The sequence below is a fragment of the Pseudomonas sp. PH1b genome (assembly GCF_000633395.1).
Classification (GTDB): Bacteria; Pseudomonadota; Gammaproteobacteria; order Pseudomonadales; family Pseudomonadaceae; genus Aquipseudomonas.
Window position 1 is genome coordinate 169394 of the sequence record NZ_AYMU01000002.1, and the last position, 111639, is coordinate 281032.

General features: G+C 61.8%; 108 protein-coding genes, 4 tRNA genes and 1 riboswitch (1 of these 113 running past the window's edge). Of the genes, 66 read left to right on the plus strand and 46 right to left on the minus strand.

Going from position 1 to position 111639, the window contains the following annotated elements; all coding sequences use genetic code 11:
• Positions 1-66: 66 nt before the first annotated feature.
• A complete protein-coding gene (locus tag U873_RS0103400; RefSeq protein WP_025126897.1) occupies positions 67-891 on the plus strand; it encodes a LysR family transcriptional regulator in 825 nt (274 codons plus the stop codon).
• A gap of 88 nt (positions 892-979) precedes the next feature.
• On the opposite strand, the gene U873_RS0103405 is transcribed toward U873_RS0103400, so the two are convergent.
• Complete coding sequence (locus U873_RS0103405) at positions 980-1834, minus strand: LysR family transcriptional regulator (protein WP_025126898.1); 855 nt, start codon at positions 1832-1834, stop codon at positions 980-982.
• 88 nt (positions 1835-1922) lie between these two features.
• Between U873_RS0103405 and U873_RS0103410 the strand changes: the two genes are divergently transcribed.
• Entirely contained in the window at positions 1923-2357 is a 435-nt protein-coding gene (locus U873_RS0103410; protein WP_025126899.1) for a multidrug/biocide efflux PACE transporter, read from the plus strand.
• 9 nt (positions 2358-2366) lie between these two features.
• Here U873_RS0103410 and U873_RS0103415 read toward each other — a convergent pair whose 3' ends face one another.
• On the minus strand, positions 2367-3014 hold the full coding sequence (locus tag U873_RS0103415) for a TetR/AcrR family transcriptional regulator (RefSeq protein ID WP_025126900.1): 648 nt from the start codon (positions 3012-3014) through the stop codon (positions 2367-2369).
• A 153-nt stretch (positions 3015-3167) separates the two neighbouring features.
• On the opposite strand from U873_RS0103415, the gene U873_RS0103420 reads away from it, so the two are divergent.
• From U873_RS0103420 to U873_RS0103435, 4 genes are read left to right on the plus strand one after another with little or no spacing between them, the layout of a single operon-like run.
• Positions 3168-3776: a paraquat-inducible protein A gene (locus tag U873_RS0103420; protein ID WP_025126901.1), complete on the plus strand. Its 609-nt coding sequence runs from the start codon at positions 3168-3170 to the stop codon at positions 3774-3776.
• Complete coding sequence (locus U873_RS0103425) at positions 3776-4390, plus strand: paraquat-inducible protein A (protein ID WP_025126902.1); 615 nt, start codon at positions 3776-3778, stop codon at positions 4388-4390. Before U873_RS0103420 ends, U873_RS0103425 begins: the two co-directional genes overlap by 1 nt.
• A complete protein-coding gene (locus tag U873_RS0103430) occupies positions 4383-6071 on the plus strand; it encodes an intermembrane transport protein PqiB (RefSeq protein WP_025126903.1) in 1689 nt (562 codons plus the stop codon). The genes U873_RS0103425 and U873_RS0103430 overlap by 8 nt, the downstream gene beginning before the upstream one ends.
• Positions 6068-6652 (plus strand): membrane integrity-associated transporter subunit PqiC, encoded by a 585-nt coding sequence (locus tag U873_RS0103435; protein WP_025126904.1) that lies wholly within the window; start codon positions 6068-6070, stop codon positions 6650-6652. Before U873_RS0103430 ends, U873_RS0103435 begins: the two co-directional genes overlap by 4 nt.
• 148 nt (positions 6653-6800) lie before the next feature.
• On the opposite strand, the gene U873_RS0103440 is transcribed toward U873_RS0103435, so the two are convergent.
• Positions 6801-7718, minus strand: coding sequence for a LysR family transcriptional regulator (locus tag U873_RS0103440; RefSeq protein WP_025126905.1), 918 nt, complete (start codon positions 7716-7718; stop codon positions 6801-6803).
• A gap of 267 nt (positions 7719-7985) precedes the next feature.
• On the opposite strand from U873_RS0103440, the gene U873_RS0103445 reads away from it, so the two are divergent.
• From U873_RS0103445 to U873_RS0103470, 6 genes are all read left to right on the plus strand, one after another.
• Positions 7986-8744 carry a 5-oxoprolinase subunit PxpA gene (locus U873_RS0103445; RefSeq protein WP_025126906.1) on the plus strand — a complete coding sequence of 253 codons (759 nt, stop codon included), beginning with the start codon at positions 7986-7988 and terminating at the stop codon, positions 8742-8744.
• Positions 8745-8838: 94 nt separating this feature from the next.
• Entirely contained in the window at positions 8839-9081 is a 243-nt protein-coding gene (locus U873_RS0103450; RefSeq protein WP_025126907.1) for an acetyl-CoA carboxylase, read from the plus strand.
• A 10-nt stretch (positions 9082-9091) separates the two neighbouring features.
• Positions 9092-10465 (plus strand): acetyl-CoA carboxylase biotin carboxylase subunit, encoded by a 1374-nt coding sequence (locus U873_RS0103455; RefSeq protein ID WP_025126908.1) that lies wholly within the window; start codon positions 9092-9094, stop codon positions 10463-10465.
• Entirely contained in the window at positions 10462-11334 is an 873-nt protein-coding gene (locus tag U873_RS0103460; RefSeq protein ID WP_025126909.1) for an allophanate hydrolase subunit 1, read from the plus strand. The genes U873_RS0103455 and U873_RS0103460 overlap by 4 nt, the downstream gene beginning before the upstream one ends.
• Positions 11331-12305, plus strand: coding sequence for a biotin-dependent carboxyltransferase family protein (locus U873_RS0103465; protein WP_025126910.1), 975 nt, complete (start codon positions 11331-11333; stop codon positions 12303-12305). Before U873_RS0103460 ends, U873_RS0103465 begins: the two co-directional genes overlap by 4 nt.
• 111 nt (positions 12306-12416) lie before the next feature.
• Positions 12417-13739: a cytosine permease gene (locus U873_RS0103470; protein WP_025126911.1), complete on the plus strand. Its 1323-nt coding sequence runs from the start codon at positions 12417-12419 to the stop codon at positions 13737-13739.
• 139 nt (positions 13740-13878) lie between these two features.
• Here U873_RS0103470 and U873_RS0103475 read toward each other — a convergent pair whose 3' ends face one another.
• Positions 13879-15489 (minus strand): inorganic phosphate transporter, encoded by a 1611-nt coding sequence (locus tag U873_RS0103475; protein WP_025126912.1) that lies wholly within the window; start codon positions 15487-15489, stop codon positions 13879-13881.
• On the opposite strand from U873_RS0103475, the gene U873_RS36560 reads away from it, so the two are divergent.
• Positions 15489-15707, plus strand: coding sequence for a hypothetical protein (locus U873_RS36560; protein ID WP_157838056.1), 219 nt, complete (start codon positions 15489-15491; stop codon positions 15705-15707). The two genes, U873_RS0103475 and U873_RS36560, sit on opposite strands and share 1 nt — an antisense overlap.
• An 88-nt stretch (positions 15708-15795) precedes the next feature.
• Here U873_RS36560 and U873_RS0103485 read toward each other — a convergent pair whose 3' ends face one another.
• On the minus strand, positions 15796-16818 hold the full coding sequence (locus U873_RS0103485) for a transporter (RefSeq protein ID WP_025126913.1): 1023 nt from the start codon (positions 16816-16818) through the stop codon (positions 15796-15798).
• 274 nt (positions 16819-17092) lie between these two features.
• On the opposite strand from U873_RS0103485, the gene U873_RS0103490 reads away from it, so the two are divergent.
• Both U873_RS0103490 and U873_RS0103495 read left to right on the plus strand, forming a co-directional pair.
• On the plus strand, positions 17093-18718 hold the full coding sequence (locus U873_RS0103490) for a methyl-accepting chemotaxis protein (RefSeq protein WP_025126914.1): 1626 nt from the start codon (positions 17093-17095) through the stop codon (positions 18716-18718).
• A gap of 109 nt (positions 18719-18827) precedes the next feature.
• On the plus strand, positions 18828-19274 hold the full coding sequence (locus tag U873_RS0103495) for a hypothetical protein (protein ID WP_025126915.1): 447 nt from the start codon (positions 18828-18830) through the stop codon (positions 19272-19274).
• Here U873_RS0103495 and U873_RS0103500 read toward each other — a convergent pair.
• Both U873_RS0103500 and U873_RS0103505 read right to left on the minus strand, forming a co-directional pair.
• The gene (locus U873_RS0103500) at positions 19271-20452 is read right to left on the minus strand and encodes a GAF domain-containing sensor histidine kinase (RefSeq protein ID WP_025126916.1); all 1182 of its coding nucleotides are present in this window, start codon (positions 20450-20452) and stop codon (positions 19271-19273) included. The two genes, U873_RS0103495 and U873_RS0103500, sit on opposite strands and share 4 nt — an antisense overlap.
• Before the next feature lie 185 nt (positions 20453-20637).
• The gene (locus U873_RS0103505) at positions 20638-20955 is read right to left on the minus strand and encodes a PepSY domain-containing protein (protein ID WP_025126917.1); all 318 of its coding nucleotides are present in this window, start codon (positions 20953-20955) and stop codon (positions 20638-20640) included.
• Positions 20956-21109: 154 nt separating this feature from the next.
• On the opposite strand from U873_RS0103505, the gene U873_RS0103510 reads away from it, so the two are divergent.
• Positions 21110-22021, plus strand: a complete 912-nt coding sequence (locus U873_RS0103510; RefSeq protein WP_025126918.1) for a sterol desaturase family protein — start codon at positions 21110-21112, stop codon at positions 22019-22021.
• On the opposite strand, the gene U873_RS0103515 is transcribed toward U873_RS0103510, so the two are convergent.
• A complete protein-coding gene (locus U873_RS0103515) occupies positions 21999-22679 on the minus strand; it encodes a helix-turn-helix domain-containing protein (protein ID WP_025126919.1) in 681 nt (226 codons plus the stop codon). The genes U873_RS0103510 and U873_RS0103515 overlap by 23 nt on opposite strands.
• Positions 22680-23807: a glycerophosphodiester phosphodiesterase gene (locus U873_RS0103520; protein ID WP_025126920.1), complete on the minus strand. Its 1128-nt coding sequence runs from the start codon at positions 23805-23807 to the stop codon at positions 22680-22682.
• Between the two features lie 245 nt (positions 23808-24052).
• Between U873_RS0103520 and U873_RS0103525 the strand changes: the two genes are divergently transcribed.
• Positions 24053-24385: a DUF2025 family protein gene (locus tag U873_RS0103525; RefSeq protein ID WP_025126921.1), complete on the plus strand. Its 333-nt coding sequence runs from the start codon at positions 24053-24055 to the stop codon at positions 24383-24385.
• Positions 24386-24443: 58 nt separating this feature from the next.
• On the opposite strand, the gene U873_RS0103530 is transcribed toward U873_RS0103525, so the two are convergent.
• Positions 24444-24767 carry an antibiotic biosynthesis monooxygenase gene (locus U873_RS0103530; RefSeq protein WP_025126922.1) on the minus strand — a complete coding sequence of 108 codons (324 nt, stop codon included), beginning with the start codon at positions 24765-24767 and terminating at the stop codon, positions 24444-24446.
• Positions 24764-25471 (minus strand): CTP synthase, encoded by a 708-nt coding sequence (locus U873_RS0103535; RefSeq protein WP_025126923.1) that lies wholly within the window; start codon positions 25469-25471, stop codon positions 24764-24766. Before U873_RS0103535 ends, U873_RS0103530 begins: the two co-directional genes overlap by 4 nt.
• On the opposite strand from U873_RS0103535, the gene U873_RS0103540 reads away from it, so the two are divergent.
• Positions 25470-26438 (plus strand): LysR family transcriptional regulator, encoded by a 969-nt coding sequence (locus tag U873_RS0103540; RefSeq protein WP_177330226.1) that lies wholly within the window; start codon positions 25470-25472, stop codon positions 26436-26438. The genes U873_RS0103535 and U873_RS0103540 overlap by 2 nt on opposite strands.
• Positions 26439-26443: 5 nt before the next feature.
• Here U873_RS0103540 and U873_RS0103545 read toward each other — a convergent pair whose 3' ends face one another.
• The 4 genes from U873_RS0103545 to U873_RS0103560 all read right to left on the minus strand — a co-directional run bounded on the left by U873_RS0103545 (position 26444) and on the right by U873_RS0103560 (position 30632).
• Complete coding sequence (locus tag U873_RS0103545) at positions 26444-26983, minus strand: DUF1003 domain-containing protein (protein ID WP_025126925.1); 540 nt, start codon at positions 26981-26983, stop codon at positions 26444-26446.
• A gap of 89 nt (positions 26984-27072) precedes the next feature.
• Positions 27073-28392: a PAS domain-containing methyl-accepting chemotaxis protein gene (locus U873_RS0103550; protein WP_025126926.1), complete on the minus strand. Its 1320-nt coding sequence runs from the start codon at positions 28390-28392 to the stop codon at positions 27073-27075.
• 357 nt (positions 28393-28749) lie between these two features.
• On the minus strand, positions 28750-29820 hold the full coding sequence (locus tag U873_RS0103555) for a diguanylate cyclase (protein WP_025126927.1): 1071 nt from the start codon (positions 29818-29820) through the stop codon (positions 28750-28752).
• A gap of 203 nt (positions 29821-30023) precedes the next feature.
• Positions 30024-30632, minus strand: coding sequence for a TetR/AcrR family transcriptional regulator (locus U873_RS0103560; RefSeq protein WP_025126928.1), 609 nt, complete (start codon positions 30630-30632; stop codon positions 30024-30026).
• A 203-nt stretch (positions 30633-30835) separates the two neighbouring features.
• Between U873_RS0103560 and U873_RS0103565 the strand changes: the two genes are divergently transcribed.
• Together U873_RS0103565 and U873_RS0103570 are read left to right on the plus strand one after the other, a co-directional pair.
• Complete coding sequence (locus tag U873_RS0103565) at positions 30836-31894, plus strand: MBL fold metallo-hydrolase (protein WP_025126929.1); 1059 nt, start codon at positions 30836-30838, stop codon at positions 31892-31894.
• Between the two features lie 84 nt (positions 31895-31978).
• Positions 31979-32536: an AAA family ATPase gene (locus tag U873_RS0103570; protein WP_025126930.1), complete on the plus strand. Its 558-nt coding sequence runs from the start codon at positions 31979-31981 to the stop codon at positions 32534-32536.
• Here the strand turns inward: U873_RS0103570 and U873_RS0103575 are convergent.
• A complete protein-coding gene (locus U873_RS0103575; RefSeq protein ID WP_025126931.1) occupies positions 32518-32835 on the minus strand; it encodes a helix-turn-helix transcriptional regulator in 318 nt (105 codons plus the stop codon). The two genes, U873_RS0103570 and U873_RS0103575, sit on opposite strands and share 19 nt — an antisense overlap.
• Before the next feature lie 106 nt (positions 32836-32941).
• The gene (locus tag U873_RS0103580; RefSeq protein WP_025126932.1) at positions 32942-33733 is read right to left on the minus strand and encodes a helix-turn-helix transcriptional regulator; all 792 of its coding nucleotides are present in this window, start codon (positions 33731-33733) and stop codon (positions 32942-32944) included.
• A gap of 113 nt (positions 33734-33846) precedes the next feature.
• Here U873_RS0103580 and U873_RS0103585 point away from each other — a divergent pair, with 113 nt between their 5' ends.
• Both U873_RS0103585 and U873_RS0103590 read left to right on the plus strand, forming a co-directional pair.
• On the plus strand, positions 33847-34662 hold the full coding sequence (locus U873_RS0103585; RefSeq protein ID WP_025126933.1) for a sulfite exporter TauE/SafE family protein: 816 nt from the start codon (positions 33847-33849) through the stop codon (positions 34660-34662).
• Between the two features lie 120 nt (positions 34663-34782).
• Complete coding sequence (locus tag U873_RS0103590; RefSeq protein ID WP_025126934.1) at positions 34783-35982, plus strand: hypothetical protein; 1200 nt, start codon at positions 34783-34785, stop codon at positions 35980-35982.
• Positions 35983-35988: 6 nt separating this feature from the next.
• On the opposite strand, the gene U873_RS0103595 is transcribed toward U873_RS0103590, so the two are convergent.
• A complete protein-coding gene (locus U873_RS0103595; protein ID WP_025126935.1) occupies positions 35989-36969 on the minus strand; it encodes a hypothetical protein in 981 nt (326 codons plus the stop codon).
• A gap of 438 nt (positions 36970-37407) precedes the next feature.
• Between U873_RS0103595 and U873_RS0103600 the strand changes: the two genes are divergently transcribed.
• Entirely contained in the window at positions 37408-38121 is a 714-nt protein-coding gene (locus U873_RS0103600; RefSeq protein WP_025126936.1) for a phosphatase PAP2 family protein, read from the plus strand.
• Between the two features lie 313 nt (positions 38122-38434).
• Here U873_RS0103600 and U873_RS0103605 read toward each other — a convergent pair whose 3' ends face one another.
• A complete protein-coding gene (locus U873_RS0103605; RefSeq protein ID WP_025126937.1) occupies positions 38435-39682 on the minus strand; it encodes a ribonucleotide-diphosphate reductase subunit beta in 1248 nt (415 codons plus the stop codon).
• Positions 39683-40433: 751 nt separating this feature from the next.
• Positions 40434-40697 carry a DUF2790 domain-containing protein gene (locus tag U873_RS34965; protein WP_081818601.1) on the minus strand — a complete coding sequence of 88 codons (264 nt, stop codon included), beginning with the start codon at positions 40695-40697 and terminating at the stop codon, positions 40434-40436.
• A gap of 411 nt (positions 40698-41108) precedes the next feature.
• Here U873_RS34965 and acs point away from each other — a divergent pair, with 411 nt between their 5' ends.
• Entirely contained in the window at positions 41109-43064 is a 1956-nt protein-coding gene (gene acs / locus U873_RS0103615; RefSeq protein ID WP_025126939.1) for an acetate--CoA ligase, read from the plus strand.
• Between the two features lie 338 nt (positions 43065-43402).
• Here acs and U873_RS36565 read toward each other — a convergent pair whose 3' ends face one another.
• The gene (locus U873_RS36565; protein ID WP_157838057.1) at positions 43403-43651 is read right to left on the minus strand and encodes a hypothetical protein; all 249 of its coding nucleotides are present in this window, start codon (positions 43649-43651) and stop codon (positions 43403-43405) included.
• Positions 43652-43752: 101 nt separating this feature from the next.
• Between U873_RS36565 and U873_RS0103620 the strand changes: the two genes are divergently transcribed.
• The 13 genes from U873_RS0103620 (at position 43753) to astE (ending at position 57262) form a co-directional block, all read left to right on the plus strand.
• Entirely contained in the window at positions 43753-44529 is a 777-nt protein-coding gene (locus U873_RS0103620; RefSeq protein ID WP_025126940.1) for an ABC transporter substrate-binding protein, read from the plus strand.
• A gap of 91 nt (positions 44530-44620) precedes the next feature.
• Positions 44621-45310 (plus strand): ABC transporter permease, encoded by a 690-nt coding sequence (locus U873_RS0103625; protein WP_016968104.1) that lies wholly within the window; start codon positions 44621-44623, stop codon positions 45308-45310.
• On the plus strand, positions 45307-46005 hold the full coding sequence (locus U873_RS0103630; protein ID WP_025126941.1) for an ABC transporter permease: 699 nt from the start codon (positions 45307-45309) through the stop codon (positions 46003-46005). Before U873_RS0103625 ends, U873_RS0103630 begins: the two co-directional genes overlap by 4 nt.
• Position 46006: 1 nt before the next feature.
• Positions 46007-47119 (plus strand): succinylglutamate desuccinylase/aspartoacylase family protein, encoded by a 1113-nt coding sequence (locus U873_RS0103635; protein ID WP_025126942.1) that lies wholly within the window; start codon positions 46007-46009, stop codon positions 47117-47119.
• A 23-nt stretch (positions 47120-47142) separates the two neighbouring features.
• Positions 47143-47907, plus strand: a complete 765-nt coding sequence (locus U873_RS0103640) for an ABC transporter ATP-binding protein (protein WP_025126943.1) — start codon at positions 47143-47145, stop codon at positions 47905-47907.
• Positions 47908-48020: 113 nt separating this feature from the next.
• Positions 48021-49001: a transcriptional regulator ArgR gene (gene argR / locus U873_RS0103645; protein ID WP_025126944.1), complete on the plus strand. Its 981-nt coding sequence runs from the start codon at positions 48021-48023 to the stop codon at positions 48999-49001.
• 456 nt (positions 49002-49457) lie between these two features.
• Positions 49458-50678, plus strand: coding sequence for an aspartate aminotransferase family protein (locus U873_RS0103650; protein WP_025126945.1), 1221 nt, complete (start codon positions 49458-49460; stop codon positions 50676-50678).
• A gap of 133 nt (positions 50679-50811) precedes the next feature.
• Positions 50812-51831, plus strand: coding sequence for an arginine/ornithine succinyltransferase subunit alpha (gene aruF / locus U873_RS0103655; RefSeq protein WP_025126946.1), 1020 nt, complete (start codon positions 50812-50814; stop codon positions 51829-51831).
• A gap of 84 nt (positions 51832-51915) precedes the next feature.
• Positions 51916-52941 carry an arginine N-succinyltransferase gene (gene astA / locus U873_RS0103660; protein ID WP_025126947.1) on the plus strand — a complete coding sequence of 342 codons (1026 nt, stop codon included), beginning with the start codon at positions 51916-51918 and terminating at the stop codon, positions 52939-52941.
• Positions 52938-54407 carry a succinylglutamate-semialdehyde dehydrogenase gene (gene astD / locus U873_RS0103665; RefSeq protein WP_177330233.1) on the plus strand — a complete coding sequence of 490 codons (1470 nt, stop codon included), beginning with the start codon at positions 52938-52940 and terminating at the stop codon, positions 54405-54407. Before astA ends, astD begins: the two co-directional genes overlap by 4 nt.
• Positions 54408-54548: 141 nt before the next feature.
• Entirely contained in the window at positions 54549-55895 is a 1347-nt protein-coding gene (gene astB, locus U873_RS0103670; protein WP_025126949.1) for an N-succinylarginine dihydrolase, read from the plus strand.
• Between the two features lie 56 nt (positions 55896-55951).
• Positions 55952-56239 carry a hypothetical protein gene (locus tag U873_RS0103675; protein WP_025126950.1) on the plus strand — a complete coding sequence of 96 codons (288 nt, stop codon included), beginning with the start codon at positions 55952-55954 and terminating at the stop codon, positions 56237-56239.
• A 12-nt stretch (positions 56240-56251) separates the two neighbouring features.
• Positions 56252-57262: a succinylglutamate desuccinylase gene (astE, locus tag U873_RS0103680; RefSeq protein WP_025126951.1), complete on the plus strand. Its 1011-nt coding sequence runs from the start codon at positions 56252-56254 to the stop codon at positions 57260-57262.
• A gap of 51 nt (positions 57263-57313) precedes the next feature.
• Here astE and U873_RS0103685 read toward each other — a convergent pair whose 3' ends face one another.
• Complete coding sequence (locus U873_RS0103685; protein WP_025126952.1) at positions 57314-57823, minus strand: 6,7-dimethyl-8-ribityllumazine synthase; 510 nt, start codon at positions 57821-57823, stop codon at positions 57314-57316.
• A gap of 119 nt (positions 57824-57942) precedes the next feature.
• A riboswitch (FMN riboswitch) is annotated at positions 57943-58113 on the minus strand.
• A 219-nt stretch (positions 58114-58332) separates the two neighbouring features.
• On the opposite strand from U873_RS0103685, the gene ltaE reads away from it, so the two are divergent.
• From ltaE to mgtE, 8 genes are all read left to right on the plus strand, one after another.
• Positions 58333-59337 (plus strand): low-specificity L-threonine aldolase, encoded by a 1005-nt coding sequence (gene ltaE / locus U873_RS0103690; protein ID WP_025126953.1) that lies wholly within the window; start codon positions 58333-58335, stop codon positions 59335-59337.
• Between the two features lie 146 nt (positions 59338-59483).
• Positions 59484-62108, plus strand: a complete 2625-nt coding sequence (gene alaS, locus U873_RS0103695; protein WP_025126954.1) for an alanine--tRNA ligase — start codon at positions 59484-59486, stop codon at positions 62106-62108.
• 96 nt (positions 62109-62204) lie between these two features.
• A complete protein-coding gene (locus U873_RS0103700) occupies positions 62205-63446 on the plus strand; it encodes an aspartate kinase (RefSeq protein ID WP_025126955.1) in 1242 nt (413 codons plus the stop codon).
• 189 nt (positions 63447-63635) lie between these two features.
• Positions 63636-63824 (plus strand): carbon storage regulator CsrA, encoded by a 189-nt coding sequence (gene csrA / locus U873_RS0103705; RefSeq protein ID WP_002554426.1) that lies wholly within the window; start codon positions 63636-63638, stop codon positions 63822-63824.
• A gap of 62 nt (positions 63825-63886) precedes the next feature.
• Positions 63887-63977 (plus strand) — tRNA-Ser (locus U873_RS0103710).
• A gap of 107 nt (positions 63978-64084) precedes the next feature.
• A tRNA-Arg gene (locus U873_RS0103715) sits at positions 64085-64161 on the plus strand.
• Positions 64162-64233: 72 nt separating this feature from the next.
• Positions 64234-64310 (plus strand) — tRNA-Arg (locus tag U873_RS0103720).
• 407 nt (positions 64311-64717) lie between these two features.
• Complete coding sequence (gene mgtE, locus U873_RS0103725; RefSeq protein ID WP_025126956.1) at positions 64718-66160, plus strand: magnesium transporter; 1443 nt, start codon at positions 64718-64720, stop codon at positions 66158-66160.
• 110 nt (positions 66161-66270) lie between these two features.
• On the opposite strand, the gene U873_RS0103730 is transcribed toward mgtE, so the two are convergent.
• On the minus strand, positions 66271-66597 hold the full coding sequence (locus U873_RS0103730; protein ID WP_003204761.1) for an Arc family DNA-binding protein: 327 nt from the start codon (positions 66595-66597) through the stop codon (positions 66271-66273).
• Between the two features lie 379 nt (positions 66598-66976).
• Here U873_RS0103730 and phnN point away from each other — a divergent pair, with 379 nt between their 5' ends.
• Positions 66977-67558, plus strand: coding sequence for a phosphonate metabolism protein/1,5-bisphosphokinase (PRPP-forming) PhnN (phnN, locus tag U873_RS0103735; RefSeq protein WP_029978123.1), 582 nt, complete (start codon positions 66977-66979; stop codon positions 67556-67558).
• On the opposite strand, the gene U873_RS0103740 is transcribed toward phnN, so the two are convergent.
• Together U873_RS0103740 and U873_RS0103745 are read right to left on the minus strand one after the other, a co-directional pair.
• Positions 67533-67712 (minus strand): PA3371 family protein, encoded by a 180-nt coding sequence (locus tag U873_RS0103740; protein ID WP_025126958.1) that lies wholly within the window; start codon positions 67710-67712, stop codon positions 67533-67535. The two genes, phnN and U873_RS0103740, sit on opposite strands and share 26 nt — an antisense overlap.
• Before the next feature lie 21 nt (positions 67713-67733).
• Complete coding sequence (locus U873_RS0103745; RefSeq protein ID WP_025126959.1) at positions 67734-67973, minus strand: hypothetical protein; 240 nt, start codon at positions 67971-67973, stop codon at positions 67734-67736.
• 295 nt (positions 67974-68268) lie between these two features.
• Between U873_RS0103745 and U873_RS0103750 the strand changes: the two genes are divergently transcribed.
• Positions 68269-68345: transfer RNA gene (locus U873_RS0103750), tRNA-Arg, on the plus strand.
• 568 nt (positions 68346-68913) lie between these two features.
• On the opposite strand, the gene U873_RS0103755 is transcribed toward U873_RS0103750, so the two are convergent.
• The 3 genes from U873_RS0103755 to U873_RS0103765 are packed head-to-tail and all read right to left on the minus strand — an operon-like array spanning position 68914 to position 73143.
• Positions 68914-69573 (minus strand): DUF1266 domain-containing protein, encoded by a 660-nt coding sequence (locus tag U873_RS0103755; RefSeq protein ID WP_025126960.1) that lies wholly within the window; start codon positions 69571-69573, stop codon positions 68914-68916.
• Between the two features lie 7 nt (positions 69574-69580).
• Positions 69581-70822, minus strand: a complete 1242-nt coding sequence (locus U873_RS0103760; protein ID WP_025126961.1) for a hypothetical protein — start codon at positions 70820-70822, stop codon at positions 69581-69583.
• Complete coding sequence (locus U873_RS0103765) at positions 70813-73143, minus strand: hypothetical protein (RefSeq protein WP_025126962.1); 2331 nt, start codon at positions 73141-73143, stop codon at positions 70813-70815. The genes U873_RS0103760 and U873_RS0103765 overlap by 10 nt, the downstream gene beginning before the upstream one ends.
• 520 nt (positions 73144-73663) lie before the next feature.
• Here U873_RS0103765 and U873_RS0103770 point away from each other — a divergent pair.
• The 4 genes from U873_RS0103770 to U873_RS0103785 all read left to right on the plus strand — a co-directional run bounded on the left by U873_RS0103770 (position 73664) and on the right by U873_RS0103785 (position 78993).
• Positions 73664-75268 carry a tetratricopeptide repeat-containing response regulator gene (locus U873_RS0103770; RefSeq protein WP_025126963.1) on the plus strand — a complete coding sequence of 535 codons (1605 nt, stop codon included), beginning with the start codon at positions 73664-73666 and terminating at the stop codon, positions 75266-75268.
• On the plus strand, positions 75265-75954 hold the full coding sequence (locus tag U873_RS0103775; protein ID WP_025126964.1) for a sensor histidine kinase KdpD: 690 nt from the start codon (positions 75265-75267) through the stop codon (positions 75952-75954). The genes U873_RS0103770 and U873_RS0103775 overlap by 4 nt, the downstream gene beginning before the upstream one ends.
• A gap of 346 nt (positions 75955-76300) precedes the next feature.
• Positions 76301-77542 carry a glutamine synthetase family protein gene (locus U873_RS0103780; RefSeq protein ID WP_177330234.1) on the plus strand — a complete coding sequence of 414 codons (1242 nt, stop codon included), beginning with the start codon at positions 76301-76303 and terminating at the stop codon, positions 77540-77542.
• Between the two features lie 74 nt (positions 77543-77616).
• Positions 77617-78993 (plus strand): MFS transporter, encoded by a 1377-nt coding sequence (locus tag U873_RS0103785; protein ID WP_025126966.1) that lies wholly within the window; start codon positions 77617-77619, stop codon positions 78991-78993.
• Between the two features lie 59 nt (positions 78994-79052).
• Here the strand turns inward: U873_RS0103785 and U873_RS0103790 are convergent, their stop codons facing one another.
• The 4 genes from U873_RS0103790 to flgA form a co-directional block, all read right to left on the minus strand.
• Entirely contained in the window at positions 79053-79799 is a 747-nt protein-coding gene (locus U873_RS0103790; protein ID WP_025126967.1) for a flagellar brake protein, read from the minus strand.
• A 96-nt stretch (positions 79800-79895) separates the two neighbouring features.
• Positions 79896-80363 carry a flagella synthesis protein FlgN gene (locus tag U873_RS0103795; protein WP_025126968.1) on the minus strand — a complete coding sequence of 156 codons (468 nt, stop codon included), beginning with the start codon at positions 80361-80363 and terminating at the stop codon, positions 79896-79898.
• 48 nt (positions 80364-80411) lie between these two features.
• Positions 80412-80735, minus strand: coding sequence for a flagellar biosynthesis anti-sigma factor FlgM (gene flgM, locus U873_RS0103800; RefSeq protein ID WP_025126969.1), 324 nt, complete (start codon positions 80733-80735; stop codon positions 80412-80414).
• Positions 80736-80886: 151 nt separating this feature from the next.
• Positions 80887-81648, minus strand: coding sequence for a flagellar basal body P-ring formation chaperone FlgA (flgA, locus tag U873_RS0103805; protein WP_025126970.1), 762 nt, complete (start codon positions 81646-81648; stop codon positions 80887-80889).
• A gap of 75 nt (positions 81649-81723) precedes the next feature.
• Between flgA and U873_RS0103810 the strand changes: the two genes are divergently transcribed.
• The 6 genes from U873_RS0103810 to flgE all read left to right on the plus strand — a co-directional run bounded on the left by U873_RS0103810 (position 81724) and on the right by flgE (position 86747).
• The gene (locus U873_RS0103810) at positions 81724-82656 is read left to right on the plus strand and encodes a chemotaxis protein CheV (RefSeq protein WP_025126971.1); all 933 of its coding nucleotides are present in this window, start codon (positions 81724-81726) and stop codon (positions 82654-82656) included.
• Positions 82657-82699: 43 nt separating this feature from the next.
• Positions 82700-83527 (plus strand): protein-glutamate O-methyltransferase CheR, encoded by an 828-nt coding sequence (gene cheR, locus U873_RS0103815; protein WP_025126972.1) that lies wholly within the window; start codon positions 82700-82702, stop codon positions 83525-83527.
• A gap of 251 nt (positions 83528-83778) precedes the next feature.
• Positions 83779-84186 (plus strand): flagellar basal body rod protein FlgB, encoded by a 408-nt coding sequence (flgB, locus tag U873_RS0103820; protein WP_025126973.1) that lies wholly within the window; start codon positions 83779-83781, stop codon positions 84184-84186.
• 3 nt (positions 84187-84189) lie between these two features.
• Positions 84190-84633 (plus strand): flagellar basal body rod protein FlgC, encoded by a 444-nt coding sequence (gene flgC / locus U873_RS0103825; protein WP_011062742.1) that lies wholly within the window; start codon positions 84190-84192, stop codon positions 84631-84633.
• Positions 84634-84648: 15 nt separating this feature from the next.
• Positions 84649-85377, plus strand: a complete 729-nt coding sequence (gene flgD, locus U873_RS0103830; protein ID WP_025126974.1) for a flagellar hook assembly protein FlgD — start codon at positions 84649-84651, stop codon at positions 85375-85377.
• A 29-nt stretch (positions 85378-85406) separates the two neighbouring features.
• Positions 85407-86747, plus strand: coding sequence for a flagellar hook protein FlgE (flgE, locus tag U873_RS0103835; protein WP_025126975.1), 1341 nt, complete (start codon positions 85407-85409; stop codon positions 86745-86747).
• A 338-nt stretch (positions 86748-87085) separates the two neighbouring features.
• On the opposite strand, the gene U873_RS0103840 is transcribed toward flgE, so the two are convergent.
• Entirely contained in the window at positions 87086-89980 is a 2895-nt protein-coding gene (locus U873_RS0103840) for a ribonucleoside-diphosphate reductase subunit alpha (protein ID WP_025126976.1), read from the minus strand.
• A 765-nt stretch (positions 89981-90745) separates the two neighbouring features.
• On the opposite strand from U873_RS0103840, the gene U873_RS0103845 reads away from it, so the two are divergent.
• Positions 90746-91468 carry a response regulator gene (locus U873_RS0103845; RefSeq protein WP_025126977.1) on the plus strand — a complete coding sequence of 241 codons (723 nt, stop codon included), beginning with the start codon at positions 90746-90748 and terminating at the stop codon, positions 91466-91468.
• Positions 91465-93075 (plus strand): ATP-binding protein, encoded by a 1611-nt coding sequence (locus tag U873_RS0103850; RefSeq protein ID WP_025126978.1) that lies wholly within the window; start codon positions 91465-91467, stop codon positions 93073-93075. The genes U873_RS0103845 and U873_RS0103850 overlap by 4 nt, the downstream gene beginning before the upstream one ends.
• A gap of 13 nt (positions 93076-93088) precedes the next feature.
• Here U873_RS0103850 and U873_RS0103855 read toward each other — a convergent pair whose 3' ends face one another.
• Positions 93089-93814 (minus strand): 4'-phosphopantetheinyl transferase, encoded by a 726-nt coding sequence (locus U873_RS0103855; RefSeq protein WP_025126979.1) that lies wholly within the window; start codon positions 93812-93814, stop codon positions 93089-93091.
• Positions 93815-94034: 220 nt separating this feature from the next.
• Between U873_RS0103855 and U873_RS0103860 the strand changes: the two genes are divergently transcribed.
• The 3 genes from U873_RS0103860 (at position 94035) to U873_RS0103870 (ending at position 96777) form a co-directional block, all read left to right on the plus strand.
• Positions 94035-94637 (plus strand): outer membrane beta-barrel protein, encoded by a 603-nt coding sequence (locus U873_RS0103860; protein ID WP_025126980.1) that lies wholly within the window; start codon positions 94035-94037, stop codon positions 94635-94637.
• Positions 94638-94756: 119 nt separating this feature from the next.
• Complete coding sequence (locus U873_RS0103865) at positions 94757-95434, plus strand: response regulator (protein WP_025126981.1); 678 nt, start codon at positions 94757-94759, stop codon at positions 95432-95434.
• Positions 95431-96777, plus strand: a complete 1347-nt coding sequence (locus tag U873_RS0103870; RefSeq protein ID WP_025126982.1) for an ATP-binding protein — start codon at positions 95431-95433, stop codon at positions 96775-96777. Before U873_RS0103865 ends, U873_RS0103870 begins: the two co-directional genes overlap by 4 nt.
• A gap of 3 nt (positions 96778-96780) precedes the next feature.
• On the opposite strand, the gene U873_RS0103875 is transcribed toward U873_RS0103870, so the two are convergent.
• Positions 96781-97779 (minus strand): AraC family transcriptional regulator, encoded by a 999-nt coding sequence (locus tag U873_RS0103875; protein WP_025126983.1) that lies wholly within the window; start codon positions 97777-97779, stop codon positions 96781-96783.
• A 333-nt stretch (positions 97780-98112) separates the two neighbouring features.
• Between U873_RS0103875 and U873_RS0103885 the strand changes: the two genes are divergently transcribed.
• Together U873_RS0103885 and U873_RS0103890 are read left to right on the plus strand one after the other, a co-directional pair.
• The gene (locus U873_RS0103885) at positions 98113-99444 is read left to right on the plus strand and encodes a dicarboxylate/amino acid:cation symporter (protein ID WP_025126984.1); all 1332 of its coding nucleotides are present in this window, start codon (positions 98113-98115) and stop codon (positions 99442-99444) included.
• 151 nt (positions 99445-99595) lie between these two features.
• The gene (locus tag U873_RS0103890; protein WP_025126985.1) at positions 99596-100777 is read left to right on the plus strand and encodes a CaiB/BaiF CoA-transferase family protein; all 1182 of its coding nucleotides are present in this window, start codon (positions 99596-99598) and stop codon (positions 100775-100777) included.
• 42 nt (positions 100778-100819) lie between these two features.
• Here U873_RS0103890 and U873_RS0103895 read toward each other — a convergent pair whose 3' ends face one another.
• The gene (locus U873_RS0103895; protein ID WP_025126986.1) at positions 100820-101314 is read right to left on the minus strand and encodes a SprT family zinc-dependent metalloprotease; all 495 of its coding nucleotides are present in this window, start codon (positions 101312-101314) and stop codon (positions 100820-100822) included.
• Between the two features lie 151 nt (positions 101315-101465).
• Positions 101466-102068 (minus strand): Yip1 family protein, encoded by a 603-nt coding sequence (locus tag U873_RS0103905; protein WP_025126987.1) that lies wholly within the window; start codon positions 102066-102068, stop codon positions 101466-101468.
• A gap of 291 nt (positions 102069-102359) precedes the next feature.
• Between U873_RS0103905 and ttcA the strand changes: the two genes are divergently transcribed.
• Positions 102360-103184: a tRNA 2-thiocytidine(32) synthetase TtcA gene (ttcA, locus tag U873_RS0103910; RefSeq protein WP_025126988.1), complete on the plus strand. Its 825-nt coding sequence runs from the start codon at positions 102360-102362 to the stop codon at positions 103182-103184.
• Positions 103185-103244: 60 nt separating this feature from the next.
• On the opposite strand, the gene U873_RS0103915 is transcribed toward ttcA, so the two are convergent.
• The 7 genes from U873_RS0103915 to arsC form a co-directional block, all read right to left on the minus strand.
• On the minus strand, positions 103245-104780 hold the full coding sequence (locus U873_RS0103915; RefSeq protein ID WP_025126989.1) for a glycosyltransferase family 39 protein: 1536 nt from the start codon (positions 104778-104780) through the stop codon (positions 103245-103247).
• Positions 104781-104898: 118 nt separating this feature from the next.
• A complete protein-coding gene (gene arnT / locus U873_RS0103920; protein WP_029978128.1) occupies positions 104899-106650 on the minus strand; it encodes a lipid IV(A) 4-amino-4-deoxy-L-arabinosyltransferase in 1752 nt (583 codons plus the stop codon).
• A gap of 249 nt (positions 106651-106899) precedes the next feature.
• Complete coding sequence (locus U873_RS0103925) at positions 106900-107529, minus strand: histidine phosphatase family protein (RefSeq protein ID WP_051586055.1); 630 nt, start codon at positions 107527-107529, stop codon at positions 106900-106902.
• Positions 107530-108034: 505 nt separating this feature from the next.
• On the minus strand, positions 108035-108706 hold the full coding sequence (locus tag U873_RS0103930; protein WP_025126992.1) for a DNA-3-methyladenine glycosylase I: 672 nt from the start codon (positions 108704-108706) through the stop codon (positions 108035-108037).
• A 124-nt stretch (positions 108707-108830) separates the two neighbouring features.
• A complete protein-coding gene (locus U873_RS0103935; RefSeq protein ID WP_025126993.1) occupies positions 108831-109253 on the minus strand; it encodes a DUF2069 domain-containing protein in 423 nt (140 codons plus the stop codon).
• Entirely contained in the window at positions 109246-109851 is a 606-nt protein-coding gene (gene wrbA, locus U873_RS0103940) for an NAD(P)H:quinone oxidoreductase (protein WP_025126994.1), read from the minus strand. The genes U873_RS0103935 and wrbA overlap by 8 nt, the downstream gene beginning before the upstream one ends.
• Positions 109848-110201, minus strand: a complete 354-nt coding sequence (gene arsC / locus U873_RS0103945; protein ID WP_025126995.1) for an arsenate reductase (glutaredoxin) — start codon at positions 110199-110201, stop codon at positions 109848-109850. The genes wrbA and arsC overlap by 4 nt, the downstream gene beginning before the upstream one ends.
• A gap of 138 nt (positions 110202-110339) precedes the next feature.
• On the opposite strand from arsC, the gene U873_RS0103950 reads away from it, so the two are divergent.
• Entirely contained in the window at positions 110340-110804 is a 465-nt protein-coding gene (locus U873_RS0103950) for a TlpA disulfide reductase family protein (RefSeq protein WP_025126996.1), read from the plus strand.
• Between the two features lie 93 nt (positions 110805-110897).
• Here U873_RS0103950 and U873_RS0103955 read toward each other — a convergent pair whose 3' ends face one another.
• Complete coding sequence (locus U873_RS0103955; RefSeq protein ID WP_025126997.1) at positions 110898-111302, minus strand: META domain-containing protein; 405 nt, start codon at positions 111300-111302, stop codon at positions 110898-110900.
• Positions 111299-111639, minus strand: partial view of a hypothetical protein gene (locus U873_RS0103960; RefSeq protein WP_025126998.1) — the 3' portion only. The gene runs 97 nt beyond the window's last position; the window shows 341 of its 438 coding nt (coding positions 98-438); the start codon falls outside the window, past its right edge — the gene reads right to left on this strand; its stop codon occupies positions 111299-111301. The genes U873_RS0103955 and U873_RS0103960 overlap by 4 nt, the downstream gene beginning before the upstream one ends.

Sequence of the window (111639 nt, forward strand, 5' to 3'; positions counted from 1 at the left end):
GAAGTATATTTAGGCCGAAACTCTCTGAAAAATGCCTTATTTCTCTGTCTGTCATCGGTATTTCCTATGGATATTCGCCATCTCAAGGCCTTTCTCGCGGTGTTCGAGGAGCGCAACATCACCGCGGCGGCTCAGCGCCTGTGCATCAGCCAGCCGACCCTGTCGGTGACCGTCAGGCAACTGGAGGAAGAGCTGGGGGCGCAGTTGTTCCTGCGCCAGCCCCGGGGAGTGGAGGTCAGCGCTGCGGCGCGGGTGCTGTATCCCCAGGCGCGGCGCATGGTGGCCGAAGCCGAGGTCATGAGCCGGCTGTTTCGTGAAGACCACACCCGGGTCGCGCTGGAGCTGGGCGTGGAAGGCGATATTGCCGACAGCCAGATTGCCGCCTTTGTGCGCATGGCTCACCAGGCGCTGCCCAACCTGTTGCTGACCCTGCAGCAAGGCTGTGTCGGCGATGCGCGCCTGGCGGTGGAGGAGCTGTGCTGCGAGGACGAGCTGTTCCTGCCGCTGTGGGAAGAACCCTATGTGCTGGCGGTGTCGGTGGATCACCCGCTGGTGGCCGATGCCAGTGCCCAGCCGCGGGCGGAAGACTGGATCACCTGCCCGCAACATGCTTCCCACCAGCGGCTGATGGCGCTCTATGGGCGCTCGTCGCAGGGCCCGGCGGGGCACGCCGGCAGCTTGCAGCAGGCGCTGAACATGGTCGCGGCGGGCATTGGCGTGGCCATGTTGCCGGCCTCCCTGGTGCAGGGGCGGGCGGGGGTGGTGAGCCGGGCCCTGCCACTGCCGGCGCCGAGCCGGCGCATTGGCCTGTGCTACGCCGCGCAGGCGCTGGAGTCGGCAGCCCTGCGGACCTTGCACGAGTATTTCCAGGCGCACCGGTTGCAGGTCTGATCGGCGGCTCGGCGGTCGTGCTCGGCGATAGTGGGCCGTCTTCGAGGCGGCGCGCTGTCGAAGGCCATGGCAGGCGGCTCGAACGCTCTCACTCCAGCATCCGTTGCAGCAACCAGCTGCCCGCCGGCCCTGGTGGGTGCAGGCGCGACCAGAGTGCGTCGACCACCACCGGGCGTGGCCAGCCGCGGATCTTCAGCTCCTGCAATTTGCCTGCGCCAAAGCCTTGCACCAGCCAGCGCGGCAACGGCGCCCAGCCGAAGCCGCCCTGGGCCATTTCCAGCAGCATCAGGTAGCTGGGGGCCGACCACACCCGGCCCTGGGTGCGGCTGTCGTAGGGGTTGAGCACCGTGGCCAGGCGCAGTTCCCGGTGCTGGCGCAGGGCTTCCTGATCGACGCGGGCCAGTTGGGCCAGGGGATGCTTGTGGGAGACGAACAGGGAGATTTCGCCTTGTTCATCCATGGTCCGGTGATCCAGGTCCGCCGGGTAGTCGGTCTGCATCTCGGCAAAGGCGATCTGCGCCCGACCACTTTGCACCAGGGCGATCAGGTCCTCGCATTCGGCGATCAGGCATTCCAGCTCAAGGTCCGGGTAGCGTTGCTCGAAGGCGCTCAGGCAGCTTTCGAAACGATCCGACTGATAGGTGTCGGACAGCGCCAGGGTGAGTTTTGCCTCGACCCCCTGGGACAACTGGCTGGCGGCCATTTCCAGGCGGCTGGTGGCGGCGAGGATGTCTTCCGCGCGCTGCAGCAGCACGTGCCCGGCCGGGGTCAGCGCGGGCTTGCGGCTGGCGCGGTCGAAGAGTTGCACATTGAGGTCGATTTCCAGGCTGGCCACCGCCGCGCTGATGGTCGACTGGCTCTTGCCCAGCTTGCGTGCGGCAGCCGAGAACGACCCTTGGGTGGCGGCCTGGACGAACGCTAGCAGCACTTCATGTGAGGCCATGAACTATCGCCTTGATCGATGGTTATTGATTATGAAGTATCGGCCTGCTGCTGGATGATTGCCAGCATCTTCACTCAAGGAGCAGGCCATGAGCCTTCAAAAATCCCTTACCGAACGTGTCTTCCAGGCTGTAGGTTTCGAGTTGCTGGCGGTGCTGATCTGCACCCCGCTGCTGTCCTGGATCATGGACAAGCCCATGGCCGACATGGGCCTGGTGACCATCGGCATCGGCCTTCTGGCCCTGGCCTGGAACGTGGTGTTCAACGGCTTGTTCGATCGTCTGCTGAGCCGTTTGCAGCTTGCGCGCAACGGCTGGACCCGGGTCCTGCATGCCCTGATGTTCGAAGGCGGGCTGGTGGCCTTCGGGGTACCGCTGATTGCCTGGTGGCTGAACATCAGCCTGCTGCAGGCGTTCATCCTGGACATCGGCGTGCTGTTGTTCTTCCTGCCGTACACCTACGTCTACCACTGGGGCTACGACGTCCTGCGGGACAAGTGGCTGCAACAGCGGCTGGCCCACTGAGGGCCGGCTTCAGACCTGGGGGTGCAGGCGTTCGATGGCCTCCAGGTAGGCCTCCAGGGCGCGGGGCACCTCTTCCAGCAGCAGCGCCCGCTTGAACTGCGGATGCTCCTGCGCCCGCTGGAACAGGCCAATGGGCAGCCCGAGCATCGCCAGCCCGTAGGCTTGTCGTTGCAGAGCGCTGGCCTGGGGCATGCGCACCGCCAGGATCCGCTCATAGGCGCGGTGGATCTGCGCCTGCAGGTCGGGGGCCTTGAGCGGGCCCAGGGCAAACCCCGGGTTGATCATCTGCAACAGATCCGGGTGCTGCTCGAGGTACTCCAGAATCGGCAACATCATCTGCTCGATCACCTCTCGGGAACTCAGGCCCTGCCAATGACTCTCATCGACCGCCTGCAAGGGCTCGACGATTGCGCTCAAGGCGGCGACATGGCACTGGCCCAGGGCTTCCAGCACCTGCTGCTTATCGTTGAAGAAGTGATAGAGCGAGCCAATGGAGGTGCCGGCCTCCCGGGCGATGCCGTGCATGGTCAGGCTCGACGCGCCCTGGCAGATCAGCAGGCGTGCGCAGGCCTGGAGAATCGCCGTGACGCGCTGGCGGCCACGGATCTGCTTGGGGGTGCGCTGGAGTCGGCTGGAGGAGGGCGTGGAGTCGATCATGGTCGGCGAAGTTTCCCGGGGGCGCCTATTATGGCGTAGATGGTTGTATCCAGTCCTCGGATAAAACTAGACACAATCCTCTACTTTTGCTGAAAATGCCCGACGGTGAGAGCCTTCCTCAGTGCTCACCGACTTTCCTACTCTTTAAAGGCCATGACTATTTCCCGCGACTGGATCATTTGCGAACACTGCGATTCGGTGTACGAGCCCGTGCCGCTCGCCAAGGGCCAGACCGCTCAGTGTGCCCGCTGCGGCGCCGTGCTGGCGCGCGCGCGGCACTTGAACGTGCAGCAGTTGCTGGCGCTGTCGATCACGGCAGGGGTGCTGTTCGTCTTCGCCAACCTGTTTCCCGTGATCAAGATCAGCCTTGAAGGCCTGAGCAACGAGGCGACCCTCTGGCAGTCGGTGGAAGCCCTGGCCCAAGGGCGCATCAGCCTGATCGCCGCGGTCACCGGCCTGACCATCATCCTCGCGCCCTGCCTGCAGATCATCCTGCTGTGCTGGGTGCTGGGGTTTGCCTGCATCGACCGTGCGGCGCCGGGTTTCAAGGCCTGCATGCGCGCCCTGGAACACCTGCGTCCGTGGAGCATGCTCGAGGTCTGCCTGCTGGGCATCCTGGTGGCGATCGTCAAGCTGGCCGGCATGCTCGATGTGCACCCGGGGCTGGGGTTGTGGGCCCTGTCGATGTTGACGGTGCTGATCATCCTGATCTCCGGCAAGGACATCCGCCGCCTGTGGGAAGACCTGGAGGGCCGCTACTGATGAGCGCACCGCCCTATGCCCGAGACCTGCAATTGATGCTGTGCCACACCTGCGGCCGCGCCTGCGAGTTGTCGGAGCACCGCTGCCCGCGCTGCGATTCACCGGTGCATGAGCGCAAGCCCAACAGCCTGGCTCGGACCTGGGCCTTTCTGCTGGCCAGCCTGATTTTCTATATCCCGGCTAATCTGCTGCCAGTGATGCACACCAGCATTTTTGGCAGTGCCAGTGAAAACACCATCATGAGCGGCGTGGTGGAGTTCTGGAAAGCCGGCGCCTGGGACATCGCCCTGCTGATTTTCATCGCCAGCGTGGTGGTGCCCTGCATCAAGTTCTTTGTCCTCGGGACCTTGCTGGTGACCTGCCAGCGCCGTAGCCGCTGGGCCCAGCGCGAGCGTGCACGGCTCTATCGATTCATCGAACTGATCGGCTACTGGTCGATGCTCGATGTGCTGGTGGTGGCGGTGGTGGCGGCCCTGGTGCAGTTTCGTGCCCTGAGCTCCATCGACCCGCGCATGGGCATTCTGTTTTTTGGTTTGGTGGTGGTGCTGACGATGTTGGCGGCCATGAGTTTCGATCCCCGGCTTATCTGGGATGCAGAGGTAGAAGATGTCTGATCATCCAGGTTCCAACGCTTCAAGGGCCCCCGCCGCACCGGGCAGTCCGGCGATACGCAACCGGCGCTTCAACGTTTCCCTGGTCTGGCTGGTGCCCATAGTCGCGGCCCTGGTGGGGTTGTCGATGGTGGTCCACAACTCGCTTTCCGCGGGGCCGGAAATCTCCATCAGTTTCCAGACCGCCGAAGGCCTGGAAGCCAACAAGACCCAGGTCAAATACAAAAACGTGGTGATCGGCAAGGTGACGGCGATCGCCTTGAGCGACGACCGCAAGAAGGTGATTGCCAAGGTCGAGCTGGATCAGTCCGCGGAACCCTTCACCGCCGAGGACTCGAACTTCTGGGTGGTGCGTCCACGCATAGGCGCCAGCGGTGTTTCCGGGGTCGATACCCTGCTGTCCGGTGCCTTTATCGGCGCCGATGCCGGCAAGGCGGACAAACGCAAGGACCGCTTCAAGGGCCTGGAAACCCCACCGCCCATCACCTATGGCCAGAAGGGCAAGCGCTTCATCTTGCACACCGACGACCTGGGCTCGCTGGATGTCGGCTCGCCGCTCTACTACCGGCGCATCGAGGTGGGCCAGGTGGTGTCCTACCACCTGGCCAACAACGGCAAAGGGGTGGACCTGGAAGTCTTCGTCAACTCGCCCAATGACAAATACGTCACCACCGACACCCGTTTCTGGAATGCCAGTGGAGTGGACGTGACCCTGGGGGCCGAGGGCCTCAAGGTCAACACCGAATCGGTGTCGACGATTCTCGCGGGGGGCATCGCCTTCGTCGAACCCAAGTACAGCCCCAATGCCAAGCCGGCCGAGGAGAATGCCGAGTACACCCTGTTCACCGACCAGGACACCGCCCTGGCGCCACCTGATGGCGAGCCCTATTACATCCGCATGCGTTTCGACCAGGCCTTGCGGGGCCTGGCCCTCAATGCACCGGTGGAGTTCCTCGGGGTGAAGATCGGCAAGGTGGTGTCCATGGACCTGGACTACGACGAGCAGCGCAAGTACTTCCCAACGGTGGTGGGCGCAGTGATCTACCCCGAGCGCCTGGGCAAGGCCCATGAAAAACTGGTCAAGCAGGGCGGCGGCAGCGAGGAAAACGGAACCCGGTTGATCGGCGCCTTCGTCAAGAGCGGCCTGCGGGCTCAGCCCCGCAGCGGCAACCTGTTGACCGGCCAGTTGTTCATCTCCCTGGACTTCTTCCCCGAAGCCAAGCCGGCACCGTTCAATGTCACCGCGCGTCCGGTGGAGATCCCCACGGTGCCGGGCAGCATGGACAAGCTGCAGGAGCAACTGCAGGCCGTGGTCGACAAGATCAGCAAGCTGCCGATCGACAGCATCGCCGCCAATCTCAATGGCAGCCTGGTGGAAATGCAGAAGACCCTGAAGCAGGTCAATGGCGAAGTGCTGCCGCAGATGCGCGACACCCTGGAGCAGTCGAAGAAGACCCTGGCCAATGCCAACGAAAGCTTCTCCGAGGACTCGCCGCAGCGCCAGAAGCTCAGCCAGGCCATGGAAGAAGTGCAGCGCACGGCCCGGTCGGTACGGGTGCTGACCGATTTCCTCGGGCGTCATCCTGAGGCGCTGATCCGTGGTCGCCTGAAAGACAATCAACCGGATGCCTACCAGTCGCCGTCCACTTCAGTTCGTCCTTCCGCAGCGGAATCCCAGCCATGAAAACCCGTGCCCTGATGTTGAGCCTGACCCTGGGACTCGCGGCTTGCAGCTCCGCGCCGACCCATTACTACACCTTGATGCCGCCAGTGAGCGCCGGGGCCAGCGCGACCTCGCCGCCGGCGTTCCAATTCGAGATGTCGACGGTGCGCATCCCGGTTCAGGTCGACCAGCCGCAATTGGTGGTACGCCAGGACAGCGGCACCTTGGCGATCCTCGAGACCCAGCGCTGGAGCGCGCCGCTGGTGGATGAGTTCCACGATGCCCTGGCCAGCCAGCTGGAGTCGAAACTGGGTAGCCGCAACCTTGAAGGTTTGCCCAAGCAGCCCGGGCGCCCGGTGCTGGCGGTGCAGACCGATGTCCGGCGCTTCGAGTCCCTGCCCGGGCAATACGCATTGATCGACGTGGTCTGGAGCCTGCGCCTGCGGGAGGAGGGCAAATCGGCCCGCAGCCTCACCTGCAGCAGCCAGGTCCGCCAGCCGGCAGGTGTCGAGCTGAGCAGCCTGGTGCAGGCCCACCAGCAGGCCATTGGCCAACTGGCCGAGCAGATGGCCACCAGCGCCCGGCGCTGGAGCTGTCCTTGAGCGATGAGCCCGCATCCGTAGCTGCCACCGCGGGCTGTGAGCGCGCGGTGCGCAGGGGGGAAGACGATGAGGCGCGTCGCGGATAGCCAGGCAAGCTCCGGCGAGCCTTCCTCGACAGCCGCTAGCGGAGCCGGCTCATCTGCCGCTATCAGCGCCGGGCGCTGAGCTGCTGGGGCGCCAGAAAGGCGTCGTGAAAGTAGTCCCGCAGGGCCTGCATCGCCGGGGTGAAGGCCCGCTCGCGGTGCCAGGCCAGGCCGACGCTCATGGGCGTGACCGCATCGCTCAGGCTCAAGGTCTCGATGCGCTTGCCTTCCAGGGACCAGGGCCGGTGCACCAGGTCCGAGAGGATCGCCACGCCGCTGCCATTGGCCACCATGCTGCGCACCGCCTCCACCGAGCTGGTGCGCACCCGCACCCTGGGCTGCTGGCCGGCCTGCTCCCAGTAGCGCATGGCGCTTTGTTCGGCTTCATCGACGGTGAGCAGGATAAAGGGCTCCTCGGCCACGTCCGCCAGGCTGACACTGGCCCGTTCGCACAGCGGATGGTGCGCCGGTAGCCACAGCCGGCGTTCGGAGTTGAACAGGGTTTCCGAGACGATGTCCGGGTGCGTGAGGTTGGCGGTGAGCACCACGGCCATGTCGATGCGTCCCTCCAGCAAGCCCTGCTCGATGGCCTGGCGCTCCTGTTCATGCAGCTCGATGGTGACATCCGGGTGCCAGTGTTCCAGGCGCTGCAGGTGGTGCGGCAGGAAGTAGCCGATCACCGTATAGCTGGCCGCCAGGTGCAGCACGCCGCTGGCCCGGTAGTCCGGCAGCGGGCTGTTGAGCGCATCCTCGACACTGCGCAGGATCACGTAGGCGCGGTTGAGAAAGTGCCGCCCGGCATCGGTCAGGTTCATGCCCTGGGCCGAGCGCACGAACAGTTGCACGGCGAGCATCGCCTCCAGTTCCTTGATCGCCGTGGTCACCGCCGACTGGGAGATATTGAGGTGGATCGCCGCCTGGGAAATCTGTCCGATCTCGGCGGTGGCAACGAAGTAGCGCACCTGGCGCAGGGTCAACGACATGGAATCATCCTCGGCGCGCGCGCCAGCATCAGGTGAGCAAACGGCCCCCGCCGCTTTGGTGGAAAGTGGCCGACGGGCGCACCGCCTCGGTTGGAAAACCCTCTCTGCAGCCAGACGATCCTGGGTCTTGCTTAGCCGCCTGGGGCAATGTTTTCAGCTTAGTTATCTGTTTTTCAGAAGATGCTCTATCTGATAATAGATCTTCCCAAGGGGTCAAGAGGGTTCTAATTTCCGTGGCACGAAGTCACGAAAGTTGGAGCAACAGTGATGCAGGCAGTGGATTTCAATTCGGACATGGGCGAGAGCTTTGGCCCCTGGACCATCGGCGATGGCGTCGACGACGAGCTGATGGGCTTCATCAGTTCGGCCAATATCGCCACCGGCTTTCACGCCGGCGACCCCAGCACCATGCGCCGCACCGTCGAACAGGCCAAGCGCCTGGGCGTGGCCATCGGCGCCCACCCGGGGTTTCGCGACCTGGTGGGTTTCGGCCGTCGACACATCAATGCACCGGCCCAGGAGCTGGTGGATGACATGCTGTACCAGCTCGGTGCCCTGCGTGAGCTGGCCCGGGTCCAGGGCGTTGCCCTGCAGCACATCAAGCCCCACGGCGCGCTCTACATGCACCTGGCCCGGGATGAGGAAGCGGCGCGCCTGCTGGTGGAGAACCTGCGTCGCCTGGAACCGGAACTGCTGCTGTATTGCATGCCCAACTCGGTGATCTGGCGCGTTGCCCGGGAGCTGGGCCAGCCGGTGATCGGCGAGTTCTACGCCGACCGTGACTATGACCTCAGCGGCTCCATTGTCTTCACCCGCCAGGTACGGGCCCTGGACCCGGCGGCGGTGGCGGCCAGGGTGCTGCGGGCTTGCCAGAGCGGCCTGGTACGTACGGTGGAGGGTGAAGACCTGGCCATCGAATTCGATTCCATCTGCCTGCACAGCGATACCCCGGGGGCCCTGGCCCTGGTGGAGGCCACTCGCAAGGCCCTGGACCAGGCCGGCATCGAGGTCCGTGCGCCGCGCTGAAGCGCCCGATCTGAAGCACTGCGCCTAGATGCAGGTTTCACCCAGGTTTGAATTTTTTGCCTGCCTTTCTACAACTATTCCAAGAGGAACAGACATGGCCGAACACAACGTCATCACCCCTTTGCCCGGCACGTTCTATCGCAAGGCGACCCCTGAGTCGGCGCCCTTCGTCGAGGTCGGCGACACCGTCAGCGCCGACACCGTGATCGGCCTGATCGAGGTCATGAAGCAGTTTTCCGAACTGACCGCCGGGAGCGCGGGTCAGGTCCGCGCCTTTCTGGTGGAAGACGGCGACCCGGTGGAGCCGGGCCAGGTCGTCGCGACGCTCGCGCAGTGAGGGCCGGATCATGACTCAATCCATCAGCAAGCTGCTGGTTGCCAACCGCGGCGAGATCGCCGTGCGCATCCTGCGTGCCGCCAAGGCCCTGGGGATTCCCACCGTGGCCGCCTGCAGCGAGGCGGACGCCGACTCCATGGCCGCACGGATCGCCGACGAGGTGCAGATCATCGGCCCGGCCCGGGCCGACAAAAGCTACCTGAATGTCCAGGCGCTGCTCGGCGCCCTCCAGGCCAGCGGTGCCAATGCGGTGCACCCCGGCTACGGCTTTCTTTCGGAGAACGCCGACTTTGCCCAAGCGGTGGTCGATGCCGGGGCGATCTTCGTCGGCCCCAGTGCCGAGACCATCCGCCGCATGGGCGACAAGGCCGAAGCCCGGCGTACCGCGCAGGCCGCAGGCGTGCCGGTGGTGCCGGGGTCTGCCGGTGAGCTGTTCGATCTTGCCGCGGCGCTCGACGCTGCCGAGGCCGTGGGTTTTCCACTGCTGATCAAGGCCAGCGCCGGCGGTGGCGGACGAGGGATTCGCCTGGCCGAGAATGCGGCGCAGTTGGCCGAGGAGTTTCCCCGGGCCCAGCGTGAAGCCCAGACCGCCTTCGGCAATGGGGCGGTCTACCTGGAGCGCTTTATTGGCCGGGCCCGGCATATCGAGGTCCAGGTCCTGGGGGACGGCAAGCATGCGGTGCACCTGTTCGAGCGCGAGTGTTCGCTGCAACGGCGGCGGCAGAAGATCTTCGAGGAAGCGCCATCGCCGGTGCTCGACAGCGTCCAGCGCGAACAACTCTGCAGCAGCGCCGTGCGCCTGACCGAGGCCCTGGGCTACCGGGGCGCCGGCACCCTGGAATACCTGTATGACGACAGCACCGGCGAGTTTTTCTTCATCGAGATGAACACGCGGATCCAGGTCGAGCATCCGATCAGTGAACTGATCACCGGCATCGACCTGGTCCAGGCCATGCTGCGCATTGCCGGGGGCGAGCCCCTGGGCCTGCGCCAGAGCGATATCCAGCTCAATGGCGCGGCCTTGCAGATGCGCTTGAACGCCGAGGACCCGACGCGCGACTTCTTTCCCAGCCCGGGCACCGTCGAGCAGTTGGTCTGGCCGCAAGGGGCCGGGGTACGGGTCGATAGTCACCTGTACCCGGGATATTCTGTGCCGCCTTACTACGACTCGCTGCTGGCCAAGTTGATCGTGCACGGCCGTGATCGTGGCGAGGCGTTGGCCCGGGCGCGAATTGCCGTGGAGCACACCACCCTGACCGGCATGGCCAGTACCTTGCCCTTGCACCGCGAGCTGTTGGCCGAACCCTGGCTGCAACGGGCCGACTTCCATACGGGAACCCTGGAAACCTGGCTGGCCGAGCGCCGCGCCGGAGGTGACGCATGAGCCAGCCGATTCGCTACAGCTTTGGTGCCGACGAGCATCTGTTTGCCGAGGTCAGCGACAGCATGTCGCTGCAGGCCTTCTTCAAGGGCATGGCGGTGACCCGCGCCGTGGAGCGCCTGGAACTGGACGGGGTGCTGGACATCTGCCTGGCCAATGCCTCGTTCCAGATCCGTTTCGACCCTGACCGCATCGCTCCACAGGACCTGCTGGAGGCGGTGCAGCAGGCAGAAGCGGGGGCGGTGGCCGAACGCAGCCTGCACACCCGGATCATCGAGATCCCGGTGCTCTATAACGATCCCTGGACCCATGAGACCCTGATGCGTTTTCGCGATCGCCATCAGGACCCCAGCGCCACCGACCTGGAGTACGCGGCCCGGATCAACGGCCTGGCCGACGTCGAGGCGTTCATCGCTGCCCACAGTGGCGCGCCCTGGTTCGTCTCGATGGTGGGGTTTGTCGCCGGCCTGCCGTTCATGTTCCAGATGGTCGAGCGTGAGCGCCAGTTGCAGGTGCCCAAGTACCTGCGGCCACGCACCGACACCCCCAAGCTGACCCTGGGCCATGGCGGCTGCTTCGGCTGCATCTACTCGGTGCGTGGCGCCGGTGGCTACCAGATGTTCGGCGTCACTCCGGCACCGATCTACGACCCGCAGCAGCAACTGGCCTACCTCAAGGCGCACATGGTGTTCTTCCGCCCGGGCGATATCGTGCAGTTCAAGCCCATCGACCGCCAGGCCTATGACCAGGCGGTGGCCGAGGTCGAGGCCGGGCATTTCGACCTGCGCATCCGCGAGGTGGAGTTTTCCCTGGATGCCTTTCTTGCCGACCCGGTCGGCTATCCCAAGTCGTTGCAGGAGGTGCTGGCATGATCAAGGTCATCAAACCCGGCCTGGCCACCTCGGTGCAGGACCTGGGCCGCGAAGGTTTCTATCACCTGGGCATTCCGCCGTCCGGGGCCCTGGACCAGTACGCCCTGAGCGCCGCCAATCAGTTGGTGGGCAACCCGGCCGGGGCTGCGGGGCTGGAGTGCACCCTGCTCGGGCCGGAGCTTGCATTCACCCGGGACGCCCTGGTGGCGGTCTGCGGGGCCCACATGACGCCCAAGCTCGACGGCGTCGACCAGCACCTGGATACCGCGTTCGCGGTGAAGGCCGGGCAGGTGCTGCGCTTCGACTTTCCCAAGGCCGGTGCCCGGGCCTACCTGGCCGTGGCCGGTGGCATCGACGTGCCGTTGGTCCTGGGCAGCCGGTCTACCTACGCCCTGGGCGCCCTGGGGGGATCCCAGGGCCGGCGGCTGGTGGCCGGCGACGAGTTGCCGGTGGGTGCCGACAGTGGCAAGGGCCGCGCCGGCGCCAGCCTGCCCATGGCCCTGCGTCAGACCCTGGGCGGCGAAATCAGCCTGCGGGTGGTGCCCGGCCTGTACTACGAGCGCCTGAGCGAAGCGGCCAAGCTCAGCTTCTTTGCCGAGCCCTGGACCGTGGGCTCGGAGGCGGACCGCATCGGCTATCGCTTCAAGGGCGGCAGCGCCCTGGGCTTCCAGCCCCGGGAACAGCCGTTTGGCGCCGGTTCTGATCCGTCGAACATTGTCGACAGCTGCTACCCCATCGGCTCGATCCAGGTGCCGGCCGGGCTGGAGCCCATTGTCCTGCACCGGGATGCGGTGTCCGGTGGTGGCTACGCGATGATCGGCACGGTGATCAGTGCCGACCTCGACCTGATCGGCCAGATGCAACCCAACCAGAAGGCCCGCTTCATTGCGGTGACCCTCGAAGAAGCGCTGGAAGCCCGGCGCTCCTATAAGAAGAAACTGGGCTGCCTGAGCAAGCTGCTCTCTTCCTGATTCTGCCCGCCGCATCGCGCGGGCCCTGCCAAACGGCAAGCCAACGCCGCACCTCGGTGCGGTGGCGGCTGCCCGCGCTTCAACCTATGACTGGTTCTGGAGTTCACGCATATGGCAGCTTTATCGCAATCGCAGCAAACCGGCCAGGCCCCGGCCAGCGTCGCCGTTCCCAGCGCCGCGCGCATGGGCCGGCTGTCCCTGACCATGGCCTGGTGGGCGGTGTGCAGCGCGATGTTCTACATCGTCGTCGGTGCTTCCCTGGCCCTGTCCTACGGCGCCCGCAATGCCCTGATCGGCATGTTGCTGTCAGTGCTCAGCTACGGTCTGGTGAACAGCGTGCTGAGCCGCTTCGCCATGCGCAGCGGGTTGTCCGTAGCGCTGTTTTCGCGGCTGCTGTTTGGCAGCACCGGGGCCTGCCTGGCGATCCTGATCTTCTTCTCCACGGCGATCTACTACGCAGTGTTCGAAGGCTCGGTGATCGCCGTGGCGCTCAACCATCTGTACCCGCAATTGCTCTATCCACTGGCGGCGCTGCTGGTGGTGCTGTACAGCGTGCCGCTGATCCTGGGCAGCGTGCAGCACTGGCTGGACAAGCTCAACGGCGTGCTGCTGCCGGTGTACCTGGGCGGCCTGCTGTTTGCCGTGGGCCTGTCCATCGCGCGTTATGGCTATCAGCCGCAGTGGCTGGATTTCGGCCCGGCGAGCCCCAGTGCCTGGGGATGGTGGGACTGCTTCGTGGCGTACATGGGGGTGTGGATCCTGATGCTGTTCACCTTCGACTACGCGCGTTTCGGCAAGCCCGAGGATGCGGCCTACCACGGTCGCTGGAATTTCGGCATGCCGTTCTATGCCGTGACCTTCCTGCTCAACGGCGCGGCGGGCATCTACCTGGTCAGCAGCATTCCCCATGAGGGGGCGTTGAACGAGGTCTCGGTGGTGATGGCCATCCTGCAGTTGATGGGGCTGTGGGGGCTGCTGTTCGTCTGGGCCACCCAGACCCGGATCAACACCGCCAACTACTACCTGGCGACCCTGAACATGCAGGCGTTCTTCAGCCGCTTCGGGATTCGCGGCTCGTACCTGATGTGGGCGGTGGCGGTGGGGATCATCGTCTACGGCCTGATGCTGGCGGATGTGTTTGCCTACCTGCTCAAGGCCCTGGCCTACCAGGGGATCTTCGTGGTCGCCTGGGTCGGCGTGGCCCTGGCGCAGATCCTCCTGGGGCGCACCCGGAGCGATGGGATCGAAGGCGCCCCGGCGTTCAATCCGGTGGGGCTGACGGCCTGGTTCGGCGGCACTGCCCTGGGTCTGCTGCTGATGTGGGCCGGGGGCGGCCTGGCGAGTTTTTCCGCACCGCTGACCGGGCTCCTGGCGTTTGCCTTGCAGGCCGGATTGTCCAGCGGTCTTCGCGCCGGGCTGCCGGAGTCGACCTGAGCCGAGGGTGGCAGAGGGGCGGGGCAGGATGGCCCTGCTGCGCTGCCAAGCGTTGGTGCCGAGGTAGGGGGCGGATGGAGGCGCCGGCCTGGGCCGTGCCATCGAGGGTCTTTCCAGGCCCTCGATGGCCACCTGGCGATCAGAACAGTTGGGTGAACAGCCAGTACAGGCTGCCCGACAGCAGGATCGCCGCCGGCAGGGTCAGCACCCAGGCCATGGCCAGGTTGCGGATGGTGCGCATCTGCAAGCCGCCGCCGTTGGCCACCATGGTCCCGGCCACCCCTGACGACAAGACGTGGGTGGTCGATACCGGCAGGCCGAACATGTCGGCGGCGCCAATGGTCAGCATCGCCACGGTTTCCGCCGATGCGCCCTGGGCATAGGTCAGGTGGGTCTTACCGATCTTTTCGCCGACGGTCACCACAATGCGTTTCCAGCCGACCATGGTGCCCAGGCCGAGGGCGATGGCCACGGCGATCTTCACCCACAGCGGGATGAAGCGCGTGGCGTTGTCGATCTGTTGCTTGAACAGCTGCAGCTTGTCTTGGGTGTCCTGGTCGAAACGGCCGACCTGGCCCTTGTCCATCAGGCGGATGGTTTCGCTGGTCAGGTACATGTCGTTGCGCACGTTGCCCATGGCTTCGGCGGGAACCTTGGACAGTGAGCCGTAGCCTTTCACTTCAGTGCCGATGGAGCCGGTCAGGGCGGCCAGTGCCGGAATCAGCAGCGGTGTCGCCTCCTTGCTGCGCACGTACTCCGAGAGCACCGGGCGCGGGTCGGCCGGGGCCGGTTGCGGGGCGTATTTCACCAGCGCCTGCTGGGTGACTTCAGCCACGGCGGCGAACTGCAGCGCCTGGTCGGCGGGCATGGTGCGGTTCAGGGCATAGGCCATGGGCAGGGTGCCCACCAGGATCAGCATGATCAGGCCCATGCCTTTCTGGCCGTCGTTGGAACCGTGGGCGAAAGACACCCCGGTGCAGGTCAGGATCAGCAGGCCGCGAATCCACCACGGCGGCGGGGCATCACCCTTGGGCGCCTTGTACAGTGCGCGGTTCTTGACGAACAGGCGCAGGGCCAACAGCAGCAGGGCGGCGAACACGAAACCGATCACTGGCGAGAACAGCAGGGCGTAGCCGACCTTGGTCGCCTGGCTCCAGTCCACGCCGCTGGTGCCGTCGCGCCCGTGCATCAGCGCATTGGCCACGCCGACGCCGATGATCGAGCCGATCAGGGTGTGGGAAGACGAGGCGGGCAGGCCCAGCCACCAGGTGCCGAGGTTCCACAGGATGGCCGCGATCAGCAGGGCGAAGATCATCGCGAAACCGGCTGAGGAGCCGACCTGCAGGATCAGCTCCACCGGCAGCAGGGCGATGATGCCGAAGGCCACCGCGCCGCTGGACAGCAGCACCCCGAGGAAATTGAACAGGCCGGACCAGACCACGGCGAACTGGGGCGGCAGCGAATGGGTGTAGATCACCGTGGCCACGGCGTTGGCGGTGTCGTGGAAACCGTTGACGAACTCGAAGCCCAGGGCGATCAGCAAGGCCACCCCCAGCAGCAGGAAGGGGGTCCAGGTGGTGACCGTGGTGCCCAGCTCGTGCATGTCGTGCACCAGGCTGTAGGCGGTGAAAAGCAGGCCCATGGCCAATACCGCGAAGAACATCACCAGGGTGAAGGGGCCGGGTTTTTTATCCAGCTGCGGTTTGGCGTCGAGGTTGGGGGAGGTGGCAGTCAGGGAAGGGGTGGCCATTGCTGGACAATCCTGTTGCTGGAAGGAGTGTCGCCCATGATCGTTGCCAATTGTTACAAGGAGACTGCCTCAAGTCATGGTTTGCGCGATTGAGTGGCTCCGTTGATCCGTTCGCGCCCGCCGCCATCATTGCGGCCATCGCAATCATCGCAATCATCGCAATCATCGCAATCATCGCAATCATCGCAATCATCGCAATCATCGCAATCATCGCGTAGGAGCCGGCTTGCCGGCGAAGAGGCCCTTGAGTCTTACATCGCCTGGACGGGCGCCTTCGCTGGCAAGCCAGCTCCTACAGCGGGCGTTTCAGTAGTCCTGACGCTTGCGGAAGGCCCAGCGTCCGGCGATCACGGTGAAGGTGGCCACCAGCGCCACGAGGATCCAGAAGCCTTCCGGGTCGCCGGAAAAGGGAATGCCGCCGACGTTCATGCCGAAGAAGCCGGCGATGATGTTGATCGGCAGCGCCAGCACCGTGACCACGGTCAGGGTGAACAGGGTGCGGTTGGTCTGCTCATTGACGTTGGCGGCGATTTCTTCCTGCAGCAGCTTGATCCGCTCCCCCAGCACCGTGAGGTCGTTGATGATCAGGGCGAACTCCTCGGTGGACTTGCGCAGCTCCTTGACGTCTTCTTTCTGCAGCCATTGCGGCGGACGGTTGAGCAGGCGCAGCAGGGAGCCCGGCTCCAGGGCCAGCAGCCGTTGCAGGCGCACCAGCACCCGGCGCATGGCCCCCAGTTCGGCACGGTTGGTGGATACCCGGGCGGCCAGCAACTGGTCTTCGATCTGGTCGACACTGAGGCTGGTCCTGCGCACGATCTGGGTCAGCACCTCGCCCTGGTCGCGCAGCAGGTGCACCAGCAATTCCAGGGGCGAGCGAAAGCGCTCGCCGGCCTTGACCGAGGAGCGCAGCTTGTCCACCGAGTGCAGGGGCTGCAGGCGGGCACTGACGATCAGGCGGCTGCGGACGCAGACCCACAGGGTGGAGATGTCCGAGGAGACCATGCTGCTGAAGTTGAACACCACGTCGTTGACCACTGCCAGCAGGGCCGCGTCCACGTGTTCGATGCGGGTCGAGCGCGAGCCTTCGTGCAGCGCCTCGAAAAACTCCTCGGGCAGTTGCAGGTGCGCCTTCATCCAGCGTTCGCAGGCCGCGTGGGCCAGGTTCAGGTGCAGCCAGAGAAACTCACCGTTGTCCTCGGGTTGCTGCAGGGCTTGCAGGGCCTTGGCGGAATCCAGTTCGCGGCCGCGTTCGCCGGGGCGAAAGCTGAAGCCGTAGAGCAGGCCGAACAGGTCGGCGTCACGGTGACTCTGGTCGATGCTGTGGTTCATGGGGTCTCGCCGGAGGGGGCAGTGCCTGGCGCGGGTTTCACAGGTTCACTTGTGCCCCATCATGGCAAGGCTTTTTGACAGTTTTGTGACGTTTCAAAGTGCACAATCCGCCGTGATATACCGACGGTCGGCGGCGCTAAAGATTGTCTGGCCAAAGCCGATCACGCTCACATGCAATACGCATTCGACCTTCTTCGAATGCACCTGACAGGGAAGTCCGGACCTACGCATGCCCCCAGCGGGCCTGCTCTATCCCTGCCATGAGATCCCCTCGATGTTCTTGCAAAAATCCCTGAGAGCGCAAGTCCTTGCCCTGCTGAGCGGTAGCCTGCTGGCGATGCTGTTGATCGCCCTGGCGAGCTTTCATCTGCTGTCTGGCGGCGTGCAGAATTACCGCGAATTGATCGAAGGCCCGCTGCACAGTTCGCAGTTGATCGATGAAGCCAACCTGCAGTTCAAGAGCCAGGTTCAGGAATGGAAAAACGTCCTGTTGCGCGGCAAGCAGCCCCAGGAAATGAACAAGTACTGGCAGCAGTTCGAGGACCGTCAGCGGGATGTGCAGAACATCCTCGGGCAGTTGGCCCAGACCCCGGGACTGGACAGCGCGCTCAAGAGCCGGGTCCAGCGCCTGGCCGAAGAGCACCGCTTGCTCGGCGCTTCCTACCAGAAGGGGCGTGACGCCTACGTGGCGGCGGGCGCCGACCCGAGTGCCGGGGATGGGGCGGTCAAGGGCGTGGACCGGGCCACCAGCGAACAGATGAGTGAGCTGGTCAGCGAGTTGCGCAAGCACGGCGACCAGCAATCCTTGCAGATCAGCGCAGCGGCCGATCGCACCGTCTGGCTGGGGATTCTGGTTATGCTCGGGTCCGGCCTGCTGATCGGCCTGCTCAGCCTGTGGCTGGTCAACCGCAGCCTGGTGCAGCCGATCCGCCAGTTGATCGACTATGTCGCCCAGCTCAGCCGTGGCCAGTTTGCCCAGCGGGTCGCCAGCGAGCGCCAGGATGAACTGGGCAAGCTGGCGATGGCCGCCAATACCCTGCGTGATTTCCTGGCCCAGACCTTCAGCAGCCTGCAGCGCAGCGCTTCGGACCTGGACAGCTCCAGCGGTGAGCTCAACGCCATCGCCACCTTGATGTCCCAGGGCACCAACGAACAGTTCAGCCGCACCGACCAGGTGGCCACGGCGATGAACGAGATGTCCGCCACCGCCCAGGAAGTGGCCCGCCACGCCGCCGATGCTGCCCGCGCCGCCGACGATGCCGACCAGTCGGCCCAGCAGGGCGAGCAGGTGATGCAGAGCACCATCCACAGCATTACCCAGATGCGCGGCGAGATCGCCAACACCGCCACGGTGATCCGTCGCCTGGAAACCGACAGCGGACGCATCGGCAAGGTCCTGGAAGTGATCCAGGGGATCGCCGAGCAGACCAACCTGCTGGCGCTCAACGCGGCCATCGAAGCGGCCCGGGCCGGTGAAGCCGGGCGCGGCTTTGCCGTGGTCGCCGATGAAGTGCGCAGCCTCGCGCAACGCACAGCCGCTTCCATTATCGAGATCAACCAGATCATCCAGAGCGTGCAGACCGGCGCCGTGGATGCGGCCCAGGCGATTGAAAGCGGCCAGTCCCGCAGCGAGCAGAGCGTGCAGCAGGTGACCGAGGCCGGGGCCATGCTGGAGCGCATCACCGAAGCGGTGGAAGCGATCCGTGACATGAACCGTCAGATCGCCACCGCCGCCGAAGAGCAGACGTCGGTGGCCGAGGACATTTCGCGCAACCTCACCGAGATCACCACCATCGCCAGTACCAACATGGACAACGTCCAGCGCACCGAGGCGGCAAGCCGCAACCTGCATGGTCTGTCGGGGCAGCTGAACGAGGTCACCTCACGCCTGAGTGCCTGAGGCTGCTGAGTCGGTATCAGCTGGCTTACCAGGCTGATACAGGATCACTCTCAAGTGGCCCTGGTGGGTGTCGATGACCGGGTATCTTCCCGTCATCAGGACACCCATCATGGTCAGCATCAGTTCCCTCTCGATCAACCAGGCCCAGGTCAGTTCGAGCAAGACCCGCATCGCCGACAGCCAGGACAGTGTGGCCGGCGAGACCGCCGCGCCGCCCTCCAGTGCCGCCACCAGCGATTCCACCAAGGCCCCGGCTGCCGGTGGTGCGGCTGCGGGCGAGAGTTCCGGCAGCGATGATTCCAGCAGCGATACGGTGAAAGCGCTGCGCAAGCAGATCGCCGAGCTGCAAAAGCAGTTGCAGGAGCAACAGCAGCAGTTGCAGGCGGCGCAAGCCAAGCAGGAAAGTGCCGATGCCAAGGCGGCGCAAGTGGCCGCGGCCCAGGCTCAGGTGGCCAGCACCAGTGCCTCGTTGCAAACGGCCACTGCGGCCTTGCTCCAGGCCTTGCAGGACTCCAACGGCAGCGCCGCGGGATCGCTGGTCAGCACCACGGCTTAAGCCGCCGGGCCCAGGGGCAGGCTGAAGCTGAACACCGTGCCTTGCTGCGGGTTGGAGATCACTTGCAGTTGCCCGCCATGGGCGCTGGCAATCTGTTGGGCGATGTACAGGCCCAGGCCGAGCCCGGCCTGGGGCGTATCGCTGGCCGGGCGCGAGTAGGGCTGGAACAGCTGGGGCAGGATGTGCCCGGGGATCAAGCCCTGGTTTTTCACCCGCAGCACGAAGTGTTCGGGCTGTTGTTGCGCCTCGACCTCCACCACGCCATCCGCGGTGCCATGGCTGATGGCGTTGGCCACCAGGTTGGAGAGCAATTGGGCGAGGCGCTGGTGATCGCAGCGAATGCCTTGCAGCTTGTCGATCCGGCACTGGATGGAGCGCTGCGGGTGCACGTTCTGCACTTCGGCGATCACATGGCGCAGCACCGGTTCCAGGTCGGGACAGGGCGCCAGGTCCAGGGCAATGCCCGGGCCCAGTCGGCCTCGGGCAAAGTCCAGCACGTCTTCCACCAAGCGCGAGGCGCGGTTGCTGCAGGTCAGGATGTGCCGGACCAGGGGCTCGGTGTCGGGACTTGGGTACTTGCGCAACAGGCGCTCGGCGCCCACCTGGATGGCAAACAGCGGGTTGCGCAGGTCATGGCCGAGCACGGCGATGAACTGTTCGCGCAATTGCCCGGTATGCCGTTCCTGCTGCAGGTCCGCCTCGGTCTGTTGCAGGTTTTCCTCGGCCTCGATCTGCAGGGCCAGCACCCGGGCAAAGGCTTCCATGGTGCTCTGGATGGCACTGGCCTTGAGCGCCGCCGGGCTGGGGTCGAGGGCACAGATGGTGCCGAAGAAACGTCCGTCGGTGCGAAACACCGGAACCGAGATGTAGCTTTCGAAGCGATACAGGCGTGGAGTGTGATGGTCGCGATAGAGCGGGTCGTCGCTGGCCTTGTCGATCACCACCGACACATGGGCGGCACGAATTTCGTGGCACAGGGTGGTCACCACATCCAGTTCGCCGCCGACCTTGAGGCCGAAGTCCAGCTGATCGAGCACGGCGCAGGCGTGCCAGGACGTTTCGGTGACCCGGGCCACCGCGGCAAAGCGCAGGCCGGTCATTTCGCGGATGACCTGAAGCATCGCCGGAACTGCACTGATCCGGCCAATGGTGGCGATGTCGGCTGCTAGAAGGTCCATGTCAGTCTCTGCCTTGGCACTCGACGCCCTGGCGCGTCGACTGCCGGAGATTCTAACGAGCCGGGGGCCTCTCGGGGGCAGATACCTGCGGCGGATGGAAAATTTGTTGCCGGCGACGGTTTTCCTGCCCCCACGAAAAGGCCGCGCCCCCTGGAAAGGGGGCGCGGCCGTGTGTGCCGTGGGGCTTACTTGTCTTGCTTGTTGCTCAGGACCTTGCCGGTCTTGGCGTCCAGGTCCACGTCCCACTCGATGCCTTTGCTGTCACGCAGTTCCACCTGGTAGACGTAGGCGCCGGTGGCGGTCTGCTCCAGCTCGGTGTCGGTGATGTTGGCGGCGGTGGTGCCAGGGTGCTGGGCCAGGGCGGCCTGGTTGAGTTTTTCCAGGTCCATGATGGCACCGGATTTGAGCAGGCCCGGGATCAGGTCCGGGCGGACATCGGCTTGGGCCAGGCCTGCGGTCAGGGTCAGGGCGGCAGCGGCGAACAGAGCGGAGAACTTGGTCATGGGTTGCTTCCTTAGGGTGATGGCTTTCGATGGACACAGGTTAGACGTTGCAACTTAATTCACCCTTAATACAGGTCACGCTTTGCGCCGTTTGTTCAATCCGGGTCCATGGATTGTGTCGCACGCTCTGTTTTCCCTTTAGGAGACAGAGCAAATGAAACGAGTGCTTGGATGGTTGTATGCCCCGGTGTTTTTTGCCGGGTTCATTGGTGCCGGTGTGGGAGTGATGGAGGCCGGGGAGGGGGCTTGGGGCGGGTTGCTGCTGCTGTTCGTGGCGGCGCTGGGGGTGTCGTTCCTGGCGGAATGGAGCCTGCCCTATGAACTCGCCTGGAACCGCCCCCAGGGCGATCGGCTACGGGACATTCTGCATGCCCTGGTCAATGAGAGCCTGAATGCCGTGGGCCTGCTGGCGTTGCCGGGCCTGGTGGCGCTGCTGGCCCACGACGGGCTGTGGCTCCAGGCTTGGCCGCTCTGGGGGCAACTGCTGCTGGCGATCGTGATTGCCGATTGCGGGGTGACCCTGGCCCATTACGCCAGCCATCGCTGGGCCTGGCTCTGGCGCCTGCATGCGGTGCACCACAGCGTGGTGCGCCTGTATGGCTTCAATGGCCTGCTCAAGCACCCGTTGCATCAGTTGCTGGAAGCCTCGGCGGGATTGCTGCCGCTGCTGGTACTGGGCATCCCGCTGCCGGTGGCGCAATTGCTGGCCCTGGCCATCGCCATCCAGTTGCTGCTGCAGCACTCCAATGTCGACATGCGCCTGGGGCCGTTGCGTTATGTGTTTGCCTGGGCGCCGGTGCATCGCTTCCACCACATGAAGTACGGCCGCGCCGGGGACGTGAACTTCGGCCTGTTCTTCAACCTCTGGGACTGGCTGCTGGGGACGGCGTTCTATCGTCACGACTACTCGATCCGCCAGGGCGACCTGGGCATTGGCAGCCGTCCGGACTATCCCGTCGATTACTGGCCGCAGTTGCTGGAGCCGTTCAGGACCCAGCGCTACAAGGCTGAGCCCAAGGTTCCCGAGGCCCTGCGTCGCCCGGTCAATCCAGCAGGCGGGGCCTGAGGGATTTCAGGGCCTGGCTGGCGGTGACACCGAACAGGCTCTTCAAGGTGCGGGAGAAGTGCGCACTGTCGGCGAACCCCGCACCATGGGCCGCTTCGGTTATGGCCCGGCCCTCCAGCAACAGGGCCATGGCCAGGCGCAGGCGCCGCCACAGCACCAGGCGGCGCACGGGCAGGCCGACGTCACGGGCGAACAACCGCTCCAACTGGCTGAGGGAGACATTGGCCTGGGCCGCCAGTTGGGCGGCCGGGACCTTGCCGCCCAGGGCGGCATCCAGTGCCGCCAGCGCCCGGGCAACCCGGCGGTCGGCAAGCGGCTGGCGCGGGCAACGGCGCAGTGCCGCCTCCAGGCCGGGCAATGAGGGCTCGCTGCAGCTGACGCTCCGCTGCAGGCTTGCGGCGTCCATCAGCAGGGGTTCGGCGTAGACCGTGAAGGCCTGGCCTGGCGCCTGGATGATCGCGTGCTGGCGCAGGGCTTCGATCAACAGGTAATGGCCGGTGTGGCGGACGCCGTCGAGTTCCACGGTGACCGGCTGCTCAGGGGCGATGATCAGTTGGTGGGCATAGTGGGCATGGGGCGCGGTGGGCCCCATGGCACCGTGGATCAGGCCGAAGTCATGGCCCAGCCAGAGCTCGCCTTGCCAGTGCACGGCGGGCATTCAGTACCCGCTGGCCTCCAGCAACTGGCCAACGCTGGCGCTGGCCGGGCGCTTGAAGTACTTGAGCAGCTCGGCGCTGCGGTTGGTGAAGATGCCATCGACCCCGGCGTCCATGGCCTTCTTGAAATCCACTGCTTCGTCGAGGGTGTAGACGTGCACCAGCAGGCCCTGATCGTGGGTGTATTGATTCATCCAGGGCTGCACCAGGTCCGCATAGCTCTGCTCGCCGCCTGCGGTGAGTGCTGCGGAAGGGCCGGTGCCGATGGCCCCCTGAGCCTTGGCGAAGTCGACCCAGCGCTTGAACTCGGCCGGGTCCTTGGGTTGCTGCCTGGCATAGAAAGCCGCCTTGTCGGTTTCGCCGCTGCTGGCAAAACTCTGGCCGGAGGCCGGCTCGATACTGCCCGGGGCCACCCACAGCAGCAGGACCTTGGGCACTTTGGGCATTTCCTTGTGCAGCAATTCCAGGCTGTGTTTATCGAAGGTCTGCAGCACCACCTTGCCCTTGCCCTGACCCACCGCCAGCTCGCTTTTCGCCAGGGTGGAACCGGCCGGGCTCAGCCAGCCGCGGTCCTGGAGTTTTTCCTTGAGGTCGTGCTCGATGCCGGGGAACAGCTGGGGCTCCTTGGTCTCGATGTAGAGCCCGGGCTTGTGTTGCGCATTGCCCTGGGCGATGTCGATGATCTCATCCAGGGTGAGGATCTTCAGCCCGGCAAACCCCGGCCGCGCCCGGTCCGGATGGGCCTGGTTGAACCAACTGCCGGCGTCGAGGGTTTTCAGCTCGGCCATGGTGAAGGCCGTGGCCGGGCTGTCCTTGCGCTCGGGGAATTTTTGCGCCACGTCGGTGGTGCGTTGCAGGTTGTTGTCGTGCAGGGCGAAGAGCACACCGTCCTTGCTGCGCTGCAGATCCATCTCCAGGTAGTCGGCTCCCAGGTCACGGGCCAGGCGATAGGAGGCCGCGGTGGATTCGGGGGCATCGAAGGACGCGCCGCGGTGGGCGATCACCGCCGGCTGCGGAATCCCCTGGCGAGCGGCCAGGGCGTCTGGGTCAGGCTGTTCGGCGGCCTGGGCCAGGCCGCACGCGAGCATCAGGCCGAGCATCAGGGTACAAGGGGTGAAGGTCGCTGGCATGCTCGAGATCCTTTCGTGGGGGCGGGGGCTAGGAGGTATCTTTTAACAACTCGATGACGCTTGTGCTATCTGCGAAGCGACATAAATCTCTCTCATTTGCAGGTTTGAGGGTTTTTTCCGGCGCTTTGCAGTACTCTTGGGCGCTGCAGTTTCCCCGTCAGAGGGAAGCCTGAAAACACCCCTTTCCTTGCCTCGCGTGTAGACCATCGATCACAAGTCCTGTGGGACCTACAGTGAGGTTTACCATGAGCATCACCTCCGAACTCATCTGCCAGGCTGCCGACCAGCTCAAGGGTTTTGTCGGCTTCAATCGCAAGACCGGCCGCTACATCGTGCGCTTCAGCGAAGACTCCTTCGGCATGGATGTGGCCGATGACGCCATAGTGCCGGCCAATGAATTTGTCTGGGCGCCGGTTTCCGACCAGGCCATGAGCCTCAAGCGCGAGCAGATCCAGTTGCTGCTGGACCAGAACATCGACGACCGGATCAACATCAGCGAACCGCTGCGGGTATACATGCGCCGCAGCGACCTGCCGGAAATCCAGGCCGTGCGCAGCCTGCTGGCGGCGCAGGGCTGAGGGACCGCGGTCCTGAGCGGCTGTTCACGGCCGTTCAGGGCATCTATCAGGATGACCTTCAGTCGCCAAAGCTGTAGGCCCTTTCAACCTTGCTCACCCGGGTGTGAAAGTGCTGATACCAGTCGCTACGTCCGCGCTCCCGGATTGCGCGGTGTTCGGCATGCTGCTTCCAGGCAACGATCGCCGCTTCACTGCTCCAGTAGGACACGGTGATACCGAAGCCGTCCGCTCCCCGTGCCGATTCGACCCCGAGAAAACCCGGTTGCTGGCGGGCCAGATCGACCATGTGCTCGGCTGCCTGATCGTAGGCTGGGTCGGCTTTGCGGCGCTGGGAGCTAAAGATCACCGCGTAGTAGGGCGGGGCAGGCGTCTGGCCGATCATTGCTGCACCTCCAGGCAGGCCTGGAGCAAGGCGCTGACCAGGGGCGGCGTGCGCCCTTGCAGGGCGGCACGCTCGGGCTGGAACAAGGTGGCGACGAAGAACGGATGGCCATGCAGCTCTACGGCGCGCAGGTCTCCGGCGCTATCCCGCCCGCAGGGGCGCAGGGCGCCGCTGAGCAAGGCGCTGGCAAAGTTCGGGTTGACGCCATAGCGGCAGCGATAGCCTTCCTCGATGCTGTGTGTGCCGTAGGCCTGGGCGATCCGGCTGCCGGCGTGCAGTTCAATGCTGTCGCGCTCTTCCACCAGGGCACAGCTCAAGGGGGTCAGCAGCGCGCGCTTGGCATCGGGGGCGGTCTCTCCGTGCTCGGCATCGGCCCAGCCCAGGACATGGCGGGCGTATTCCAGCACCGCGTGCTGGAAGCCGCCACAGGTGCCGAGGAAGGGCCGCTGCCGCTCCCGGGCGATGCGGATGGCCAGCAAGGCACCGTCGATATTGCGGTAGGGGCTGCCGGGGACGCACCAGATGCCGTCGAAACCTTCGAGCTGTTCGGCGTGAGTCAACTGCTGGGTGGCCAGCCACAGGTATTTCACCTTGGCCCCGATGTCGGCCGCCGCCCGCTCCAGGGCTGGGGGAATCGCCTGGTGCGCGGTGATCTGTGGGTCCTGGTCTCCCACCAGGGCGATGCGAAGGGTTGGTGCGTGCATGGGGCTCTCCGGTGATGGCAATGCCTTGTCGCCTGCCTGGGGCCACTATAGATTGGCGTCTGCGCAATCAATATTGGCGTTTACCCAAGTGATCAATGCACCGCTGCACTATCAGCTGGACTATCCCGACCTGTCGTTGATCCTGGCCCTGGTCCGTGGCGGCTCCCTGGCCCGCGCCGCCGCCCTGCTCAAGGTCGATGTCTCGACGGTGTTTCGCGCCGTGCGCCGACTGGAAGCCGGGCTCGGCCGGCAGTTGTTCGACAAGAGCCGTGCTGGCTACCTGCCCACCAGCCTGGCCCAGGCCCTGGCACTGCAGGCCGAACAGGCGGAGCAGGCCCTTGAGGCGGCGCGCATTGGCGTGGCCCAGGGCGGCGAAGTGATCAGCGGCACGGTGCGCCTGACCTGTACTGACTCGGTGCTGCAAGGCCTGTTGTTGCCGGCCCTGGCGCAGTTCATGCCGAACTACCCGGCCCTGGTCATCGAGCTGTGCACCTCCAACGACTTTGCCAACCTCAACCGGCGCGATGCGGACATCGCCCTGCGTCTGACCGCGTCACCACCGGAACATCTGGTAGGGCGCTGCCTGGGAAAGGTGGCCTATCGAGTCTGTGCCAGCCCGGTCTATCGGCAGCGGGTGGATTGTGCCGATCTGTCACGGGTGGCCTGGGTGGCCCCGGATGACTTTCTCCCCGATCACCCCACCGTGGCCTGGCGCCGTCAGCAATGGCCCGGCGTGCAGCCCAGCTACCGCTGCAACAGCATGCTCTCGGTGAGCGAATTGGTGCGGGCCGGCCTCGGGGTTGCCGCACTGCCGGATTTTCTCATCGGCCAGGGTGGGCTGGAGCCCTTGAGTGAACCGCTGGGGCATGACACCGCCCTGTGGCTGCTGACCCGCCCGGACTGCCGGGCCCTGCGTTCGGTGGTGACGCTGTTCGATGAACTGGCGTGCCATCTGCGCTGGCCCTGAAGGCCTCAGGCCGGTGGCTGTTCCTTGTGCACGAAGTGGGCGTGCATCTCGCTGGTGAGGTTTTCGATGCGTTCCGTCAACTGCTTGGTCATTTCCGTCAGGCGAGTGTTCTGTTCCAGCAGTTCGAGCAGTTGGCTGGTGGTCTGGGCCGCCTGGGCCTGGCGCTCGCTGTTGGCGACGGCCAGGGCCTCACGGTGCTGTGCATCGGCGTCTGCCTGAGCCTTGTCTCGCGCAGCCTGGCGAGTCTGGGCCAGAAGAATCAGCGGCGCGGCGTAGGCTGACTGCAGGCTGAAGGCCAGGTTCAGCAGGATGAAGGGGTAGACGTCGAAGTGAGTCACCCCGGTCAGGTTCAGGGCGACCCAGACCAGTACGATCAGGGTCTGTGCGCCGAGAAAGGTCGGAGTGCCAAAGAACCGGGCAAAGGCCTCGGCCTTCAGGGCAAAGCTGTCGTTGCCAAAGGTCGGTGCCAGGTGGGCGTGGGCGCGGTGAAAGCGCAGATGGTCGATGACCGGGGTGGTTTTCTTCGAGGTGTCGCTGGAACTCATGATGGCCTCCGCCAGGCGCTTGGACGTCAGGCCACTATAGCTTCCAGGCTTTCGCCCGACGCCAATGTCGACGTCGGGAAAATGCTCCCTCAGAGTGCGCCGCGATCACTGGCGAACATGCTCACGGCCTGCACCGCCTCACTGGCACCGTCGCGAATCTGCAGGATTACTGTGCCCGCCTGGTCGGCCAGTTGCACACCCATGGCCGCGCGTTCGCGAGTACCGTCCATGCTCTTGATGGCCTGCAGGGTCTCGGTCTGGATCATCTCGATCATGCTGGATATTTCCGCTGTCGAGCCGCTGGTGCGTGCCGCCAGCTGGCGCACTTCATCGGCCACTACGGCAAAGCCGCGACCCTGCTCGCCGGCCCGGGCCGCTTCGATGGCCGCGTTGAGGGCCAGCAGGTTGGTCTGGTCGGCAATTGCACGAATGGTGTTGACGATGGCGGTGATCTGCTCGGATCGCTCGCCGAGCCGGGCAATCAGCGACGAGGAGTCCTCGATGTTGCTGGCGATCTGGCGCATTTCGCTGGCGGCCTGCTGGATCACCCCGGTGCCTTGCTCGGCGACTTTACGGGTCTGGACCGAGATGTGATAAGCCTGGCTCGCGCTCTGGGCGTCCTGCTCGTGTTTTTCCACTTGCGAGGTGACATCGGCGGCGTACTTGACCACTTTGCACAGGCGCCCGCTGGCGTCGTACACCGGGTTGTAGTTGGCCTCCAGCCACAGCGTGCGGCCATGCTTGTCGACTCGCTCGAACTGGCCGTTGAAGAACTCGCCCTTGTTCAAGCGATTCCAGAAATCCTGATAGGTGCTGCTGTTGGCCTGCTCGGGTTTGCAGAACATCCGGTGATGCTTGCCCTTGATCTCGGCCAGGCTGTAGCCCATGCGGCTGAGGAAGTTCGAGTTGGCACTGATGATGCTGCCGTCGAGGTTGAACTCGATCACCGCCATGGCCCGGTCGATGGCCTCCAGCTTGCTTCTGGCCTCCACCTCCTCCTGCACCCTGGCGGTGACGTCGAGGGCGTACTTGACCACTTTGTACACGGCACCGGAGTCGTCACGGATAGGGTTGTAGCTGGCCTCCAGCCACAGGCTCTGGCCATTGCTGCCGATGCGCTCGAAGGTACCCGATTCGAACTGGCCGCTTTTCAGGCGTGCCCACAACTGCTGGTAGTCGCTGCTGCGGGCATAGTCTGCGGTGCAGAACAAACGGTGGGACTGGCCAAGCACCTGCTCTTCGCGATAGCCCATGGTCTTGAGAAAGTTGTCGTTGGCTCGCAGCACGCAGCCCTGCAGGTCGAACTCGATCACCGCCATGGAGCGGTCAATGGCATCCAGAAGGCGGGATTGTTCGGCGATGGTCTTTTGCTGGGAATCGATGGTTTTGTTATGGCGGTTGAATAGCATGTTGGCTGGTGCCCTATGGGAGAAACGTCGCGTCGATCCCTATTGAGTGCGCCGGTATGCCGAATGCTCCCGGCATTCGGCACTATCTGCTCAATGTCAGCGTTCCATGACTGACAGATAAATCCGCAGTGGTGAGGCGGCCAACGCTTCGGGCGAGCGTCAGTGGCCGTATCAACAGGAGACGTGGCAACTGCGAATCGATTTAGTTGGGTTGATTGGCTTCGACGGCAGCGTGGCCCGGGGTGCTTTTGCGCTGCGCCGAAGTGGCGGCATTATGATGTCAACTACGAAAACAAAGCCAAATAAACTTGTACAAAAATGTTTTTTACTTCCTTTTTGTATAAGTTTTTTGGTTCCTTATGCCATTTGCGTTCGTGAAACACGAAGTGGCCCATCGTTGCTGGCGATCCGATTGCGCCCGGTGTTTTTTGCCTGGTACAGGGCCTGGTCGGCGGCGTCGAGCCAGCTTGACGGTTCCTGGTAGACCGGGTCGAAGGTGGCCAGGCCGATGCTCAGGCTGGCTTTCAGCTCAGGTACCTGCGGGTGGCGATACTGACTGAAAACTCGACGCAGGCGCTCCATGACGTCCAGCGCCTGTTGCGGGTTCATGCGCGGCAGGATCACGCAGAATTCGTCGCCACCGTAGCGGCCAGCAAGGTCATCGTGGCGCAGGTTGCGGCGCAATTCATTGCTCAGGTGGCGCAGTACCGCATCGCCGATGATGTGTCCGTAGGTGTCGTTGATCGCCTTGAAGTGATCGATATCGATCAGGGCGATGCAGGCCTCCATTTGCCGCTGCTGGCACTTATGGAACTTGATGTGCAGCAGGTCTTTCCAGGAACCGTGGTTGAGCAGGCCGGTGAGGCTGTCGGTGCGGCTCAGGGCGCTCAGGGCTCGCTTGTGTTCGGACAGCTTGATCGCCAGTCGATAGCAGACCATGCCCACCGCCAGTGGGTAGAGGGTCAGCATCGGCAGGCAGGCATAGATCTGCAGCGCGCTGATCTGGGTGTTGAAGTGCGCTCCGAACAGCAGCCATGAGGCCAGTATCCCGATGCCTTGGGCAAGGCTGCCGCGAATGAACAGGCGCAAGCCGCCCGCCGCCACGTTGTTCATGGCCATCATCGACAGGATGGTGACCGCCGGCAGGGGATTGAACTGCAAGGTAGCGGCCCAGAACCCGCCCAGCATCGAGTCGTACAGCAGATTGCGGCGTTCTGCCTGGTAGGGAAAGGCCGAGCGGGTGGACAGCTGATAGGCCAGATGGGGCCAGAGCAGACCGTGGAACAGCAGCAAGGCCCAGGTCCAGCCTGGCAGTGCGAGGGGATAGAGTGCGGCGAAGACACTGATTCCGCCGATACCCAGGCCGATGATCCTTGGCCAATAAATGCGTCGGGCAAATGACAGCCCTTTGCCGCGTTGGTTTTCCATAAATTCCTGCACCAGGTTCTGTACTGAAACACCTTGTGGTGTTTTTACGGCTCGGCCGTTTATCGGATCAGTCTGGTGAATATTGTCATTTATTCCAGTGAGAATAATCACTGGCCTTCGAAGCCATTTCACAGTGGCCGAAAGCGCCGGACCGGTGGCTCGAGGAATCTGCCAGGCTGGTGGCCAGCGAGGCCGGTGCCGGCTCAAGCCTGGTAGTGGGGGAGGAACATGTCCAGAGCCGATTCGATGACCCGGATCTGCATGTCCGGTTCCAGAGGCGGTTGGCCCAGGGTGATCTGTGGCCAGAAGGCAAAGCCCTTGAGCAGCCCGTGCATTTGTTGGGCCGCGAACTCCGGGTCCACCGGCTTGAGGCGCCCATCGGCCTGGGCCGCGCGAATCCACAGGATCAGCCCTTCTTCCCGTTCGCCCAGGCGCGCCACCATGTTCTGCGCGCGCTCCGGCGAGTGGATGGCTGCTGCGATGGCGACCCGCGCCAGGTCGAGGAAGTTGTCATCGGCAAGCAGTTGCAACTTGGCCCCGAGCACCTTGCCCAGTTGTTCGCGCAGGGGCAGGTCGCTGCGGTAGACGATGTCTGGCTGAGCACTGATGCTGGCCCAGAGCTTGTGCAGGATTTCGGCGAACAGCTCTTCTTTGCTGGGGAAGTGGTTGTACACCGTGCGCTTGGAAACCCCGGCCGTGGCGGCAATCTTGTCCATGCTGGTGACTTCGAAACCACTGCTGCGGAATTCGTTGATCGCCGCCTGGATGATGGCGTGGCGCTTGCGGTCGGTGAGGCGCTTCGGAGCTGTCATAAGTTGGGTTCGGTGAGGGTGGGCGGTGAAAACACTCGGCAGTCTACTTCGTCTTAATTCTGTTGCAATGTAGAAACTACACTGTGTAGTGTAGTTCATCTTGAAAACGACGATTGGCGGCTGATGCTTGCGTGCCTTGGCCAATAGATCTTCTTGCAGAACAACCTAGGAACCTTGCCGCGTTCCATGGAGTCATTTCAGTCATGGCCACTATTTCGTCCCGAGCCGCCCAGGCTCCCCGCCCGCAAACCTCTCGCCAGGAGCAGGGGGCCTACCGCAATCATGCACCGGTGAGTCGTGCAGGTTTTGGCAAGACCCTGCGGATCTTCTGGAACATGCTGTTCCACAAACCACGCAATACCCGTCCGGCGGGCGCCATCCCGGTGCAGCCGCTGACGCGCGAGCAGTTGCTGGCAGCTCCCAATCACAGTGTCTTCCGCCTGGGGCATTCCACGGTGTTGCTGAAGATGCGCGACAAGTTCTGGATCACCGACCCGGTATTTGCCGAACGCGCGTCGCCGGTGCAGTGGGCCGGGCCGAAACGCTTTCATCAGCCGCCCATCAGCCTGCAAGCACTGCCGGAGATCGAGGCGGTGATCCTGTCCCATGATCATTACGATCATCTGGACCACCAGACGGTGCTGACCCTGGCCAACAAGACTCGGCACTTCCTGACCCCTCTGGGGGTGGGAGATACCCTGATCAAGTGGGGGGTGCCGGCAGCCAAGGTCCGGCAACTGGATTGGTGGCAAGGCTGTGAAGTCGAAGGCGTCTGCTTTGTCGCCACGCCGTCGCAGCATTTCTCCGGGCGCGGCCTGTTCGATGGCAACCACACCCTGTGGGCGTCCTGGGTCATGATCGATGGGCCGACACGGATCTTCTTCAGTGGCGATACCGGTTACTTCGATGGTTTCAAACGCATTGGCCAGCAATACGGGCCGTTTGACCTGACCCTGATGGAAACCGGTGCCTACAACGTCGAGTGGCCCCATGTGCACATGCAGCCGGAGCAAACCCTGCAGGCCCATATCGACCTGCAAGGCCGCTGGCTGCTGCCGATCCACAACGGTACCTTCGACCTGGCGATGCACGCCTGGCATGAACCCTTCGACCGCATCCTGGCCCTGGCCTGGGAGCGCAGCATCAACATCACCACGCCGCAGATGGGAGAGGCCTTCAGCCTGGCACAGCCTCAGCGGGGAGGGGCCTGGTGGCTGGAGGTCGAGGGGGCACTGGAGCAGGCGGGCGTCGAGTCCGCTTGATCCTGCTTGCAAGCTTGTGCTCTGGGCAAGGATCGGCCAAGGCTGTAGAAGTCTGATGGACGTTCTCTGCCACGGAGCTGCCTCATGGCCAACAGAGTTCATATCTTCGGTGCCTCCGGGTCTGGAACCACGACCCTGGGCCGGGCGCTAGCCGAGCACTTGCGTTGTCGGCACTTTGATTCCGACGATTTCTACTGGCAACCCAGCGCCCAGCCCTTCAGTTGCCGGCGACCCCGGGATGAACGGGTCCACGGGTTGCAGACCCAGGTGCTGGTGGAGCCGGACTGGGTGTTGTCCGGCTCTCTCTGTGGCTGGGGAGACCTGCTGATTCCCAGCTTTACCCTGGCAGTCTTGGTGCAGCTGGACCCTGAGGTCCGTTTGCAACGCTTGCGTGCGCGTGAGTTTCAGCGTTACGGCGCGCAGATCTTCGAAGGCGGCGAGCGGTTTGCCGCGACCCAGGCTTTCCTCGACTGGGCGGCAGGTTACGACGCCGGGGGCCATGGGACTCGCAGCCTGCGTCGCCATGAAACCTGGATCAAGAGCCTGGTTTGCCCGGTCATCCGCCTGGATTCGACCGACCTTGGTGTGCGGGCCCTGCGTGAGCAACTGCTCAAGGCGCTGGATCACTCGAGCATGGCGTAGTCGGGGCGCTCCATAGGGTTGGGGGTGGCGCCCTTGATGTTCATGCCCCGGCCAGGCGTGAAGCCGGGGAAGAACACCAGGCCCTGGGCTTCAAGACAGAATGCCAGGGCCAGTCGGGTGACATCGCGGACCTCGTAACCGGCCTCGAAGCGCTGGATGGCTTGCACCGAGACCGCCGACTCGCGGGACAGTTGGTCCATGTCCCAGCCCAGCATGTCGCGGGCCTGGCTACAGTGCTGCGGGGTGAACTGATAGAGGGCGATACGTTCCAGGGTGATTTTCATCGCTAGAGACGCCATGGTTTTCTCCGGGAGGGTGGGCAATGCAATGGGTTTGTACTGGTTATTTGTACAGTTGTTTGCGTCCCGGATCAAACTCATTTTTTGCCTTTGCGGGGGCCTTTGGTCACAAGGTTTTGCCCCGGCCAGGGTCCGCCTGACTCAAGTAGGTGCTGGGGGAATGCCCCAGCACGCGACGAAACATGGTGGAGAATGCCCCGGGGCTGTCATAGCCGAAGTCCAGGGCGATTCGCGTCACCGGTTCCGCCGCCGCCAGCCGCGCCAGAGCCAGGATCACGCAGGCCTGTTGTCGCCATTCAATGAAACTCATGCCCGTGTGCTGGCGAAACCAGCGGTTGAAGGTGCGCACACTGATGTGCAGCCGGTCTGCCCAAACTTCGGGGGACTGGTGGATATTCGGTCGTTCGAGAAAGGCCTGGCACAGCTCCAGCAGGGGGCCGGCAGCAGGCAAGGGAATGTGCAGCGGCAACGGGGTGCTGCGCTGCAGTTCGTGCAGCAGCAACGCCACCAAAACCCCGTCGCGCCCGTCCTGATCGTATTCCAGAGGCATCTCTACCGCCTCCAGAAGCAGTTGGCGCAGCAACGGCGAGACGTTGATGACCCGGCACTGGCTGCTGTCCAGAGGCGCTGCGACAGGCTCGATGTACAGGCTGCGGGTGCTGACCCCGAGCATCAGTACCTCATGCTCCACCCCGGGCGGGATCCAGACCGCACGTTGTGGCGGCACCACCCAGTTGCCCTGATCGGTGCCCACTTGCATGACGCCGGTGGCGCCATACAGTAACTGCGCCCGTCGGTGGCGATGGCGTGGCAGGCGCTGCCCGTCGGCATAGTCGGTGCCGATGGCCAGCACCGGGCGCGGAGTCTGGTCCAGGTGTTCGATGGAGATATTGCGCATGCCGACAGGGCTCCTACCTGGCGTAAACGCAAACATTATTGGCTAACTTGCTGAAGTCGGCCAAGCGCAGGCGTTCTATTGTGGGCAACCTTTTCCCCGACGGACGCTGCTCGATGTTCTATCTGCTGCTGGCTCTCTTTGGTTGCATGACCGGTATTAGCGCCGTGCTGTTCGGTTTTGGCGGCGGCTTCGTGGTGGTGCCCTTGCTGTACTGGATGTTGCTGGGCAGCCAGGGTGTTGATTCGGCAGCGGGACAGTCGGCAATGCACATCGCGGTAGCCACCTCGACGTGCGTGATGATCGTCAATGCCCTGGTCGCCAGCCGTCGGCACCAGCGCGCGGGTAATCTCATTCGTCACTACCTGTGGCCACTGGGCGGTTACATCGGCCTGGGAGCAATGCTCGGCGCGGCGGTGGCTATGTGGGTCAGTGGTGAGGTCATCCGCCATGCCTTTATCGCCTACCTGGGGGTCACCATTGTCGATTGCCTGTTGCGTCGTGGCTTTCTTGAGCAGGCTGAAGGGCGGACGGCGCGTCGCCTGGGGGCCCGGGAAACCTGCTTGGGGGGTACAGGCATAGGCTTGGTCGCCACCTTTCTCGGCGTGGGTGGCAGCGTCATGACCGTCCCGTTACTGCGCCGCTGTGGCCTGAGCATGACCCAGGCCACCTCCATGGCCAATCCCTTGAGCGTGCCGGTGGCCCTGGCGGGAACTGCCACCTACATGGCCCTGGCGAGTTTCAGTCGATTCGATCTGGGGCCCTGGTTCATCGGTTACGTCGACCTGCTGGCGTTCTCGCTGCTGACCCTCGGCTCGTTGCTGGGCATACGCCTGGCCACGCCCTGGATCGGCCGTATTCCTGACCGCGTGCATGCTCGGGTTTACGTCGGCCTGTTGTTGGTGGTGCTGCTGTCGATGTGCCTGAAATGATAGGGGCGTCACGGTGGGCGGCTCGATTGTCGCGGATCTGCGGTTCATAATTGTCCAGTGCTTGCGCAAGGCCCTGGCTTCGCTGGCGGCGGTGCCGACTTTTCAGTCAAGGGAGTTTCCATGTTCAAAGGATTGATGCGCCAGATCGTCGGCGTCCTGCTGTTCTCGGCCCTGCTGTCGAGCGTACAGGCCTCGTCCTCGCAACAGGTCTTCAGCGGCACCCTGGGCAAGATGCCGATCGTGCTGGAGATCAGTCGCGGCGATGCCCAGCAGGTCACCGGCCGCTACTTCTATCGCAAGTATCACCGTGACCTGGCGCTCAACGGCCTGCGCCAGGGACAGTCGCTGGCGTTGCGTGAGGGGAACGAATCTTATGGCGAGCATCAGCCGCAGCTGCCCACGTTCACCTTGCAGCAGACTGCCAATGGCTGGCAGGGCCAGTGGCAAAGCCCCAAGGGCAAGACCCTCGATGTCCAGCTGTCGCCGGCCCAGGCCGAGGTGCCCCAGCCTGATGCACCGCCGTACCTGGTGCGTTTGTATCAGAGCGACTTGTACGAATACCTGCGTTTGCAAGGCTTGCCCCTCAAGCCGGGCAAGCAGCAGAAGTTCATGGGTTACACCCTGCAATGGTGGACCGAACCCGAGTCCAAACTGTCGATGTTCAAGGTCACTGACGGCTACCCCGAGGCGCAACAGCAGCAGCTCAATCTACTGCTGATGGAGCGTTTGTGGGGAGACGTGACGGCCTACCACGAATGCATGCTGGGTGCGGGCTCTCAGGAAGGGGAGTTCATGCAGACAGTGAAGCCGCAGTTCTTCTCGTCGGCGGTACTCAGCGTCAACATTGCCACCAGCTATTCCTGTGGTGGTGCCCATCCGGACTTTGGTGATTCGCCGCTGAATATCGATGTGAACAGCGCTCACCCACTGTCCCTGACCGATGTGCTGTGGGTCGGGCAGGGCAAGCCGATAGTGCACAGCGACCGTACCACCCAGGGCGACCCAAGCCTCACCGAGACCGAGCGCAAAGCCCTCTTTGCCTACAACCGGGAACAGTTGTCGCCATGGCTGGTCGAGCAATTTACGGCCCTGTATCCCAATGAGATGCGCGAGCCGGCCAGCCCGGAGGATGGTTGCAACTACAGCGACGAAAACGTCTGGGGCGATAACAGTTGGTACTTCACCCCCAAGGGGCTTTTCATCAAGGCTTACTTCCCTCGAGTGGAAAGGGCTTGCGACGGCCCGGACTGGGCACTGCTGCCTTATTCCATCATCAGCAAACACCCCGGAGCCGTGGCCCTGGAGTTGCCCAAGCGCTGACGCCGATCACTGTGCATCGAGCCCTGGTGCTTCACGAATGATCAGGTGATCGAGGTTATCGATATTGGCGCTGAATACCCCGAAGGTGGCGTCGGGGTTTTTCTTGCTCGGTACCTGCTTGAGCGCCGGGGTGACGCCATAGAAGAAGCAGTACAGAGCCTTGTCGCTGTCGATGGCGTTCTTGATCTCCATCAGGAACGCCTTGTGCTTGCGGTAGTTCTCGATCAGCTTTTTGCTCAGGTAGACATTGACCGAATAGGGCTTCTTCCTGGATTCGCCGTCTGCCTTGAACCAGACCTTCTGTTCGAAATCGATGCGAAAGCTTTGGGTGTAATCCTTGATCTCCTTGATCTTGCCCCAGTACACCAGCCCCTTGTTGTCCTGCAGGTACTCGATCTTCTTGAAGAACGAGGCATAGGACGCCGTGTGCTCGCCGATCTTCAGCGGCATGCGCTTGAGCAGTTCCTTGTCGTCGATATTCGACACAAAGCATTCCACCGGATGGGCGAAGACGCTGGTCTTGTCCGGGGTGCTGTCGCGCCCCGCGTGGGGCCCATGAGTGCTGGGGGCGCCGATGGGCGGGGTGTCCCGCGGTGCGTCCGGCGCGTTTGTCGGGCTGGCGGGTTGGCGTACGTACTCGCGGCGGATCAGCAGCAGTTCCGAAGGAAAGTGCTCCTCGCGATCATCCTCGGTCAACCTGCCTTCCGCGCTGCCGGGGCCTTTGCTGACGCCATAGGGGCAACCTTCTATATGAAGCGTCCCTGGCAGATTCTTGAAGTGCGGTGTACGGATGTAGTTGACGTTCTTGGCATTGAAGGTGCCCAGGCCATTGCTGGCAGTGAACGCCGCACGGCATTCATCGTTGGGGCACTGGAAGCTTTCCCTGGCTGAATCGAAGACCACCGTCTCATCGAAATTCAGATCCCGCACGTCATAGATCGACAGCTTGTCGTCGAGGCTGATGCAGTAGGCGGTATCGAATTTCATGGGGGCTTGGGTCCCTGAGCAGAGAAAGGGTCTTTATAGCGGTCGGCCTTGATGCCTGTACATATTATTTATGCAGGCCTGCCAGCTGCAGCCGCGCCTTGATCAAGGCAAGCCTCCAGTCATTATTACTGTTCAAGGTACTTGTCGAGGGTAATAAGTTCGTGGGGTTAGGTACTAATTCTTTAGGTTTTTACGAAATTTCTTACAGGCTTAATTAATATAACTCTCATGATTTAGATAGGAGTCCTACATAATCCCGAGGCTGAAAATACAGCCCCGTTTAACCCTGGAAATAATGGCAGAGAGCGTCATGCCACTGGCAAGGAGGGACAAGTAAGCTTTGCAGAAATGGCTGATAAAGAGGCGCCGGAGTGATGGATAAAATCCGGCGGGAATAGACGCCACGACTATTCCCCTCACTATAACGAGGACCTCGATATGCCTAGTGTGATGCGCTCAGTACTGTTGTTCATGGCCTTGTGTTGTTCAGGGCTGGTGCTGGCGGAGCCGGCAACGCTGCCTTATCTGCCGGCCGATCGGCTTCTGCTTGTCGACTACCTGCCGCCGCCACCGGCCGGTGATTCGCCACTTCAGCAGAGGGATCTGCAAGCGGTCCTGGCAGCCCAGGCGGTGCGCAGCAGCGAACAGGTGCGCCAGGTTCAACAGGATGACGAGTGGCAGGACAGCGTGTTTCATTTTGCTCGGGAAGCCCTTGGGGAAGGCTTCAGTGTCGAACGTCTGCCTTTGACCCAGGCCTTCTTTCGTCGGGCACAGGAAGATCTGGTGCAGTGCCTGATGCCGGCCAAGCGGGCTTATGGTCGTCCGCGTCCCTATGAGGCGTCGTCTCTGGTCAAGGCTGTATTGCCTCCCCCAGAGGGCGACTCCTACCCCAGTGGCCACTCGATGAATGGATACCTCAATGCAACCTTGCTTGGCATGGCCTTGCCGGAAAAACGCAGCGCCTTGTTCCAGCGTGCACAGGTCAATGCGCAGAGCCGGGTGATCGCCGGAGTCCATTTCCCCAGCGACCTGGAGGGTGGGCAAATAGGCGCGGCGGTGCTGGTGGCAAGGTTGCTTGCTGACCCGCAGGCTGCTCTGGATTTTGAACGGGTGAAGGTTGAGCTGCGCAGCAACCTTGTTGTGGCGCAGTGAACGGTTGCACGGGGTGGCCTGGGTCGGGATCTTCGGTTTTGTGCGTTCTGCCGAGTGACGACTACCTGAATGAGGCCAGCAAGGCCGGCTTGTCCCGAGAGCCGTTCGCGGCGTTTGCAGAACGACACAGGTGGGCGCCGTGCACGGTTGGCCTCAGGCCGCCTGGGGGAGGGGCATCTGAAGCCAGGAGACAAAAAGCTCCCTAGGCGCAAGGCAGGCTGCGGATGTTTCTTTCGTCCAATAAAAAGCCCTGACCAGGTCAGGGCTTTTTCAGCTGGTTCGCCCATTCACTCATGAATGGGGAGTTCGCAGATCAATCCCAGCTCAGCGCACCGCCAGTCTGATACTCGATCACGCGGGTCTCGAAGAAGTTCTTCTCTTTCTTCAAGTCCATGATCTCGCTCATCCATGGGAACGGGTTGGTGGTGCCCGGGTACTCTTCCTTCAGGCCGATCTGCGACAGGCGACGGTTGGCGATGAACTTGAGGTAGTCCTCCATCATCGCGGCGTTCATGCCCAGTACACCGCGCGGCATGGTGTCGCGAGCGTATTCGATTTCCAGTTGAGTGCCCTGGAGGATCATCTGGGTCGCCTCTTCCTTCATCTCGGCATCCCACAGGTGCGGGTTTTCGATCTTGATCTGGTTGATCACGTCGATACCGAAGTTCAGGTGCATGGATTCGTCGCGAAGGATGTACTGGAACTGCTCGGCAACGCCGGTCATCTTGTTACGGCGGCCCATGGACAGGATCTGGGTGAAGCCGCAGTAGAAGAAGATGCCTTCCAGAACGCAGTAGTAGGCGATCAGGTTGCGCAGCAGTTCCTTGTCGGTGTCGACGGTGCCGGTTTCGAACTTCGGATCAGAGATCGAACGGGTGTACTTCAGGCCCCAGGCAGCTTTCTTCGCGACCGATGGAATCTCGTGGTACATGTTGAAGATCTCGCCTTCATCCATGGCCAGCGATTCGATGCAGTACTGGTAGGCGTGGGTGTGGATCGCCTCTTCGAACGCCTGGCGCAGGATGTACTGGCGGCATTCCGGGTTGGTGATCAGGCGGTACACGGCCAGTACCAGGTTGTTGGCAACCAGGGAGTCGGCGGTGGAGAAGAAGCCCAGGTTGCGCATGACGATGCGGCGCTCGTCGTCGGTCAGGCCTTCCGGGTTTTTCCAGAGGGCGATGTCGGCGGTCATGTTGACTTCTTGCGGCATCCAGTGGTTTGCGCAACCGTCCAGGTACTTCTGCCAGGCCCAGTCATACTTGAACGGCACCAGTTGGTTGAGGTCGGCGCGGCAGTTGATCATGCGCTTTTCATCAACCGCGACGCGGGCGGAAGAGCCTTCCAGCTCGGCCAGGCCTTCGGCGATGTCGAGCTGGTCCAGAGACGCCTTGGCGCGGGCCACGGCAGCGGAGTCGTTGGCGGTCACGGCGCGGGCTTCGAGAGCAGCGGCACCGCCGGCACTGTCGAGGCGGTCCATGTTGGCTTCAGAAGCGTGGCCGGCGTTGGCGCCCTTGACTGCAACTTCGCCTTCTTCTTTGTCGAATTCGTCCCAGCTCAGCATGACGTGTCGTCTCCTGCTTGAGGGCCAGATGCCCGTGTGAAAACTAAAGGGTTGGCTTTTCACACGGCGCTACCGGCCGCGTTAAATCATAAGAAATCGTTTGTTGCAGCAGTGAACGCAGGCAATAAACAGAAATTCGTGTCCGGGAGCCCTGCGGCTGCTGTCGGGCGGAGCTGAGGCTATCGGCTCCTGCGCGGAATTCAGCAGGTGGTTTGCATCCGGTAAGGGAATGTTGCAGGCCCGTTTTGAGGACGCATTATAAGGATATTTTCAGGGCCGTGGGGCGACCGATGGGCGCAGGCAGGCCCGAGAAGGGGAGGGACTGAGGGCAGAGCGCGGGTTTACAAGGCTTTGGCCGTCGAAGATTTTTTTTTGCCCTCGAAAAAAAATCCCAGAAATGGCCAAAAAATAGCCAATTTTACTAGATGTTGTGTTTTTGCAAGCGGTTTTCCTGTTTTTGACACAAGTCAAATCGGCCGAATTCGAGCCCTGGAATTGCCATGAAGCGTGCCCTAATGGGGGCGGGTTCGAGACAGGCGAGGTCGTTGCTGCTGATGCTCATGCAGGCGTCAGTTCGCTGCGTGGGCGCATCGAGGATCCGAGGAGTGAGTGCGTGCGATTGCCGTGGTCGCACGTCGATGGAGGGATGCCCAGGCCAGTCAAATGTAGGGGCGAGTGTCGGGGCATCTTTGCCGCAAGAGGGATTTCTTGCGGCCGGCAGTCATCAGGGGCTGTGCAATGAACTTCGGTATCAGCCGTTAGAGCAACCGTTACCCATGACGCGGTATTGAAGAATATGCCGCTGGCCTTGGGAGTCTTCATATTCCATGCGGGCTGGTACAACTTCACAGACTTCTGGAACTTCGCTCATGGAGATAACTTTGGCGATATCCAGATCGGTGGAGTAAGTGTATTCCTCTACCGGTACTTGCTGGTTGGCGACATCAGTCGGGATCTCGTCAGCCATTGCTGTAACGCACAGACTGCTGAGGGCCAGAACTAATAAAGCTTTCATTTGCTGTTTACCTTTCTAAGGTCGTGTGGGGTCACGCAGCCTTTGTGGGGCTGCGTGTGGAACTTGAGTAGAAGTTTGATTAACGGCCTTCGTGGGGGCTGTAACCTGGTTAATCAGTTTGCCTGTTTGGCGGAGCTGATTTTAGGCCTGGGGGCGGCGCTCATATAGGCGTGGTTTTGATAAACACCTTTGACAGTTTTTGTAACAATCGCCGGAAAACCACTGAAAAAGGCGGGTACGGAACATTTTTGTTGGTGGCGAACAATGCTGTAAGCGGCGTGCTTGAAGGGCTGCGACAAATACCGAGGCATTTTGTAGGGGGTTGTTACTACCATCGTCGAATGGTTCTATAGGCGCCCCCCGGCTACAACGGGGTCATACAAAAACAACTATGTCACCGAGGTAAGAAAGATGAGTGCGGCTTCTCTGTATCCCGTTCGTCCCGAGGTTTTGGCCAATACGCTGACTGACGAGGCGACCTACAAGGCCATGTACCAGCAGTCGGTCGTGAACCCGGACGGTTTCTGGCGTGAGCAGGCCAAGCGCCTCGACTGGATCAAGCCTTTTACCACGGTGAAGCAGACCTCCTTCGACGACCATCATGTCGACATCAAGTGGTTCGCCGATGGCACCCTGAACGTCTCCTACAACTGCCTGGATCGCCATCTCGCTGAACGTGGCGATCAGTTGGCGATCATCTGGGAGGGCGACGACCCTTCCGAAAGCCGCAACATCACCTACCGCGAACTGCATGAAGAAGTCTGCAAGTTCGCCAACGCCCTGCGTGGTCAAGACGTGCACCGCGGCGACGTGGTGACTATCTATATGCCGATGATTCCCGAAGCCGTGGTGGCCATGCTGGCCTGTACCCGTATCGGCGCGATCCACTCGGTGGTGTTTGGCGGTTTCTCGCCGGAAGCTCTGGCTGGCCGCATCATCGACTGCCGTTCGAAAGTGGTGATCACCGCGGATGAAGGCATCCGTGCCGGCAAGAAGGTCCCGCTCAAGGCCAATGTCGACGACGCCCTGACCAACCCGGAAACCAACAGCATCCAGAAGGTCATCGTGTGCAAGCGCACCGGTGGCAACATCAAGTGGAACCAGCATCGCGACATCTGGTACGAAGACCTGATGAAGGTGGCAGGCAGCGTTTGCGCACCGAAAGAGATGGGGGCCGAAGAGGCGCTGTTCATCCTCTATACCTCCGGCTCCACCGGCAAGCCCAAGGGGGTGCAGCACACCACCGGCGGCTACCTGCTGTATGCGTCGCTGACCCATGAGCGGGTGTTCGACTACCGTCCGGGTGAAGTCTACTGGTGCACCGCCGACGTCGGCTGGGTCACCGGCCACACCTATATCGTCTATGGTCCGCTGGCCAATGGCGCCACCACCGTGCTGTTCGAAGGCGTGCCCAACTATCCGGACGTGACCCGGGTGGCGAAGATCGTCGACAAGCACAAGGTCAACATCCTCTACACTGCACCGACCGCGATCCGCGCCATGATGGCCTCGGGCACTGCTGCCTGCGAAGGCGCCGATGGCAGCAGCCTGCGCCTGCTGGGCTCGGTGGGCGAGCCGATCAACCCGGAAGCCTGGGACTGGTACTACAAGAACGTCGGTCAATCCCGTTGCCCGATCGTCGATACCTGGTGGCAGACCGAAACCGGCGCCACCCTGATGAGCCCGCTGCCGGGTGCCCATGCCCTGAAGCCGGGCTCCGCTGCCCGTCCGTTCTTCGGCGTGGTGCCGGCCCTGGTGGACAACCTGGGCAACATCATCGAAGGCGCGGCCGAGGGCAACCTGGTGATTCTCGATTCCTGGCCGGGCCAGGCGCGGACCCTGTACCGTGACCATGATCGTTTCGTCGACACCTATTTCAAAACCTTCCGCGGCATGTACTTCACCGGTGACGGCGCCCGTCGCGATGAGGACGGTTACTACTGGATCACTGGCCGCGTCGACGACGTGCTCAACGTTTCCGGGCACCGCATGGGCACCGCCGAAATCGAGAGCGCCATGGTTGCCCACCCGAAAGTCGCGGAAGCGGCGGTGGTGGGGGTGCCTCACGACATCAAGGGCCAGGGCATCTATGTCTATGTAACCCTCAATGGCGGTGAGGAGCCGAACGAAGCGTTGCGCCTGGAACTGAAGAACTGGGTGCGCAAGGAGATCGGTCCGATTGCCTCGCCGGATGTCATCCAGTGGGCGCCGGGCCTGCCGAAAACCCGCTCCGGGAAAATCATGCGCCGAATCCTGCGCAAGATCGCCACGGCGGAGTACGACGGTCTGGGGGATATTTCCACCCTGGCCGACCCGAGTGTGGTCCAGCACCTGATCGATACCCACAAGACCATGAACGTCGCCTGAGGCGCGTTCGGAGTCGTCGAGCCCCGCCCGGCCTTGTGCCGGGCGGGGCTTTTTTATGGCGCCTTGGAAGGATTGTTTCAGTGACGACTGCCCGTGGCGTGGGCCAGGTCAGGCCCAGTGAAGTGTCGGAGGGGGCTCTAGCGCGCCCACTGCAGAGGGATCACCCAGCTCGATCGCAGCCCCGGGTGGCGACAGCAACGGGCTTGCAGCAATAAATAAATATCGGATTTGTCCCGCAGGCAGGTCTGAATGTTACCGAAGCCATAGACGGTGACACCGCCCGCCCGTTTTCGGGGCAATGGGAAACGCCAGGCGCCATCTCAGGGCTTTTTATACCCCTATGAAAAATAAGTCATCACGCTGCGCTTGCCGGGATAGAAGGCTTTGCCAATAATAGGCCCGCAATTTGCAGCATAGATCGGTTCACTGTCTTTTGCTCTTGCATAAAACTCAAGAGCTGTCAATGTGCTGGCCCGGCATTCTCGATGCTTCTGTAATTTGTTGTCGCATTGAGGAAATATCGGCTTCCAGCCTGTCGTTAGAATGCCGGTCACTCGCTTGTCGTTGCCTGTGTGTGAACCCTTCACGGGCTTCCCGGGACGCAGCGCCGCTATTGCTGTTCCACTCACTCGCATATTGGGCAGTCGCTCACTTTGCCGTTTTCGCCCTTTACCGATGGAGTTCTAAGATGAAGAAACTCGTGCTTCTTGGCGCCCTGGCACTGTCCGTGCTCTCCCTGCCGACTTTCGCCGATGAAAAGCCCCTGAAAATTGGTATCGAAGCGGCTTACCCTCCGTTTGCCTCCAAGGCCCCGGACGGCAGCATCGTCGGTTTCGACTACGACATCGGCAACGCCCTGTGCGAAGAGATGAAGGTCAAGTGTGTCTGGGTCGAGCAGGAGTTCGATGGTCTGATCCCGGCACTGAAAGTGCGCAAGATCGACGCCATTCTCTCGTCCATGTCGATCACTGACGATCGCAAGAAGTCCGTGGACTTCACGGGCAAGTACTACAACACCCCGGCGCGCCTGGTGATGAAGTCCGGCACCCAGATCAGCGACGGCCTGGCCGAGCTCAAGGGCAAGAACATCGGTGTGCAGCGCGGCTCGATCCATGAGCGTTTCGCCCGTGAAGTCCTGGCGCCCCTGGGGGCTCAGATCAAGCCTTATGGCTCGCAGAACGAAATCTACCTGGACGTGGCCGCCGGTCGCCTCGACGGTACCGTGGCGGACGCTACGCTGTTGAATGACGGCTTCCTGAAGACTGATGCCGGCAAGGGCTTCGCCTTTGTGGGGCCGGCCTTCACCGACGTCAAATACTTCGGCGACGGCGTAGGGATCGCCGTGCGCAAGGGCGACAAGGCCAATCTGGACAAGATCAACGCCGCCATCGCTGCCATTCGTGAGAACGGCAAGTACAAGCAAATCCAGGACAAGTACTTCGACTTCGACATTTACGGCAAGTAAAGCGTCGAAACAGTCAGTCCGAGATGGCGCAAGCAGCAGAATCTCTGAAGTTTGCGCCATTTTTTCATCCCAATTTTCGAGGACCTGAATCATGTTGAAAGGCTACGGGGCTGTCATCCTCGATGGCGCTTGGCTGACGCTTCAGCTCGCCTTGTCGTCCATGGCCCTGGCCATAGTTCTGGGTCTGATCGGGGTCGCGCTGCGCCTCTCGCCGGTGCGCTGGCTGGCCTGGCTGGGCGACCTGTATTCCACGGTAATCCGGGGTATTCCCGACCTGGTGCTGATCCTGCTGATCTTCTACGGCGGTCAGGATCTGCTCAATCGCGTGGCGCCGCTGCTGGGCTACGACGACTACATCGATCTCAATCCGCTGGCTGCCGGTATCGGCACCCTGGGCTTCATCTTCGGGGCCTACCTGTCGGAAACTTTCCGTGGCGCCTTCATGGCAATCCCCAAGGGCCAGGCGGAAGCCGGCATGGCGTACGGCATGAGCAGCTTCCAGGTGTTCTTCCGGGTGATGGTGCCGCAGATGATTCGCCTGGCAATTCCCGGCTTCACCAACAACTGGCTGGTGCTGACCAAGGCCACCGCGCTGATTTCCGTGGTGGGCCTGCAAGACATGATGTTCAAGGCCAAGCAGGCGGCAGATGCCACCCGCGAGCCTTTCACCTTCTTCCTCGCAGTGGCGGCCATGTACCTGGTGATCACCAGTGTCTCGCTGCTGGCATTGCGTCACCTTGAGAAGCGCTACTCGGTAGGCGTAAGGGCGGCTGATCTATGATCTTCGACTACAACGTCATCTATGACGCCTTGCCGCTGTATTTCAGCGGCCTGATGACCACCCTCAAGCTGCTGGCGCTATCGCTGTTCTTCGGCTTGCTGGTGGCCTTGCCTCTGGGTCTGATGCGGGTTTCCAAGCAGCCATTGGTGAACATGACGGCGTGGCTCTACACCTACGTGATCCGCGGCACGCCGATGCTGGTGCAGTTGTTCCTGATCTACTACGGCCTGGCCCAGTTCGAAGCGGTGCGCGAGAGTTTCCTCTGGCCATGGCTGTCCAGCGCGACCTTCTGTGCTTGCCTGGCCTTTGCCGTCAACACCAGCGCCTACACCGCTGAAATCATCGCCGGCAGCCTCAAGGCCACGCCCAATGGCGAGATCGAGGCGGCCAAGGCCATGGGCATGTCGCGCTACAAGATGTACTGCCGGATTCTCCTGCCATCGGCCCTGCGCCGGGCGCTGCCGCAGTACAGCAACGAAGTGATCATGATGCTGCAGACCACCAGTCTGGCGTCCATCGTCACCTTGATCGACATCACCGGTGCTGCACGTACGGTGAACGCGCAGTACTACCTGCCGTTCGAGGCCTACATCACTGCCGGCGTGTTCTACCTGTGCCTGACCTTTATCCTGGTGCGCCTGTTCAAGCTGGCCGAAGGCCGCTGGCTGCGTTACCTGGCGCCGCGGAAGCACTGACATGCAACGTATTGATCATCCATTGCCCTGGAATCACCTGGGCAGCGAGCGCAGCATCTCGGTGTTCCGTTTCGGCAGCGGCGAGCGCAAGGCCTATATCCAGGCCAGCCTGCACGCTGACGAACTGCCCGGCATGCGCACCGCCTGGGAGCTGAAGAAGCGCCTGGCCGAGCTGGAAGCCCAGGGCCTCCTCAACGGCGTCATCGAGCTGGTGCCGGTGGCCAACCCGCTGGGCCTGGGGCAGTTGCTGCAAGGCAATCACCAGGGGCGTTTCGAGGCTGGCAGCGGCAAGAACTTCAACCGTGACTTCGTCGAGTTGAGCGAGCCGGTTGGCCGGCGCCTGGAAGGGCGCCTGGGGGATGATCCGCACGCCAATGTGCGCCTGGTCCGCCAGGCCATGGCCGAGGTGTTGGCCGAGCTGCCTCCGGCGTCCAGTCAGTTGCAGGGCCTGCAACGTGTGCTCCTGGGGCATGCCTGCACCGCTGATGTGGTGCTGGACCTGCATTGCGATGCCGAAGCGGCCCTGCACATGTATGCCTTGCCGCAGCACTGGCCGCAGTGGCGTTCCCTGGCGGCGCACCTGGATGTCCGGGTTGGCCTGCTGGCGGAAGATTCCGGCGGCAGTTCGTTCGACGAGGCCTGTTCACTGCCTTGGCTGCGCCTGTCGCGACAGTTCCCCGAGGCGCAGATCCCCTTGGCTTGCCTGGCGACCACCCTTGAGTTGGGCGGCCAGGCTGACACTGGCCGCCCTCAGGCCGAGGCCCATGCCGAAGGCATCCTGGCGTTTCTGGCCGAGCAGGGGCTGATTGCCGGCGAGTGGCCGGCGCCCGGGCGTGAAGCCTGCGAAGGCATGCCCTTCGAAGGTACGCAACTGCTGTATGCGCCCCATCCCGGCGTGGTGAGCTTTCTGCGTCCAGCCGGTAGCTGGGTCGAAGTGGGCGAGCCGGTTTTTGAAGTGATTGATCCTCTATCCGATCGGGTCAGTACGGTGTGTGCTGGCACCAGCGGCGTGTTGTTCGCCGTTGAGCGGCTGCGTTATGCCCAACCCGGTTTCTGGCTGGCCAAGGTGGCGGGGCGCGAAGCGCTGCGTCACGGGCGCTTGCTCAACGACTGACTGTTTTTGTGAGAACCGACCGCATGTACAAACTTGAAGTCCAGGACCTGCATAAGCGCTATGGCAGTCATGAAGTGCTCAAGGGCGTGTCCCTGAAGGCCGCGGCTGGCGATGTGATCAGCATCATCGGCTCCAGTGGCTCCGGCAAAAGTACCTTCCTGCGCTGCATCAACCTGCTGGAGCAGCCTCATGCCGGCAAGATCCTGCTGAACAACGAAGAGTTGAAGCTGGTGCCCAACAAGGACGGTGCTCTGAAGGCTGCCGATCCCAAGCAGTTGCAGCGCATGCGCTCGCGCCTGTCGATGGTGTTCCAGCATTTCAACCTGTGGTCGCACATGACCGCGATTGAAAACATCATGGAGGCGCCGGTCCATGTGCTGGGCGTGTCCAAGTCTGAAGCCCGTGAAAAGGCCGAGCACTACCTGGCCAAGGTCGGCGTGGCCCATCGCAAGGATGCCTACCCGGGGCACATGTCCGGTGGCGAGCAGCAGCGCGTGGCGATTGCCCGGGCCCTGGCCATGGAACCTGAAGTCATGCTGTTCGACGAGCCGACCTCGGCCCTTGATCCGGAGCTGGTGGGCGACGTGCTGAAGGTCATGCAGGCCCTGGCCCAGGAGGGCCGGACCATGGTGGTGGTGACGCACGAAATGGGCTTTGCCCGTGAGGTTTCCAACCAGCTGGTGTTCCTGCACAAGGGCGTGGTGGAAGAGAGTGGCAACCCGCGGGAAGTGCTGGTCAACCCGCAATCAGAACGCTTGCAACAATTCCTCTCGGGCAGCCTCAAGTAATAGCTCCCGTTGTGCACCAAATTAGGTCATGCTGCGCACCGCGCGCCAGATGGTCTAATTTGGTGGCTGCCGCCCTTGGCCTCTCACACTGTTTTTGTTTCGGATTGCCCGCCATGACTGCCCATCGAATTGGTTTCCTGATTTGGCCCAGCACTAAAGCCTTGACGCTGGCGCTGGCCGAGGAGGCCTTGCGCGTTGCTCAGCGGGTGCACCCGGAAGTGGTCTACGAACTGGCCTTTCTCCAGGCCGAGGCAGCGGAGCCCGGAGCCTGGCAACTGCCGGGCGAGCCTTGGGCGGGCAAGCTCGAGGGGTGCCAGAAGCTCTTCCTGCTGGCGGATGAGCCGCCGGCGCCGATGAGCTCCGGCCTGAGCGCTGCCCTCAAGCAACTGGTGCGTGCCGGTTGTGTGATCGGCGGCCTGTCCGCCGGGGTATACCCCTTGGCCCAGCTGGGTTTGCTTGATGGTTACCGGGCGGCAGTGCATTGGCGTTGGCAGGATGATTTTGCCGAGCGCTTTCCCAAGGTCATAGCCACCAGCCACCTGTTCGATTGGGACCGTGATCGCCTGACAGCCTGTGGCGGCATGTCGGTCCTGGACCTGTTGCTGGCGGTGCTGGCTCGGGATCATGGCGCCGAGCTTGCCGGTGCCGTCTCCGAGGAGCTGGTGGTGGAGCGCATTCGCGAGGGCGGCGAGCGCCAGCGCATTCCGTTGCAGAATCGCCTGGGCTCCAGTCATCCGAAGCTGACCCAGGCCGTGCTGTTGATGGAGGCGAACATCGAGGAGCCGCTGACCACCGACGAAATCGCCCAGCATGTGTGCGTTTCGCGACGACAGCTGGAGCGGATCTTCAAGCAGTACCTGAATCGCGTGCCCAGCCAGTACTACCTGGAGCTGCGCCTGAACAAGGCCCGGCAGATGTTGATGCAGACCAGCAAGTCGATCATCCAGATCGGCCTTTCCTGTGGCTTCTCCTCGGGGCCGCACTTCTCCAGCGCCTACCGCAACTTCTTTGGCGCCACTCCTCGTGAAGACCGCAACCAGCGGCGCAGCAGCAGTCCGTTCGAGCTGTCCTCGGTGCCTGCCGAGCGCGGTTGATGGCCGGTGGCCTGTCGGCCAGGCTCCGCTGTTCTATTTCTCGCCAGCCTTGCATGAGCTCGCGGCCATGGGCGCCGACATTCCTTCGATGTGAGTCGCATCCTGGCTGAGGCGCTAGTGCTTTCCGGCGGCTTGCAGGTTTCGGTGTTGCCTGTGGTAGGGGCACGGCTCGGCTGTTGGTCGGTGGCTGGCGGGCGAGGTGCAGCCTTTGCCACAGCTCATAACTATCCAGATCATTCATGCAATCAAATTCCCGGCAAACCTGCCGCTGGAGCGGTGCGCAGTTTAAACTGCGCCTTTGCGACGCTATTTGTCGCATTGCCATAAACCCGCTTGAAACCGGGGTTGGCGCTATAAGAAGTTGTCGCTTGGCGACAAGGCCGGGCACAAAACTGTCCTTACAATCCCTCCATCGCTCGCCAGTTTCCGGCGGGTGTTCCTCTTCAGGAGACTCCGATGTCCGTTGAGCAAGCTCCGGTGCAACGCGCCGATTTCGACCAGGTGATGGTTCCCAACTACGCACCTGCGGCTTTCATTCCTGTGCGTGGCGCGGGGTCTCGAGTCTGGGATCAATCGGGGCGGGAGCTGATCGACTTTGCCGGCGGCATCGCGGTCAACGTATTGGGCCATGCCCATCCGGCGCTGGTCGGTGCGCTGACCGAGCAGGCGGGCAAGCTGTGGCATGTTTCCAACGTCTTCACCAACGAGCCGGCCCTGCGCCTGGCCCACAAGCTGATCGACGCGACTTTCGCCGAACGCGCCTTCTTCTGCAATTCCGGTGCAGAAGCCAACGAGGCCGCCTTCAAGCTGGCCCGTCGCGTGGCTCATGACCGTTTCGGCGCCGAGAAGTACGAAATCATTGCCGCCCTCAACAGCTTCCACGGCCGTACCCTGTTCACCGTGAACGTGGGCGGCCAGTCCAAGTATTCCGATGGTTTTGGTCCGAAGATCACCGGCATCACCCACGTTCCCTACAACGATCTGGCGGCCCTCAAGGCTGCAGTGTCCGACAAGACCTGCGCTGTGGTGCTGGAGCCGATCCAGGGTGAAGGCGGCGTACTGCCGGCCGAGCTGGCCTACCTGCAAGGCGCCCGCGAGCTGTGCGACCAGCACAATGCGCTGCTGGTGTTCGACGAAGTGCAGACCGGCATGGGCCGCTGCGGCGAGCTGTTTGCCTACCAGCATTACGGTGTGACTCCGGACATCCTCACCAGCGCCAAGAGCCTGGGCGGCGGCTTCCCGATTGCCGCCATGCTGACCACCGAAGCGCTGGCCAAGCACCTGGTGGTTGGCACCCACGGCACCACCTACGGCGGCAACCCGCTGGCCTGTGCGGTGGCCGAGGCGGTGATCGATGTGATCAACACCCCTGAGGTGCTGAATGGCGTCAAGGCCAAGCACGACCGCTTCAAGACCCGTCTGTTGCAGATCGGTGAGAAGTACGGCCTGTTCAGCGAAGTCCGTGGCCTGGGCCTGCTGCTCGGTTGCGTGCTCAGCGAGGCCTGGAAAGGCAAGGCCAAGGACGTGTTCAACGCGGCCGAGAAAGAAGGCCTGATGATTCTGCAGGCCGGTCCTGACGTGGTGCGCTTCGCCCCGAGCCTGGTGGTCGAGGATGCCGATATCGACCAGGGCCTGGAGCGCTTCGAGCGTGCCGTGGCAAAACTGACTCAAGCCTGATCCAGGCGGCGGTACCCCTCGGTGCCGGCCTCTGACGGCCGGCGTCGAGCCTAATTCCTGTGCCGGGTTGTCCCGGCATTTTTTTCCCTGAGTCGGACGGTTTCCGACCTGTTTTAGAGTAAGGAGTGACACCATGCTGGTGATGCGCCCCGCGCAAATGGCTGATCTGGGCGAGGTACAGCGTCTGGCTGCAGACAGCCCGATCGGTGTCACCTCCTTGCCGGATGATGTGGACCGCCTGAGCGACAAGATCGCCGCCAGCGAAGCTTCGTTTGCCGCTGAGGTGAGCTTCAATGGCGAGGAAAGCTATTTCTTCGTCCTCGAAGACAGTGCCAGCGGCAAGCTGGTGGGCTGCTCGGCGATTGTCGCTTCGGCGGGCTATTCCGAACCTTTCTACAGCTTTCGCAATGAAACCTTCGTCCATGCCTCCCGCGAGCTGAAGATCCACAACAAGATCCACGTCCTGTCGCAGTGCCATGACCTCACCGGCAACAGCCTGCTGACCAGCTTCTACGTGGTTCCGGAGCTGGTGGGTTCGCCCTGGTCCGAGCTCAACTCCCGGGGCCGCCTGCTGTTTGTCGCCAGCCACCCGGAGCGCTTCGCCGACTCGGTGGTGACCGAGATCGTCGGCTACAGCGACGAACACGGCGACTCGCCGTTCTGGGACGCCATCGGTCGCAACTTCTTCGACCTCAACTACGCCGAGGCCGAACGCCTGTGCGGGCTGAAGAGCCGGACCTTCCTCGCCGAGCTGATGCCCCATTACCCGATCTACGTGCCGTTGCTGCCGGACGCAGCCCAGGAAGCCATGGGCCAGGTGCATCCGCGGGCGCAGATCACCTTCGACATCCTGATGCGCGAAGGTTTTGAAACCGATCACTACATCGACATTTTCGACGGTGGCCCGACCCTGCATGCGCGCGTCACGGGGATTCGCTCGATTGCCCAGAGCCGCGTAGTGCCGGTGAAAATTGGCGAGGCGACCAAGGGCGGCGGGCGCCAGTACCTGGTGTCCAACGGCCAGTTGCAGGATTACCGTGCAGTGCTGCTGGAGCTGGACTACGCGCCCGGCAAGCCGGTGACCCTGGACCTGGAGGCGGCCGAAGCCCTGGGCGTCGGCGAGGGTGCCAGTGTGCGCCTGGTGGCGGTTTAACGCCTGCTTCCACTGACTGGAAAGCAAGCCTGGAAACAGCGAGTTTCGCGGGGGCCGTCAGCGGCCTTCGTCTGAGGAGATAGCATGATCGTTCGTCCCGTACGCAGCAGCGATTTACCCGCGCTGATCGACCTGGCCCGCAGCACCGGCACCGGCCTGACCACCTTGCCGGCCAACGAAGAGCGCCTGACCCACCGGGTTGGCTGGGCGGAAAAGACCTTTCGCGGCGAAGCCGAGCGCGGCGACGCGGACTACCTGTTCGTGCTGGAAGACGACAATGGCCGGGTGGTGGGCATTTCCGCGATTGCCGGGGCTGTCGGCTTGCGCGAACCCTGGTACAACTTCCGGGTGGGGCTGACGGTCAGCGCTTCCCAGGAGCTGAACATCTACCGCGAGATCCCGACGCTGTTCCTGGCCAACGACCTGACCGGCAAGTCCGAGCTGTGTTCGCTGTTCCTGCATGCCGATTACCGCAATGGCCTCAATGGCCGCATGCTGGCCAAGGCGCGGATGCTGTTCATCGCCGAGTTCCCGCAACTGTTCGGCAACAAGATCATTGCCGAAATGCGTGGCATGTCCGATGAAAACGGTCGTTCGCCGTTCTGGGAAAGCCTGGGCCGACACTTCTTCAAGATGGAGTTCAGCCAGGCGGACTACCTCACCGGTGTCGGCAACAAGGCCTTCATCGCCGAGCTGATGCCCAAGTTCCCGCTTTACACCTGCTTCCTTTCCGAGGATGCACGCAACGTCATTGCCCAGGTCCACACCGATACCGAGCCGGCCCTGGCCATGCTCAAGAGCGAAGGCTTCAGCTATCAAGGCTACGTCGACATCTTCGACGCCGGCCCGGCGGTGGAGTGCGAGACCAGCAAGATCCGCGCGGTGCGCGACAGCCAGGCGCTGGTGCTGGCGATCGGCACACCGGGCGACGACGCCACGCCGTTCCTGATCCACAACCGTAAACGCGAGGACTGCCGCATCACCGCGGCGCCGGCACGCTTTGCCGCGGGTACCCTGGTGGTCGATCCGTTGACCGCCAAGCGCCTGCAACTCAACGCCGGCGACCAGGTCCGCGCGGTTCCGCTGTCTGCTTCCCGGGAGTCGAAATAATGAGCACGCTGTACATCGCCGGCCAATGGCTGGCTGGCCAGGGCGAGGCCTTTACCTCGGTCAATCCGGTGACCCAGGCGGTCATCTGGTCCGGTAACGGCGCCACTGCCACGCAAGTCGAGAGTGCCGTGCAGGCAGCCCGCCAGGCGTTCCCGGCCTGGGCCAAGCGTTCCCTGGAGGAACGCATCAGCGTGCTCGAAGCCTTTGCCGCCAGCCTGAAAGGCCGAGCCGACGAACTGGCCCGCTGCATCGGTGAGGAAACCGGCAAGCCCTTGTGGGAAGCCGCCACCGAAGTCACCAGCATGGTCAACAAGATCGCCATCTCGGTGCAGAGCTACCGTGAACGCACCGGCGAGAAGAGTGGCCCGCTGGGCGATGCGACGGCAGTGCTGCGGCACAAGCCCCATGGCGTGGTGGCGGTGTTCGGCCCCTACAACTTCCCCGGCCACCTGCCCAATGGGCATATCGTGCCGGCGCTGCTGGCCGGTAACAGCGTGCTGTTCAAGCCCAGCGAGCTGACGCCGAAAGTCGCCGAGCTGACGGTGCAGTGCTGGATCGAGGCCGGACTGCCGGCAGGCGTGCTGAACCTGCTGCAAGGTGCTCGGGAAACCGGTATCGCCCTGGCGGCCAATCCGGGGATCGACGGTCTGTTCTTCACCGGTTCGAGCCGTACCGGCAACCATCTGCATCAGCAGTTCTCCGGGCGCCCGGACAAGATCCTGGCCCTGGAAATGGGCGGCAACAATCCACTGGTGGTGGAGCAGGTCGCCGACCTGGACGCTGCGGTGTACACCATCATCCAGTCAGCCTTTATCTCCGCTGGCCAGCGTTGCACCTGCGCTCGTCGCCTGCTGGTGCCGCAAGGCGCCTGGGGTGATGGGTTGCTGGCGCGCCTGGTGGCGGTCAGCGCGACCCTCGACGTGGGCGCGTTTGATCAGCAGCCTGCACCGTTCATGGGCTCGGTGATTTCCCTGGGCGCCGCCCGGGCATTGATGGACGCCCAGCAACAATTGCTGGCCAACGGCGCCGTGGCCTTGCTGGAAATGACCCAGCCCCAGGCCCAGGCGGCCTTGCTGACCCCGGGCATCCTGGATGTCACGGCGGTGGCCGAGCGCCCGGATGAAGAGTTGTTCGGACCCTTGCTGCAGGTGATTCGCTACGCTGATTTCGATGGCGCGATCGCCGAGGCCAACAACACCCAATACGGCCTGGCCGCCGGCCTGTTGTCGGATTCCGCCGAACGCTATCAGCAGTTCTGGCTGGAGAGCCGTGCCGGCATCGTCAACTGGAACAAGCAGTTGACCGGTGCCGCCAGCAGCGCGCCATTCGGTGGCGTGGGGGCCTCGGGCAACCATCGGGCCAGTGCCTATTACGCGGCGGATTATTGCGCGTACCCGGTGGCGTCCCTGGAAACCCCGAGTCTGGTATTGCCCGCGGCGCTGACGCCGGGCGTGCGCCTGTCCTGATTTGAGTGTGCGGGGAGGCCCTTTGGGTCTCATTGCCGGCAGGCCAGCTCCCTTGGGGGGCGGTTGCCGGCGGTCGAGCGCTACGCGCTCGCGATGTGTGGAAACTGATGCCGATAACAACAGATTCGTGGAGCCTCGCTGATGAAATCCTATGAAGTCAATTTTGACGGGCTAGTGGGGCCGACCCATAACTATGGCGGTTTGTCCTACGGCAACGTCGCCTCCCAGAGCAACAGCCAGCAAGGCTCCAATCCCAGGGAAGCGGCGCTGCAAGGCCTGGCGAAAATGAAAGCGCTGATGGAAATGGGCTTCCAGCAAGGCGTGCTCGCCCCGCAAGAGCGCCCGGACGTGGCCGCCCTGCGCAACCTGGGTTTTGCCGGAACAGACGCCCAAGTCATCCAGCAAGCCGCCAAGCAGGCGATGCCATTGCTGGTTGCCAGTTGCTCGGCTTCGAGCATGTGGGTGGCCAACGCCGCCACGGTCAGTCCGAGTGCCGACACCGCCGACGGCCGCGTGCATTTCACAGCTGCCAATCTCAACTGCAAGTACCACCGCAGCATCGAGCACCCGACCACCAGCCGTGTGCTGGGGGCGATGTTCGCCGACCAGAAGCACTTCGCTCATCACGCGGCCTTGCCGGCGGTGGCGCAGTTCGGCGATGAAGGTGCGGCCAACCACACACGCTTCTGCCGTGACTATGGCGAGGCCGGCGTGGAGTTTTTCGTCTTCGGTCGCAGTGCTTTCGATACTCGCTACCCGGCGCCGCAGAAATACCCGGCGCGCCAGACCCTGGAAGCTTCCCAGGCGGTGGCTCGGCTGCATGGCCTGAGCGAGGAGGGCGTGGTCTATGCCCAGCAGAACCCTTCGGTGATCGACCAGGGCGTGTTCCATAACGACGTGATCGCGGTGGGCAATGGCGAGGTGCTGTTCTATCACGAGGACGCCTTCCTCGAGACCGAGAAGATGCTTGCCGAGCTGCAAGGCAAGCTGGGCAAGCGCGGCGGCAACTTCCAGTCGATCTGCGTGCCGCGCTCGCAGGTGACAGTGGAAGACGCTGTGCGCTCCTACCTGTTCAACAGCCAGCTGCTGTCCCGTGCCGACGGCTCGATGCTGTTGATCGTGCCGGAAGAGTGCCGGGGCAACGAACGAGTCTGGCAATACCTGCAAGGCCTCACCAGCTCCGGTGGCCTGATTCGTGAGGTGAAGGTCTTCGACCTCAAGCAGAGCATGCAAAATGGCGGTGGCCCGGCATGCCTGCGCTTGCGCGTGGCGCTCAATGAAACTGAGCTGGCCGCGGTCAATCCCGGGGTTATCATGACCGCGCCGTTGTACGACACCCTGACCCAGTGGGTCGGCAAGCACTACCGTGACCGCCTCAGCGAAAGTGACCTGGTGGACCCGCAGTTGCTGCTTGAGTGCCGGACGGCACTGGATGAACTGACCCAGATCCTTAAACTGGGCGCGGTTTATCCCTTCCAGATCAATTGAAAGCCCGCGCCCGGCGATACCGGGCGCGCAGCTTCACCCCAGATGAGAACTGACCCATGAGCGATACCCTGCAGCTGATCCTTGAAGACACCGACGGCACTCAGCTGGAAACTTCCTGCACCCGCTTCGCCGTGCTGTGGCAGGGCAAGGAAGTGTGGATCCAGCAGGACGGCCGCGGCCAACTGCTGATCGGCGTGGACGTGGAGGAGGGTGACGCGGAATACGCCAGCCTGCTGCTGCGCCCACTGGCGACCAACCTGGTCAGCCTGCAACTGGAAATGGAGCCGGCCGACGCCGGTGACGAAGATCACGTGCACGGCCCTGACTGCGGCCACGCTCACTAAGGAAGCCGCGCTATGCTCGCCCTCGGCAAACTGCTTGAACTGACCCTCGCCGGCCGCGAACCGGCAGAGAAGACTCAACTGACTGTCGACGGCGTGCGCATGCGCTGGCTGAGCGAGGGTGCGCTGGAAGTGCGGCCGCCCGAGGCTCGCGATAACGGCCTGGACCTGCTGCTGTCAGCGGGAATCCATGGCAATGAGACGGCTCCCATCGAGCTGCTCGACCGTCTGTTGCATGACATTGCCCGGGGTGATCTCAAGCCCCGCGCACGTATCCTGTTCCTGTTCGGCAACCCCGAGGCCATGCGCCGCGGCGAGCGTTTCGTCGAGCAGGACGTCAACCGGCTGTTCAACGGCCGGCATGAATCAAGCAGCGGCGCCGAAGCGCTGCGGGCCTGTGAACTGGAGCGCCTGGCGGCGAGTTTTTTCAGCCTGGCGGATCGTCAGCGGTTGCACTACGACCTGCATACGGCAATCCGTGGTTCGAAGATCGAGCAGTTCGCCCTGTACCCCTGGAAACACGGGCGCCAGCATTCGCGTCGTGAACTGGCCCGCCTGCGGGCAGCCGGCATGGAAGCGGTGCTGCTGCAGAACAAGCCGTCGATCGTCTTCAGTGCCTATACCTATGATCAGCTGGGGGCCGAGGCTTTTACCCTTGAGCTGGGCAAGGCGCGGCCTTTCGGGCAGAACCAGGGGGTCAATGTCGAGCGCCTGGAAACCCGTCTCAAGCAGATCATCGATGGTACCGAGCCGCCGGCCGAGCAGGACAGCCTCGAAGGGCTGAAGCTGTTCAGCGTGGCTCGGGAAGTCATCAAGCACAGTGACAGCTTCCACCTGCATCTGCCGGCGGACATCGAAAACTTTTCCGAGTTGGAAGTGGGCTACTTGCTGGCCGAGGACATCGCCCAGACCCGTTGGGTGATCGAGGAAGAGGGGGCGCGGATCATTTTTCCCAATCCCAAGGTGAAGAATGGCTTGCGCGCGGGGATCCTGATCGTGCCGACCACGGCCGACGGCCTGGCCTGAGTTTGCAGCGGCAGGATTCCCCTGTCAGGCAGGGGAATCTTGCTTCAGCGCTTAAATCGCGACCGCACGCTGCTCGTTGCGGCGTAAGGCGCGAGTCTTCTGCAGGGTGTCGGCGCAGGTTTTCGCCGCTTCCTGGCCCTTGTGCACAAAGTGCTCGAAGAAGAACTTCTGGTGTTCATCGCCCGCATGGAAGTGATGCGGGGTCAGCACCACGGAGAACACCGGCACTTCGGTTTCCAGCTGCACTTGCATCAGGCCGCTGATCACCGATTGGGCGACGAACTCATGGCGGTAGATGCCGCCGTCCACCACCAGGCCGGCCGCGACGATACCGGTGTAGCGACCGGACTTGGCCAGCAGCTTGGCGTGCAGGGGGATTTCGAAGGCGCCGCCCACTTCGAAGAAGTCGATATCGCTTTCCTGGTAACCCTGGGCGAGCATTTCAGTGACGAAGCCTTGACGGCTCTGATCGACGATTTCCTTGTGCCAGCAGGCCTGGATAAAGGCGACGCGCTCGTTGGGGTGGTGTTTGCTTTTGCTGTCGATTGCAGTGGGTTGCATCTGTTCTGACTCCTGTTTGTGTGAAAAACAGGGCGTATATGAATCGAATGGGATTTAAGGGTGCGCGCAGGACGGACGTGGATCTCCCACGACTGCCGGCCACGGCCCTTTGGTGCCAATCCCGTTCTCTCTTCATCCGGACTATGACCGTCGGCCCCGGAATCACACCGGGTCTGCTGACCTTGCCGTCACCTGCAGTCAAGCCGCAGGTATCGCCAAGCGCTCGCGGGCTATGCGCATTGCGCGCAATTACCGCCGGTGGGGAATTACACCCCGCCCTGAGAACGTATGCCTGCGGATTTTCCGCGGGCGGTGAGTTTTTAACACAGTTTGAGCGCAGGTGCATCGCGCCTTTTGGATAATTTTCATCGGATTTTTTCCAGTTTGCTGCAGGGTTTCCTACAGTTGTTGCTTGATTTATGGGGCATGCGACGGCAGTAATTCGTTTCCCAAGGGAATTCCCCTGTCTACCGCGGACCTTGCCGGTCCCGCAGCCGAGGCCAGATGTGATGAGCGTGATCGATCTTCGTAGTGACACCGTGACCCAGCCCACCCCAGGCATGCTCGATGCCATGGCCAGTGCTCGCACGGGGGACGATGTGTACGGTGAAGATCCGACGGTCAATCAGCTGGAAGCCGAACTGGCGCAGCGTCTGGGCTTTACCGAGGCTCTGTTCGTCCCTTCCGGCACCATGAGCAATCTGTTGGCGCTGATGGCTCATTGCGCCCGTGGCGACGAATACATCGTCGGGCAGCAGGCCCATACCTATAAGTACGAAGGGGGCGGTGCAGCGGTACTGGGATCGATCCAGCCGCAGCCGCTGGAAGTCCAGGCGGATGGTTCCCTGGACCTGGCCCAGGTGGCAGAGGCGATCAAGCCCGACGACTTCCATTTCGCCCGCACGCGCTTGCTGGCCCTGGAAAACACCATGCAGGGCAAAGTGTTGCCGCTGACCTACCTGGCCCGGGCGCGGGCCTTTACCGCTGAACGCGGCCTGGCCCTGCACTTGGATGGCGCGCGGTTGTACAACGCGGCGGTCAAGCTGGGGGTGGATGCCCGGATGATTACCGAGCATTTCGATTCGGTCTCGGTGTGCCTGTCCAAGGGGCTCGGCGCGCCGGTGGGTTCGGTGCTGTGTGGCTCTGGCGAGTTGATCGGCAAGGCGCGGCGCCTGCGCAAGATGGTCGGTGGCGGCATGCGCCAGGCCGGTAGCTTGGCGGCGGCAGGGCTGTATGCCCTGGATCATCAGGTGCAGCGCCTGGCGGATGACCATGCCAATGCCCAGCTGCTGGCAGAAGGGTTGCGCCAGGCGGGCTACAGCGTCGAGCCGGTGCAGACCAACATGGTGTATGTGCAGATGGGCGAGCGGGCCGAGGCGCTCAAGGCGTTTGCCGCCGAACGCGGGATCAGGCTCAGCGCCGCCTCGCGGCTGCGCCTGGTCACTCATCTGGACGTGGATCGTGGGCAAATCGAGCAAGTGGTGAGTGCTTTTACCGAGTTTTCCCGTAACTGACAGTGTTCTCCGTCCAATTGACTGTTTGTATCGTACAAACACGCTGTACCTAGTGATTAACGCCGATATAATGCGGCCCTTTGCCGTCGTTTCGTCTGTTGACGTTGCGCACAGGCCTTTGGCCGCAGTCTCCGTGGAAGAACCTAATGAAAAGCGCAGAAATCCGTGAAGCCTTCCTTCGCTTCTTCGAAGAGCAAGGCCACACCCGTGTAGCCTCCAGCTCTTTGATCCCTGGCAATGATCCAACCCTGCTGTTCACCAACGCGGGGATGAACCAGTTCAAGGACTGCTTCCTGGGCCAGGAAAAGCGCGCCTATACCCGCGCTGTCAGCAGCCAGAAGTGCGTTCGCGCCGGCGGCAAGCACAACGACTTGGAAAACGTCGGTTATACCGCCCGTCACCACACCTTCTTCGAAATGCTGGGCAACTTCAGCTTCGGTGACTATTTCAAGCGCGACGCCATCACCTTCGCCTGGACCTTTCTGACTTCCGACCAGTGGCTGAACCTGCCCAAGGAAAAGCTCTGGGTCACTGTCTACGCCAGCGATGACGAGGCCTACGACATCTGGACCAAGGAGGTCGGGGTGCCGGCCGAACGCATGGTTCGCATCGGCGACAACAAAGGCGCGCCTTACGCCTCCGACAACTTCTGGACCATGGGTGATACCGGCCCGTGCGGCCCTTGCACCGAGATCTTCTACGATCACGGCGCCGACATCTGGGGTGGCCCACCGGGCTCGCCGGAAGAGGACGGCGACCGTTACATCGAGATCTGGAACAACGTGTTCATGCAGTTCAACCGTACCGCCGATGGTGTGCTGCATCCGTTGCCGGCGCCGTCGGTGGACACCGGCATGGGCCTGGAGCGGATCAGTGCGGTATTGCAGCACGTGCATTCGAACTATGAAATCGACCTGTTCCAGAGCCTGCTGAGCGCATCGGCCAAGGCCATTGGGTGCAGCAACGATGCCCAGGCCTCGCTGAAAGTGGTGGCCGACCATATCCGTTCCTGCGGTTTCCTGATTGCCGACGGTGTGCTGCCTTCCAATGAAGGCCGCGGCTACGTGCTGCGCCGGATCATTCGTCGCGCTTGCCGTCATGGCAACAAGCTGGGGGCCAAGGGCAGCTTCTTCTACCAGATCGTCGCGGCCCTGGTGGCCGAGATGGGTGATGCCTTCCCTGAGCTGAAATCCCAGCAGGCGCATATCGAGCGCGTGCTCAAGGCCGAGGAAGAGCAGTTCGCCAAGACCCTGGAGCAGGGCCTGAAGATCCTCGAGCAGGACCTGGCCGAACTCAAGGGCTCTGTGGTACCGGGTGACGTGGTGTTCAAGCTGTACGACACCTACGGTTTCCCGATGGACCTGACCGGCGATATCGCCCGCGAGCGCAACCTGACCCTCGATGAGGAAGGTTTCGAGCGCGAGATGGAAGCCCAGCGAGTGCGGGCCCGCTCGGCCAGTTCCTTCGGCATGGACTACAACAGCCTGGTCAAGGTCGATGTGGCCACCGAGTTCACCGGCTATCACGCCACCAGCGGCTCGGCCAAAGTGATTGCCCTCTATAAGGAAGGGCAAGCGGTCGACGTGCTGAGCGAAGGCGAAGAAGGCGTTGTGGTCCTCGACCAGACGCCGTTCTATGCCGAATCCGGTGGCCAGATCGGCGATTGCGGGTTCTTGCAGGCCGGTGATGCGCGGTTTGATGTGCGCGACACCACCAAGACGGGCGGCGCGTTCCTGCACCACGGGGTATTGGCCAAGGGCAGCCTGACCATCGGCGCCCCGGTTGAAACCCAGGTGGACGCAGACGTGCGTCACGCCACCTCGCTGAACCACTCGGCCACGCACTTGCTGCACGCTGCATTGCGCCAGGTACTGGGCGATCACGTACAGCAGAAAGGCTCCTTGGTGGACAGTCAGCGCTTGCGTTTCGACTTCAGCCATTTCGAGGCGATCAAGCCCGAGCAGATCAAGGCGCTGGAAGACATCGTCAACGCCGAGATCCGCAAGAACACCGCGGTGGAAACCGAAGAAACCGACATCGACACCGCCAAGAAGAAGGGCGCCATGGCGCTGTTCGGCGAGAAGTACGGTGACAGTGTGCGCGTACTGAGCATGGGTGGTGATTTCTCGGTGGAGCTGTGTGGTGGCATCCACGCCAACCGTACCGGCGACATCGGCCTGCTGAAAATCACCAGCGAAGGTGGTGTCGCCTCCGGCGTGCGGCGTATCGAGGCAGTCACCGGTGCTGCGGCCCTGGCGTACCTGAATGCTGCGGAAGAACAACTCAAGGAAGCGGCGTCCCTGGTCAAGGGCAGCCGCGACAACCTGATCGACAAGCTGTCGGCAGTGCTCGAGCGCAATCGCCTGCTGGAGAAGCAGCTCGAGCAGTTGCAGGCCAAGGCGGCCAGCGCTGCCGGTGACGATTTGTCTGCGCAAGCGGCGGACGTCAAGGGCGTGAAAGTCCTGGCTGCGCGTCTCGACGGCCAGGATGGCAAGGCGCTGCTGGCGCTGGTGGATCAGTTGAAAAACAAACTCGGCCGCGCAGTGATCCTGCTCGGCAGTGTCCATGAGGAAAAGGTCGTACTGGTTGCCGGTGTGACCAAGGACCTGACTGGCCAACTCAAAGCCGGTGATTTGATGAAACAAGCCGCTGCGGCAGTGGGCGGGAAGGGCGGTGGTCGTCCAGACATGGCCCAGGGCGGTGGTGTTGATGCCGCTGCGCTGGATGCCGCACTGGCCCTGACCGTGCCATTTGTCGAGCAGGGTATTTAAGGCGCCGAGCCGGGCCCGTCGTCTAGTGGCGGGTCCTTCGCTGTGCAGTTTGATTGATTAACGGGCGCCCCTTTACGGGCTGAGGCGGCTTAGAAAATGGCTTTGATCGTACAGAAATTTGGAGGCACTTCGGTCGGCTCTGTCGAGCGGATCGAGCAAGTCGCCGACAAGGTGAAGAAATTCCGCGAAGCCGGCGACGACCTGGTGATTGTGCTGTCGGCGATGAGTGGCGAAACCAACCGCCTGATCGAGCTGGCCAAGCAGATCAGCGGCGAAGACAAACCGGTTCCCCGTGAGCTGGATGTGATTGTTTCCACCGGCGAGCAAGTGACCATTGCCTTGCTGGCGATGGCGCTGATCAAGCGTGGTATTCCGGCGGTCTCCTACACCGGTAACCAGGTACGGATCCTCACGGATAGCGCTCACAATAAAGCGCGAATCCTGCAGATCGATGATCAGAAGATTCGTGGCGATCTGAAAGCCGGTCGTGTGGTCGTGGTCGCCGGTTTCCAGGGCGTTGACGAGCACGGCAACATCACCACCCTGGGGCGTGGCGGTTCCGACACCACTGGCGTAGCGCTGGCCGCGGCCTTGAAGGCTGACGAGTGCCAGATCTACACCGATGTAGATGGCGTCTACACCACCGACCCGCGTGTGGTCCCCAAGGCTCAGCGCCTGGACAAGATCACCTTTGAAGAGATGCTGGAAATGGCCAGCCTCGGTTCCAAGGTGTTGCAGATCCGTGCGGTCGAGTTTGCTGGCAAGTACAACGTTCCGCTGCGCGTGTTGCACAGCTTTCAGGAGGGTCCGGGCACCCTCATTACTATTGATGAAGAGGAATCCATGGAACAGCCGATCATTTCCGGCATCGCCTTCAATCGCGATGAAGCCAAGCTGACTATCCGTGGCGTGCCAGACAATCCTGGCGTGGCCTTCAAGATTCTTGGCCCGATCAGCGCGGCGAACATTGAAGTCGACATGATCGTGCAGAACGTTTCGCACGATAACACCACCGATTTCACCTTCACCGTGCACCGCAACGACTACCTGGCAGCCCAGACCGTGCTGGAAAACACCGCGCGTGAAATCGGTGCCCGGGAAGTGGTGGGGGATACCGATATCGCCAAGGTTTCGATCGTTGGCGTCGGCATGCGCTCCCACGCGGGTGTTGCCAGCCGCATGTTCGAAGCATTGGCTAAAGAGAGCATCAACATCCAGATGATCTCCACCTCCGAAATCAAGGTTTCGGTAGTGATCGAAGAGAAGTACCTGGAGTTGGCAGTACGTGCACTGCACACTGCGTTCGAGCTTGACGCTCCAGCCCGACAGGGCGAGTGATAGGTGTTTGAAAGGGGCGCGGTCTGACCGCGCCCTTTGTGTTTTTGATTGGCATGGGCGCAAAACTGTTCTTTTGCCCGTGCTAGTCAATACTTAGGCGTGTAGGACTGCTACCGATCTGGTTGTAGGCCGACACCCTTTTTTTTGCAGACTGTTGTCCCTGAAAATGTAATGCGTGAGGAGAAAGGTATGCTGATTCTGACTCGTCGGTGTGCAGAAAGCCTGATCATTGGTGATGGCGAAATCACCGTGACCGTGCTCGGCGTCAAAGGTAATCAAGTGCGGATTGGTGTCAACGCCCCCAAAGAAGTGGCGGTTCACCGTGAGGAAATCTACCTGCGGATAAAGAAAGAGAAGGACGAAGAACCAAGCCATTAATTTTTATCGTTTTTTTTGTTTGCAAACGGGGAGAAAGCTGGTTAATATACGCCCCGTGTTGCGGAGAGCTGGCCGAGTGGCCGAAGGCGCTCCCCTGCTAAGGGAGTACACCTCAAAAGGGTGTCGGGGGTTCGAATCCCCCGTTCTCCGCCATTATTTGTTTAGTACGTTGTAATCTGGCTTCTTCTGTAAGTTGTTGAAATTACTAGAAAAAGTGCTTTACAAAAAGATTTAACGGCCTATAATGCGCGGCAACAAATGCACTCGTAGCTCAGCTGGATAGAGTACTCGGCTACGAACCGAGCGGTCACAGGTTCGAATCCTGTCGAGTGCACCATTTAAGAGTTGGTTGTAGTAATACAGTTAACTTGGCTTCAACCAGTTGTGGTCTGGTCTAAAAACACAAAATGCACTCGTAGCTCAGCTGGATAGAGTACTCGGCTACGAACCGAGCGGTCACAGGTTCGAATCCTGTCGAGTGCACCATACATCAAGAAGCCCGCATCGAAAGATGCGGGCTTTTTGCTTTCTACTTTATCTCTCCTTCTGATGCGCTCAACTGGAACGGCCTCGTTCCGATGAAGTCGAATGCCTGTCTGGGCGCTTGCCTTCGGACTTTTTTCTTCGGGCGTGTGTTTTCTTTTTGCGCAAGGGCGTCGCAGTTTCATAGATTCGGGCGCTGCTCAGGTTTGTGCCGCAAGCGCTTGTTCTTGCCGCGATTTTTAGCGTTTAAAAGCGTCAGGCGGTGTATCATTGCGCCCGTCAGCCCCGCCGGGGCTTGTGGAATACCTCCATGGACTTACCCAGTAGTTACTCAGTATCCCGTTTTCACAATCATGAACTGACTGATTGATCCTTCCGGCGTGCTCCTCTGCTGGGAGTGGAGTTCGCCTATGACCGAAGTAGAAGTAAAGAAAACGCAGGAAAGCCTGCAGGACCGCCTCGCTCAAGTTGTTGAGCTGCTGCAGCGCCAGCGGGTGGTCGAAGACCTGACGCACCGTCAGGAAGGCCATCATCATGACCGGGTCGAGAACCTGGTCCATCGGCAGAACCTCGTCGAATTGCAACGCAAGCTCGATGACCTCCACTCCGCCGACGTTGCCTATATCCTTGAAGCCTTGCCTCTGGAAGAGCGCCTGACCGTATGGCAGTTGGTCAAGGCTGAGCGCGACGGCGATATTCTCCTCGAAGTATCCGATTCCGTACGTGAAACCCTGATCGCCGACATGGACGATCACGAGCTCCTGGCGGCTGCCAAGGAGATGGACGCTGACGAACTTGCTGATTTGGCCCCCGAGCTGCCGCGAGACGTCGTCCATGAGCTGATGGAGGCTCTTGACGGTCAGCAGCGTGAGCGCGTTCGCTCCGCGCTGTCCTACGACGAGGAGCAGGTCGGCGCGCTGATGGACTTCGAGATGGTGACCATCCGTGAGGATGTCAGTCTTGAAGTGGTGTTGCGTTACTTGCGTCGGTTGAAGGAGCTGCCGGGCCACACCGACAAACTGTTCGTGGTGGATTACGACGGCGTGCTCAAGGGCGTGCTGCCGATCAAGCGGCTTTTGGTCAACGATCCGGAGAAGAAGGTCGCGGACGTCATGGCCAGCGATCCGGTGAGCTTTCATCCGGATGAGGACGCCTACGATGCGGCCCAGGCATTTGAGCGTTACGACCTGATTTCGGCTCCGGTAGTCGACAAGAATGACAAGCTGATCGGGCGTTTGACCATCGATGAAATGGTTGACCTGATTCGTGAAGAGAGTGAGACCGAAGTCCTCAACATGGCCGGTCTGCGCGAGGAAGAAGACATCTTCGCTTCGGTGTGGAAATCCCTGCGTAACCGTTGGGCTTGGCTGGCTATCAACCTGATCACCGCTTTTGTGGCATCCCGGGTGATCGGTCTGTTCGAGGGTTCCATTGAAAAGCTGGTGGCGCTGGCAGCCTTGATGCCGATCGTTGCTGGCATTGGAGGTAACTCGGGCAACCAGACCATCACCATGATTGTCCGGGCAATGGCCCTGGACCAGGTCAGTACCGGTAATACATCGCGCCTGATGCGCAAGGAGTTGGCCGTGGCCTTGATCAACGGCCTGGTGTGGGGCGGTGTGATCGGTGTGGTGGCCTACATGCTGTATGGCAGTTGGTCGCTGGGGGTGGTGATGACGGCCGCCATGACCTTGAACCTGCTGCTGGCAGCGCTTATGGGGGTGCTGATCCCGATGACCCTGGCGCGCCTGGGGCGCGATCCGGCAATGGGTGCCAGTGTGATGATCACTGCGATGACCGACAGCGGCGGCTTCTTCATCTTTCTGGGGTTGGCGACGATCTTCCTGCTCTGAGCGGAACCTGATGTCGGATTTGCCCGTGAAGCGCCTTAATGGCGCTTCAGTGCTTTATGGCAGGCAAAAAAAAGCCAGCGGCTAGGCTGGCTTGAGCTTGCAAGATGGAATCAGGTGGCGTCTGCGGCCATTTCGGCGTCGTGGGCGATCAGCGAAACCAAAGCGTTCTGCTGGCGATGTGAAAGTTGGCGGAAACGTTGAAGCAGTTCGCGTTCATGCAAGGACAGTTCGGGGCTGTCCAGGCGCATGCTCAACTCTTCACCCAAGGCGCCTTCCTGAATAAGACTCTGTTCCAGGCGCGCGATGATTTCGGAGTTCATGCTGCGGTGATGATTGCGAGCCACCTCGGCAATGCGTTCACGCATCCCGTCGGGTAGACGTACGACGAACTTGTCAGCCGTACGGCTGGAATAAATTGCCTGTTTCAATGGGCGCATATATTTAACCGGTTAGTTCAGGGGAGCGGTTCTCGGAATTGGCCGCGGGCTGTCTTTTAGGACAAGCCTGAATGCCAAATGTTCAACCTGAATTGCTAAGAGGCCCGCATCATGCCTCAAAGTTGCCAGATCATTGGCGTCAATTCTGTGACAAATATTGAACTGGATAAAGGCGTTATGCCAGCACCAATTATCAGAAATGCGGACTGGTTTGAAAAGATCGCCAGGCCCGCGTCGTTGGCTGCATTCTCCCATCCGACGGGAGTGTCAGTGCACTGGCGAAGGTGCATGCTATGCAGATGAGTAGTGTGATCCCTGCCTGTTAGAGGATAGTGGCAAATGGCCGATTTACTAGTTGTGCTGTCCGTGGCGGCGCTCCATGCCGGGTAGACTTATTTATCTGATGGGGCCTTCAGGGGCCGGCAAGGATAGCTTGATTGATGCCGCCAGACAGCCTTTAAGTGTGTTGGGCTGTGATGTTGCAAAGCGCGTGATCACCCGTTCAGCCGAGTCAGTGGGCGAGGCGGCGACGGAGGTCACTGCCGAGGAGTTCGAGCAGAGGGTGCTGCGAGGGGATTTCTCCCTGTTCTGGCGGGCCAATGGCCTGGGCTACGGCATTCCAGTCGAGATCGACAGCTGGCTGGCCCAGGGGCGCCATGTCCTGGTCAACGGTTCCAGGGGGTATTTGCCCCAGGCGCGGGAACGTTATCCCGATCTGATTCCGATCGTCCTGACGGTCGATACAGAAGTCTTGCGTCGTCGTTTGCTGCGACGAGCGCGGGAGAGTCTGAACGAGATCGAGCATCGCCTCAGGCGCAATGATCAGTTCGCCAATGCAGCTTGGCTTGATGAGGAGCATGTCCTGCGGTTGGACAACTCGGGTGCGCTGGAAGTGACTCTGGTGGGGCTGTTGGCCATATTGCGTGAGCAGGGAGTCAGCGCAGTACCGGATCGAACTTGATCTTGCGCCCGGCGAATAGCGCCAGCAGGAACACAGTCAGGCATGAGCCAAAAATGATCGGTGGAACATTCCCGAGGGTATTGTCAGGCAACGCCAGCACGGCGATACCGCTGAGCACTGTCATGACAAGCAGGCTTTTGGCTAGGGTGGACATAGGTGGCTCCTGAGGTCTTTCTCAAAATACCCAGCTCTCGGTGGGCAGGGGGGCGGGTTGCGATGGGGTCGATCCCTGGGTTACTTGGTTCACCTTTCCAGGCTGAACCTGGCTGTTCATTACGGCTAACTGCGGTGTCTGGCGCTGGCTGTAGTGGGCGGTGGAGGATTCTGTAGGGGCAGCGTTATCTGCCGGTTGAAAGTGAAAGGCCACCAGCACGGCGATGGCTGCCGCATTCAAGATAAGCAGGGCGCTGGTCATGGGCATCATCTCCGTGGTGTTTACCCCTGACAAAGCAGCTCCCGTGCCAAGAGTGTAATGGCTAATAAAGTCTTTAAAAACAACAAGTTAAATTGATTTTGTGTGACGGGAAAGTTGCATTTTGCAATGGTGGCTTTTTGCAGTGATGCAATTTGCACGACTCTGTCTTGGAAAGAGGGTGAGGGCTAGCGCTGCTTCGTGCAAAAAGCCCTATGGATGACATGACAAATACAGCCTCGGCCGTTAACATGCACGCCGTCGTTTGCGCCGTGGCGTATCCGACATCCGCTGTCTTGTCTCAGTAGCTCAATTGGATAGAGCATCCCCCTCCTAAGGGGAAGGTTGGCAGTTCGAACCTGCCCTGGGACACCATATGTTCTGCCTCTTGTCGCCCGTTTCCTGGCAGGTCAGCTTCTTGTGACCTCAGGCAGGCCGACAGGGCAAAAAAAGCCCCGCCGAGCAATGCTCGAGCGGGGCTTTTTTGTTGGCGCCTGCGCATCCCTAGATTGGCTTGCTGTCGTGCAGTGCCGCTTCCTGGCGCAGGTGCCGCTATCCGTTTCCTTGTCGGTGCCGGGTTGGACGTCGTTGATTCATAACGTTGTCGGACGCCTCCAGCATGACTTGATGAGTTCACCGGTCCGGGGGATCAAGACGAGGATAGCAAGTGCCCATAATCTGCCGTCGGGCAGGTCTGAGCAGTGCTAAATGGGTACGGTCATCAGCATTCTAGTGGTGTTCATGGGTTCTCCTGTGCTTCTGTCTGGCATGAAAAAGCTCCAGGCATTGCGGGTGCCTGGAGCTTGTTCGGTGAGGTCGTCTGACTTGTTCTATCTAGCATGCAACTTAAATGGCTGAACCCTCTGCCGGAGCATTTGAGCGTTCGCTGTACTGTTCTGGCCTTTAATCGTCCCATGCCGCCAGGTTATTTCTCCATCGCTGCTCAGCTTGCCGTTGGAGACAGTGCAGGCAGTCCTCGCCAGGTGAGCTCACCCCAGCTGCCGCCTTGAGGGGCCAGCAGGCGCTCCAGGCTTGCCTCATCGAACTGTTTTCCCAGGGCGTCGGCCCTGAACGCTGCTACCCACTGCTGACGCCCGAGCATGAAGGCCCTGCCAAAGTCCTCCCAGCTGTTGAAGCAATCCTGGGCGCGTTGGGCGTTGAGCAACATGACTCGCCACCCGATCTCGGGTTCGACCCAGCCCATCAGCATTGCACAGCGGATAAAGAAGGCGCTGCGCACACAGGCAAAAGCCATGGCCGCGCGAGGGTCGTCGGTGGCGCTCAGCCCGTGTAGATCGACTCGAAACCACTGCTGTTCCAGGGTGCTGTTCAGGTGCCGGCTGACATCTTCGTCAGTAGCGTTGTTGCGCAAACCGATCTGATGCAGCAACGGTGTTCTGAGGGAGTCTCTTGCCTGATCCATGAAGTGGGTGGTGTCCGGGTCGAAGAATCCGGTCATCCCTGTGGCATCGACCATCGGTTGGGCCAGTCTCAGTGCCCAGCGTTTGCGGGGGGTGAATACCACCAGGGAGGTTGGCGGCTGGCGGTGCAGGTAGCGCCAGACCAGCCAGGCGCCGATGAGCAGTGCAATGATCGTCATCATCTGGGCTTCACCGTTCCCTGGCCTGCCAGGCGGTGATTTCCTCCGCCAGGGGAGAGGACATGCCTTTCCAGGGGACGCCTTCGGTATCGAAGAGCGGGCTGTCAGCCGGCTGTGGGTGCCCAGGGTGTTTTTTGAAAATGTGGCGGGTGGCGTACTTCACCGACGGTGCCTGGGGTGGGACCTCGAGCAGCAGGTCCGACTGGCGGGCTGCCACCAGCCACTCGACCATGGCTGAGGGCGCATCCAGCCGCGAGAACAATTGCGGGTAGCGGGCCACCAGGCGAGTTTGGGCCTCGGGATCGCTGACGGCCTCGATACGCAGCCAGCCGGCCTCGGTACGCACGATACCTATGGCGATACAGTCGGCCGGTGTCTGTGAGTCGGTGTCCAGGGTGTTGAGAAGCAGCAGCAGGTCCTGGAAGTAGCGTTCGACCGGCGGTCGGTTCTGTTTGCCTTTGACTTGTTCCACGGTGAGTGATCCGCCGTCCTGGATGATCAGGTTTACGGTGATGTGGGGTTGGCCCTGGGCATCACGCAGACTGAACACACGCATGCCCTGTTGTTCCACTGCTTCGGCATAGCGCTCGCCGTAGCCGCCAGTCAAGGCGCGGCGGTTGGCGAACTGCCCCAGGCAGTGGCGCATCACGTAGCTTTCAAAGGCCATTTCGGCCCGCAGCAGCGGGCTATCCGGGCGCATCTCGACCCAGGTGTGCTCGGCGCAGGTCACGGCAACCCTCAGGGCTTGGTCCGAACTCTGGCGCCAGCCCTGGTCGACCCGGGCGGCCATCTGTGCATGTTCCTTCGCCCACAATGCCAGGGCTTGCGGGCAAGTGATGCGATCAAGCTTGCCTTCCAGTGCCGTGCCTTTGCGCGAAGTCAGGAATTCCACAAACTGGGCTTCCTGGTGCAGCAATTGCGGATCCTGAGGGTCAACCCAGACCAGCGGGACCGTCGCCGTCATGGCGTCCTCGGCCTGTGCCTTGGCGGCCGCGCTGAAATACCCGCTCACCCAGGCCGGCAAGAGGTCGGTGCCCATGGCCGCGGCAGCCTCTTCCTGGGTCAGGATCCGCCGCGCGGGTTCGAAGTTGCCTGCCAGATGTCGATAGAAATGATTCAGCAACCAGCTCTGCACCGGCCCCTCGTCCGTCCGCTCCTGGCTGCGCTGGCTGATGCCACGTTTCAGCTCATCGGCATTGAGCAGGTTGCGTGCGGCATAGCTGGAGGTGCGCAGGTCGACATTTACTTCCATATCTGCCACCAGCTTTTCTTGCCGGCGGGTTGCTCCGGTGATTGGAGCTCCAGCAGGATCTGTTCGGTCCTGGACCGGCACTGCACATCGTAGTCGTCGTCCGGACTGCACAGGGCCAGGGTTCGGGCGCAGTAGTCGATGGCCTCGGCGGTGCGTCCACGGGCTTTGAAGAAGTCCACCGCGCTGGACATGACCGAGACTTCGTTCATTTCCAGTACTAGGGGCTCATAGCGTTGCCAGAGGCTGTCGGCGTTGTCCGGGTAGGCGTGGGCCAGGTAGCGTGCCACCTTGATCCGGGCGAACAATGCCGAGCTGTCCAGTTGCTGGTCGCTGACACCTTGTTCTTGCTGCCACTTGAGCAGGCGTTCGAGCCAGATGAGAATCTCGCTGTCACGATCCAGCGAATACAGGGCGTAGACCACGGAGGTCATGTAGTCATTCGGGTCGTGACGGCTGTAGCCGAACTCCATCGAGTAGTGCCACAGCTGCTCTGCGGCTTCGACGATGCCGGCATGATCGTCCAGACGGATGCGGGCACTGAGCAAGCCGTTGTAGTGCTCGGCGAACGAGCTGGCGGCGATGCCGCGCTGGTGCAGGTCAATGGCATCCTGGAAGCGGTTCTGCTCGTTGTAGCAGCGGTAGTTGATCGCCAGGTTGTTGCAGAGCATGGAATACAGGTGTGCGCAGGCATCGTACGGATGACCGCTGCCGGTGGCGAAGTAGCGCTCCATGTGCGCCTGGCCCTGCTCGTAGGCGTCCCGCTGTGCTTCGTACAGCAGCGAGTAGGCTTCGTTTCGGGCTGCCGCCGGCAGCTTGTCTGCCTCGGCCTCCACCAGGTCATCAATGGTCAGGGCGTAGTTGTAGGCTTGCAAGCCGCTGGCCAGGATCGGTTTTGGCAGCTTCAGGGTTTCGATCACCCCAAGGCTTTCGACCCGGGCGGCAAACAGCGAAAAGGCACTGCGGTTGTCCTGCATGCGGCCAGCCTGGATGGCGTTCTGCAGCAGGCTGGCTTCGCTGGCAGCGTCGATCAGACCGCGCTCGGCATCGTGCACCGCGGCCAGGCGGTTGATCCAGGGATGCTCAGGGCTGCGACGCAGGGCTTCGGCCCGGGCTTCGGCAAACAACTGGTCCAGGGATTGTTGCTCGTCCATGACTGCATAGAGGCTTGCCAGCAACGCCGTGGTTTCGGACTCGATCGACTCGACGGTCGGCAGGGCCGAGATAAAGCTCTGCAGCACCTCTTGGTTGATGCAGGCGCGCATCACGCAGATCGGCCACCAGGCGCTGCGGTCTTCAGGATCTTGCAGTCGATGGAGGATCAGTCGCGCGGTGGCCGGCCAGATCTCGGTCTGCCGGTCATAGACATCGATGAAGGCTCGATGCCCGGCCTCTTCGATGCGACCGGCTTCCACCAGCCAGGGCAATTCATATTCGATGAAGTTGTTGCCACCGTCGGAGTCCAGGCTCAGGGCTGCGGCGTTGCGGATATTCAAGGCCCCGGCCAGGTCGCCCTGGGCATGCAGGGCGCGGGCCGCAAGGCGCGCAGTGCGTACTTCCCACTCACGGCGCTTGGGCAAGGAGAGATTAGCGGTCAATTGGGCGATGGGCTGTTCGAACAGCGCCAGGCGCAGCGGGATGATCTCGATCAGCGAGTTGCCCAGCCACAGCCAGTCGCCTTCATCGATGTCCTGATCGGGGCCGGCGGTGCGTACCGCGTTGACCGCCTCCAGCGCCGCATTGCGAGCTTCCTCATCACGTTCATGGAAGGCCAGGACCCGGGCGCGACGTCGATGCTGGTCGGCGGCATCCCAGGCTCGCAGCAGCGCCCGGGCGGGGTTGATCAGGGTCAGGGTGTAACGTACTTCGATGGTTTTCAGCGCGACTTCAGCGCTGCCTTGTTCCAGTTCGTCGAAGATCCGATAGCGGCGGTAGTGCTCGATGTCGAAGTCCAGGGGGGCGGTTGCCATCTGTTGGAGCTGTTCGAGCACTTCCAGAAGGGCCGGAACGTCGTCGAGATAATGAGCAACCCGCAGGCGCAGGATGGCCAGGTTCATTTTCAGCTCGGCGCGGGCCGACGGCTGCATGGCTTGCAACAGGGCCTCGCCATCCTGGTCGATCACCGCCCTGGCCGCGGCCGGGTCACCGGCCTGCATCCACAGCACATGCAAGCGATCAATGGAGGCCAGGGAATCGGCTTGCAGCGGTTGTGCCTGCAACTGGCTCAGCAGCGTGTCGTTCTCCTGCTCCTGCTGTTGTGCCTCAAGGCGATCCATGAACTGTTCCAGTTCAATTGCGGTAATCGCTTTGCTGTTATGTGCCATCGTTAACTCCATTTGATAATGACCTGCGCATCGCGAGATGCACTGCCTGGCAGATCGGCACACGCCGTCGTCAGCTGTCATGCCGATCCGTCGACACCTGGGTCGCAGGCTTGTGAGGCCTGCGATGGATGGATCATTTGCCGATTGGCCGGCCTTGTGTGCGGCGCGGGCAGTGCAACAGAAACGATCGAGGTTGTAAGGCGCGCACGCTATCAGGTGATGTTTCAGAATCCAAGATATCAACGCGCGGCAGAGGCATTTTCAGCGGGTGTTTTCAGACTCAAGCCGAGGCTGGCGGCCTCTTGCGGCAAATGCTGGTCGAACTCTATAAGGGAATGCCAAACCCGGCCGATAACCTCAGTGGACAATTGTGTTCCCGGGTGGCGACGCGCATTGCGGCCTATGGGAAAGTGCTTGATGGCCCGTGGCCAGCAGTTATGATCGGCGCGCCAAAACCGGCTGTGATGCCGGCGGGTCCTTGTGTATATGGACTGATCTTCTTACTTGCCTGGAATCTTCGATGCTGGCGTATCACCAAAAGAGCTTTTTGATCGTCGATGATTTCTCGGACTTCCGCAGTTCGGTGCGTTCGATGCTGCGTGAGCTGGGCGTCAAGGATGTGGACACCGCCGACACCGGCGAGCAGGCCCTGCGCATGTGCGCGCAGAAGCGCTACGACTTCATCCTCCAGGACTATCACCTGGGCGACGGCAAGAAAAACGGCCAGCAGGTGCTGGAAGACCTGATGCTGGAAAAGCTCATCAGCCATGAAAGCGTGTTTCTCATGGTCACCGCCGAGAGCAGCCAGGCCATGGTGCTCAGCGCCCTGGAGCACGAGCCCGACGCCTACCTGACCAAACCTTTCAACCGCTCCGGCCTGGCTCAGCGCCTGGAGCGCCTGCAGCAGCGCAAGACCCTGCTCAAGCCGATTCTCCAGGCCCTTGATCGGGGCAAGCCGGTGGAGGTGCTCAATGCCTGCATCGCCCTGTGCAAGCAAGATCCACGCTATGCCCCGCTGTGCCTGCGCTATCGGGCGGATGCCTTGCGTGACATGCATCAGAACGAGGCCCTGGAGCGCCTGTACAACAGCATCCTGGCGGACCGGCCACTGCCGTGGGCCTATGTCGGGCTGGGGCGGCTGCTGTTCAAGCGTGGGCAGGTAGGTGAGGCCAAGGCGGTGTACGAAAAGGCCCTGAAGGCCTTCCCGATGATGCCGGGGCTCTATGACGGGCTGGCTGAAGTGCTGGTGGCCGAAGGCGACAACAAGCGTGCCCAGCATGTGCTGGAAGAGGCGGTACGGCTGTCGCCCCTGGCGGTTCGACGTCAGGCGCTGCTGGGCAAGCTGGCCATGGCCAACGAGGACTTTGACAGTGCATCCAGGGCCTATCGCCAGGCGGTATCCCAGGGCGCGCAGTCACGCTTCAAGGACCCGGAAAGCAACCTGGGCCTGGCCCATGCGCTGATCAGCAAGGGCAGTGAGAAGGGCCTGGACACGCGCACTCGCCTGGAGATCAACCAGACCCTGAGCGCGGTGGCCAAGGAAAACCCCACCGACCCGGGCCTGCAGATTCGCGCGCGGCTGATGAAGGCCACCAGTCTGTTGCTCAATGATGCGGAAACCGCAGAGAAACTCACCGAGCAGGCGTTGATGCGACTGGACGGCATGGAGCAGTTCATGAGCCCTGAAGCCGCCTTGCTGGTGGCCAAGCAGTTGCAGATGCTCGGCCAGGCCAGTGCCGGCGCGTCGATGTTGAAGAACTGTGCGGAAATCTACGGTGACGATCCGAAGGTGATGCAGAACATTGCCAAGCTGACCGACGATCCGACTATCCTCAGTTCTTCCAATGCGGCGGCCGACATCAACCGACAAGGCGTGCGCAGTTACAAGGGGGGCAATCTGGTCGAGGCTCGGGAATTGTTCCGCAAAGCCCTCGCCATGCAACCGAAGAACATCAGTATTGCCCTGAACATGGCGCAGTCGCTGCTGCATGGCGCGGACGCCAATCCGGATGCGGCACTTCTGGAGGAATGCCAGACGTGCCTGAAAATGGTCGGGATGATGCCCGATACCGATGCGCGCTACCCGCGCTACCAGAAGCTGCGAAGCAAGGCGTTTGGCCAATGATCGAAGAGCAACAGGCGCTCGACTTTTCCACGGTGATCGCCTCCACCGTACATGACATGAAAAATTCCCTGACCATGCTGATGCAGGCTCATGCGCAGTGGCTGGCGCGCGTGCCAGCAGAGCAGCAGGCGCCGGAGCAGGGCGTGATCGAGTTCGAGTTTGCACACCTCAACGGCATGCTGGTGCAGCTGCTGGGTCTGTACAAGCTGGGGGTCAATCAATTGCCACTGCAGCCGGCCTACCATGAGCTGGACGACTTTATCGAAGCCCAGTTGGTGAGCCATCAGGACGTGTTCAAGAGTCGCGGGATTTCCGCCACCTATGAGGTCGATCCGCTGAGCCCCCTGGGCTTTTTCGATCGCGAGCTGATTGCCTCGGTGCTGGCCAACTGCATCAACAATGCGATCCGTTATGCGCGCAATGCGTTGTTGATCACGGTCAGTGATGAAGAGGGGCAGGTGGTCCTGTCCATCAATGACGACGGTGAGGGTTACCCTCAGGCGATGATCGAGCGCCAGGTCGACTATGTGCAGGGCATCAATCAAAGCAGTGGCAGTACCGGGCTGGGGCTGTACTTCGCCGGGCGCATTGCCGAGCTGCACCAGCGTAACGGTGTGTGCGGGCACACGCGGATCAGCAATGGCGGCCCCTTGGGCGGTGGGTTGTTCAAGCTTTACCTGCCCTGAGCCGCTTTTTGCCGTCGGAGTCGATGAGCCCGCGGCTGTCCTGGTGCAGGCGCGCCGCCGAGCTGCGGTCTTTGTTGGTGTTGTCCGGCCTTTGTCGCTCTGCAACTGGCGGGAATGGGAGGGCTGTCGGGCAGGCCGGGGCGGTGTTGGGGATTTTATTCTTGTCTGCTTGAAATCTTGAACGGGTGGTGCGTATTTTGTACGGGTCGCCGTTCGCGGCTCGTATAACAACAAGGATTGAGTCATGACAACCGATGGCCACAGTTCACTCGCCGAGCGATTGACGGGCATTGATGAGATTGAGTGTGTCACTGCGGATTTGAATGGCGTGCCGCGGGGCAAGGTAATGACTGCCGAGGGCTTCCTCGAGGGGCGGCGCCTGCAGATGGCACGTGGGGTGCTGCTGCAGTGCATCATGGGCGGTTATCCGCCCGCGCGTTTCTACGGCAGCGACGACGGCGACCTGGCACTCAATGCCGACCCCCGGCAGATTCATCGCCTGCCCTGGAGCCAGACGCCACGGGCGCTGGCCATCTGTGATGCGGATGAACTCAGTGGCGAGAGCTCGCGGTTGTCTACCCGTGGCCAGCTCAAGCAGGTGATCTCCCGTTATGCGGCCCTGGGCCTGGCGCCAGTGGTGGCCACCGAGCTGGAGTTCTTCGTGTTCGCCGCCAACGCAGACCCCGCGCACCCCTTCCAGCCGCCGCTGGGCCTGGATGGTCGACGGGAAGAAGGTCATTCGGCGTTCAGTGTCAGTTCCAACAACGGGCTGCGACCGTTCTTCAAGGAGGTCTATGAGTGCATGGCGGCCCTGGGCCTGCCGCGCGATACCTTTATGCATGAAATGGGTGTCAGCCAGTTCGAGATCAACCTGTTGCACGGCGATCCGCTGCTCTTGGCAGACCAGACCTTCCTGTTCAAGCACCTGCTCAAGGAAGTGGCACTCAAGCATGGCCTGATCGTGGTCTGCATGGCCAAGCCCCTGGCCCACACGCCGGGCAGTTCCATGCACATTCACCAGAGCCTGGTGGAGATTGGTAGCGGCCGAAATGTTTTCAGTGACGAGGCCGGGCAGCCCACGGCGATGTTCCGTCATTTCATCGGTGGCCTGCAGGCCGGGCTGGCGGACTTCACTGCGTTGTTCGCCCCCAACGTGAACTCCTACCAGCGCTTGTGCCATCCTTACGCTTCGCCGAACAATGCGTGCTGGTCCCATGACAATCGGGCGGCCGGGTTGCGTATTCCGGCCAGTTCGCCAGTGGCGCGGCGAGTGGAAAACCGCTTGCCGGGGGCAGATGCCAATCCCTACCTGGCGATTGCCGCGAGTCTGGCGGCGGGCCTGCACGGTATCGAGAACGAGCTCGAGCCGGGGGCGGCGATCCAGGGCGAGTTCGAGGTGCCGGACAATTTGTCCCTGCCCTGTACCTTGCATGCGGCACTGGAGCGTCTCAAGCGTAGCCAGTTGGCCAGGGAACTGTTTGGCAGCGAGTTCATCGAAGGCTACATCGCTTCGAAGACCATGGAATTGACCAGTTTCTTTGATGAAATCACTCCCTGGGAGCGGCGTGTTTTAGCGGCCCAGGCATAACCGACACGTCGCTGGTCGGGCCCTGTCTTGCCAAGGGGCCCGACTCCTCATTCAAGGAGCCGCTCGGAACGCCGATGCGCCAAATCTGGAAATCCTTTCGAGCGCTTTATTTCGCTTCGCTGATGATGCTGATCGGCTCCGGCCTGCTCAGTACTTACCTGGCCTTGCGCCTGGCCGCCGATCATGTCGATGGCTTGTGGGTGGGGGCCTTGATGGCGGCCAACTATTTCGGCCTGGTTTTGGGGGGCAAGCTGGGGCACCGGCTGATTGCCCGGGTCGGGCATATTCGTGCCTATGCCACGTGCGCTGGGATCGTCGGCGCGGCGGTGCTCGGGCACGGGCTGGTGGACTGGTTGCCGGCCTGGCTGGTGCTGCGGATGATTGTCGGCCTGGGGATGATGTGCCAGTACATGGTCATCGAAAGCTGGCTCAACGAGCAGGCCGATGCCAATCAGCGTGGGCTGGTGTTCAGCGGCTACATGATCGCCTCCTACCTGGGGCTGGTTCTGGGGCAGTTGATTCTGGTCATGCACCCGGCCCTGGGGCTGGAGTTGCTGATGCTGGTGGCACTGTGCTTTGCCCTGTGCCTGGTACCGGTGGCCATGACTCGGCGCATTCACCCGGCGCCCTTGCATCCCGCGCCCATGGAACCGCGGTTCTTTATCAAGCGGGTGCCGCAATCTCTGAGTACCGTGCTGGGCTCCGGATTGATCGTCGGTTCGTTCTACGGCCTGGCGCCGCTCTATGCATCGCAGCAGGGGCTGAGTACCGAGCAGGTGGGCCTGTTCATGGGGAGCTGCATCTTTGCCGGGCTGGTGGTGCAGTGGCCATTGGGCTGGCTGTCCGACCGTTACGATCGGGCGTTGCTGATCCGCTGTTTTGCATTGTTCCTGGCGGTTGCCGCGTTGCCTCTGGCGATTCTGCCTGAGGTGCCGTTGGAGGTGCTGTTTGTCCTTGGCTTCCTCTGTTCCCTGGTGCAGTTCTGCCTCTATCCACTGGCGGTGGCATTCTCCAATGACCACGTCGAAGGAGACCGGCGAGTGTCGTTGACCGCGATGCTGCTGGTGACTTACGGCGTGGGGGCGAGTATCGGCCCGTTGGCGGCGGGGGTGCTGATGAAGCTGTTCGGCAGCCAGATGCTCTATGCCTTCTTCAGCTTCTTCGCCGTGGTCCTGGTGTGGCGGATACGGCCGAAGGCGGTGACCAATCTGCACCAGGTGGACGATGCGCCGCTGCAGCACGTGGCGATGCCGGACAGCATGTCCAGCTCGCCCCTGGTGGCGGCTCTTGATCCGCGGGTGGACGAGCAGGTGGTGCAGGATCAGATGCAGACCACTCCAGGCCCAGACGCTGCGCCGGCTACGGAATCTACGCCAGAGGGCGATCAGGTGCCGGATGAGGTGCCGCCGGAGGACCCGGCTAGCGCAGATTTCAGTGGCGCCAGGCCCTAGTGGCAAAAAAAACGGGCAGTTGCCGCAAGGCACTGCCCGTTTTCATTGGCGCCTGATGATCACATGTCGTCTTTGTCGAAGCGCCGTGCTTCACGCTGCAACTGATAGACGAAGCGCTCGACCTGGCGTTGTACCAGGCCGCTCATGTTGTGGAAGCGTACGCCGGCAAAGGTGGTGTCGATTCGTTCCTCGTGGTGCAGGTAACGCAACTCGACCGGCGCTGTCATGCTGCCGAAGGGCAGGGCGGCGATAAAGCGCTCATAGACCTGGCCCAGTTGCAGGCGCGAGGAGATGTCGCCGTCGAAGCGCAGTTTGCAGCCGGTGGCGGAAATATCCAGCAGCTTGCCGGTCAGGGGCGACTTGAGCTTTTCGCCGCCGAGTTCGATATCCACCAGCTGCGCCAGCTTCAATGCCGCGCGGAAGGCGTTGCGGCGCTGGTGGTAGACCACTTCGTCCGGCAGGGTGGTGCGATAGCACCGGCCATTGTTGGATTCGTCGAGAGTGGGGACGCCGTTGCTTTCCCAGGCGATGCGCACGCCTTCGTGAAAGCCTTCGACGCGAAACGGTTCCCCCGCCAGCATGAAGCGCTCGCCGTCGCGAGGAATCATCTCGTCAAGGGCGATCATGTTGCTGTCGCGGTCCACTTCCACCAGGTAGCTCTGAAAACGCTGGCTGCGCTCATGGAAAGTGATGATCAGCGGGTCGTGACTCTCTTGCAGCAGCCGCAGGTTGGAGGAAATCTCCAACGCAGTGGTGAACACCTTGGGTGGCTGCGGAGCATCTTCCGCGTTTGTGGCATTGAACACGGTTCATCAGTCTCCAGACAAAATACAACTACACGCAAAAACTGGCATTTTGCCAGCATGTTTCACGGCTGGGTAGCACGCTCTCATTTTTGAGGCTCAAGCCTGACTGAGTGGGCGTGGCTTCGCAAGCATCGAGGTAGAGCCGCGGGCGTCGTATAGCGCAGGAGGTTCGCCACCGTTGAGGATCTTCAACTGGTTGGCAGTGGTGGCTTGTTGAATCTGGATCGAGCGGCCATTGAGTTCGTTGGCGGCTTGGCAATCGGCGAGCAGTTGAGTCAGCGTGCTGCCTTGCTCAAGCAGTTGCTCGCCCAGGCTCGAGTGGCTGGCCAGTTGCTCGAGGCCCTTGCGATTGGGTGGCAGGTCCAGGCTGGCAAGGATCTGCGTGCGCTTGCGGCCATGCTGTTCCAGCAATATGACCAGGGCTTGCTTCTGCGCCAGGATATCCTCCAGCAACGGCATGTCGCGGCCGTGCAGGGCAATGGACTCCGCCCGCAGCAGCTCCAGCAGCTGTTGCGCTGGAGCTAGGTCATCGTTGATCAGTTGCAGTAGGTTGGTGTCGTGCATGGCTGGCCTTGGGGATTAAGCGTCCAAAAGCCTGGCGCGAGCCTGGGGCTAGCGCTGGGCTTCGAAGTTGAGCAGTTTGCTGGCTATACGGTTGCTGTCGACCTTATAGCTGCCATCGGCAATGGCTTGCTTCAACTCGGCCACTCGGGCTTTGTCGACAGCAGGCTGATCGCGCAGCTTGTCAGTGATTTTCTGCAACTGTTGAGCCTCATTGCTGAGGTGAACCGATTCCCCGCTTTTGCTGGTCTCGGCGGCGCTTGCCAGCGGTGCGGACTTGTCGGCATCGCCGATATCCTTGCTGGTGCTGGTGCTGGTGCGCGTGCTGCCTGTCAGTGAAGGGGAGCTGTTTAAACGGCTGAAGTCGATGACCATGATGAAGAAAACCTCTGGGTATTTGGACGCTTGCCATGTTTTCGGCCATACCCTGAAAAACTTTAGGCTCAATTGTCGACAAGCCAGCTCAGGTATCTGCGACCCTCTTTCGGCCACAGTTTAGGGAACGAGCGGGGGGAGCGCCAGTCATCTACATGGCGACTTCCACCTGTCCGGGCGCGGTAACTCGGGCCTTGATCACCCGCTGCGAGTTGAGGTTCTTGACTCGGATCTGCTCGCTCATGCCGCCGTTGGACAGTGCTTCGCCGGGCATCCGCACATTCAAGGTGCCACTGCGGGCCGAGATCACCACCTGATCGCCTTTGCGTACGACTTCAGCCTGCTCCAGGTGGGCTAGGGTGATGAGTTGGTCGGCGACCATTGGTCGGACAAGTTTCTGCCCAATGGCCTGGTCCACCGAGGTCAGGTAGCCCTGGTTGCTCAGGCTGATGTCCCGTTCCCGGAGTACCACGTCGTCGGGTTCGATGATGCCGGCGCGCTTGAGCGGGCGCGAAGTGGTGACCACTTCGCGAAACAGCTTGACCTGGGCCGGCACGAATACGGTCCAGGGAGAGGTGCCTTCGCAGCGTACCTTGACCGTGACCCGTCCCAGCGGTTGTGCCGGGCTTTCCAGGCTCGCTGTCAATTCCTTGTCGCACGCAGGCATGCGCATGCGAGGATCCAGCTGGTTGACCTGGATTTCATAGCGACCTTCCGTTTGACTGGTTGCCAGGTAGTCTTCTACCGTGAATTCAAGAAACCCTTGAGTGACGCCGATAAGTAGATCAGGCAGGGTGACCGAATCAGCAACGGCAGGGCCGCCAGGGTTTAAAATGCACAACGCCGACAGCCCGCAGAGCAATGCGCGGTAGGGGGATGTCAGGCGTCGGAAAAATGTCGTTTTGGCGTTCATAACAGTTAAAAAGCAAGCCTCGTGCCGTTTAGCATTTAACGGGCGTCGGATCTTAAAGCTTTGGGGAGTCTGGGCATGGCTGGTGTAATGGATTCGGTAAACCAGCGCACGCAATTGGTTGGGCAGAATCGCCTGGAGCTGTTGCTGTTCCGTCTGGACGGTGGGCAGCTCTACGGGATCAACGTATTCAAGGTTCGCGAGGTGCTGCAATGCCCCAAGCTGACTTTGATGCCCAAGTCCAATCCTGTCGTGTGCGGTGTCGCGAATATTCGAGGGGCGACCATTCCGATCCTGGATCTGGCGATGGCTACGGGGTCTGGCGGGTTGCAGGATCAGAGCAATCCGTTCGTCATCATCACGGAATACAACACCAAGACCCAGGGATTCCTGGTGCGCTCGGTGGAGCGTATCGTCAACATGAACTGGGAAGAAATCCATCCGCCGCCCAAGGGCACCGGACGCGATCATTACCTGACGGCAGTGACCCGGGTCGATAACCAGTTGGTCGAGATCATCGACGTGGAGAAGATACTGGCCGAAGTCGCGCCCACCTCCGAGGCGATCTCGGTGGGCGTGGTGGATCTCGAGACCCAGCACAAGGCTGTTTCCCTGCGGGTGCTGACCGTCGACGATTCGTCGGTGGCACGCAAGCAGGTTACCCGTTGCCTGCAGACGGTGGGGGTCGAGGTCGTGGCGTTGAATGATGGCCGGCAGGCGCTGGACTATCTGCGCAAGCTGGTGGATGAGGGCAAGAAGCCGGAAGAGGAGTTCCTCATGATGATCTCCGACATCGAAATGCCCGAAATGGATGGCTACACCCTCACGGCCGAGATTCGTAACGATCCACGCATGCAAAAGCTGCATATCATCCTGCATACTTCGTTGTCAGGGGTGTTCAATCAGGCGATGGTGAAGAAGGTCGGTGCCGATGACTTCCTTGCCAAGTTCCGTCCTGATGACCTGGCATCCCGGGTAGTCGACCGGATCAAAGCAGCAGACCATAGCTGAGGGCATCAGCCCCTGGCGAACATAGATTTAAGAGGCGGCAGCATTGTCTACGGGTAATTTGGATTTTGAACAGTTCCGGGTCTTCCTGGAAAAAGCCTGTGGTATTTTGCTCGGGGAAAACAAGCAGTATCTCGTCTCGAGCCGTCTCAACAAACTGATGGAGCAGCAAGGCATAAAGTCCTTGGGTGAGCTGGTTCAGCGTATTCAGACCCAGCCACGCAGCGGTTTGCGCGAGATGGTCGTGGATGCGATGACGACCAACGAAACCTTGTGGTTTCGTGACACCTATCCGTTCGAGGTGTTGAAGAACAAGGTGCTTCCCGAAGCCATCAAGGCCAATCCCAACCAGCGTTTGCGGATCTGGTCGGCGGCTTGCTCCTCGGGGCAGGAGCCTTACTCGTTGTCGATGTCCATCGATGAGTTCGAGCGCAGCAACATGGGCCAGTTGAAGATGGGCGTGCAGATCGTTGCCACTGATCTGTCCGGAACCATGCTCAACAATTGCAAGACTGGCGAATATGACAGTCTGGCGATTGGCCGTGGCTTGTCGGCCGAGCGTCTGCAGCGCTATTTCGATCCCAAGGGGCCGGGGCGCTGGGTGGTCAAGGCGCCGATCAAGAGCCGGGTGGAGTTTCGCTCGTTCAATCTGTTGGACAGCTACGCCAGCCTGGGCAAGTTCGACATCGTGTTCTGCCGCAATGTGCTGATCTACTTCTCGGCCGAGGTCAAGAAGGACATCCTGATGCGTATCCACAGCACCTTGAAGCCAGGTGGTTACCTGTTCCTGGGAGCTTCCGAAGCGCTCAATGGCTTGCCGGATCACTATCAGATGGTGCAGTGCAGTCCTGGGATCATTTACCAGGCGAAGTAACTGTCACTTGCCGCAATGCAAAAGGAGGCCTTCGGGCCTCCTTTTTTGTGCGCGACATTTCATCCTGGGCAAGTGGAAGGCGGCAGGGTGATTGCCGCTTTGCCGGCGTTTTGCGGAAATCCATTGCCGCTTTTCTGGCATTGCCGCCGGGCGGACCGTCAATAACCCCTTGATTTATGGGCTTTGGTGACTTGGCACGAGGCTTGCTATATCCAGATTACGAAAAATCAGGTCACCCGAAGGTTTCCGACATGAGCATCAGCTTCGATAAAGCGCTCGGCATCCACGAGCAGGCTCTTGGCTTTCGCGCCAAGCGTGCCGAAGTATTGGCCAACAACATCGCCAACGCCGATACCCCGAACTACAAGGCTCGGGACCTGGACTTCTCTGCCGTGCTCGCCGAGCAGAACGACAAGGCCAAGAACGGCTCTTTCGCGTTGAACATGACCAATAGCCGGCATATCGAAGCACAGGGCTTGAGCAGTGGCGATGAGTCGCTGCTGTATCGCACGCCGATGCAACCCTCGATTGACCAGAACACCGTGGACGCGCAGCTCGAGCAATCGAGCTATGCGCAGAACTCGGTGGACTTCCAGGCCAGCTTCACGCTGCTCAACAGCAAATTCAAAGGGCTGGTTTCAGCCCTGCGCGGAGAGTAATCCATGTCCCTTGCCAGTGTTTTCAATATTGCCGGTAGTGGCATGAGTGCTCAGACCACCCGCCTGAACACCGTCGCCAGTAACATTGCCAACGCCGAGAGCGTGTCGTCGAGCATCGACCAGACCTATCGCGCCCGTCACCCGGTATTCGCCACCATGTTCCAGGGCGCGCAGAGCGGTGGCAGCGATTCGCTGTTCCAGAACCAGGATGCTGCCGGTCAAGGCGTGCAGGTGCTGGGTGTGGTCGAGGATCAGAGCAACCTCGAAGCCCGTTACGAGCCTAACCATCCGGCCGCTGACGCCAAGGGGTATGTCTACTACCCCAACGTCAACGTGGTGGAAGAAATGGCGGACATGATTTCTGCCAGCCGCTCATTTCAGACCAATGCTGAAATGATGAACACCGCCAAAACCATGATGCAGAAAGTCCTGACCCTCGGTCAGTGATAAGGGGCGAATCCAATGAGCGTTACTGATACCACCAACGCCCCATCCCTCAAGGATATTCTGGCGAACTCGTCGAAAAAGACGAGCAACACCAGTCCCGACGGCTTGGCGGCGGCGACCAACAGCGCTACCGGCAAGCAGGCCCTGGGCAAGGACGCGTTCCTCAAGCTGCTGGTAACCCAGCTGAACAACCAGAACCCGCTCGATCCTCAGGACAACAGTGCATTCGTTGCCCAGCTGGCGCAGTTCTCCACGCTGGAGGGGATCACCACCCTCAACACGTCGGTGAACTCGATCACGGGCAACTACAAATCGTCCCAGGCCCTGCAGGCTTCGTCCCTGGTCGGTCGTTCGGTAATCGTCCAGACCGGTACCACCCAGGTGGACACGAGCAAGAGCATGAACGGTTCGGTCAGCGTTCCGTCCAGCGTGAGCTCGGTCAAGGTGACGATCACCGACAAGGATGGCAACACCATCAAGACCATCGACATGGGCAGCCAGAAGGCCGGCAATGCCAGCTTCGTCTGGGATGGCACCAAGACCGACGGGACCAAGGCCGATCCTGGCAACTACACCTTCAAGGCCAGCACCAGCATCGATGGCAAGGGCACTGACCTGATCACCTATCTGCCGGCGACGGTCAACAGCGTCACCATCAGTCAGACCGGGGGCGAGTTGATGTTGAACCTGGCTGGCCTGAGCAGCCCGATTGCCCTGTCCAAAGTACAAACTATTGGTATCTAGAGCCGACTAACCGGCACAAGGAGTGGAATATGTCTTTCAATATCGGCCTTAGCGGTCTCTATGCTGCCAACAAACAGCTCGACGTTACCGGCAACAACATTGCCAACGTTGCGACCACTGGCTTCAAGTCTTCCCGTGCGGAATTCGCCGACGTGTACTCCGCTACCAAGCTGGGCAGCGGCACCCAGGTGGTGGGTAACGGCGTGCGCCTGGCCAACGTTTCCCAGCAGTTCACCAACGGTGAAATCAACAACACGGGCAACGTGCTGGACATGGGTATCCAGGGGCAAGGTTTCTTCGTGTTGAGCACCAATGGCTCGCTGACCTACACCCGTGCCGGTACCTTCAAGACCGACAAGGAAGGCTACATCACCAACAGCGATGGCACTGCGCGCCTGCAAGGCTATGCCGTGGACGCCAACGGCAAGATCATCAACGGTGTGCTGACCGACCTGCGGATCGATACTTCGAACCTGGCGCCCAAGCCTACCGACTCGATCTCGTCGACCATCAACCTGGACTCCAACGCTGATGTGATCAATGTGGCTTCGACCTCGCCTGCGTACGTGTTCAACCCGAACGACAACACCACCTACACCAAGCAGTTCAGCACCCCGGTCTATGACAGCCAAGGCAACAAGCACGTCATGGACCAGTACATGATCAAGTCGGGCCCCAACACCTGGCAGACCTACACCCTGATCGAGGGTCGTAATCCGGATGGCACGGCGTTCAGCATGAGCAACCAGGCCCCGATTACCATGACCTTCGACTCCTCGGGCAAGCTGAAGACTCTGGCTGCGCCAACTCCACCTGCCACCAGCCAATTCACGGTCAGCGGTAACAGCATTGTCATGTCGGCTGCTGCCTGGACTCCGGGCTCCGTCGTCAACGGCGTCTTTACTCCAAACGGTGCCAAAGGCGCGGCGAACGGTGTCAGCATCGACATGACCAAGACCGGTTCGGTATTCGGCGACAGCAACCGTTCGGTGATCGCGCAGAACGGCTACTCCACTGGCCAGATCAGCAGCCTGACCATCGACGGTACCGGCGTCATGCTGGCCAACTTCAGCAACGAGCAGACCAAGCCGATCGGTCAGATCTCCCTGGCCAGCTTCACCAACGAGCAAGGCCTGCAGCCGGTAGGCGGCACCAGCTGGAAAGAAACCTACGCTTCCGGTATCCCGGGTTATGACGCGCCGAAGACCGGCACGCTGGGGGCGATTGCTTCCAACTCCCTGGAAGAGTCCAACGTCAACCTGACCAACGAGCTGGTGAACCTGATCAAGGCCCAGAGCAACTATCAGGCGAACGCCAAGACCATCTCCACCCAGAGCACCATCATGCAGACCATCATTCAGATGACCTGATGCGGGATCGCTCAAAGGCTGTGCAGAAAGCCCCTCGATGAGGGGCTTTTTCATGGGCGGTCAGAAAGTGCCGCCCAAGCGACTGTCATGCTGCCGGGTGGAAGTGGGAGAGGCGTAGGGGATTGGTAAGCCGCTGCATTTGCAGGAGGCGGCCTGGATCGGGCTGGTGGTGTTGCAAGGTGTGGATGGCCGTATCTCAAGGGCTTGGTATGACGGGATAGAGGCGGGGCAGAAGTGCTTGGCGGCGGCAGCCAGGCAAAAGAAAACCCCCGGCAGATTGCGCTTGCGCGAAACCTGGCGGGGGTTGCAGTCAGCACGGATGTGCTGACCGGCTCAGCTTATTGGCAAGCTTCGCAATCCGGCTCGTCGATGGCACAAGCCTTGGGTACTGGAGCTGGACCTGCAGGAGCTGCCAGGACCGAGTCGTCACCGTGGTTGCCGCCGCTGGAAACAGCGTTCAGCTTGCCGGTGTTGATGGTCGACTTCTCGGTGCTGGTGGCGGCCAGGGCACGGAGGTAGTAAGTGGTTTTCAGGCCGCGGTACCAAGCCATGCGGTAGGTCACGTCGAGCTTCTTGCCCGAGGCGCCGGCGATGTACAGGTTCAGCGACTGAGCCTGGTCGATCCACTTCTGGCGACGGCTGGCGGCGTCAACGATCCACTTGGTGTCCACTTCGAATGCAGTCGCGTAGAGCTCTTTGAGTTCTTGCGGGATGCGCTCGATCTGCTGCACGGAACCGTCGTAGTACTTCAGGTCGTTGATCATGACCGAGTCCCACAGGCCGCGAGCCTTCAGATCACGAACCAGGTACGGGTTGATCACGGTGAACTCGCCCGACAGGTTCGATTTCACATACAGGTTCTGATAGGTCGGTTCGATCGACTGCGATACGCCGGTGATGTTGGCGATGGTGGCGGTCGGTGCGATGGCCATGATGTTGGAGTTGCGAATGCCTTTCTGCACGCGGGCACGTACCGGCGCCCAGTCCAGGGATTCTTTCAGGTCAACGTCGATGTACTTCTGGCCACGGGCTTCGATCAGGATCTGTTGCGAATCCAGTGGCAGGATGCCCTTGGACCACAGCGAGCCCTGGAAGGTCTCGTAGGCGCCGCGCTCGTCGGCCAGGTCGCAGGAGGCCTGGATCGCGTAGTAGCTGACCGCTTCCATGGACTTGTCGGCGAACTCGACGGCAGCGTCGGAACCGTAGGCGATGTGCTGCAGGTACAGAGCGTCCTGGAAGCCCATGATGCCCAGGCCAACCGGACGGTGCTTGAAGTTGGAGTTCTGTGCTTGTGGCACCGAGTAGTAGTTGATGTCGATCACGTTGTCGAGCATGCGCACGGCGGTGTTCACGGTGCGTTGCAGCTTGGCGGTGTCCAGCTTGCCGTCGACGATGTGGTTCGGCAGGTTGATCGAGCCCAGGTTGCAAACGGCGATCTCGTCCTTGTTGGTGTTCAAGGTGATCTCGGTGCACAGGTTCGAGCTGTGGACTACGCCCACGTGCTGCTGCGGGCTGCGCAGGTTGCACGGGTCCTTGAAGGTCAGCCATGGGTGGCCGGTTTCGAACAGCATGGACAGCATCTTGCGCCACAGGTCTTTGGCCTGGATGGTCTTGAACAGCTTGACCTTGCCTGGGTACTCGGTGAGGGCTTCGTAGTACTCGTAGCGCTCTTCGAAGGCCTTGCCGGTCAGGTCGTGCAGGTCCGGTACTTCGGATGGCGAGAACAGGGTCCACTTGCCGTCATCGAAGACACGCTTCATGAACAGGTCGGGGATCCAGTTGGCGGTGTTCATGTCGTGGGTACGACGACGATCATCACCAGTGTTCTTGCGCAGCTCGATGAACTCTTCAATGTCCATGTGCCAGGTTTCCAGGTAGGCACATACAGCGCCTTTGCGCTTGCCACCCTGGTTCACGGCTACGGCGGTGTCGTTCACCACTTTCAGGAAGGGCACGACGCCCTGGGACTTGCCGTTGGTGCCCTTGATGTACGAACCCAGGGCGCGTACTGGGGTCCAGTCGTTGCCCAGGCCACCAGCGAATTTGGACAGCATGGCGTTGTCGTGGATCGCGTGGTAGATGCCCGACAGGTCGTCCGGCACGGTGGTCAGGTAGCAGCTCGACAGCTGCGGACGCAGGGTGCCGGCGTTGAACAGTGTCGGGGTCGAGGCCATGTAGTCGAAGGACGACAACAGGTTGTAGAACTCGATGGCACGGTCTTCGCGTTGCTTCTCTTCGATCGCCAGGCCCATGGCCACGCGCATGAAGAAGATCTGTGGCAGTTCGAAACGCACGCCATCCTTGTGGATGAAGTAGCGGTCGTACAGGGTTTGCAGGCCCAGGTAGGTGAACTGCTGGTCGCGCTCGTGGTTGATCGCCTTGCCGAGTTTCTCCAGGTCGAATTCAGCCAGCACCGGGTTCAGCAATTCGTACTCGATGCCCTTGGCGACGTAGGCCGGCAATGCCTTGGCGTACAGCTCGGCCATCTCGTGGTGAGTGGCGCTCTCGGCGACTTCGAGGAAGCCCAGGCCTTCGGCACGCAGGGTGTCCATCAGCAGGCGGGCGGTGACGAACGAGTAGTTAGGCTCGCGCTCTACCAGGGTGCGGGCGGTCATCACCAGGGCGGTGTTGACGTCTTTCAGCGCTACGCCGTCATAGAGGTTCTTCAGGGTCTCGCGCTGGATCAGGTCGCCGTCGACCTCTTCCAGGCCTTCACAGGCTTCGCTGACGATGGTGTTCAGGCGGCCCATGTCCAGGGGCGCGAAGCTGCCATCGAGGCGGGTGATGCGGATCGACGGGTGAGCTTGCACCGGCTCGTCGCTGGTGGTGCGGGTGGCGCGTTCTTTGGCGCGCGAGTCGCGGTAGATCACGTAGTCGCGAGCGACTTTCTGCTCGCCGGCACGCATCAGGGCCAGTTCGACCTGGTCCTGGATTTCTTCGATATGGATGGTGCCGCCCGAAGGCATGCGACGCTTGAAGGTTGCGGTGACCTGTTCGGTCAGGCGCGCCACGGTGTCGTGGATGCGCGACGAGGCGGCGGCGGTGCCGCCTTCAACTGCGAGGAACGCTTTGGTGATTGCGACAGTGATCTTGTCATCGGTGTAGGCAACGACAGTGCCGTTACGCTTGATCACGCGCAATTGGCCCGGTGCGGTGGCAGACAGATCCTGATTGGAATCGGCGGCCTGCGGCGCATTGGCCTGCGAGTTCTCGCGAGTTGTGTCGGTTTGCATGGGTGTCTCCACGTTCTCTATGTTTGTTTGGGCACCTTTTGGGTGCCCACCGTTCCGTCCTGAAGCACTACAACCGGCCAGGGCCGGGCATAACGACTTCGGGACAGTTCAGGAAGGGGGGCTATAGGCGCCGCTTCCATGCCGAAGTCATGGGCGTCGAGCCTGAAGCTCGGCACCTTGTTCCTGGTGGGTGACAGTCATGTTGCTGCAACACCCGTACCGCTTTCTCCTGGACAGGGTGGAAAACGATGCTATCCGCACGCGCGGTGAATTGGTCTTCTGAAACAGCGATTGGTTCCACCAAACGGGGCAAGAATAGGGCTTGAGTTTCTTGTCTGAATTGTGTTTGGTTTTTTGCACAAAACCCTAGATATAGGGTTTTTTAGCCGCCGGGCTACAAGATAATGCGTTTTTGGGGCTGATTGCAACGTGCTGCCTGTGGATAAGGTTGTGCGTAAATTGTGTATGAACTGGGTAAAACTCACGCAACCCGCAGTCCCAGTGCTTGGAACCGTTTGTCACTGTTTATTACCGCCGAAAATTGCCTTGGGCGGATTTTTGCGGGCGCGAACCCTATCACAAAAAAACGCCCTGACCGAGTCGTTTTAGCCGCTTGTGTTCAGGTCGGCGCCGGTTGCTACAATCCGCCGCGATCGACAGGGGATTCCCCTCCTTTCGCAGGGCAAGTTATCCGCCTTTTTCATGACAAAAAGACGGGGGCTTGCGTTCCGCCCGTGTGCTTTCAATAAGAAGAAGAGGTCAAGCATGGAGCAAGAAGCCTGGCAGATACTGATTGTCGAGGATGACCAGCGTCTGGCTGAGTTGACCCGTGAATATCTGGAAAGCAATGGCTTGCAGGTGGCGATCGAGGGCGACGGTGCCCGGGCAGCGGCAAGGATCATTGCCGAACAGCCGGACCTGGTGATCCTTGACCTGATGCTGCCCGGAGAGGATGGCCTGAGCATCTGTCGCAAGGTCCGGGATCGCTATGACGGTCCGATCCTCATGCTGACGGCCCGCACCGATGACATGGACCAGGTGATGGGCCTGGACCTGGGGGCCGACGACTATGTCTGCAAGCCGGTGCGGCCGCGGTTGCTGCTGGCGCGGATTCAGGCCTTGCTGCGGCGCAGTGAAGCACCGGAACCTGCGGCACAGAAATCCCGACGCCTGCAGTTTGGCCCCTTGGTAGTGGATAACGCCCTGCGTGAAGCCTGGCTGAGCGATGCCGGGATCGAGTTGACCAGCGCCGAGTTCGACCTGTTGTGGCTGCTGGTGGTGAATGCCGGGCGGATTCTGTCCCGGGAGGAAATCTTCACCGCATTGCGCGGCATCGGCTATGACGGCCAGGATCGCTCCATCGATGTGCGGATCTCGCGTATCCGGCCCAAGATCGGCGACGACCCGGAACACCCGAGGCTGATCAAGACCATACGCAGCAAGGGCTATTTGTTCGTTCCCGAAGCTGCCACCGATATGCCCTCGTGAACTCGATCTTCCTGCGCATCTATGGCGGCATGTGCGCTGCCCTGGTTTTGGTGGCGCTGCTGGGGGTGCTGGCCCTGCACCTGCTCAATGAAGTGCGCAGCGAGCAGTACCGCGAGCGGCTGGCCCACGGGACCTTCTCGTTGATGGCTGAAAACCTGCAGCCGATGAGCGAGATCGAGCGCCGCCGGGCGTTGGCGGTGTGGGAGCGGCTACTGGGGATTCCCCTGAGCCTGAAGACATTCAGCCAGACCGATCTGGACAGCAGCCAGCGCAGCCGGGTGCTGCGTGGTCAGGCGCTGGTGGAGCAGACCGGTCCCTTCGCCGCCCGGGTCTATCGCCTGGTCAGTGAGAAAGAGCAACTGCTGCTCAGTGCCGAGGTGCAGCAGATCAGCGAGCAACTGGCCCGGGCGACGATCTATCTGCTGGCCGACGAGCTGGTGCGTTACCCGGTGGCAGAGCAGCCCCAGCGCCTGGCGGATTTGAAACAGGCCAAGGGTTTTGGCTTCGATATGCACCTGTCGACCCTCGATGCCGCCGACATGGATGAGGATCAGCGCCGGCGGGTGGCCGAGGGCGATACGGTGATGGCCCTGGGCAAGGGAGGCGATTCGATCCGAGTGTTCGCCGGGTTGGTAGGCACTCCCTGGGTGCTGGAAATCGGGCCGTTGTACCAGATGAATCCCTATCCGCCGCAATGGCTGGTGCTGATCGCCGTGCTGGGCCTGAGCCTGATTGGCCTGATCGTCTACCTATTGGTGCGTCAGTTGGAGCGCCGCCTCAGTGGCCTGGAGTCGGCAGCCACGCGCATTGCCAAGGGCAGCCTGGAAACCCGGGTGCCGGCCCGGGGCGCGGATTCGGTGGGGCGCCTGGCGGCGGCCTTCAACGGCATGGCCGAGCACCTGCAGCGGTTGCTGGCGATCCAGCGCGAACTGGTGCGGGCGGTGTCTCACGAGTTGCGTACACCGGTGGCACGCCTGCGCTTCGGCCTGGAGATGATTGCCTCGGCAAGCACTGACCAGGCGCGGCAGAAATACCAGGACGGCATGGATAACGATATTCAGGACCTCGACCGGCTGGTGGACGAGATGCTGACCTACGCGCGTCTGGAGCAGGGCTCGCCGGCCCTGAACTTCCAGCGCATCGACCTGGACACCCTGATCAACCAAGTGATCAGCGAACTGGCGCCGTTGCGGGCCAACCTCAAGGTCCAGCGCGGCTTGTGCCTGTCCGCTGCCGAGTGTGATGGCGCCTGGGTCGAGGCCGAGCCACGTTATTTGCATCGGGCGCTGCAGAATCTGGTGAGCAATGCCATGCGCCACGCCGAGTCCCAGGTGACTGTCAGCTATCAGGTGGGGCAGTTGCGTTGCCGGGTGGATGTGGAGGATGACGGTCCCGGGGTGCCGGAAAGCGCCTGGGAGAAGATCTTCACACCCTTTCTGCGACTGGATGACAGCCGTACCCGGGCGTCTGGCGGGCATGGCTTGGGATTGTCGATCGTTCGCCGGATCATCCACTGGCACGATGGCCGGGCCCTGATTGGTAAAAGCAGGAATCTGGGCGGCGCCTGCTTCAGCCTGAGCTGGCCGCGGCACCAGGAGCCTCGCTGACTGCGCGGCTGGCTCAGGCCTTGATGGCAACCAGGCTCAGTAGCTGATCATCCTCGACTGCAAATTGCCCCTCTAGCTCACGTCCCAGGTGCCATTCTTCGCTGAGTTCGGTCAGCAGGCGCATCCGCACCCTTCCCTCGGGGGTCCATTCCAGCACTTCGGCGTGTTCGAAATAGAAGCGTTTGAGCACCAGCGGATACAAGGCCTTGAACAGGCTTTCCTTGATCGAGAAGGTCAGGGTCACTGCCAGGGCCTGTTGTTCGAGGGGGAGCAGGTCCCGTCTCTGGAGTTCCGCAGGCGTGAGGATGTGGTCCGCCAGGTTGGCCGCGCGCTCGCTGGCGAGCAGGTTTTCCAGGTCCATTCCCAGGGCTTGCCAGTGCTGTTTGTCGGCGACGATGGCAGCGGCGTGTCCGGTGCTGTGGGTGATCGAGCCGCTGATATGAGATGGCCAGATCGGTGCCCGGTCATCACCGATGGGGGGGACCCAGTCCAGTTGCTGCAGTTGCCACAAGGCCGCCCGGGCACACAGGCGCCCGGCGAGGAATTCGCTTTGGCGCTTGGCCACCGAGCGCTGGATGCTCGGTGGCGCGACGATGCCGCTGCGCTGGAAATCATCTGCGCTCAGCTGCCCGGGGTTGAACCGGGTGCTCCGCCAGCAAGTGTGGGGCAGGGCATCCGGCAGCGGCCAGGATGCATTCAATGGGGTGCAGCAAGTGGGGAGGGGAGGGAGAGCATTCATGGTCGCTAGTGTGCCGGGTTGCCGACTTCGAGGGTAGTCGTGCGTTACGCAATAAGCCTCTGGAGCGAGTGCCTGGGCGCGATGCCGGCGAGGAAAACCGGCGAATGTTTTCATCAAGCTGGTTCAGGCGAGGTTAAGGGTGTGTTCAGGGGGAGTTCAGGGCGGGCTGTTTACTCTAGCCCCGTACCCAAAAAGCCAATAGCGCAAAGGAAGCTTTCCTATGACTTCGTTGAAAAAACTGATCCTCGCCTTTACTGTTCTCGGCGCCAGCGCCGCTGCCCAAGCCGCTGACAGCAACTTTGCCAGCCTGACGTTCGGTCAAACCAGCGACAAGGTTAAAAAATCCACCCAGCTCAATAGCAACCTTGGCCATCCGAACGCCGATGGCGTGATTGGCAAGGACAACACCTGGGGCATACGCGCTGGTCGGCAGAACGACCAGGCTCGCTACTACGCCACCTACGATTACGTTTCCGGTTCCCACAATGGCATTAAACTGCGTCAGCAGAACCTGCTGGGCAGTTACGATATGTTCCTGCCGGTGACCAGCAGCACCAAACTGTTCGGCGGCGGTACCGCCGGCCTGACCAAGTTGACCCAGGAGTCCCCGGGGTTCAGCCGTGACAGCGATATCGGTTACGCGGTAGGGGTGCAGGCTGGTGTCCTGCAACAGGTTTCACAAAATACCTCGGTGGAGCTCGGCTACCGTTACCTGCGCAGCAATGCCGGGACCGAAATGAGCGAGCGTGGTGGCAGCAAGCAGGGTTCGCTGAGTCTGACCAGCAGCGCCCAGACCTACCTGTCGGCCAACTACGCTTTCTGATAAGCGGCCTGGCCTGACCCGCGCCGGATCGTGCCTTGGGCACGGTCCGGCGTTGGCGCATTAATCATCCGGGCGCAGGAGCGCCCTCGGAGATGTCGAATTTTGCCTGGGAGAGCGTTATGAAATTGCTGGTTGTCGAAGATGAGGCGCTGTTGCGCCATCATTTGCAAACCCGCCTCACTGACAGTGGTCATGTCGTCGAGTCCGTGGCGAATGCCGAGGAGGCGCTGTATCAGACCGAGCAGTTCAATCATGATCTGGCGGTGATCGACCTGGGTTTGCCCGGCATGGGCGGACTGGACCTGATCCGTCAGTTGCGCGCCCGTGGCAAGACGTTCCCGATCCTCATCCTCACCGCTCGCGGCAACTGGCAGGACAAAGTCGAAGGCCTGGCCGCCGGTGCCGACGACTATGTGGTCAAGCCGTTTCAGTTCGAGGAGCTGGATGCGCGCTTGAATGCATTGCTGCGGCGCTCCAGCGGGTTCACCCAGTCAACCATCATCGCCGGCCCGCTGCTGCTGGACCTGAACCGCAAGCAGGCTTCGCTGGAGGAACAGCCCCTGGCCCTGACCGCCTACGAGTACCGGATTCTCGAGTACCTGATGCGCCACCACCAGCAGGTGGTGGCCAAGGATCGGCTGATGGAGCAGTTGTACCCGGATGACGACGAGCGCGATCCGAATGTCATTGAAGTGCTGGTGGGGCGCCTGCGGCGCAAGCTGGAAGGGCCGTCGGGCTTCAAGCCGATCGATACCGTGCGTGGTCTGGGCTACCTGTTCACCGAGCGTTGCCGATGATTCGATCGCTGCGCCTGCGGTTGATGCTGGCGGCCACCACGCTGGCGGTGCTGTTCATGCTGGCATTGCTGCCGGCCATGCAGGGGGCGTTCAGCCTGGCGCTGCAGGACTCCATCGAACAGCGCCTGGCCTCCGACGTCACCACCCTGATTTCGGCGGCGCGGATCGAGAACAACCGTTTGCAGATGCCGGCGCAGTTGCCGGACGAGCGTTTCAATCTCGCCGACAGCCGGCTGCTGGGCTATATCTACGACCGCGAAGGGCACCTGGTCTGGCGCTCCCGGGCGACCCAGGAAGAGAACATCAACTACCGCCCACGTTACGACGGGCGCGGTAACGAGTTCGCCAGGATCCGTGAAGCCAATGGCCAGGAGTTCTTCGTCTACGACGTCGAGATCAAGCTGCTGGGGGGCAAGAATGCGGCCTTCAGCATCGTGGCGCTGCAACCGGTGCGCGAATACCAGCAAACCCTGGAAGGGGTCAGGGAAAACCTCTACCTGGGTTTTGGCGCGGCGTTGCTGGTGCTGCTGGCGCTGCTCTGGCTGGGGCTGACCTGGGGCCTGCAGGCCCTGCGCCGCTTGAGTCAGGAGCTGGACCAGATCGAGAGCGGCACGCGCCAGAGCTTGAGCGAGGAGCATCCGCGGGAATTGCTGCGCCTGACCGGTTCGTTGAACCGCCTGCTGCAAAGCGAGCGTGAGCAACGCAGCCGCTACCGCGACTCCCTGGATGACCTGGCCCACAGCCTGAAAACCCCGTTGACGGTGTTGCAGGGGGTGAGTGAAGACATGGCGCAACGGCCCCAGGATCGCGAGCAGGCCTGGGTCCTGCAGGCGCAGATCGAGCGCATGAGCCAGCAGATCAGCTACCAGCTACAGCGTGCCAGCTTGCGCAAGAGCGGCCTGGTCCGCCACCAGGTGCGCCTGCGGCCGGTGCTGCAAAGCCTGTGCGACACTCTGGACAAGGTCTACCGCGACAAGCAGGTACGGGTGTCGTTCGATTTGCCCGAACGCTGCTATTTGCCGATCGAGCATGGAGCCCTGCTGGAGCTGCTCGGCAACCTGCTGGAGAACGCCTACCGTCTGTGCCTGAGCTCGGTGCGCATCAGCGTGCGCGAGACGCTGGATGGCGCGGAGCTGTGCGTGGAAGACGATGGGCCTGGCGTGCCGCCGGATCAGCGGGCGCGGATCCTCCAGCGCGGCGAGCGTCTGGATCGCCAGCACCCGGGCCAAGGCATTGGCCTGGCCGTGGTCAAGGACATCATCGAGAGTTACGGCGCGCAACTGACCCTGGGCGATTCGGCCCTGGGCGGCGCGGCTTTCCGGATTCACTTCCCAGCGTTGTAAACCTCACTGTTCCTGGGCGCGGTAGGCGCCCGGGGTCAGGCCGGTCCACTTCTTGAAGGCCCGATGAAAGGCCGAAGGCTCGGAAAATCCCAGTTGCTCGGCGATCTGTTGCAAGGACAGGTCGGCGCGGCCCAGGTGGTAGATGGCAATGTCGCGGCGCAGCTCATCCTTGAGTTGCTGAAAGCTCGAACCCTCCTCCCGCAAATGTCGACGCAGCGTCTGCGGGCTGACGTGCAGGTGCTGGGCAACGCTTTCCAGGTCGGGCCAGCGCTCACGGTCCCGGCTGAGCAGGCGCCGTAGCTGGCTGCTGAGGCTCTCGCCCTCGTCCGGACGGGACAGCAGGTCGGCGGGTGAGCGCTCCAGGAAGTGCTTGAGGGTGCGTTCATCCTGCAGCAGCGGCATGTTCAGGTAGCGGCTGTGGAACAGCAGGCTGCTGCGGGTTTGCGCGAACTGCAGCGGGCAGGGGAAGAGCAGGTCATATTCCGCACCGTGCTCGGGCTTCGGGTAGCTGAAACAAGCCTGTTCCAGGCGAATGCGCTGGCCGATCAGCCAACTGCCCAGGCGATGCCAGATCACCAGCAGGCTTTCGCTGAGGAAGTGTTCGGGGTCCCATAGCTCGGAATCATCCAGGCTCAGGCGGGCCATTTCTCCCTCTCGCGTTAGACTCAGGCGCGGGGCTTGCGCAAACAAGCTATAAAATAATAAGCCTCGATTGAGCGCTTTTTCCAAGGTGCGGCAATGGATCAGAGCGTGACACATCATGGCGAAGGTCCCGCGCTTGCTGGGGCCCTGGCCGAAGCCCAGGTACTCATCGTCCAGCTCCAGCCACAGTTGCTGCAGCAGGAGGGTGAATTGCTCGGGGGCGATGCGGGCTTTGGGCTGGCTCAGCAGCTCGGGGCTGATGCCCAGCGTTTGCAGCAGCGGCCGGTAGTCGTAGCCGCGCCGACGTGCTCCGCCCAGGGCGGCACGGGCAAAGTGGCTGGCGATGGTGCGTTCGCGCATGCAGGCTGATCCGTCCATTGAAGGGCGGATGTTAGTCAGCCCCCAGGATGGGGGCAAGGCGGATATCCGCCAAATTGTAGGACGAGACTCGGTGAAAGGGCGGAAATCCGCCAGGTGCACCGTGCGCAACGGAAGCAAAGATCAGCTCGGGACCCTGATGTCTAAAGGCCTGTAGGGCATTTCGACAAGGTGGCACGGGCTTTGCGATAGAGCCGGAAGATCTGCCAGCACGCAGCTCGACACAACAAATCCCTCCAGCGCAGGAGGGTTCGCACTTTAGGCACCGCATGCATCGACGGAACTTGCATGCCGGGGCTCTTGAGGAACTTTGCAATGACGACTCGTCAGCCACTGTACAAATCCCTGTATTTCCAGGTGATCGTTGCCATCACCATCGGCATTCTGCTCGGGCACTTCTACCCGCAGACCGGTGTGGCCCTGAAGCCTCTGGGTGACGGGTTCATCAAACTGATCAAGATGGTGATTGCCCCGATCATCTTCTGCACCGTGGTCAGCGGCATCGCCGGCATGCAGAACATGAAGTCGGTGGGCAAGACCGGCGGTTACGCGTTGCTGTACTTCGAAATCGTTTCGACCATTGCCCTGCTGATCGGCCTGGTGGTCGTCAACGTGGTGCAGCCGGGCGCCGGCATGCACATCGACGCCTCGACCCTCGACGCTTCCAAAGTCGCCGCCTACGTGACCGCGGGCAATGACCAGAGCATCGTCGGCTTCATCCTCAACATCATCCCGTCGACCATCGTCGGTGCCTTCGCCAACGGCGATATCCTGCAAGTGCTGATGTTCTCGGTGATCTTCGGCTTCGCCCTGCATCGCCTGGGCGCCTACGGCAAGCCGGTGCTGGATTTCATCGATCGCTTCGCCCACGTGATGTTCAACATCATCAACATGATCATGAAGCTGGCGCCCCTGGGTGCGCTGGGTGCCATGGCGTTCACCATCGGTGCCTACGGTGTGGGCTCCCTGGTGCAACTGGGCCAGTTGATGATCTGCTTCTATATCACCTGCGTGGTGTTCGTCCTGGTGGTCCTGGGCGCCATCTGCCGCGCCCACGGCTTCAGCGTGATCAAGCTGATCCGCTACATTCGTGAAGAGCTGCTGATCGTGCTGGGAACCTCTTCCTCGGAATCGGCCCTGCCACGCATGCTGATCAAGATGGAGCGCCTGGGCGCGAAGAAGTCGGTGGTCGGTCTGGTGATCCCAACCGGCTATTCCTTCAACCTCGACGGCACCTCGATCTACCTGACCATGGCCGCGGTATTCATCGCCCAGGCCACTGACACCCACATGGACATCACCCACCAGATCACCCTGCTGCTGGTGTTGCTGCTGTCCTCCAAGGGCGCCGCTGGCGTGACCGGCAGTGGTTTCATCGTTCTGGCCGCCACCCTGTCGGCCGTGGGGCACTTGCCGGTGGCTGGCCTGGCGCTGATCCTGGGTATCGACCGCTTCATGTCCGAAGCCCGCGCCCTGACCAACCTGGTGGGCAATGCCGTGGCCACCGTAGTGGTCGCCAAGTGGGTCAAGGAGCTGGATGAAGACAAGCTGCAGGCCGAATTGGCTTCCGGCGGTCGGCCGATTACCGACACCCGTGAGACCGATGACCTGGGCGTGGCCGAAGGCCCGGCGCCGAGCATCAAGTAAGCCCTGCTGATGATAGAAAACCCGCCTCGGCGGGTTTTTTATTGCCTGGCAATTGAGCGCAACGGTCAGTCCGGCTGACCGTTGTGGTAATTGTTGGGGCGGTTGCGCCTGCCTACTCTGTGGGCAGTCGATCAAGAGCAGAGGAGGGCATATGCAAGGGCCATTGGCGTCACTCAAGGTACTGGATTTCTCTACCCTGTTGCCGGGGCCGTTCGCCTCGTTGCTGCTGGCCGACATGGGCGCGGAGGTGCTGCGCATCGAGTCGCCGACCCGTATGGACCTGGTACGGGTACTGCCGCCCCACGATGCCGGGGTTTCCGCCAGTCACGCCTACCTCAATCGCAACAAGCGCAGCCTGGCCCTGGACCTCAAGCGGCCCGAGGCGCTGGAGGTGGTCCGGCAGTTGGTGCGCGAGCATGACATTGTCCTCGAACAGTTCCGCCCGGGGGTGATGGAGCGCCTGGGGCTGGGGTATGAAGCCTTGAAGGCGATCAACCCCCGACTGATCTACGTCTCCATTACCGGCTATGGCCAGACCGGTCCCTACCGCGATCGTGCCGGGCATGACATCAACTACCTGGCCCTGGCCGGGTTGGCCAGCCAGACCGGGCGCCGTGACCAGGGGCCGTTGCCCCTGGGGATTCAGGCGGCGGATATCGCCGGGGGCTCCCTGCACGGGGTGATCGGCCTGCTGGCGGCAGTCATCGCTCGCCAGCACAGTGGTCAGGGCCAGCACCTGGATGTGAGCATGACCGACTGTGCGTTCAGTCTGAATGCCATGGCCGGCGCCGGTTACCTGGCGTGTGGAGTGGAACCGGAGATGGAGCAGCAAATGCTCAACGGTGGCAGCTTCTATGACTACTACCGCAGCCGCGATGGCCGCTGGTTATCCGTGGGCAGCCTGGAGCCGGTGTTCATGCAGCAGTTGTGTCAGGCCCTGGGGCGGCCGGAGCTGGCAGCCCAGGGCCTGTCCCCTCGTCCCGAGCAGCAACAGGCTCTCAAGCACGCCTTGCAGATGGAGTTCGAAAAACACGACTTTGCCGAGCTCTGCCAGTTGTTCGCCGGGTTGGATGCCTGTGTCGAGCCGGTCCTGAGCCTGGCCGAGGCGGTGGATCATCCTCAGTTACAGGCCCGTCAACTGGTCAGCCAGGTGCCCCGTGATGACGGCAGCCTGCAGGCACAGATCGCCTGCCCGTTGAAGTTCTCCGCAGGTTTGCCTGCGCCTCGGCATATTGGCGCCCGGCTGGGGGCGCACTCCGACCAGGTGCTCGCCGAGCTGGGCTACAGCCCGCAGAGTATCGAGGCGCTAAGGCGCAACGGGGTCGTTGGCTAACTCAAATGCCGCCTCGGCGTCCCGATGAGGCCTGGCCTCGGGTCACTCGATCCGGGTTTCCCCGCTGTAGACCAGGGTGTGCCGACAGCGTCGGCACAGGTAGCGGCGCCCCTGGGCCACCAGCTTGTGGCGCTGCGCCGAGAAGGGGAAGTCGCTGTCGGCACAGGGGCAGCGGTAAATGTAGCGAGTCACGCTGCGCCGCTTGATTTCATAGGTGTGGCAGCGATTGGGCGGCAGTTCATACACCCCGCGCATGATCAGCTGCCATTCCTCGCCATGGGGCTGAATACGTTCGCCGAACAGTTGGTGGGCGATCAGGTGCGCGACTTCATGGGCCACGGTCTGCTTGAGAAAGTCCTCGGTGTTCTCCCGGTACAGCTGCGGATTGAAGCGCAGCAGGTTTTCGTGCAGGTGAGCGACCCCGGCTTTCTGGCCGCGCAACTTGAGGCTGACCACCGGGCGTTTGAAAGGACGTTTGAAAAAGGATTCAGCGAGTAGGAAACAATCTTCGACGCGGGTATTGAGTTGCTCGGGCATGCTTAGCGGCTCTCCAGAGAGGGGGAGTATGCCGCAAACAGGGGGAATTCCGAATCGCCCAGGCGCCGAATGGTCATCTGGCGGGTACACATAAGAAGGCCGCCTTGCGGCGGCCTGTGCTGGCAGACAGAGGATTATTATTGGTGCGGCGTCAGTTGGTGTACACGGGGCCGACGCCCAGGCCCCAGACAATCACGGTGAAGGCCATGATCGCCACCAGTACCACCAGCCCTACCGCCAGGACTGAGCTGGAAAACAGGAATCCCTCGTCCGATGGGATGTTCATGAAGGTCGGCAACCCGACATAGAGCAGGTACACCGTGTAGCAGATGGCCGCCGTGCCGACGATCATCCCCAGCCACATGTGGGGATACAGCGCCGCCAGGCCGCCGACGAACAGCGGTGTCGCGGTGTAGGTGGCGAAGGCCACGCAGCGTGACAGGCTCGGGTTGGCGTCATAGGTGCGGGCCATCCAGTGGATGAAGGCGCCCATGACCGCCACGCCGCCGAGCATCGCCAGGTACGACATGATGGTCATCCACAGGGCGCTTTCCATGGTCAGCATCACCGGCGCGCGGCTGCCGATGACCCAGCCGACCTGGGTCGTGCCGATAAACGCCGAGATGGCGGGGATGGCCGCCAGGATCAGCGTGTGGGTTAGGTACATGTGGCTGATGCTTTCCTCGGCATCGCCACGGATGTCTCGCCATTCCTGATCGGGGTGGGTGAAGAGTCCTACGACATGATGAATCATGGTCAGTCACTCCTTTATTGTTGCCATCGCCCCCCAACGGAGCGCTTACAGCCAAGTGGCACAGTCAGTATAGGTCTATGTGCGCGTGCGATCTTATGTCGCAGTATAGGGAGGAGTTTTCCTCAGATGGGCGCACCTTTAGAGCAAATTGCGCTGTAAAGCCCCGGGTTAATCGCCGTCGCGTCTGTCATTGCACGCCTGGCGGACGGGGCTGGCGATGCTTTCGCGGGGCTGGGGTTTTTGCGTAAAATGTCCGGCTTTTCGTCACACACCTCGCGGATTTCAAGCGCCATGGGCACTCTTACGGTCAACCAGAACAAACTGCAGAAACGCCTTCGCCGACTGGCGGGCGAAGCGGTCGCCGATTTCAACATGATCGAAGAGGGCGACAAGGTCATGGTCTGCCTGTCCGGCGGCAAGGACAGCTACACCATGCTCGACGTGCTGCTGCACCTGCAGAAGGTGGCGCCGATCAAGTTCGAGATCGTCGCGGTGAACATGGACCAGAAGCAGCCGGGTTTTCCCGAGCATGTGCTGCCGGCCTATCTCAAGGAGCTGGGGATCGAGTACCACATCGTCGAGAAGGACACCTACTCGGTGGTCAAGGAGCTGATCCCGGAGGGCAAGACCACCTGTTCGCTGTGCTCGCGCCTGCGCCGCGGCACCTTGTACACCTTTGCCGACGAGATCGGCGCGACCAAGATGGCCCTCGGTCACCACCGCGACGACATCGTCGAGACCTTCTTCCTCAACATGTTCTACAACGGCTCGCTCAAGGCCATGCCGCCCAAGCTGTTGGCCGATGACGGGCGCAACGTGGTGATCCGTCCCCTGGCCTATTGCAGCGAGAAGGATATCCAGGCCTATTCCGACCTCAAGCAGTTCCCGATCATTCCCTGCAACCTCTGCGGCTCCCAGGAGAACCTGCAGCGCCAGGTGGTCAAGGAGATGCTTCAGGAGTGGGAGCGCAAGAGCCCCGGGCGTACCGAGAGCATCTTCCGTGGCCTGCAGAATGTCATCCCCTCGCAACTGGCGGACCGCAAGCTGTTCGACTTCACCCAGTTGCGTATCGATGAGAGCGCCGCATCACGTTTCGTCAATGTGCTGAATCTGTGATGCGCACACGGCGGCTCAGGGTCGCCGCGCCGCTGTTTCAGCAGCGCAGCGGCGCAGCTTTCAGTCGCTCGGTGCCCGCGGGATAAAGGCCACGCTACCTTCTGCGGATTTCCTGGCCAGCCGTTCGCCGTTGGTCGGCGTGGTGCGGATCAGTTGATGATCGCTACCCAGATAGCCCAGCAGCAGCGGTTCATCCGGGGTCTGCTGCACGAAGATCAGGGTGCGCTGGGGATCCCAGTGCTGGCCGCTGGTCTTGTCCAGCCAGGCCATGAAGTCTGCGCTGCTGCCGGCTCTTGGAAAGTCCTGGGTTTGCGCCACGTAGTAGAACGGTGCGCCCTGATTCTGCAGGTACATCGGCAGCTTGTTGTCGACCTCGACCATCACCATCCGCCATTGATTCCAGGGGGCTATGCGGCTCGCCTCGGTCTTGACCTGTGCGCTGAATCCGATCACGCCTCCACCACCGTTGCTCCAGGGGTAGGCGACTCCCAACACCAGCAATAGCAACGCCGCAGCGCTGGCAAAGCCAATGGCCCAGCGTCGGTCGCGGCCCTTGCCGCTGTCGCGTTTGTGCTGCAGGTAGCGGTTCAGCCACCAGGCCCCCAACAGCTGGGCAAAGGGCACCATGGGCAGTACGTAATAGCTGCGTCGGCTGCCGCTGGCGGTAAAGAACAGGAACAGCAAGGCCAGGGCCCAGACCAGCCAGCGCTCGTTGGGTTGCAACTGGCGCCAGTGCCGAAGGGCCAGCCACAGGCCGAGGATCCAGCAGGGCGCCCAGGGCAAGGTATAGGCCGGCAGATAGATCAGGTAGGTGTAGATCGGTCCGACGTGGTCGAAGGGATCGAAGAAGCGTACGACGTTCTCGCGAAACACCAGGCTCAGGCCACTTTCACCGTAGGTTGGCGCGCCATACAGATGGGAAAGCACGAAAGGCACCATGTAGAACCCCGCGGCAATCACCAGCGCCAGGCACAGGCGCAGATTCAGATGGCGTTTCCAGCGCCCCTGGCTGACCAGGTGTGGCAGCAGGATCAACCCCGGCAGGACAAAACCGATCAGGCCCTTGAGCAGCGAGGTCGCGGCCAGCAGCAGGAAGAACACGCTGTAGCGTCCCAGGCGCGTGTCCTCGGGGCCGCGCCAGTACCACCACACCGCGGCCAGCACGCCGCAGACGGTCAGGATGTCGGCGGTGGCCACTCGGGCCCAGAACGCGAAGTAGAAGGTCGTGGCCAGCATCCAGCCGGCGATCAGCCCGGTGCCCTTGCGAAACAGCTGTTCACCGATCAGGTACACCAGCCAGATGCTCAACCACGCGGCGAGTACCGACGACAGGCGCAGTGACCAGGGCCCCAGTCCGCCCATCAGCCAGGCGCAGGCGCTGATCAGCCAGTAGGACGGCAGGGGCTTGTCGTAGTAGGGGCTGCCCTTGAGGTAGGGATCGAAGTAGTCGCCGCTCTGCAGCATCTGCAGGACGATATTGGCCCAACGGGTTTCTGCTCCCCATAGCTCACGGGAGCCCAGGCCGAGCAACAGGATCAGGGCGGACACGCCAAGAAGCAGGGCCAGGGCCCTGCGCTCAGAATTGTGGCTCGTCATGGTGGGGTTCCGGAAGACAAGGGTGCAAGAGTGGCGGGTTGTCGCCACTCGAAGGGTTGAGGAGTAGTGCCCGCCTCAATCGCAGTTGAGGCGGACGTTGCCGGCTGTGCTGCTCAGGTCAGGGCTGTGCCGCTGGCAGGATCAGGATCAGCAGGTTGTCCTGCACATAACGTTTGCCTCCAGGTGGCAGCAGCGCGACTTCCTGGTTTTCCAGGACATCCTTGACCCGCATGACCACCCCGACCGAGCCCTGTTTGCGTGCATCGCTCAGCCATTGGCCAACTTGCGCCATGTCAACCTTGCGCTGGGCCGAGTCAGGATAGGCCAGGCCATATTTCAATTCGCCCTCGGTGTTGTACAGCGTCACGTCTGTGCGCTTCAGGCGCCAGGCCAGGGCCGAGGCAGCCCCCAGGTCATTGCTCAACAGCGACTGGGTCTGCTGGAGTTCTTCAAGGTGTTCCTTGATGAACTGGTCCGGCATCTTGTTGTGCACGATCACCCCCGGCATGCCCGCCGGCAGCAGGGCCACCAGCAGCCAGATACCCAGGGCCGGCGCCGCCCAGTAGCCAAGAGGGCGGGAGGCAGACAGCAGGTTGGCGATGATCCAGCCCATGAGCATGATGAACACCAGTGACAGGCTGAACATCTCATCATGGCCGTAGACCGGGCGGGTGATCTGGATAACCACCAGGGCGATCAGCGCACTGACGCCGATCAGCAGGTTGAGCAGGCTATTGACGCGGATCGCCCGGGTCTTCTGAGCGTTGATCCGATCGATCAGGGTGCTGCCCATGAGCACCGCCAGTGGCAGCAGGCACGGCATGATGTAGGTCGGCAGCTTGCCGCGACTGAGGCTGAAAAACACCAGGGGCAACAGGAACCACAGCAGCAGGAAACCGGTGTTGGCCTGGCGTTTGTCCTTCCAGCCCTGGATCAAGGTGCCCGGCAGCAGCGCCGCCCAAGGCAGGCTGGAGGCGACCAGCAGTGGCAGGTAGAACCACCAGGGGCGGGTGTGCTGGGCGTTCTCGGCGGCGAAGCGCCGAATGTGTTCATGCCAGAAGAAAAAACGCCAGAAGTCGGGCTCATGGGCATGAATGCTCAGCACCCAGGGCAGGCTGATAACGATCGCCACCAGCAGCGCCACCAGGCCAAAGCGCAGCAACTCGGTGAAGCGCCGCTGCCAGAGCATGTAGGGCAGGGCGATCAGCACCGGCAGCAACCAGGCCAGAAAACCCTTGGTCATGAAGCCCATCGCGCAGGCCGCACCCAGTGAAGCCCAGGCCAGCAGCCGGGCACGCAACGTCTGGCTGTCCAGGGCAAACCAGAGTGCTACCAGGCTCAGGTTGACCCACAAGGTGAACTGGGGGTCGAGGTTGGAGTATCCGGCTTGGCCGGCAATCAGGCCAAAACTCATGTAGAGCAAGGCTGCGGCAAAGCTCTTGCGTGGGTCGTTCCACATCCGGCGAGTAATCAGGTAGGCGAGCAGCACGCTCAGGCCGGTGCTCACGGCGGAGGCGATGCGCACGCCAAACAGGTTGTCGCCGAACACGGCCTGGCCGATAGCGATCATCCAGTAGCCGGCAATGGGTTTTTCGAAGTAGCGGATGCCCATGAAGTGCGGGGCAACCCAGTCTCCCTTGAGCAGCATCTCCTGGCCGATCTGCGCGTAGCGGGTTTCATCCGGAATCCACAGGCCGTGGCTGGTCAATGGCAGCAGGTAGAACAGCCCGAAGGCCAGCAGCAGAAAGGGTAGTGCCCAACGCTGTATCAGCTCGGCTGTACTCCCACCCACGGTGTAGCCAGAAGGCGTGGCGCTTGTTCCATAAGCTTGGGGCGGTAAAGTGCGGTGCATTTCTATCCTCGAGGTCATGTGCCGATAGCGGTGGGTCGTTACTTTGATCAAGTGCTGCTGATGAACGGTCAGTGTTGTCGAATATGCGGGTTTCTCAAGTCGCGGCATGTTTTTGGATGAGATGCCGGACTGCTTGCAGGCTTTATTGGCAAAAACAGGGATAGGTCTTGCAACTAGCGCATAACTTGTCTAGCCAGCTAGTTGGCCAATTAGTTTGTCTGTTCGAACAATAAAGTCTGTTGGTTTGTTGTTAAAAATAGTTACAACTCAAGGGCGCAGCTGTTCAAGTGTCCGTGGCCAGTTTCTGGCATTGACGATTCCCAGTATTTGCAAGGAACCGTCCCCGTTCAGGGTGACAAACAATGAGCTGGTGTATTCACTGGCCAGAGCATGTTCATAACCCAACTGACGTTCCAGATCGCTGATGCAGTCGCTGTGGGTAACCAGGACCAGATTGCGCTTCAGGGATTTGTGCGCCTTGATCACCTGTTCGAAATCATCCCCGCAGTTGGCCAGCCAGTCCTGGGTCTGTACCGGTTGCTGGAACATGTATTCCGAGGTTTGCCGGGTGCGGGTGGCCGGGCTGCTGAAAACATCGGTCGCGGCCATACCCAGGCTGCGAAAGGCCTGGCCCACTTCGCTGGCGGTGCTGCTTCCGTCCAGAGTGATGCCATCCTCGGGCCCCAGGCAGGGTTTCTCGGAGCGGTCGCAACGCTCGGCATGACGTACCAGGGCAATCACCTCGCCGCCTTGCCAGTGGCGGTAGGCACCCGACTGCTGCATCTGGTTGCCGACCCCCAGGTCCAGCGGCGTGCCAGGCCACAGGACGAAGCCGCTGACCAGGATCGTCAGGACTGTCGCGCTCACTCCGAGCAGGACCTTTCGCGATCGGGGCATTCGGGGTTTCTCGCCGCCAGTGCCTGTTTCAGCAGTATTGACCACGTCGCTTACCTGAATAAGTTTTTGATAGGGACTGCCTAAAGGGGTGGAACTGATGTTTCTCGACAGACCGGCATGTGCACACCGGGGCCAGCGCTGCAACTGGGGCCAATGTAGGTCGGGCCAGGTGGGCGGAGGGTGAAAGCAATGTGAAAAAAACGAATGGGTGACGACCATTCTTTTAAAGTCAGACAGCCTGTGTTCAGGTTATTGGCCTGATCAGTGCTTTGTTATCCGCTTGTAAATGTTTAATGGCTTTAGCGTGCCGGCCGCAGCAACTTTTTGCCGCGCGTCTTAACCCGATAGAGCGTGCGGGGTGAACTCTAGCCGATAAGAAACAGCGAATGAAAAAACCTCGCGTTTAGTTCAGCTTATTGTCAGCTTGGATGCGCTGACGACTTGAGGAGGGGGAGGCCGCCCTGCCGGTTATGGGGGCAGGGCGCAAGGTTTGGAGAGGCAGGGTTCAGTGGTTGACCGTATAGGCCAGCATTGCCGAGAGCTGGCACAGCGGCCGGCCGCTTTCCTGCTGCCAGTGGTTGAACACTTCCTGTACCAGGGCCTGGTCGCGCTTGCTGCTGGGAACCTTGTCGATGATGCCCTGGGCATTGAGGGCCGCCACCACGTCCCAGGTAGGAATGAAGGTGTCCTTGCCCACCATGCGTAGAAAGCGCGGGGCTGAAAGACCGCCCATCTGGTTGCCGTGCTTGGCCAGGTACTGCCAGAGCCCGGTGATGTCCTGGACCGGCCAGTCGGCAATGAACGCGCCGAAGCTGGCGTGCTGCTTTTCCACATCGAGGATCATCTGGGCGTTGCGCGGCACGCTCTTGAGCTTGCCCAGGTGGCGGATGATTCGCGTGTCCTGCATCAGCCGCTCGAGATGCTCGGCCCCCATCAGCACCACTTTTTCCGGATCGAAGCCGAAGAACACCTGTTCGAACGCTGGCCACTTGGCATCTACCAGGCTGTGTTTCAGGCCCGCGCGAAAGACGCGCAGGGCCAGGGTCGACAGGTAGCGGTCAGCGCTCAGGGAGCGCAGGTAGTCGTTGCTGGCCGGGGTCGGCAGTTGGGCTTCCAGGGCCGCGGCGGAACCAAAGCGGTTGAGACAGTATTCGTTCAGCCATTTGTAATCGTGCATGCCTGCTCCGGGAGGGGTCGGGAGTGTCGGTCGATGAGTCTGTTGACCAAGGTTGGGGCGCGAAGCGCGGATGCAAGTTCCCCGGGGTGCTCACGCGCACTCCGGGAATCCTGGGGCACCGGAGTCAGGCCGGGCTGGCACCTTCGCCCGCGAGCCGGCGATTGAGTTGGAAGCGCCAGCGTACGTAGAGCAGCGCCGAGCTGAATACGGCCAGGCTGGCGAGCATTTCCAACAGGCCGAACACCTGCCGATTTGGATCGTAGGCGGCCAGCGCGCCCTTGATGAAATACAGGTTGACCACGAAGCACATCCACGAATGCCCGCGAGCGCTGCCGCTGAGCATGCCGGGCGCCATCAACAGCAGGGGGGCCAGTTCGATCAGCAGGATGACCCAGGGCCGGGCGCCGTGCAGGTCAGCGATCAGCAGGTAATACACGCAGAGCAGGCCCACCAGGCCAAAAAAACAGACCAGGCTGAGGATCCGGGTCACCCGGACTCGGGGCTCCAGCCATTCCACCGCCGGCAGGATCTTCGGCTTTTTAGCCACGGTCGCTCTCCAGTCGCTGGGCGGTTTTCGCCAGGCGCAGGCCCAAGGCCCGGCACAAGGCGATCTCGTGTTCGTCCAGCGGGCTCTTGCCGTCCGCCCCGGCATGATGGCTGGCGCCGTAGGGGGTGCCGCCGCCTCGGGTTTCCAGCAGGGCCGACTCGCTGTAGGGCAGGCCGGTGATCAGCATGCCGTGGTGCAACAGCGGCAGCATCATCGACAGCAGGGTGGCTTCCTGGCCGCCATGCAGACTGGCGGTGGAGGTGAACACGCCGGCGGGCTTGCCCACCAGGGCGCCGGTCAGCCAGAGGTTGCTGGTGCCATCGAGGAAGTACTTCAGCGGGGCTGCCATGTTGCCGAAGCGGGTAGGGCTGCCCAGGGCCAGGCCCGAGCAGTTCTTCAGGTCGTCGAGGCTGGCGTAGAGGGCGCCGCTGTCGGGGATGTCCGGGCTTATGGCTTCGCATTCGGCGGAAATCGCCGGGACGGTGCGCAGGCGGGCTTCCAGGCCGGCCTGCTCGATGCCCCGGGCGATCTGCCGGGCCATCTCGTTGGTCGAGCCGTTGCGGCTGTAATACAGGACCAGGATGTAGGGCGTGCTCAAGGCAGGATCTCCAGCACGTTTTCCGGTGGCCGGCCGATGATGGCCTTGTCGCCGGCTTCGAGAATCGGCCGTTCCATGAGTTTCGGGTGCCGGGCGATGGCGGCAATCAATTGCGCTTCGCTGAGGCTGCTGTCTGCCAGGTTGAGGTTCTTGTACTCGTCCTCGCCTGTGCGCAGCAACTGGCGCGCGCTGAGGCCCAGCTTGTTCAGCAGGCTGCGCAACTGGGCCGCGTCCAATGGGGTTTCCAGGTAGCGGACCACGGTCGGAGCCAGGCCGCGTTGTTCCAGAAGTTCCAGCGCACCGCGGGATTTCGAACAGCGCGGGTTGTGATAAAGCGTCAGATCGGTCATGTGCGGGTCGCATCTTGCGTAAGGTGGCGGCTATTCTACCCGCGCGGCGGGCTCTCCTGAACCTTGAGAGTCGATAGGTCGCAGCGACTGTGGGCTCGCGAACACTTTCAAGACATCTTTCAATACAGGGAACAGGGCATGGCACGGCAATTGGCAGCGGCATTGGCGATCTTCACCACCTTGCTGCTTGGTGGCTGCGGCAATGACTATGGGGTCGACCAGTATGGCCAGAAAGTCGCCGCCGAACGCCTGGACAAGCAATGGCTGGTGCTCAACTACTGGGCGGAATGGTGTGGCCCCTGCCGCACTGAAATTCCCGAACTGAACGCCTTGAACGAGCAGCTCAAGGGGCAGTCGGCGACGGTACTGGGCGTCAACTTCGATAATGTGCAGGGTGACGAGCTCAAGAGCGCCAGCGAGAAGCTGGGAATCAAGTTCACCGTGCTGGCGCAGAATCCGGCGGAAATCTTCGACCTGCCACGCAGCGAGGCGCTGCCGGTGACCTACATCATCGACGACAAGGGCAAGGTGCGTGAACAACTGCTGGGCGAGCAGACCGCGGCGGGCGTGCTGGAGAAACTGCAGGCCCTGCGCGGGCATTGAGACGAATGGGGCGGCTGGTGCGGGTTGCACCCGCGCCTGGCGGTGAGGCAGATGGGCGACCCAGGCGGGCCGCCCTTGGCGCCTGCAGGGCTATCAGCCTTCTTCCAGCCACCAGCGTAGCGGCTTGCCTTCGGCGGGCCAGAAACGCACTTGCTCGATCGGCGAGACATCCCAGCGCTGGACAGTCTCCAGGGCCTGGAGAAAACGCCGCTCCTGTTCCATCAGCGCCGGCGCGCAGAGCTTGCGAGTGCTGCCGACCTTGCCGAAGCTGAGTTTGTCGCCTTCCAGGGTGTAGGGCGCGAACCAGTGGTTGCAGCCACCATTGCCATAGGCCCGGCCATCCTCGCCAAGGGTGATGGTCAGGTGGCTGTAATCGATCAGCGGACGCTCACCGATCCATTCCAGGACGTAGCTGCGGTCCTGTTGCAGCTTCAGCGGTTCGGCGGCGCAGCCCATCAGGCCGGCCCCCAACGCCGCGAGCAGCACCAGGGATTTCATTGGCTGGCCTGCTGGCATTTCGGGCAGAGGTGGCGCTCACCTTCGCTGGTCCAGCCCAGTTCGGCTATTCGCGCACTGGCAGCCGGCTTCTGGGCCTTGTTGCCGAGCTTGGCGTCCACTGCGAACTCGAAGGCGAGTTCGGTCGCGCAGCTGTCGCAGTTGACTTGCCACTGATGAATCGCCAGTTCGCCGAATACCGGGCCGCGGGCCACCGCGACCCATTGGCCGAGTGGATTGATCAGGTGGCGAACGGTGTCCACGGTCAGGCGCATGGAAAGGTCCTTGCTGCCCTTGAGGGTCACCAGCAGTACGTCGTCGGCGCGGATCGAGCCACCAT

Bases quoted from the DNA above. Each gene is read 5' to 3' on its own strand.
- flgD (WP_025126974.1), top strand. From the start codon at position 84,649: ATGAGCGTTACTGATACCACCAACGCCCCATCCCTCAAGGATATTCTG.
- U873_RS0103540 (WP_177330226.1), top strand. From the start codon at position 25,470: ATGGGGCTCTCCGGTGATGGCAATGCCTTGTCGCCTGCCTGGGGCCAC.
- csrA (WP_002554426.1), top strand. From the start codon at position 63,636: ATGCTGATTCTGACTCGTCGGTGTGCAGAAAGCCTGATCATTGGTGAT.
- U873_RS0103550 (WP_025126926.1), bottom strand. From the start codon at position 28,392: ATGCTATTCAACCGCCATAACAAAACCATCGATTCCCAGCAAAAGACC.
- U873_RS0103455 (WP_025126908.1), top strand. From the start codon at position 9,092: ATGACTCAATCCATCAGCAAGCTGCTGGTTGCCAACCGCGGCGAGATC.
- U873_RS0103535 (WP_025126923.1), bottom strand. From the start codon at position 25,471: ATGCACGCACCAACCCTTCGCATCGCCCTGGTGGGAGACCAGGACCCA.
- U873_RS0103810 (WP_025126971.1), top strand. From the start codon at position 81,724: ATGGCTGGTGTAATGGATTCGGTAAACCAGCGCACGCAATTGGTTGGG.
- U873_RS0103770 (WP_025126963.1), top strand. From the start codon at position 73,664: ATGCTGGCGTATCACCAAAAGAGCTTTTTGATCGTCGATGATTTCTCG.
- arnT (WP_029978128.1), bottom strand. From the start codon at position 106,650: ATGACCTCGAGGATAGAAATGCACCGCACTTTACCGCCCCAAGCTTAT.
- aruF (WP_025126946.1), top strand. From the start codon at position 50,812: ATGCTGGTGATGCGCCCCGCGCAAATGGCTGATCTGGGCGAGGTACAG.
- U873_RS0103470 (WP_025126911.1), top strand. From the start codon at position 12,417: ATGGCAGCTTTATCGCAATCGCAGCAAACCGGCCAGGCCCCGGCCAGC.
- U873_RS0103955 (WP_025126997.1), bottom strand. From the start codon at position 111,302: ATGAAATCCCTGGTGCTGCTCGCGGCGTTGGGGGCCGGCCTGATGGGC.
- arsC (WP_025126995.1), bottom strand. From the start codon at position 110,201: ATGACCGATCTGACGCTTTATCACAACCCGCGCTGTTCGAAATCCCGC.
- U873_RS0103555 (WP_025126927.1), bottom strand. From the start codon at position 29,820: ATGGAAAACCAACGCGGCAAAGGGCTGTCATTTGCCCGACGCATTTAT.
- U873_RS0103415 (WP_025126900.1), bottom strand. From the start codon at position 3,014: ATGATCGACTCCACGCCCTCCTCCAGCCGACTCCAGCGCACCCCCAAG.
- U873_RS0103780 (WP_177330234.1), top strand. From the start codon at position 76,301: ATGACTGCCGAGGGCTTCCTCGAGGGGCGGCGCCTGCAGATGGCACGT.
- flgC (WP_011062742.1), top strand. From the start codon at position 84,190: ATGTCCCTTGCCAGTGTTTTCAATATTGCCGGTAGTGGCATGAGTGCT.
- U873_RS0103745 (WP_025126959.1), bottom strand. From the start codon at position 67,973: ATGACCAGCGCCCTGCTTATCTTGAATGCGGCAGCCATCGCCGTGCTG.
- U873_RS0103685 (WP_025126952.1), bottom strand. From the start codon at position 57,823: ATGCAACCCACTGCAATCGACAGCAAAAGCAAACACCACCCCAACGAG.
- U873_RS0103950 (WP_025126996.1), top strand. From the start codon at position 110,340: ATGGCACGGCAATTGGCAGCGGCATTGGCGATCTTCACCACCTTGCTG.
- U873_RS0103525 (WP_025126921.1), top strand. From the start codon at position 24,053: ATGAGCATCACCTCCGAACTCATCTGCCAGGCTGCCGACCAGCTCAAG.
- U873_RS0103460 (WP_025126909.1), top strand. From the start codon at position 10,462: ATGAGCCAGCCGATTCGCTACAGCTTTGGTGCCGACGAGCATCTGTTT.
- U873_RS0103490 (WP_025126914.1), top strand. From the start codon at position 17,093: ATGTTCTTGCAAAAATCCCTGAGAGCGCAAGTCCTTGCCCTGCTGAGC.
- U873_RS0103775 (WP_025126964.1), top strand. From the start codon at position 75,265: ATGATCGAAGAGCAACAGGCGCTCGACTTTTCCACGGTGATCGCCTCC.
- flgM (WP_025126969.1), bottom strand. From the start codon at position 80,735: ATGGTCATCGACTTCAGCCGTTTAAACAGCTCCCCTTCACTGACAGGC.
- U873_RS0103605 (WP_025126937.1), bottom strand. From the start codon at position 39,682: ATGCTGAGCTGGGACGAATTCGACAAAGAAGAAGGCGAAGTTGCAGTC.
- acs (WP_025126939.1), top strand. From the start codon at position 41,109: ATGAGTGCGGCTTCTCTGTATCCCGTTCGTCCCGAGGTTTTGGCCAAT.
- U873_RS0103930 (WP_025126992.1), bottom strand. From the start codon at position 108,706: ATGCACGATTACAAATGGCTGAACGAATACTGTCTCAACCGCTTTGGT.
- U873_RS0103890 (WP_025126985.1), top strand. From the start codon at position 99,596: ATGCAAGGGCCATTGGCGTCACTCAAGGTACTGGATTTCTCTACCCTG.
- U873_RS0103450 (WP_025126907.1), top strand. From the start codon at position 8,839: ATGGCCGAACACAACGTCATCACCCCTTTGCCCGGCACGTTCTATCGC.
- alaS (WP_025126954.1), top strand. From the start codon at position 59,484: ATGAAAAGCGCAGAAATCCGTGAAGCCTTCCTTCGCTTCTTCGAAGAG.
- U873_RS0103650 (WP_025126945.1), top strand. From the start codon at position 49,458: ATGTCCGTTGAGCAAGCTCCGGTGCAACGCGCCGATTTCGACCAGGTG.
- U873_RS0103785 (WP_025126966.1), top strand. From the start codon at position 77,617: ATGCGCCAAATCTGGAAATCCTTTCGAGCGCTTTATTTCGCTTCGCTG.
- U873_RS0103925 (WP_051586055.1), bottom strand. From the start codon at position 107,529: ATGCCCCGATCGCGAAAGGTCCTGCTCGGAGTGAGCGCGACAGTCCTG.
- U873_RS0103575 (WP_025126931.1), bottom strand. From the start codon at position 32,835: ATGGCGTCTCTAGCGATGAAAATCACCCTGGAACGTATCGCCCTCTAT.
- U873_RS0103440 (WP_025126905.1), bottom strand. From the start codon at position 7,718: ATGTCGTTGACCCTGCGCCAGGTGCGCTACTTCGTTGCCACCGCCGAG.
- U873_RS0103740 (WP_025126958.1), bottom strand. From the start codon at position 67,712: ATGTCCACCCTAGCCAAAAGCCTGCTTGTCATGACAGTGCTCAGCGGT.
- U873_RS0103620 (WP_025126940.1), top strand. From the start codon at position 43,753: ATGAAGAAACTCGTGCTTCTTGGCGCCCTGGCACTGTCCGTGCTCTCC.
- U873_RS0103875 (WP_025126983.1), bottom strand. From the start codon at position 97,779: ATGCGCGAACGCACCATCGCCAGCCACTTTGCCCGTGCCGCCCTGGGC.
- U873_RS0103600 (WP_025126936.1), top strand. From the start codon at position 37,408: ATGCCTAGTGTGATGCGCTCAGTACTGTTGTTCATGGCCTTGTGTTGT.
- U873_RS0103410 (WP_025126899.1), top strand. From the start codon at position 1,923: ATGAGCCTTCAAAAATCCCTTACCGAACGTGTCTTCCAGGCTGTAGGT.
- U873_RS0103465 (WP_025126910.1), top strand. From the start codon at position 11,331: ATGATCAAGGTCATCAAACCCGGCCTGGCCACCTCGGTGCAGGACCTG.
- U873_RS0103545 (WP_025126925.1), bottom strand. From the start codon at position 26,983: ATGAGTTCCAGCGACACCTCGAAGAAAACCACCCCGGTCATCGACCAT.
- U873_RS0103675 (WP_025126950.1), top strand. From the start codon at position 55,952: ATGAGCGATACCCTGCAGCTGATCCTTGAAGACACCGACGGCACTCAG.
- U873_RS0103570 (WP_025126930.1), top strand. From the start codon at position 31,979: ATGGCCAACAGAGTTCATATCTTCGGTGCCTCCGGGTCTGGAACCACG.
- phnN (WP_029978123.1), top strand. From the start codon at position 66,977: ATGCCGGGTAGACTTATTTATCTGATGGGGCCTTCAGGGGCCGGCAAG.
- U873_RS0103515 (WP_025126919.1), bottom strand. From the start codon at position 22,679: ATGCCCGCCGTGCACTGGCAAGGCGAGCTCTGGCTGGGCCATGACTTC.
- astA (WP_025126947.1), top strand. From the start codon at position 51,916: ATGATCGTTCGTCCCGTACGCAGCAGCGATTTACCCGCGCTGATCGAC.
- astB (WP_025126949.1), top strand. From the start codon at position 54,549: ATGAAATCCTATGAAGTCAATTTTGACGGGCTAGTGGGGCCGACCCAT.
- U873_RS0103565 (WP_025126929.1), top strand. From the start codon at position 30,836: ATGGCCACTATTTCGTCCCGAGCCGCCCAGGCTCCCCGCCCGCAAACC.
- U873_RS0103700 (WP_025126955.1), top strand. From the start codon at position 62,205: ATGGCTTTGATCGTACAGAAATTTGGAGGCACTTCGGTCGGCTCTGTC.
- U873_RS0103755 (WP_025126960.1), bottom strand. From the start codon at position 69,573: ATGATGACGATCATTGCACTGCTCATCGGCGCCTGGCTGGTCTGGCGC.
- U873_RS0103625 (WP_016968104.1), top strand. From the start codon at position 44,621: ATGTTGAAAGGCTACGGGGCTGTCATCCTCGATGGCGCTTGGCTGACG.
- U873_RS0103405 (WP_025126898.1), bottom strand. From the start codon at position 1,834: ATGGCCTCACATGAAGTGCTGCTAGCGTTCGTCCAGGCCGCCACCCAA.
- U873_RS0103590 (WP_025126934.1), top strand. From the start codon at position 34,783: ATGTTCAAAGGATTGATGCGCCAGATCGTCGGCGTCCTGCTGTTCTCG.
- flgA (WP_025126970.1), bottom strand. From the start codon at position 81,648: ATGAACGCCAAAACGACATTTTTCCGACGCCTGACATCCCCCTACCGC.
- U873_RS0103730 (WP_003204761.1), bottom strand. From the start codon at position 66,597: ATGCGCCCATTGAAACAGGCAATTTATTCCAGCCGTACGGCTGACAAG.
- U873_RS0103495 (WP_025126915.1), top strand. From the start codon at position 18,828: ATGGTCAGCATCAGTTCCCTCTCGATCAACCAGGCCCAGGTCAGTTCG.
- flgE (WP_025126975.1), top strand. From the start codon at position 85,407: ATGTCTTTCAATATCGGCCTTAGCGGTCTCTATGCTGCCAACAAACAG.
- U873_RS0103485 (WP_025126913.1), bottom strand. From the start codon at position 16,818: ATGAACCACAGCATCGACCAGAGTCACCGTGACGCCGACCTGTTCGGC.
- U873_RS0103635 (WP_025126942.1), top strand. From the start codon at position 46,007: ATGCAACGTATTGATCATCCATTGCCCTGGAATCACCTGGGCAGCGAG.
- U873_RS0103500 (WP_025126916.1), bottom strand. From the start codon at position 20,452: ATGGACCTTCTAGCAGCCGACATCGCCACCATTGGCCGGATCAGTGCA.
- U873_RS0103530 (WP_025126922.1), bottom strand. From the start codon at position 24,767: ATGATCGGCCAGACGCCTGCCCCGCCCTACTACGCGGTGATCTTTAGC.
- U873_RS0103760 (WP_025126961.1), bottom strand. From the start codon at position 70,822: ATGGAAGTAAATGTCGACCTGCGCACCTCCAGCTATGCCGCACGCAAC.
- U873_RS0103505 (WP_025126917.1), bottom strand. From the start codon at position 20,955: ATGACCAAGTTCTCCGCTCTGTTCGCCGCTGCCGCCCTGACCCTGACC.
- U873_RS0103595 (WP_025126935.1), bottom strand. From the start codon at position 36,969: ATGAAATTCGATACCGCCTACTGCATCAGCCTCGACGACAAGCTGTCG.
- flgB (WP_025126973.1), top strand. From the start codon at position 83,779: ATGAGCATCAGCTTCGATAAAGCGCTCGGCATCCACGAGCAGGCTCTT.
- U873_RS0103895 (WP_025126986.1), bottom strand. From the start codon at position 101,314: ATGCCCGAGCAACTCAATACCCGCGTCGAAGATTGTTTCCTACTCGCT.
- U873_RS0103795 (WP_025126968.1), bottom strand. From the start codon at position 80,363: ATGCACGACACCAACCTACTGCAACTGATCAACGATGACCTAGCTCCA.
- U873_RS0103445 (WP_025126906.1), top strand. From the start codon at position 7,986: ATGCAGGCAGTGGATTTCAATTCGGACATGGGCGAGAGCTTTGGCCCC.
- U873_RS0103520 (WP_025126920.1), bottom strand. From the start codon at position 23,807: ATGCCAGCGACCTTCACCCCTTGTACCCTGATGCTCGGCCTGATGCTC.
- U873_RS0103400 (WP_025126897.1), top strand. From the start codon at position 67: ATGGATATTCGCCATCTCAAGGCCTTTCTCGCGGTGTTCGAGGAGCGC.
- astE (WP_025126951.1), top strand. From the start codon at position 56,252: ATGCTCGCCCTCGGCAAACTGCTTGAACTGACCCTCGCCGGCCGCGAA.
- U873_RS0103915 (WP_025126989.1), bottom strand. From the start codon at position 104,780: ATGACGAGCCACAATTCTGAGCGCAGGGCCCTGGCCCTGCTTCTTGGC.
- U873_RS0103510 (WP_025126918.1), top strand. From the start codon at position 21,110: ATGAAACGAGTGCTTGGATGGTTGTATGCCCCGGTGTTTTTTGCCGGG.
- U873_RS0103425 (WP_025126902.1), top strand. From the start codon at position 3,776: ATGAGCGCACCGCCCTATGCCCGAGACCTGCAATTGATGCTGTGCCAC.
- U873_RS0103885 (WP_025126984.1), top strand. From the start codon at position 98,113: ATGACGACTCGTCAGCCACTGTACAAATCCCTGTATTTCCAGGTGATC.
- U873_RS34965 (WP_081818601.1), bottom strand. From the start codon at position 40,697: ATGAAAGCTTTATTAGTTCTGGCCCTCAGCAGTCTGTGCGTTACAGCA.
- ttcA (WP_025126988.1), top strand. From the start codon at position 102,360: ATGGGCACTCTTACGGTCAACCAGAACAAACTGCAGAAACGCCTTCGC.
- U873_RS0103560 (WP_025126928.1), bottom strand. From the start codon at position 30,632: ATGACAGCTCCGAAGCGCCTCACCGACCGCAAGCGCCACGCCATCATC.
- U873_RS0103585 (WP_025126933.1), top strand. From the start codon at position 33,847: ATGTTCTATCTGCTGCTGGCTCTCTTTGGTTGCATGACCGGTATTAGC.
- U873_RS0103580 (WP_025126932.1), bottom strand. From the start codon at position 33,733: ATGCGCAATATCTCCATCGAACACCTGGACCAGACTCCGCGCCCGGTG.
- mgtE (WP_025126956.1), top strand. From the start codon at position 64,718: ATGACCGAAGTAGAAGTAAAGAAAACGCAGGAAAGCCTGCAGGACCGC.
- U873_RS0103905 (WP_025126987.1), bottom strand. From the start codon at position 102,068: ATGATTCATCATGTCGTAGGACTCTTCACCCACCCCGATCAGGAATGG.
- U873_RS0103870 (WP_025126982.1), top strand. From the start codon at position 95,431: ATGATTCGATCGCTGCGCCTGCGGTTGATGCTGGCGGCCACCACGCTG.
- U873_RS0103860 (WP_025126980.1), top strand. From the start codon at position 94,035: ATGACTTCGTTGAAAAAACTGATCCTCGCCTTTACTGTTCTCGGCGCC.
- argR (WP_025126944.1), top strand. From the start codon at position 48,021: ATGACTGCCCATCGAATTGGTTTCCTGATTTGGCCCAGCACTAAAGCC.
- U873_RS0103840 (WP_025126976.1), bottom strand. From the start codon at position 89,980: ATGCAAACCGACACAACTCGCGAGAACTCGCAGGCCAATGCGCCGCAG.
- ltaE (WP_025126953.1), top strand. From the start codon at position 58,333: ATGAGCGTGATCGATCTTCGTAGTGACACCGTGACCCAGCCCACCCCA.
- U873_RS0103855 (WP_025126979.1), bottom strand. From the start codon at position 93,814: ATGAATGCTCTCCCTCCCCTCCCCACTTGCTGCACCCCATTGAATGCA.
- U873_RS0103430 (WP_025126903.1), top strand. From the start codon at position 4,383: ATGTCTGATCATCCAGGTTCCAACGCTTCAAGGGCCCCCGCCGCACCG.
- U873_RS0103420 (WP_025126901.1), top strand. From the start codon at position 3,168: ATGACTATTTCCCGCGACTGGATCATTTGCGAACACTGCGATTCGGTG.
- U873_RS0103475 (WP_025126912.1), bottom strand. From the start codon at position 15,489: ATGGCCACCCCTTCCCTGACTGCCACCTCCCCCAACCTCGACGCCAAA.
- U873_RS0103765 (WP_025126962.1), bottom strand. From the start codon at position 73,143: ATGGCACATAACAGCAAAGCGATTACCGCAATTGAACTGGAACAGTTC.
- U873_RS0103640 (WP_025126943.1), top strand. From the start codon at position 47,143: ATGTACAAACTTGAAGTCCAGGACCTGCATAAGCGCTATGGCAGTCAT.
- U873_RS0103845 (WP_025126977.1), top strand. From the start codon at position 90,746: ATGGAGCAAGAAGCCTGGCAGATACTGATTGTCGAGGATGACCAGCGT.
- U873_RS0103435 (WP_025126904.1), top strand. From the start codon at position 6,068: ATGAAAACCCGTGCCCTGATGTTGAGCCTGACCCTGGGACTCGCGGCT.
- U873_RS0103865 (WP_025126981.1), top strand. From the start codon at position 94,757: ATGAAATTGCTGGTTGTCGAAGATGAGGCGCTGTTGCGCCATCATTTG.
- U873_RS0103630 (WP_025126941.1), top strand. From the start codon at position 45,307: ATGATCTTCGACTACAACGTCATCTATGACGCCTTGCCGCTGTATTTC.